General features: G+C 63.2%; 112 protein-coding genes, 1 tRNA gene and 1 pseudogene (2 of these 114 cut by a window edge). 72 read left to right on the top strand and 42 right to left on the bottom strand.

The window, feature by feature from the left end; all coding sequences use genetic code 11:
- The 3 genes from EN845_RS04490 to EN845_RS04480 all read right to left on the bottom strand — a co-directional run.
- Window positions 1–955, bottom strand: partial view of a penicillin-binding protein 1A gene (locus EN845_RS04490; RefSeq protein WP_127871334.1) — the beginning only. It extends 1199 nt beyond the left edge of the window; the window shows 955 of its 2154 coding nt (coding positions 1–955); it begins with the start codon at window positions 953–955; the stop codon falls past the left edge of the window.
- A gap of 224 nt (window positions 956–1179) precedes the next feature.
- Entirely contained in the window at window positions 1180–2112 is a 933-nt protein-coding gene (locus tag EN845_RS04485; protein WP_010915034.1) for a dimethylarginine dimethylaminohydrolase family protein, read from the bottom strand.
- Between the two features lie 23 nt (window positions 2113–2135).
- Window positions 2136–3737 (bottom strand): amidohydrolase, encoded by a 1602-nt coding sequence (locus tag EN845_RS04480; RefSeq protein ID WP_167531190.1) that lies wholly within the window; start codon window positions 3735–3737, stop codon window positions 2136–2138.
- A gap of 76 nt (window positions 3738–3813) precedes the next feature.
- On the opposite strand from EN845_RS04480, the gene EN845_RS04475 reads away from it, so the two are divergent.
- From EN845_RS04475 to EN845_RS04455, 5 genes are all read left to right on the top strand, one after another.
- The gene (locus EN845_RS04475) at window positions 3814–4701 is read left to right on the top strand and encodes a LysR substrate-binding domain-containing protein (protein ID WP_127871336.1); all 888 of its coding nucleotides are present in this window, start codon (window positions 3814–3816) and stop codon (window positions 4699–4701) included.
- Between the two features lie 166 nt (window positions 4702–4867).
- Window positions 4868–5962, top strand: coding sequence for an ABC transporter ATP-binding protein (locus EN845_RS04470; protein ID WP_127871337.1), 1095 nt, complete (start codon window positions 4868–4870; stop codon window positions 5960–5962).
- Window positions 5963–6031: 69 nt separating this feature from the next.
- Window positions 6032–7144, top strand: coding sequence for an ABC transporter substrate-binding protein (locus EN845_RS04465; RefSeq protein WP_127871338.1), 1113 nt, complete (start codon window positions 6032–6034; stop codon window positions 7142–7144).
- Window positions 7145–7166: 22 nt separating this feature from the next.
- Window positions 7167–8000 carry an ABC transporter permease gene (locus tag EN845_RS04460; protein ID WP_127871339.1) on the top strand — a complete coding sequence of 278 codons (834 nt, stop codon included), beginning with the start codon at window positions 7167–7169 and terminating at the stop codon, window positions 7998–8000.
- A 4-nt stretch (window positions 8001–8004) separates the two neighbouring features.
- Window positions 8005–8820, top strand: a complete 816-nt coding sequence (locus tag EN845_RS04455; RefSeq protein WP_127871340.1) for an ABC transporter permease — start codon at window positions 8005–8007, stop codon at window positions 8818–8820.
- Here the strand turns inward: EN845_RS04455 and EN845_RS04450 are convergent.
- On the bottom strand, window positions 8817–9605 hold the full coding sequence (locus EN845_RS04450; RefSeq protein ID WP_127871506.1) for a fumarylacetoacetate hydrolase family protein: 789 nt from the start codon (window positions 9603–9605) through the stop codon (window positions 8817–8819). The genes EN845_RS04455 and EN845_RS04450 overlap by 4 nt on opposite strands.
- A 259-nt stretch (window positions 9606–9864) precedes the next feature.
- Between EN845_RS04450 and EN845_RS04445 the strand changes: the two genes are divergently transcribed.
- From EN845_RS04445 to EN845_RS04380, 14 genes are all read left to right on the top strand, one after another.
- Window positions 9865–10272 carry a DUF3168 domain-containing protein gene (locus EN845_RS04445; protein WP_127871341.1) on the top strand — a complete coding sequence of 136 codons (408 nt, stop codon included), beginning with the start codon at window positions 9865–9867 and terminating at the stop codon, window positions 10270–10272.
- Window positions 10273–10442: 170 nt separating this feature from the next.
- Window positions 10443–10742: a hypothetical protein gene (locus EN845_RS04440; RefSeq protein WP_127871342.1), complete on the top strand. Its 300-nt coding sequence runs from the start codon at window positions 10443–10445 to the stop codon at window positions 10740–10742.
- A 90-nt stretch (window positions 10743–10832) separates the two neighbouring features.
- Window positions 10833–11498: a response regulator transcription factor gene (locus EN845_RS04435; protein ID WP_015318627.1), complete on the top strand. Its 666-nt coding sequence runs from the start codon at window positions 10833–10835 to the stop codon at window positions 11496–11498.
- A 28-nt stretch (window positions 11499–11526) separates the two neighbouring features.
- Entirely contained in the window at window positions 11527–12915 is a 1389-nt protein-coding gene (locus EN845_RS04430; protein ID WP_245511631.1) for an ATP-binding protein, read from the top strand.
- 182 nt (window positions 12916–13097) lie between these two features.
- On the top strand, window positions 13098–13538 hold the full coding sequence (locus EN845_RS04425; RefSeq protein WP_127871344.1) for a hypothetical protein: 441 nt from the start codon (window positions 13098–13100) through the stop codon (window positions 13536–13538).
- Window positions 13539–13662: 124 nt separating this feature from the next.
- A complete protein-coding gene (gene ccmI / locus EN845_RS04420) occupies window positions 13663–14799 on the top strand; it encodes a c-type cytochrome biogenesis protein CcmI (protein ID WP_127871345.1) in 1137 nt (378 codons plus the stop codon).
- A gap of 8 nt (window positions 14800–14807) precedes the next feature.
- Window positions 14808–15251: a cytochrome c maturation protein CcmE gene (gene ccmE, locus EN845_RS04415; protein ID WP_127871346.1), complete on the top strand. Its 444-nt coding sequence runs from the start codon at window positions 14808–14810 to the stop codon at window positions 15249–15251.
- 23 nt (window positions 15252–15274) lie between these two features.
- Window positions 15275–17266 carry a heme lyase CcmF/NrfE family subunit gene (locus tag EN845_RS04410; protein ID WP_127871347.1) on the top strand — a complete coding sequence of 664 codons (1992 nt, stop codon included), beginning with the start codon at window positions 15275–15277 and terminating at the stop codon, window positions 17264–17266.
- On the top strand, window positions 17263–17730 hold the full coding sequence (locus EN845_RS04405; protein ID WP_127871348.1) for a cytochrome c-type biogenesis protein: 468 nt from the start codon (window positions 17263–17265) through the stop codon (window positions 17728–17730). Before EN845_RS04410 ends, EN845_RS04405 begins: the two co-directional genes overlap by 4 nt.
- A 129-nt stretch (window positions 17731–17859) precedes the next feature.
- Window positions 17860–19410, top strand: coding sequence for a Do family serine endopeptidase (locus EN845_RS04400; RefSeq protein ID WP_127871349.1), 1551 nt, complete (start codon window positions 17860–17862; stop codon window positions 19408–19410).
- 359 nt (window positions 19411–19769) lie between these two features.
- Entirely contained in the window at window positions 19770–20444 is a 675-nt protein-coding gene (locus EN845_RS04395; protein WP_023771592.1) for a response regulator transcription factor, read from the top strand.
- 8 nt (window positions 20445–20452) lie between these two features.
- Entirely contained in the window at window positions 20453–21931 is a 1479-nt protein-coding gene (locus EN845_RS04390) for a HAMP domain-containing sensor histidine kinase (protein WP_127871350.1), read from the top strand.
- Window positions 21931–24891: a bifunctional [glutamine synthetase] adenylyltransferase/[glutamine synthetase]-adenylyl-L-tyrosine phosphorylase gene (locus EN845_RS04385; protein WP_127871351.1), complete on the top strand. Its 2961-nt coding sequence runs from the start codon at window positions 21931–21933 to the stop codon at window positions 24889–24891. The genes EN845_RS04390 and EN845_RS04385 overlap by 1 nt, the downstream gene beginning before the upstream one ends.
- 50 nt (window positions 24892–24941) lie before the next feature.
- Window positions 24942–25421: a hypothetical protein gene (locus EN845_RS04380; protein WP_127871352.1), complete on the top strand. Its 480-nt coding sequence runs from the start codon at window positions 24942–24944 to the stop codon at window positions 25419–25421.
- A 45-nt stretch (window positions 25422–25466) separates the two neighbouring features.
- Here the strand turns inward: EN845_RS04380 and EN845_RS04375 are convergent, their stop codons facing one another.
- A complete protein-coding gene (locus EN845_RS04375) occupies window positions 25467–27788 on the bottom strand; it encodes a PAS domain-containing sensor histidine kinase (RefSeq protein WP_127871353.1) in 2322 nt (773 codons plus the stop codon).
- A gap of 323 nt (window positions 27789–28111) precedes the next feature.
- Here EN845_RS04375 and EN845_RS04370 point away from each other — a divergent pair.
- Together EN845_RS04370 and EN845_RS04365 are read left to right on the top strand one after the other, a co-directional pair.
- Window positions 28112–28367 (top strand): annotated as a pseudogene (locus EN845_RS04370) (type II toxin-antitoxin system RelE/ParE family toxin).
- A 1-nt stretch (window position 28368) separates the two neighbouring features.
- The gene (locus tag EN845_RS04365; protein WP_127871354.1) at window positions 28369–28668 is read left to right on the top strand and encodes an addiction module antidote protein; all 300 of its coding nucleotides are present in this window, start codon (window positions 28369–28371) and stop codon (window positions 28666–28668) included.
- 48 nt (window positions 28669–28716) lie between these two features.
- On the opposite strand, the gene pepN is transcribed toward EN845_RS04365, so the two are convergent.
- A complete protein-coding gene (gene pepN / locus EN845_RS04360) occupies window positions 28717–31362 on the bottom strand; it encodes an aminopeptidase N (RefSeq protein WP_127871355.1) in 2646 nt (881 codons plus the stop codon).
- A gap of 272 nt (window positions 31363–31634) precedes the next feature.
- On the opposite strand from pepN, the gene EN845_RS04355 reads away from it, so the two are divergent.
- Window positions 31635–32600 carry a DMT family transporter gene (locus EN845_RS04355; protein WP_127871356.1) on the top strand — a complete coding sequence of 322 codons (966 nt, stop codon included), beginning with the start codon at window positions 31635–31637 and terminating at the stop codon, window positions 32598–32600.
- Here the strand turns inward: EN845_RS04355 and EN845_RS04350 are convergent, their stop codons facing one another.
- Genes EN845_RS04350 through EN845_RS04340 form a run of 3 tightly spaced genes read right to left on the bottom strand, consistent with a single transcriptional unit; the run spans window position 32601 to window position 35032 of the window.
- Window positions 32601–33413: a helix-turn-helix transcriptional regulator gene (locus EN845_RS04350; protein ID WP_127871357.1), complete on the bottom strand. Its 813-nt coding sequence runs from the start codon at window positions 33411–33413 to the stop codon at window positions 32601–32603.
- A 54-nt stretch (window positions 33414–33467) separates the two neighbouring features.
- Window positions 33468–34337, bottom strand: coding sequence for a uracil-DNA glycosylase (locus tag EN845_RS04345; RefSeq protein ID WP_127871358.1), 870 nt, complete (start codon window positions 34335–34337; stop codon window positions 33468–33470).
- A 50-nt stretch (window positions 34338–34387) separates the two neighbouring features.
- Window positions 34388–35032, bottom strand: coding sequence for a hypothetical protein (locus EN845_RS04340; protein ID WP_127871359.1), 645 nt, complete (start codon window positions 35030–35032; stop codon window positions 34388–34390).
- A gap of 219 nt (window positions 35033–35251) precedes the next feature.
- Between EN845_RS04340 and EN845_RS04335 the strand changes: the two genes are divergently transcribed.
- Together EN845_RS04335 and EN845_RS04330 are read left to right on the top strand one after the other, a co-directional pair.
- Window positions 35252–36931, top strand: a complete 1680-nt coding sequence (locus EN845_RS04335; RefSeq protein ID WP_127871360.1) for an electron transfer flavoprotein-ubiquinone oxidoreductase — start codon at window positions 35252–35254, stop codon at window positions 36929–36931.
- Window positions 36932–37073: 142 nt separating this feature from the next.
- Window positions 37074–37670 (top strand): DUF922 domain-containing protein, encoded by a 597-nt coding sequence (locus tag EN845_RS04330; RefSeq protein WP_127278150.1) that lies wholly within the window; start codon window positions 37074–37076, stop codon window positions 37668–37670.
- 53 nt (window positions 37671–37723) lie between these two features.
- Here EN845_RS04330 and EN845_RS04325 read toward each other — a convergent pair whose 3' ends face one another.
- The 5 genes from EN845_RS04325 to EN845_RS04310 form a co-directional block, all read right to left on the bottom strand.
- Window positions 37724–38734, bottom strand: a complete 1011-nt coding sequence (locus tag EN845_RS04325) for an endonuclease/exonuclease/phosphatase family protein (protein WP_245511634.1) — start codon at window positions 38732–38734, stop codon at window positions 37724–37726.
- A 135-nt stretch (window positions 38735–38869) separates the two neighbouring features.
- A complete protein-coding gene (locus tag EN845_RS04320; RefSeq protein ID WP_245511630.1) occupies window positions 38870–40330 on the bottom strand; it encodes an AMP nucleosidase in 1461 nt (486 codons plus the stop codon).
- Window positions 40331–40446: 116 nt separating this feature from the next.
- Complete coding sequence (locus EN845_RS04315; RefSeq protein WP_127871363.1) at window positions 40447–40641, bottom strand: hypothetical protein; 195 nt, start codon at window positions 40639–40641, stop codon at window positions 40447–40449.
- Between the two features lie 39 nt (window positions 40642–40680).
- Window positions 40681–40836, bottom strand: coding sequence for a hypothetical protein (locus tag EN845_RS35310; RefSeq protein WP_167531191.1), 156 nt, complete (start codon window positions 40834–40836; stop codon window positions 40681–40683).
- A gap of 212 nt (window positions 40837–41048) precedes the next feature.
- A complete protein-coding gene (locus EN845_RS04310; protein ID WP_127871364.1) occupies window positions 41049–41390 on the bottom strand; it encodes a DUF2147 domain-containing protein in 342 nt (113 codons plus the stop codon).
- A gap of 440 nt (window positions 41391–41830) precedes the next feature.
- Between EN845_RS04310 and EN845_RS04305 the strand changes: the two genes are divergently transcribed.
- Both EN845_RS04305 and EN845_RS04300 read left to right on the top strand, forming a co-directional pair.
- A complete protein-coding gene (locus EN845_RS04305) occupies window positions 41831–42097 on the top strand; it encodes a sel1 repeat family protein (protein WP_127871365.1) in 267 nt (88 codons plus the stop codon).
- 431 nt (window positions 42098–42528) lie between these two features.
- Window positions 42529–43650 carry a branched-chain amino acid ABC transporter substrate-binding protein gene (locus tag EN845_RS04300; protein WP_127281159.1) on the top strand — a complete coding sequence of 374 codons (1122 nt, stop codon included), beginning with the start codon at window positions 42529–42531 and terminating at the stop codon, window positions 43648–43650.
- Between the two features lie 81 nt (window positions 43651–43731).
- On the opposite strand, the gene EN845_RS04295 is transcribed toward EN845_RS04300, so the two are convergent.
- From EN845_RS04295 to EN845_RS04265, 7 genes are all read right to left on the bottom strand, one after another.
- Window positions 43732–45714 carry an acetyl/propionyl/methylcrotonyl-CoA carboxylase subunit alpha gene (locus tag EN845_RS04295; RefSeq protein WP_127871366.1) on the bottom strand — a complete coding sequence of 661 codons (1983 nt, stop codon included), beginning with the start codon at window positions 45712–45714 and terminating at the stop codon, window positions 43732–43734.
- 168 nt (window positions 45715–45882) lie between these two features.
- Entirely contained in the window at window positions 45883–46347 is a 465-nt protein-coding gene (locus EN845_RS04290; RefSeq protein ID WP_127871367.1) for a hypothetical protein, read from the bottom strand.
- A gap of 120 nt (window positions 46348–46467) precedes the next feature.
- Complete coding sequence (locus EN845_RS04285; protein WP_127871368.1) at window positions 46468–46998, bottom strand: O-acetyl-ADP-ribose deacetylase; 531 nt, start codon at window positions 46996–46998, stop codon at window positions 46468–46470.
- Between the two features lie 2 nt (window positions 46999–47000).
- Complete coding sequence (locus EN845_RS04280) at window positions 47001–48608, bottom strand: carboxyl transferase domain-containing protein (RefSeq protein WP_127871369.1); 1608 nt, start codon at window positions 48606–48608, stop codon at window positions 47001–47003.
- Window position 48609: 1 nt separating this feature from the next.
- Entirely contained in the window at window positions 48610–49773 is a 1164-nt protein-coding gene (locus EN845_RS04275) for an isovaleryl-CoA dehydrogenase (RefSeq protein WP_127871370.1), read from the bottom strand.
- Window positions 49742–50395, bottom strand: coding sequence for a TetR/AcrR family transcriptional regulator (locus EN845_RS04270; RefSeq protein ID WP_127871371.1), 654 nt, complete (start codon window positions 50393–50395; stop codon window positions 49742–49744). Before EN845_RS04270 ends, EN845_RS04275 begins: the two co-directional genes overlap by 32 nt.
- 66 nt (window positions 50396–50461) lie before the next feature.
- Window positions 50462–50746 carry an acylphosphatase gene (locus EN845_RS04265; RefSeq protein WP_127278538.1) on the bottom strand — a complete coding sequence of 95 codons (285 nt, stop codon included), beginning with the start codon at window positions 50744–50746 and terminating at the stop codon, window positions 50462–50464.
- Window positions 50747–50927: 181 nt separating this feature from the next.
- Between EN845_RS04265 and EN845_RS04260 the strand changes: the two genes are divergently transcribed.
- Window positions 50928–51455, top strand: a complete 528-nt coding sequence (locus tag EN845_RS04260) for a MarR family winged helix-turn-helix transcriptional regulator (RefSeq protein WP_127871372.1) — start codon at window positions 50928–50930, stop codon at window positions 51453–51455.
- On the opposite strand, the gene EN845_RS04255 is transcribed toward EN845_RS04260, so the two are convergent.
- Window positions 51452–52564 carry a pyridoxal phosphate-dependent aminotransferase gene (locus EN845_RS04255; protein WP_127871373.1) on the bottom strand — a complete coding sequence of 371 codons (1113 nt, stop codon included), beginning with the start codon at window positions 52562–52564 and terminating at the stop codon, window positions 51452–51454. The genes EN845_RS04260 and EN845_RS04255 overlap by 4 nt on opposite strands.
- A 331-nt stretch (window positions 52565–52895) precedes the next feature.
- Here EN845_RS04255 and EN845_RS04250 point away from each other — a divergent pair.
- Window positions 52896–52986: transfer RNA gene (locus EN845_RS04250), tRNA-Ser, on the top strand.
- A gap of 30 nt (window positions 52987–53016) precedes the next feature.
- Here EN845_RS04250 and EN845_RS04245 read toward each other — a convergent pair.
- Both EN845_RS04245 and EN845_RS04240 read right to left on the bottom strand, forming a co-directional pair.
- Window positions 53017–53919 carry an alpha/beta hydrolase gene (locus tag EN845_RS04245; protein WP_127871374.1) on the bottom strand — a complete coding sequence of 301 codons (903 nt, stop codon included), beginning with the start codon at window positions 53917–53919 and terminating at the stop codon, window positions 53017–53019.
- A 108-nt stretch (window positions 53920–54027) separates the two neighbouring features.
- Entirely contained in the window at window positions 54028–56058 is a 2031-nt protein-coding gene (locus EN845_RS04240) for a lytic transglycosylase domain-containing protein (RefSeq protein WP_127871375.1), read from the bottom strand.
- 293 nt (window positions 56059–56351) lie between these two features.
- Between EN845_RS04240 and dapA the strand changes: the two genes are divergently transcribed.
- The 3 genes from dapA (at window position 56352) to EN845_RS04225 (ending at window position 58525) form a co-directional block, all read left to right on the top strand.
- The gene (dapA, locus tag EN845_RS04235; protein WP_127871507.1) at window positions 56352–57233 is read left to right on the top strand and encodes a 4-hydroxy-tetrahydrodipicolinate synthase; all 882 of its coding nucleotides are present in this window, start codon (window positions 56352–56354) and stop codon (window positions 57231–57233) included.
- Window positions 57234–57258: 25 nt separating this feature from the next.
- Window positions 57259–57738: an SsrA-binding protein SmpB gene (smpB, locus tag EN845_RS04230; RefSeq protein ID WP_027144197.1), complete on the top strand. Its 480-nt coding sequence runs from the start codon at window positions 57259–57261 to the stop codon at window positions 57736–57738.
- A gap of 76 nt (window positions 57739–57814) precedes the next feature.
- A complete protein-coding gene (locus tag EN845_RS04225) occupies window positions 57815–58525 on the top strand; it encodes a GH25 family lysozyme (RefSeq protein WP_127871376.1) in 711 nt (236 codons plus the stop codon).
- A gap of 15 nt (window positions 58526–58540) precedes the next feature.
- On the opposite strand, the gene EN845_RS04220 is transcribed toward EN845_RS04225, so the two are convergent.
- Window positions 58541–59464, bottom strand: a complete 924-nt coding sequence (locus tag EN845_RS04220) for a DMT family transporter (RefSeq protein ID WP_127871377.1) — start codon at window positions 59462–59464, stop codon at window positions 58541–58543.
- Between the two features lie 142 nt (window positions 59465–59606).
- Here EN845_RS04220 and EN845_RS04215 point away from each other — a divergent pair, with 142 nt between their 5' ends.
- Window positions 59607–60080: an Lrp/AsnC ligand binding domain-containing protein gene (locus EN845_RS04215; protein WP_127871508.1), complete on the top strand. Its 474-nt coding sequence runs from the start codon at window positions 59607–59609 to the stop codon at window positions 60078–60080.
- A gap of 33 nt (window positions 60081–60113) precedes the next feature.
- On the opposite strand, the gene EN845_RS04210 is transcribed toward EN845_RS04215, so the two are convergent.
- Window positions 60114–60770, bottom strand: coding sequence for a uracil-DNA glycosylase (locus EN845_RS04210; RefSeq protein ID WP_127871378.1), 657 nt, complete (start codon window positions 60768–60770; stop codon window positions 60114–60116).
- Window positions 60771–60781: 11 nt separating this feature from the next.
- Entirely contained in the window at window positions 60782–61363 is a 582-nt protein-coding gene (locus EN845_RS04205) for an NYN domain-containing protein (protein WP_127276201.1), read from the bottom strand.
- A gap of 319 nt (window positions 61364–61682) precedes the next feature.
- On the opposite strand from EN845_RS04205, the gene rpoZ reads away from it, so the two are divergent.
- The 19 genes from rpoZ (at window position 61683) to EN845_RS04110 (ending at window position 80664) form a co-directional block, all read left to right on the top strand.
- On the top strand, window positions 61683–62084 hold the full coding sequence (gene rpoZ / locus EN845_RS04200; protein WP_127871379.1) for a DNA-directed RNA polymerase subunit omega: 402 nt from the start codon (window positions 61683–61685) through the stop codon (window positions 62082–62084).
- 211 nt (window positions 62085–62295) lie between these two features.
- Window positions 62296–64524, top strand: a complete 2229-nt coding sequence (locus EN845_RS04195; protein ID WP_127276205.1) for a bifunctional (p)ppGpp synthetase/guanosine-3',5'-bis(diphosphate) 3'-pyrophosphohydrolase — start codon at window positions 62296–62298, stop codon at window positions 64522–64524.
- Between the two features lie 25 nt (window positions 64525–64549).
- Window positions 64550–65128, top strand: a complete 579-nt coding sequence (gene pyrE, locus EN845_RS04190; RefSeq protein ID WP_127276208.1) for an orotate phosphoribosyltransferase — start codon at window positions 64550–64552, stop codon at window positions 65126–65128.
- 13 nt (window positions 65129–65141) lie between these two features.
- The gene (locus EN845_RS04185) at window positions 65142–65522 is read left to right on the top strand and encodes a VOC family protein (protein ID WP_167531192.1); all 381 of its coding nucleotides are present in this window, start codon (window positions 65142–65144) and stop codon (window positions 65520–65522) included.
- A 263-nt stretch (window positions 65523–65785) separates the two neighbouring features.
- The gene (locus EN845_RS04180) at window positions 65786–66385 is read left to right on the top strand and encodes a DUF2062 domain-containing protein (protein ID WP_127276212.1); all 600 of its coding nucleotides are present in this window, start codon (window positions 65786–65788) and stop codon (window positions 66383–66385) included.
- Window positions 66382–66795, top strand: coding sequence for a holo-ACP synthase (acpS, locus tag EN845_RS04175; RefSeq protein ID WP_127276214.1), 414 nt, complete (start codon window positions 66382–66384; stop codon window positions 66793–66795). Before EN845_RS04180 ends, acpS begins: the two co-directional genes overlap by 4 nt.
- Before the next feature lie 78 nt (window positions 66796–66873).
- Entirely contained in the window at window positions 66874–67623 is a 750-nt protein-coding gene (gene lepB, locus EN845_RS04170; protein ID WP_027144187.1) for a signal peptidase I, read from the top strand.
- A gap of 4 nt (window positions 67624–67627) precedes the next feature.
- The gene (rnc, locus tag EN845_RS04165; protein ID WP_127871381.1) at window positions 67628–68353 is read left to right on the top strand and encodes a ribonuclease III; all 726 of its coding nucleotides are present in this window, start codon (window positions 67628–67630) and stop codon (window positions 68351–68353) included.
- Window positions 68350–69270: a GTPase Era gene (gene era / locus EN845_RS04160; protein ID WP_127276219.1), complete on the top strand. Its 921-nt coding sequence runs from the start codon at window positions 68350–68352 to the stop codon at window positions 69268–69270. The genes rnc and era overlap by 4 nt, the downstream gene beginning before the upstream one ends.
- Window positions 69271–69311: 41 nt before the next feature.
- Entirely contained in the window at window positions 69312–70202 is an 891-nt protein-coding gene (locus tag EN845_RS04155) for an aminoglycoside phosphotransferase family protein (RefSeq protein WP_167531193.1), read from the top strand.
- Between the two features lie 518 nt (window positions 70203–70720).
- Window positions 70721–71884: a porin gene (locus tag EN845_RS04150; RefSeq protein WP_127276222.1), complete on the top strand. Its 1164-nt coding sequence runs from the start codon at window positions 70721–70723 to the stop codon at window positions 71882–71884.
- Window positions 71885–72019: 135 nt separating this feature from the next.
- Window positions 72020–72796, top strand: coding sequence for a DNA repair protein RecO (gene recO / locus EN845_RS04145; protein WP_135906785.1), 777 nt, complete (start codon window positions 72020–72022; stop codon window positions 72794–72796).
- Window positions 72793–73311, top strand: a complete 519-nt coding sequence (locus tag EN845_RS04140) for a PaaI family thioesterase (RefSeq protein ID WP_127871384.1) — start codon at window positions 72793–72795, stop codon at window positions 73309–73311. Before recO ends, EN845_RS04140 begins: the two co-directional genes overlap by 4 nt.
- A gap of 82 nt (window positions 73312–73393) precedes the next feature.
- On the top strand, window positions 73394–76141 hold the full coding sequence (locus EN845_RS04135; protein ID WP_127871385.1) for a DUF2339 domain-containing protein: 2748 nt from the start codon (window positions 73394–73396) through the stop codon (window positions 76139–76141).
- Window positions 76142–76314: 173 nt separating this feature from the next.
- Window positions 76315–76833 carry an RNA polymerase sigma factor gene (locus EN845_RS04130; RefSeq protein ID WP_127276227.1) on the top strand — a complete coding sequence of 173 codons (519 nt, stop codon included), beginning with the start codon at window positions 76315–76317 and terminating at the stop codon, window positions 76831–76833.
- Window positions 76830–77621, top strand: coding sequence for an anti-sigma factor (locus EN845_RS04125; RefSeq protein ID WP_127871386.1), 792 nt, complete (start codon window positions 76830–76832; stop codon window positions 77619–77621). The genes EN845_RS04130 and EN845_RS04125 overlap by 4 nt, the downstream gene beginning before the upstream one ends.
- A gap of 193 nt (window positions 77622–77814) precedes the next feature.
- Window positions 77815–78912: a peptidase C39 family protein gene (locus EN845_RS04120; protein ID WP_127871387.1), complete on the top strand. Its 1098-nt coding sequence runs from the start codon at window positions 77815–77817 to the stop codon at window positions 78910–78912.
- Window positions 78912–80375, top strand: coding sequence for a RimK family protein (locus EN845_RS04115; protein WP_127280355.1), 1464 nt, complete (start codon window positions 78912–78914; stop codon window positions 80373–80375). The genes EN845_RS04120 and EN845_RS04115 overlap by 1 nt, the downstream gene beginning before the upstream one ends.
- Before the next feature lie 16 nt (window positions 80376–80391).
- Entirely contained in the window at window positions 80392–80664 is a 273-nt protein-coding gene (locus EN845_RS04110; RefSeq protein ID WP_127871388.1) for a DUF3303 family protein, read from the top strand.
- A gap of 16 nt (window positions 80665–80680) precedes the next feature.
- On the opposite strand, the gene EN845_RS04105 is transcribed toward EN845_RS04110, so the two are convergent.
- A complete protein-coding gene (locus EN845_RS04105; RefSeq protein ID WP_127871389.1) occupies window positions 80681–81598 on the bottom strand; it encodes a LysR substrate-binding domain-containing protein in 918 nt (305 codons plus the stop codon).
- A 112-nt stretch (window positions 81599–81710) separates the two neighbouring features.
- On the opposite strand from EN845_RS04105, the gene EN845_RS04100 reads away from it, so the two are divergent.
- Window positions 81711–82601 (top strand): fatty acid desaturase family protein, encoded by an 891-nt coding sequence (locus tag EN845_RS04100; RefSeq protein WP_127871390.1) that lies wholly within the window; start codon window positions 81711–81713, stop codon window positions 82599–82601.
- A 15-nt stretch (window positions 82602–82616) separates the two neighbouring features.
- Here the strand turns inward: EN845_RS04100 and EN845_RS04095 are convergent, their stop codons facing one another.
- The 3 genes from EN845_RS04095 to EN845_RS04085 all read right to left on the bottom strand — a co-directional run bounded on the left by EN845_RS04095 (window position 82617) and on the right by EN845_RS04085 (window position 86320).
- Window positions 82617–84758, bottom strand: coding sequence for an EAL domain-containing protein (locus EN845_RS04095; protein ID WP_127871391.1), 2142 nt, complete (start codon window positions 84756–84758; stop codon window positions 82617–82619).
- 66 nt (window positions 84759–84824) lie between these two features.
- Window positions 84825–85460 carry an HD family hydrolase gene (locus EN845_RS04090; RefSeq protein ID WP_127871392.1) on the bottom strand — a complete coding sequence of 212 codons (636 nt, stop codon included), beginning with the start codon at window positions 85458–85460 and terminating at the stop codon, window positions 84825–84827.
- Window positions 85460–86320 carry a folate-binding protein YgfZ gene (locus EN845_RS04085; RefSeq protein ID WP_127871393.1) on the bottom strand — a complete coding sequence of 287 codons (861 nt, stop codon included), beginning with the start codon at window positions 86318–86320 and terminating at the stop codon, window positions 85460–85462. Before EN845_RS04085 ends, EN845_RS04090 begins: the two co-directional genes overlap by 1 nt.
- A gap of 75 nt (window positions 86321–86395) precedes the next feature.
- On the opposite strand from EN845_RS04085, the gene EN845_RS04080 reads away from it, so the two are divergent.
- From EN845_RS04080 to EN845_RS04070, 3 genes are all read left to right on the top strand, one after another.
- Window positions 86396–87727, top strand: coding sequence for a dihydroorotase (locus EN845_RS04080; protein WP_167531231.1), 1332 nt, complete (start codon window positions 86396–86398; stop codon window positions 87725–87727).
- Window positions 87728–87811: 84 nt separating this feature from the next.
- Complete coding sequence (locus EN845_RS04075; RefSeq protein ID WP_245511629.1) at window positions 87812–88018, top strand: hypothetical protein; 207 nt, start codon at window positions 87812–87814, stop codon at window positions 88016–88018.
- 70 nt (window positions 88019–88088) lie between these two features.
- Window positions 88089–88826 (top strand): nucleotidyl transferase AbiEii/AbiGii toxin family protein, encoded by a 738-nt coding sequence (locus EN845_RS04070; RefSeq protein ID WP_127871396.1) that lies wholly within the window; start codon window positions 88089–88091, stop codon window positions 88824–88826.
- A 51-nt stretch (window positions 88827–88877) separates the two neighbouring features.
- Here EN845_RS04070 and EN845_RS04065 read toward each other — a convergent pair whose 3' ends face one another.
- From EN845_RS04065 to EN845_RS04050, 4 genes are all read right to left on the bottom strand, one after another.
- On the bottom strand, window positions 88878–89666 hold the full coding sequence (locus EN845_RS04065) for a hypothetical protein (RefSeq protein ID WP_167531194.1): 789 nt from the start codon (window positions 89664–89666) through the stop codon (window positions 88878–88880).
- 69 nt (window positions 89667–89735) lie between these two features.
- The gene (locus tag EN845_RS04060; protein WP_015318556.1) at window positions 89736–89993 is read right to left on the bottom strand and encodes a hypothetical protein; all 258 of its coding nucleotides are present in this window, start codon (window positions 89991–89993) and stop codon (window positions 89736–89738) included.
- A gap of 352 nt (window positions 89994–90345) precedes the next feature.
- Window positions 90346–90723 (bottom strand): TIGR02301 family protein, encoded by a 378-nt coding sequence (locus EN845_RS04055; RefSeq protein ID WP_127278315.1) that lies wholly within the window; start codon window positions 90721–90723, stop codon window positions 90346–90348.
- A gap of 129 nt (window positions 90724–90852) precedes the next feature.
- Window positions 90853–91275, bottom strand: a complete 423-nt coding sequence (locus EN845_RS04050) for an NUDIX hydrolase (protein WP_127871397.1) — start codon at window positions 91273–91275, stop codon at window positions 90853–90855.
- Between the two features lie 119 nt (window positions 91276–91394).
- Between EN845_RS04050 and EN845_RS04045 the strand changes: the two genes are divergently transcribed.
- Window positions 91395–92156: an SOS response-associated peptidase gene (locus EN845_RS04045; protein WP_127871398.1), complete on the top strand. Its 762-nt coding sequence runs from the start codon at window positions 91395–91397 to the stop codon at window positions 92154–92156.
- A gap of 68 nt (window positions 92157–92224) precedes the next feature.
- Here EN845_RS04045 and EN845_RS04040 read toward each other — a convergent pair whose 3' ends face one another.
- Window positions 92225–92380: a hypothetical protein gene (locus tag EN845_RS04040; protein ID WP_127278312.1), complete on the bottom strand. Its 156-nt coding sequence runs from the start codon at window positions 92378–92380 to the stop codon at window positions 92225–92227.
- A 418-nt stretch (window positions 92381–92798) separates the two neighbouring features.
- Between EN845_RS04040 and cysS the strand changes: the two genes are divergently transcribed.
- From cysS to rarD, 8 genes are all read left to right on the top strand, one after another.
- Window positions 92799–94250: a cysteine--tRNA ligase gene (cysS, locus tag EN845_RS04035; protein WP_127871399.1), complete on the top strand. Its 1452-nt coding sequence runs from the start codon at window positions 92799–92801 to the stop codon at window positions 94248–94250.
- Between the two features lie 32 nt (window positions 94251–94282).
- A complete protein-coding gene (locus tag EN845_RS04030) occupies window positions 94283–94471 on the top strand; it encodes a hypothetical protein (protein ID WP_127871400.1) in 189 nt (62 codons plus the stop codon).
- A complete protein-coding gene (locus EN845_RS04025; RefSeq protein WP_127871401.1) occupies window positions 94468–94854 on the top strand; it encodes a VOC family protein in 387 nt (128 codons plus the stop codon). Before EN845_RS04030 ends, EN845_RS04025 begins: the two co-directional genes overlap by 4 nt.
- A 24-nt stretch (window positions 94855–94878) precedes the next feature.
- Window positions 94879–95370: a GFA family protein gene (locus tag EN845_RS04020; protein WP_127871402.1), complete on the top strand. Its 492-nt coding sequence runs from the start codon at window positions 94879–94881 to the stop codon at window positions 95368–95370.
- Window positions 95367–95843 carry a GFA family protein gene (locus tag EN845_RS04015; RefSeq protein ID WP_127280640.1) on the top strand — a complete coding sequence of 159 codons (477 nt, stop codon included), beginning with the start codon at window positions 95367–95369 and terminating at the stop codon, window positions 95841–95843. The genes EN845_RS04020 and EN845_RS04015 overlap by 4 nt, the downstream gene beginning before the upstream one ends.
- Complete coding sequence (gene pip, locus EN845_RS04010; protein ID WP_127871403.1) at window positions 95840–96790, top strand: prolyl aminopeptidase; 951 nt, start codon at window positions 95840–95842, stop codon at window positions 96788–96790. Before EN845_RS04015 ends, pip begins: the two co-directional genes overlap by 4 nt.
- A 37-nt stretch (window positions 96791–96827) precedes the next feature.
- Complete coding sequence (gene cimA / locus EN845_RS04005) at window positions 96828–98450, top strand: citramalate synthase (protein WP_189522863.1); 1623 nt, start codon at window positions 96828–96830, stop codon at window positions 98448–98450.
- Between the two features lie 82 nt (window positions 98451–98532).
- Complete coding sequence (rarD, locus tag EN845_RS04000; protein WP_127871405.1) at window positions 98533–99459, top strand: EamA family transporter RarD; 927 nt, start codon at window positions 98533–98535, stop codon at window positions 99457–99459.
- Here rarD and EN845_RS03995 read toward each other — a convergent pair.
- From EN845_RS03995 to EN845_RS03985, 3 genes are all read right to left on the bottom strand, one after another.
- Window positions 99437–100435 carry a transporter gene (locus EN845_RS03995; RefSeq protein WP_127281220.1) on the bottom strand — a complete coding sequence of 333 codons (999 nt, stop codon included), beginning with the start codon at window positions 100433–100435 and terminating at the stop codon, window positions 99437–99439. The genes rarD and EN845_RS03995 overlap by 23 nt on opposite strands.
- A 109-nt stretch (window positions 100436–100544) precedes the next feature.
- Window positions 100545–101327: a glucose 1-dehydrogenase gene (locus tag EN845_RS03990; RefSeq protein ID WP_127871406.1), complete on the bottom strand. Its 783-nt coding sequence runs from the start codon at window positions 101325–101327 to the stop codon at window positions 100545–100547.
- A 159-nt stretch (window positions 101328–101486) separates the two neighbouring features.
- Window positions 101487–101777: a muconolactone Delta-isomerase family protein gene (locus EN845_RS03985; RefSeq protein WP_127281229.1), complete on the bottom strand. Its 291-nt coding sequence runs from the start codon at window positions 101775–101777 to the stop codon at window positions 101487–101489.
- Window positions 101778–101895: 118 nt separating this feature from the next.
- Between EN845_RS03985 and EN845_RS03980 the strand changes: the two genes are divergently transcribed.
- The gene (locus EN845_RS03980; RefSeq protein ID WP_127871407.1) at window positions 101896–102795 is read left to right on the top strand and encodes a LysR substrate-binding domain-containing protein; all 900 of its coding nucleotides are present in this window, start codon (window positions 101896–101898) and stop codon (window positions 102793–102795) included.
- A gap of 46 nt (window positions 102796–102841) precedes the next feature.
- Here the strand turns inward: EN845_RS03980 and EN845_RS03975 are convergent, their stop codons facing one another.
- Window positions 102842–103453 (bottom strand): TIGR00730 family Rossman fold protein, encoded by a 612-nt coding sequence (locus EN845_RS03975; protein WP_127281002.1) that lies wholly within the window; start codon window positions 103451–103453, stop codon window positions 102842–102844.
- 125 nt (window positions 103454–103578) lie between these two features.
- Between EN845_RS03975 and EN845_RS03970 the strand changes: the two genes are divergently transcribed.
- The 4 genes from EN845_RS03970 to EN845_RS03955 all read left to right on the top strand — a co-directional run bounded on the left by EN845_RS03970 (window position 103579) and on the right by EN845_RS03955 (window position 107989).
- Window positions 103579–105087, top strand: coding sequence for a LysM peptidoglycan-binding domain-containing protein (locus EN845_RS03970; RefSeq protein WP_127871408.1), 1509 nt, complete (start codon window positions 103579–103581; stop codon window positions 105085–105087).
- Window positions 105088–105220: 133 nt separating this feature from the next.
- The gene (locus tag EN845_RS03965; RefSeq protein ID WP_127280730.1) at window positions 105221–105514 is read left to right on the top strand and encodes a metalloregulator ArsR/SmtB family transcription factor; all 294 of its coding nucleotides are present in this window, start codon (window positions 105221–105223) and stop codon (window positions 105512–105514) included.
- 25 nt (window positions 105515–105539) lie between these two features.
- Window positions 105540–107423, top strand: a complete 1884-nt coding sequence (locus tag EN845_RS03960; RefSeq protein ID WP_127871409.1) for an ABC transporter ATP-binding protein/permease — start codon at window positions 105540–105542, stop codon at window positions 107421–107423.
- Between the two features lie 218 nt (window positions 107424–107641).
- On the top strand, window positions 107642–107989 hold the full coding sequence (locus EN845_RS03955; RefSeq protein WP_127280728.1) for an antibiotic biosynthesis monooxygenase: 348 nt from the start codon (window positions 107642–107644) through the stop codon (window positions 107987–107989).
- Here the strand turns inward: EN845_RS03955 and EN845_RS03950 are convergent.
- Window positions 107986–108858, bottom strand: coding sequence for an SMP-30/gluconolactonase/LRE family protein (locus tag EN845_RS03950; RefSeq protein ID WP_127871410.1), 873 nt, complete (start codon window positions 108856–108858; stop codon window positions 107986–107988). The two genes, EN845_RS03955 and EN845_RS03950, sit on opposite strands and share 4 nt — an antisense overlap.
- Before the next feature lie 337 nt (window positions 108859–109195).
- On the opposite strand from EN845_RS03950, the gene EN845_RS03945 reads away from it, so the two are divergent.
- The 3 genes from EN845_RS03945 to pssA all read left to right on the top strand — a co-directional run bounded on the left by EN845_RS03945 (window position 109196) and on the right by pssA (window position 112122).
- Window positions 109196–110362 (top strand): DUF4375 domain-containing protein, encoded by a 1167-nt coding sequence (locus tag EN845_RS03945; RefSeq protein WP_245511633.1) that lies wholly within the window; start codon window positions 109196–109198, stop codon window positions 110360–110362.
- A 239-nt stretch (window positions 110363–110601) separates the two neighbouring features.
- A complete protein-coding gene (locus EN845_RS03940; RefSeq protein ID WP_127278715.1) occupies window positions 110602–111300 on the top strand; it encodes a phosphatidylserine decarboxylase in 699 nt (232 codons plus the stop codon).
- A gap of 75 nt (window positions 111301–111375) precedes the next feature.
- Window positions 111376–112122: a CDP-diacylglycerol--serine O-phosphatidyltransferase gene (gene pssA, locus EN845_RS03935; protein WP_245464392.1), complete on the top strand. Its 747-nt coding sequence runs from the start codon at window positions 111376–111378 to the stop codon at window positions 112120–112122.
- Here pssA and EN845_RS35840 read toward each other — a convergent pair.
- Window positions 112119–112523, bottom strand: partial view of a TetR/AcrR family transcriptional regulator gene (locus tag EN845_RS35840; RefSeq protein ID WP_210235520.1) — the 3' portion only. Its footprint extends 189 nt past the window's final position; 405 of the gene's 594 nt are visible here — the last part of the coding sequence; its start codon lies beyond the right edge, outside the window; its stop codon occupies window positions 112119–112121. The genes pssA and EN845_RS35840 overlap by 4 nt on opposite strands.

Below are 112523 nucleotides of genomic sequence, written 5' to 3'. Positions count from 1 at the left end.
CGAAGGCCCAGTCGAGATAGTAGTCGGGACTCTTCTGTTCGCCGCGGTCGACGACGTCGGCCGGATGCAGCCTGGCCTGCAGCACCTGGCCTTCGGTCATGAAGCCGGAATCGACGAGGTTGGACAGCACCACATTGGCGCGCGCGCGCGCCGCCGGCAGGTTGATGTGCGGTGCGTATTTGGTCGGCGCCTTGAACAGGCCGGCGAGCATCGCTGCTTCGGCAAGGTTCAGGTCCTTGACGCTCTTGCCGAAATAGAAATCCGCCGCCGCCTCGATGCCGAACGTGCCGCCGCCCATATAGGCGCGGTCGAGATAGAGCTGCAGGATTTCCTTCTTCGACAGATTGGCCTCCAGCCACAGCGACAGGAAGGCTTCCTTGATCTTGCGCTCGAACGTGCGCTCATTGGTCAGGAACAGGTTCTTGGCCAGCTGCTGGGTGATGCTGGAGCCGCCCTGGACGACCGAGTTTGCCCGCACATTCTCGAAGATCGCCCTGGAAAGGCCGAGCACGTCGATGCCGTAATGGTCGAAAAAGCGTCGATCCTCGGTGGCGAGCACCGCCTTGATGACGTGGTCGGGCATCTCGTCGACCGGCACTGAATCGCGCTGGATGATGCCGCGCTGGCCGATCTCGTTGCCGTAACGGTCCAGGAAGGTGACCGCGAAGTCGCCCTGGGCACGCCAGTCGCCGGTGGTGTCCTGGAAAGCGGGTATCGCCAGCGCCAGCATCACCACCATGCCGCCGGCGCCGAGTGTAAAACCTTCGCTCAACAGTTCGATGAAGCCACGGCGCCAGCCCTTGAGACGGAAGCGCCGCGAGAAGATCGTCGCGGTCTCCCAGAACTCGCGCGCCTTGAACCCGATCTCATAGAGCGAGGAATCGAGCCACGCGTCCAGCGCCAGAAGGCGGGAGGCGATCGGACCTCTTCTCTTGCGCGGTTCAGGGTTGACCATTCTAAAACCCGGCTCGGCTCTGGCGCGACCTGAAAACCGCAAGCGGGCAATTTCAGGGCGGTGCCCTGTTCCGACTATTCATCCATTTTGCCGACACTCACAAGGGCGTCGGGGACACAGCTGCAAGGTTTGTCGATGGAAGAGCCGGGTAGCCGGCGGCCCGGCTCCTCGCGCGCCAGAATCTTGATCCGGCGAGCGAGGGGGATTTGCCTTTTCCCGGGCTATCAGGCCGCCTCGCGCTTCAGTGCCTGCGCCATGCAATGAATGCCGCCGCCGGTCTTGGAGATTTCGCTCATGTCGACCGCCGCGACCTCGAAGCCGCGCGCCTTGAGCTGGCCGATCAGCGTCTGGCTGGAGGTCGGCGCGATCACCCGGTCCTTGCCGAGCGACATGAAGTTGCAGCCGAGCGCCATCGTGTCCTGGAAGGGCACGTCGATGATCTCGTGACCCTTGCCCTTCAGCCAGTCGACGATGCCGGGTTCGGTGCAGGCGAGGCAGACGGCGGTGAGCTTTTCGGCGATCGGCACAACCATCAGGTCGATGTGGACGTAATATTCGTCGATGAAGGCGATGCGCGTCTCCCAACCTTCCTTCTCGAACCAGGCCTGCACCTGGCGGGCGCCTTCCTCCTGCGTGCGGGCGCCGCCGCAGCCGATCAGCACCACGCCGTCCTCGATGACGTTGAAGTCGCCGCCTTCGAAGGTGCCGGCCGTCACCATGTCGTAGATCGGGATGCCGAGCTTTTCATAGGTGCGGATGGCGGCATAGTTCTCGCCGCGCCGCCACCAGTTGGCCATGGCGGTGATGATGGCGCCATAAGGCGTCATGACGCTGGAATCACGGGAATAGACCTGCATCGGCAGCTCCGGTGTCGGCTCGTGCCAATGGATATTGACGCCGAAATGCTCGTAGGCCGCGACCAGATCCTTGTGCTGCGCCTGCGCGATCTGGACATTGCAGGGCGCCTCGCGCAGATGTTTTCGCGAGAGCGAGCTGGTCGACAGATGACGCAGGAAGTTCGGCGATCCGAGCAGCACGTCGGTCAAGACATCGGTTTCGTTGGCGAAGCCCCATGATGTCAGCGGTTTGGTGCCGCCGGCCGGGTTGCGGCGTTGCAGCGAAAACGGTTCGGCGACGATGCGGTCATGAACGGTCATGCGGTTCTCCTCGTGGCTTGTTCTCAAGAATTGGTCGGTCGCGCATTGTTTGGTATCCACCAGTCGCGCCCGCGCGGCGTGGTGACATATTCCGGCCAGCGGAAGTTGATCGGCGGCTCGTAGTCGCAGAGCGGCGCGATCCAGTTGGAGCCGCCGATGCCGCCGCCGGTGCGGGTGGTGAACTCATTCATCGCCTCGTCGCGGGCGGTCTTGTCCTCGAGCAGGTGCAGCGCCGCCAGCGCGACCGTTTTGGCCGCGCAGATGACCATCGGATCGATCGTCGCGGGAATGCCGCCCAGAGCATTCATCACCCATGCCGGAAAAGCGTGGCCGTTTGCCGAGCGCAGCGCTGGGCGGGCGACATAGAAGCGCGCGGTCGGCGCGTGCCAGCTCATGTCGGTGTAGTCGTCGGAGGTCGAATTCACCTGGGAAGGCGGCAGGTCGCGGCGCAGAATCGCCTCGGCCTCCTGTGGCGAAATCAGCCGCTCCAGCTCATCGATGAAGGGGTTTTCGGTCGCGGTGCCGCCGGCATTGACCTGGATTTCCCGCGCGATCGTCCTGGCGGCCTCGTCCCAGCGTGGCGGCCCGACCGTCGACAGGGCTTCGTAGGTAATCCCTGCCATGGCGTGGTTGGCCAGCCCCGGCCGCGACTTCGACACCCAGTGCCGCTCGTAGCGGCAGCCGCTGATCGCGGCCGCGGCCGCGGCGTTGCGGTCGAGCACCGCCGTCACCTGCTCGGCCATGCCGATGGTCGGCACGCGGATCATGTACTGGATCTCGGCCAGGCCCGCCGGCAGATTGTCGGCGGTGGCCTGGCCAGCCGTCAGGATCGCCTCGCTGATCGACCAGCCGCCCTGGTGCGGCAGCATGGAATCGCGCAACGCCTTGGAGGCCATGTACATGGTCATCAGCGCATCGTTCGCGCCCGGTGCCCTGACCGCCGAATGCGCCTGCGGGATCGGCGCGCCGTCGCCTGCGCGAATCCAGTTTTCGGGTTCGTCGCAGACGAAACGATAGATCATCGCATAGGCCGCGCCGCAATGCGTATCCCAGCGAGCGGTGTTGCAGAGCGGCAGCATGTAAAATGGATGGAAGGAAATCATGCCGGCAAGGCCGTCATAATAGCCTTTTGCCGCATGGATCGGCTTCGAACCGCGCACCTTTTCGGCCGGCTCGCCGGTAAAGCGCAGCGTGCCCTGAATGTCGTGGCGCTGCATGGCGGCCTTGGTCGCTAGCAGCCCGCCGAGGCTTGCTATGCCGAGCCCCGAATGCGGGTCGGTATGGCCGCCGGCCTCGACACCAAGGCCGGACCGTGGCTGCCTCACCGTCACGGCGTCCTGGCAATTGCCGGGCACGGCATCATATTCGGCATACATGCCGATTGTCGGTCCGGCGCCGTTCGTCCAGTGGGCGCAGAAGGCGGTCGGCATGCCGCCCGAGCCTTCCTCGACGGAAAATCCCTCGCGTTTGAGCCGATCGACATACCAGGCGGCCGATTGGTACTCGCGCCATGCGGTCTCGCCGAAATCGAAGATGCTGCGTGTCCAGGCCGACAGCAGCGGCTGGATGCCGTCGAGGCAGGCAAGCGCGGTCTCTTGCGCCGATGTCGTCACCGGTTTGTCCATGCTCTAGAAGAAAGCAGTGAAGCGGCTCGCCAAAAAGTGATATGTTTTCCCGGTTCGTGCAAATTCGGTTCACCTCTTGAGAATTCCTTCGACACAGGCGCTACGCGCCCTCGACAGTTTCGCCAGGCATGGCAGCGTCTGGCGTGCCGCCGACGAACTGCACCTGACCCGCAGCGCCGTCTCGCATCAGCTGCGGTTGCTCGAGCGTGACCTTGGCTTCGATCTCCTGCAACGCATCGGCAAGGGCGTGGCGCTGACGCCGCGCGGCCAGCGCTATGCGGCCGATGTCAGGAAGGCGCTGACCGTGCTCGGCGACGCGGGAGCGCAAAACAGCGGTGCGGGCGTCGGTGGTTCGTTTGCCATTTCCTGCCCTCCGGGCTTCGCCTCGATGTTCCTTTGCTCCCATATCGGCGAGTTCCAGCAAATGTATCGGGACGTGGCACTCTCGATCTTGACGCCTCGTCGCCTTGATGACGTCAGCAATGCGGAGGCCGACGCTTTCATCGCCTTTGGCGTCGGCAACTGGCCGAACCGCGCGGTGGAACTGCTCTGCGAGGTCTCGTTCACGCCGCTCTGCAGCCCGACGCTGCTCAACAAGGTCGGCGGGTTTTCCAAGCCCGCCGACGTGCTGCGCGCCAATTTGCTCCATCTCGGCGACACCGAGGACTGGGCCCGCTGGCTGGCATTGTCGAAGGTGGAAAATCCCGACACCGAGGGCGGCATCTTCTTTTCCGACATGAACCTCGTCTTTTCGGCGGCGGTCGCCGGGCAGGGGATTGCCATGGGCGACGAACTGACAGGCCGCCGGGCGCTGAGCGAAGGCCGCCTGGTCAAGCCGTTCGAGGCATCGGTCCCCTCGCCACGCTCATATTTCCTGGTCTTCGAGCACGCCAAGGCGAGGCATCCGGTACTCAATGCCTTCAGCGATTGGTTGAGGGCGAAGCTATCGGAGAACAGGCTCTAGGCGTCTTAAGATTAGCTGGTCTCCCAGGAGGGGGCGATTGGCGGTTCCAGCCACCCCATCTTCCATCCACCCGTGAATCAAATTTGCCGATCAGGCGAAAACTATTCGGTTGCGGTGAGCTTCGGCCCTGCCTACGATTTGGCTCAAGGGTAAGGATAGAGGCAGGATGCAGCAACCCGGCCGGGCCGCAGAGATCAAGGCAATCGGGATCGGCAAGAGCTTCGGCTCGTTCCGTGCGCTGGACAATCTGACGCTCGACATAGGGCGCGGCGAGTTCCTGACACTGCTTGGCCCCTCCGGATCCGGCAAGACCACCTTCCTGATGATCCTGGCCGGCTTCGTGCAGCCGAGCGAGGGCAGGCTTTTCAGCGACGGCGCCGACATCACCGACCGCCCGGCCGAGCAACGTGCCGCCGGCATGGTGTTCCAGGGTTATGCGCTGTTTCCGCATATGAGCGTCGAAGCCAACATCGCTTTCCCGCTCAAGGTCCGCAAGAAATCGGCCACCGAGATCAGGAAGCGCGTCGGCGAGATGATCGAGCGCGTCGGTCTGGTCGGCCACGAGAAGAAACTGCCGTCGCAGCTTTCCGGCGGCCAGCAGCAGCGCGTCGCACTTGCCCGCGCGCTGGTGTTCGAGCCGGGCGTGCTCCTGCTCGACGAGCCGTTTTCAGCGTTGGACAAGAGCCTGCGCGGCCAGATGCAGGCCGAGATGAAGCGCCTGCATCAGGAGACCGGCACCACCTTCGTCTTCGTCACGCACGACCAGAGCGAGGCGCTGGCGCTGTCGTCGCGCGTCGCCATCTTCAACCACGGCAAACTGCTGCAGGTCGGGGCGCCTGACGAGGTCTACGACCGGCCCGACAATCGCTTCGTCGCCGAGTTCCTCGGCGAGATCAACATGCTGCCGCTGAAGGGAGTCAAGCCCGCCGACCACGGCTCGACCGGCCTTTGCGAAGACCGCGCGGTCAGCATGCACTGCAAGGCCGAGAAAGTCCGCGGTGACGCCATCCTGGCGATCCGGCCCGAACACATGTCGATCGCGCGCGAGGCAGCCGCTGGAGAGAACGGCATCGCTGCGACCGCGATCGCCTCGACCTATCTGGGGGCGGCGACCAAGCTCGACCTCACCACGCGCCATGGTGCCAAGGTAACCGTCTCGGTGCCCAACGAGGTCGCGGCGGCTGCTCTCAGCAAGGGCAATTCCGTCTGGCTGACATGGCCGGCGGAAAAAGGTTTCCTCCTTCCGGATGGAGGACAATGAGCGCCGGTGCGGCCTGATCCGCCGCACCGGTTTCCGGATTGAAATCAACGAAAACAAAGGGGAACTGACATGAACGACACCAAGAAACAGGCCATCGAAACGCTGTCCGAGAGGACGAGACGCGGCGAGATCTCGCGCCGGCAATTCGCGCAGCTCGCGGGCCTCGTGCTTGCCGGCACGCCGCTGCTGCTGCGCTCGACCGGCGCCTTCGCCCAGGCCAAGGAACTGGTGCTGGTGAACTGGGGCGGCGACGCCATCACGGCTTATGACGCCGCCTATGGCCAGGCTTTCACCAAGGACACCGGCATTACCGTCAAAATGGACGGTTCGGGTCCGACCGAAGGCGCGATCGCCGCACAGTTCAAGAGCGGCGCCCCGACCTGGGATCTCGTCGACGTCGATCCGTTCTCGGCCATCACGCTCGGTGCGCAAGGCATGCTCGAGCCGATCGACTACAATGTCGTCGACAAGAAGAAGATGCGTCCGGGCTTCGGCTGGGACTATGCCGCCTCGACCTATTTCTTCTCCTATGTCATCGCCTACGATTCCGAGAAATACGGCAAGGATGCACCGACCGGCATGGCCGATTTCTTCGATGTGAAGAAATTCCCCGGCAAGCGTTCCCTCTACAAATGGGGCGTGTCGAGCTGGGAAGCGGCCCTTTTGGCCGACGGCATCGCGCCGGCTTCGCTCTACCCGCTCGACTTGAAGCGTGCGCATGACAAGATTGCTGCCTTCAAGGAAAACGTCGTCGCCTATTGGGGCGGCGGCGCCGAGAGCCAGAGCGTGCTGCTCAACGGCGAAGCCTCGATGGCGATCGTCTGGTCGACACGGGCCTCGCTGATCGAGCAGGATTCCGGCGGCAAGATCAAGTTCATCTGGGACCAGGGCCTGATCTCGCCCGGTGCACTGGCCGTGCTCAAGAACAACCCAGGCGGCAGGGATGCGGCGATGAAGTTCATCGCCAGCGCGCAGGATCCGCAAAAGCAGTTGGTGATGTTCGACAAGCTCGGCCAGGGGCCGGCCAATCCGGCGGCCGACGCGCTGATTCCCGCCGACAAGAAGCGCATCAACCCCGTCGATCCGGAGAACATGAAGAAGCAGATCCCGCTCGACATGGACTGGTACGCCAAGAACTACGGCGCGGCCCTCGACGAATACACCAAGATCATCTCCGCCTGATCACTGGCGTTGCTGAGCTGACATGAGAGGTGTTCTCTCCGACAGGATGGGCGCGGCGCTGTTGATGGCGCCGCTGCTCCTGTTCCTGGTCCTGGCCTATGCCTGGCCGTTTCTCGGCGTGGTGAAGTGGAGCTTCACCTTGCCGACGCCCGGGCTTGGCCAGTACCAGGCGTTGCTCACCGACGATCTGGTGCAGTCGGTGTTCATCCGCACGCTGCGCATCGCGGCCATCGTCACCATCGTGTCGGTCGCCGCCGCCTACGCCATCACGGTCGTCTGGGTGCGCGGCAGCCCAGCGCAGCGCCTCATCGCCGAATTCTGCATCCTGGTGCCGTTCTGGATCTCGGTGCTGACGCGCGCCTTCGGCTGGGTGGCGCTTTTGTCCAACCGCGGCCTCATCAACACCTGGCTGCAGTCCATCGGTTTCATCTCCGAACCGCTGACTTTGGTGCGCAACGAATTCGGCGTCATCGTCGGCATGACGCATTTCCTCATTCCTTTCGCCGTCTTTCCGTTGGCGTCAGCAATGCGCAGCCTGGACGAGCGCGTGCTGCTCGCCGCGCGCGGCCTGGGCTCCAGCCGCATGCGCACCTTCTGGACGGTGTTCGTGCCGATGACGCGCTCCGGCATCATCGGCTCGGCGATGATCGTCTTTGTCTTCTCGCTTGGCTTCTTCGTCACGCCGGCGATTCTCGGCGGCGGCCGCAGCGTGATGATCGCCGAATTGATCTATCTCCGGATATTCCAGAGCCCGGACTGGGGGCTCGGGGCCGCGATCAGCGTCGTGCTGGTGATCTTCGTCGGCGCCCTGATGGCGCTGCTCTTCCGATACGTCAAACCGAAGCAACTGGTGTAGCGCGATGCCGACCTATCGCCCCGGACCCGTCTCGCTGATCCTCGCCGTGCTGGTGGCGCTGTTCCTGCTGTTGCCGCTGCTGGCCGTCATTCCGGTCTCGCTGACGCCGAGCCGCATGCTGGCAATGCCGACGGGTGAATTGTCGCTGCGCCACTATCGCTCGTTGATCGAGGACCCGCGCTGGCTCCAGTCGATCCTGCTTTCGATCCGGATCGGCATCGTCAGCAGCGCTGTTTCAACCGTACTGGCGCTCAGTTTCAGCCTCGGCGTCTGGATGTTCCAGCCGCGCTTCACCGCCACCCTTGTCGGTTTCGTGCTGCTGCCGATGGTTGTGCCGCCGGTGGTCTCGGCGGTGACGCTCTACTTCCTGCTCACCTCGATCTCAGGCGTCAGTTCCTTCTTCGGCTACGACACCTGGCTCGGCGTTGCCATGGCGCATTCGGTGATGACGGTGCCATTCGCGACGGTGTTGATCCTGGTCTCGCTCAGCCAGCTCGATCGGCGCATCGACCTCGCCGCGCGCGGCCTTGGTGCAAGCGTGTGGGAACGCGCCACGCGCGTCATTATGCCCAACATCAAGTTTGGCATCGTCACCGCGGCACTGCTCTCATTCGTACTCTCCTGGGAAGAGATCGGCGTCACCCTGTTCATCACCTCGGTCAACGCCATCACGCTGCCGCGCCTGATGTGGATGGGCCTGCGCGACAACATCGACCCGGCGATCGCGGCGCTTTCCGTGATATTGATCATCATCACCGTGCTGGTTCTGGCGGTGAGGAGCTTCGTGGTCAGGCTGAACCGGGAGAGCAAGCCGGTCTAGACAAACCGTACCGAGACGCGGCCAAATTTGCCCAAATCGCCGATCACTTCATCACCAGCCTCGACGCGTATCGGCGTCACGCAAGTGCCCGTGATCACCGCCTGTCCCGGCTGGAGCGCTATGCCCAGGCCCGACAGTTCGTTGACGATCCATGTGAGCGCAATACGCGGGTCGCCTAACACCGCCGCGCCGGTTCCGTCGTGCCTCGACTTGCCCGAAACAAGACCGGTCACCGGGTGTTCCGCGAGGTTCACGTCACGCCATTCGTCTTGCGTGGGCTGGCCGATGACGAACAGATTGGCACAGGCATTGTCCGCTATCAGCTGTGGCGCACCGACGGCGCGGAAATCGTCGTAGCGCGAGTCCGGTATTTCTATCGCCGGATGCAAGGTCGCCACGGCATCTATCACCTCGGCGATTTCATAAGGCGCCGGGCGCGTCGGGATCTGGCGGCCAAAACGGAAAGCGAATTCGATCTCGGCGACCCGCATCTTGCTCGTCGCGAGCGAGACGGTCCCGCCAACCGCGACCGCTTTCTCTGCCAGCAGGCGCCCGGCCATCGGGCCGTCGACATTGATATGCCTTTGACCGGCAAGACTGGTTGCCGCGATCTTCCAGCCGAAAAGCGGGACCGCCGAACGATCCATGACATGGGCCTGGATGGCATAGCCTTCGGTTCGTGTCTTCGGGCGAAGCTCCTCAGGTATGGCGTCGAGATGGGTGCCATGATCCCAATGGCTTACCAGCAGACGCGACGCGGCTTTGGCCTTTTGTGGATCGAGCATGGTCAGCTCCCGAATCTGGGAAAATGGCCCGCTGCCGGGCGTTGATGGTGCTTGCGGTGCGCAACCGGTATCGCTATGCCGCGTCCGCTGAGGAGATTGTCGGCAAGTCGTATTTTCGAGATCATCGGCATTCATCATCGAGACGACGAATCGGCAAACCTGTCCGTGCGGCAAATGGTTATATATGGCAAAGCGTCTAGAACGCGGAAGAGCTTCTGGCAGGCAAGGGTCGGTGGCGCAACAGGCGAGGGGAAGAACGATGACCGCGCCCGGTGATTTGCAGCAGGCCCTGTTCCTCAGGTTGAAAAGCGATGCGTCGCTGTCGGCGCTGCTCGGCGGCGCCGGGCTGCTCGAGCGGGCAACCGACACCGCCGCCTTTCCCTATGTGACTTCAGGCCAGACCTCGGCTTTTGACTGGGATACCGGCGCCGAGAATAACGACGACCAGCTGATCACGCTGCATGTCTGGTCGAAGGCCCATGGTGAAGCCGAAACGCTTGCCATCATGGCCGCCATCAAGGCGCGCCTTGCCGACGCGGTGCTGGTGATCGGCCCGCGTGGACAGACGCGGCTGTCGCTGGAATTCACCGAGGCGCGTTATGATGAGGAATTGCTTGTCCATCATGGTCTGCTGCGATTCCGAGCGCTGACGCAGGAAAACGCCTGACGCGCTTTCAATATCATCGAAACGGAGTCTAGACTGGGCTTTCGCGGGGTTCACTGGTGGGGCGGTGAATCCAGATTGTCTATCTCGCGTTGCAGGGGTGTGGCGAGCATGGGTTCAGGGCCGTTCACTGTTCATTTCACGTTCAGCACCGATGCGTTACAACGCCGGTCATGAAAACGCTTCGCTCCCATTTCCGAACCGCGACCCTGGCGCTTAGTGCCGCCGGGATGTTTGCGTCGCAGGCAATGGCGATACCGGCGATCGCGCCCGATCAGCCCACCCCGATCGTCCTGGCCGCATCCGACTGCTATGCGATCGGTCAGCAGGTGGCCCAGCAGAATGGTGGAACACTCGCCAAGGCCTCGGCGTCGACGCGTGGCGGCCAGCCGGTCTGCGTTATCGTCGTCCTCGTGCCGGGCAAGGACGGGCAGCGTCCGCGCCGCTCCGAAATCGTCGTTCCGCAGAACTGACGCAGTCTTCTCGTCCTACAGGGCTCCGTTTCCCAGGCCGCCGGAATCGGCCTATATCTGAAACCTCAGTCAACAGGCATTGGTCCCCGCATGCGCGTACTCGTCGTCGAGGATGACAAGGATCTCAACCGGCAGATTTCCGATGCGCTGGTCGATGCCGGCTATGTCGTCGACCGTGCCTTCGATGGCGAGGAGGGTCATTTCCTCGGCGACACGGAGCCTTACGATGCCGTCGTGCTCGACATCGGCCTGCCGCAGATGGACGGCATCAGCGTGGTCGAGCGTTGGCGTCGCGGCGGCCGCAAGATGCCGGTGCTGATCCTGACCGCGCGTGACCGCTGGAGCGACAAGGTCTCGGGCATCGACGCCGGCGCCGACGACTACGTCACCAAGCCGTTCCACATCGAGGAGGTACTGGCACGGGTCAGGGCCCTGATCCGCCGCGCCGCCGGCCACGCCTCGTCGGAACTGACCTGTGGGCCGCTGCGTCTCGACACCAAGGCTTCGAAGGCCGATGTCAATGGCGTGCCGCTGAAATTGACCTCGCACGAATTCCGGCTGCTTGCCTATCTGATGCACCACATGGGCGAGGTCGTTTCGCGCACCGAACTGGTCGAGCATCTCTACGACCAGGATTTCGACCGCGATTCCAACACGATCGAGGTCTTTGTCGGGCGGCTGCGCAAGAAGATGGGCATCGACATGATCGAAACCGTGCGCGGCATGGGCTACCGCATGCGTGAGCCGGAGGCGTAAGGCGGAACCGCTTCCTACCAACCCAACCGTGGGCAGACGGCTTTCGCTACGCGCTTGGCCGCGCTCGCTGACGTTCCGCGTTATCGCCTTCTCCACGGTATGGGCGATCCTGACCCTGGTCGTCATCTTCACCCTGATCACCACGCTCTACCGCCAAGCCAGCGAGCGGGGCTTCGACAGTTTGCTGTCGGCGCATTTGTTCAACTTGATCGGCTCCATTGGCATTTCCGACAGCGGCGCGCTGACCGGCTCGCCCGATCTTGGCGACCTCCGTTTCTCGGAGCCGAATTCGGGCTGGTACTGGTCCGTCGAGCCCGCCTCGGAAGGCGTGCACGGCGATCTCCATTCGTCGTCCATGACCCGGACCATCCCGTCGCCCGATGTGGCGGATGTTCCTTTCAACGCCAATTTCCAGCGTAGCTATGCCGCGCAAGGCATCAACGGCGAGGAACTGGTCGTGTTCGAGAGCGAATTCGTTCTCGATGCCAAGAACCGCGCCGCGCGCTTCCGCGTCATGGGAAACAAGACCGAGCTGGAGCAGGAAATAGGGACCTTCCAGCGTCGCCTGCTGACCTATCTCAGCCTGTTCGGCATCGGAATGATCGCCATCAACGCCATCGCCATCCTGCTCGGGCTGCAGCCGCTGCGCAGGGTCAGGAACGCACTCGCCATGGTGCGCGAGGGCACCGCGCAGAAGCTCGACGGCCGCTTCCCGGCCGAGATCGAACCGTTGGCCAACGAAACCAACGCTTTGATCGAAAACAACAAACGCATTGTCGAGCGTTCGCGGACCCAGGTCGGCAACCTCGCCCATTCGCTGAAGACGCCGCTCGCCGTGCTGCTCAACGAGGGCCGGGCGCTTGGCGGCGCCAAGGGGCAGTTGATCGCCGAGCAGGCCGCCTCCATGCAAAAGCAGATCGATCACTATTTGCAGCGCGCCCGCGTCGCGGCGCAGCGCGACAGCGTCGTCTACCGCACGCCCGTGGCGCCGCTGGTACAGCGCATGGTGCGTGTTTTGCAGAAGCTCAACCCGCGGACCAGCCTGTCGCTGTCGCTGCCGGCCACCGAGATCGTCTTTGCCGGCGAACGCGAGGACCTCGAGGAACTGCTCGGCAATCTTCTCGAGAATGCGATGAAATGGGCAAGGAGTGCTGTCGCGGTCTCGGTCGTGCCCTTGGTCAGCAAGGATGAGAGCCTGTTCGAGATCAGCATCGAGGATGACGGCCCTGGCATTCCCGAGGACAAGGCGCGCGAAGCCATGAAGCGCGGACGGCGCCTGGACGAGACAAAGCCGGGAACGGGCCTGGGCCTCGCCATCGTCGCCGACCTCGTCAACGAGTATGGAGGCGGCCTGGATCTGGGGCGTTCCGGCATGGGTGGTCTGAAGGCAGCGGTGCGATTGCGGAGCCTTCAGTGACGTTTGCCCAGACCAATCGACACCAACGGGTGGCACATGCTATGGCGGCATATCGATTGACCTCATACTGGCCGGCGGCGGCCAAATTTCCGACAAATATCAATAGTATGGCCATGCCCACTTCTCAGATGATGCCACGCGCATCCATGGCAAGCTCCAACTCAGGAATACCGGTTGTTGGCATGAAGATTCGCGTCGCGCTTGTTTCCGCATTGCTGGCCGTGTCGGGCTGCACCACCTCGAGCGGCAAGGGCCCGACCGTGGCCGCGACCCCGGCCTCGACGCCCCCGGCCGGCGGCAAGGTCGTCACCAAGTCGATCATTTCCGCCATGGGCGGCGGCCTCATTGGCGGGTCTGTCGGCAATGGCCTGAGCGACACGGAAAAGCGCAGCGCGCTCGAGGCTGAATACAAGGCGCTTGAATACACGACGAGCGGGCAGAAGGTGGCGTGGAAGGGCGATCAGGCCTCGCGCCATGGCGAGGTCGTGCCAGCCCAACCTTACCGCGTTGGTTCGCAGGATTGCCGCCAGTATACGCAGACGGTGTTCACCGGCAGCGCCAGTGTCACGGCGCACGGAACAGCCTGCCGCAATGGCGACGGCGGCTGGACACCATTGACCTAGCACGCCGGGTCCGGTTGCGACCCGGCCAGTTGATGTCGATCAAGGACATTCGGTGCGCCTGCCGTCAAAGCGTCGCAGGATGCCTGTGTTGGCAGGGCAGGGCTCTGCCTTTATTGGAAGAACCATGCTGTTCTGGGTCATAGCCGCAATTCTCACGCTGGGCGCCAGTCTGGCGGTGCTTTTGCCGCTGGCTGGGGCTTCCAAGGGCGCGTCATCGAGCGGCGACCACGACCTGGAAGTCTATCGCGATCAATTAGCCGAACTCGACCGCGATGCCGCGCGCGGCTTGATCCGGCCCGCTGAGGCAGCCGAGGCGCGCGCCGAGATCGCCCGCCGCATCCTTCGCCTGGGTAACGCTGACATAACCGGCAAGACGTCCGGCAGGGCGGCGTCGGTCACGGCACGGCTTGTCGCGACCGTGGCCGTGCTGGCGGTCCCGTTGGTCAGTTGGGGGTTCTACAGCCAGATCGGCTCGCCTGACCTGCCGTCGCAGCCGCTCAGCGAGCGGCTGGCCAAGAACCCGGCCGACAGTTCGGTCGATGAGCTGGTGGCGCGCGCCGAAGCCCACCTCGCGGCCAACCCTTCCGATGGGCGGGGCTGGGATGTGCTGGCGCCGGTTTATCTGCGCATGCAGCGCTTTGCCGACGCCGCGGCGGCCTACCGCAACGCCATACGCCTCGACGGCGACAGCGCCGTACGCCAGGCCGGACTCGGTGAGGCGATCGCCGGTGCCGCGGGCGGTATTGTTTCGGCCGATGCCCAGGATGCCTTCGAGGCGGCCTTGAGGCTTGACCCGGCCAATGCGAAAGCCAGCTTCTATCTGGCGATGGCATTGGCGCAGGAGGGCCGCGGCAAGGAAGCGGCCGCGGCCTGGCAGGTGATGCTCGGTAAACTGCCGCCGGATTCGCCATGGCGCGGCGCCGTCGAACAGGCACTGGCCAAATCCGGCTCCGAAGTCGCTTCCGGCGCGGCCCCGAAAGGCCCCGATGCCGGCGATGTCGACGCGGCATCCTCCATGTCGCCGCAGGACAGGGAAGCCATGATCAACACCATGGTCGCCGGCCTCGACGACAAACTTCGTCAAAATCCGCGCGACCCGGAAGGATGGATGCGGCTTGTTCGTTCCTATGTCGTGCTGGGCAAGACCGACCAGGCGCGCGATGCGCTGGGCCGCGCCATTGCGGTCTTTGGGGCCGACAGTGACGAAGCCAAGAAATTCACCGCCTTTGGCGCCTCGCTCGGCCTGACGGCGACGGAGTAGAATTGGATATGACGCGCAAGCAGAAACGATTGTCGGTGATTGTGGGCGGCTTGGCTTTCCTCGCAGCCGCCACCGGCCTGACGTTCTATGCGCTTGGCCAGAAAGCGTCCTATTTCTACATGCCGGCCGATCTGACCACTGCCAGTGTGCAGCCCGGCCAGCGCATCAGGCTCGGCGGTTTGGTCGAAAAAGGCACCATCCAGCGCGGCCAGGGCGCGACGGTTGCCTTTTCGGTCACCGACACCCACAAATCGGTCAAGGTTACCTATACCGGCATCCTGCCCGACCTTTTCCGCGAAGAGCAGGGCGTCATCACCGAGGGCACCTTTGGCCCCGACGGCGTCTTTGTCGCCGACAGCGTGCTGGCCAAGCACGACGAGCGTTACATGCCCAAGGAAGTTGCCGACGGCCTGAAGGCCAAGGGTGTCTGGCAGGAGAGCAAGAGTGAGTAATCCCGGCGGGAGAGCAAGCGGGAATGGTTGAGACCGGACATTTCGCCCTGGTTCTGGCGTTCGCGCTTTCGCTGGTGCAGACCATCGTGCCGCTGTTTGGCGCGCGGCTGAACAACCAGCGCCTGATGGCGGTCGGCGGTCCGGTCGCGGTGACTGGTTTTGCCTTGACGGCCCTGTCCTTCGCGGCACTTGCGAGCGCCTATGCAAGTTCCGATTTTTCGCTGGCGAACGTCTGGGAGAACTCGCATTCGCTGCAGCCGCTGATCTACAAGATCACCGGAACCTGGGGCAATCACGAAGGCTCGATGCTGCTCTGGGTGCTGATCCTGACCTTCTTCGGCGCGCTTGTCGCCGCTTTCGGCTCCAACCTGCCGGCGACGCTGCGCGCCAACGTGCTTGCCGTGCAGGGCGCCATTGGCGCAACCTTCTTCCTGTTCATCCTGGTGACGTCCAATCCCTTCGTCAGACTCAATCCGGCGCCGATCGAAGGCCGCGATCTCAACCCGATCCTGCAGGACCTTGGCCTCGCCATTCATCCGCCGCTGCTCTATCTCGGCTATGTCGGCTTCTCGATCTGCTTTTCCTTCTCGGTCGCGGCCCTTATCGAGGGCCGCATCGATGCTTCCTGGGCGCGCTGGGTGCGGCCATGGACGCTGGTCGCCTGGATGTTTCTGACCGGCGGCATCGCCATGGGATCGTATTGGGCCTATTACGAGCTCGGCTGGGGCGGTTTCTGGTTCTGGGATCCGGTCGAGAACGCTTCCTTCATGCCTTGGCTGGCGGGCACCGCGCTGCTGCATTCTGCCATCGTGATGGAAAAGCGCTCGGCGTTGAAGATCTGGACGCTGCTGCTCGCCATTTTGACCTTCTCGCTGTCGCTGCTCGGCACCTTCCTGGTGCGTTCGGGCGTCCTGACTTCCGTCCACGCCTTTGCCACCGATCCGACGCGCGGCGTCTTCATCCTGTGCATCCTGACGCTGTTCATCGGCGGCTCGCTGGCGCTGTTTGCGTTGCGCGCCTCGAGGCTGACGGCAGGCGGCCTGTTCCATCCGATTTCGCGCGAAGGCGCGCTCGTCCTCAACAATCTGTTCCTGACCACGGCGACCGCCACCGTGCTGGTCGGCACGCTCTATCCGCTGGCGGTCGAGGCTTTTTCGGCCGGCAAGATTTCGGTCGGCGCGCCGTTCTTCAACCTCACTTTCGCCCCGCTCATGGTGCCGCTGCTGGTGATGGTTCCCTTTGGGCCGCTGCTGGCCTGGAAGCGCGGCGATGTCCTTGGCGTCGCGCAGCGTCTGATGATGGCTTTCGCGGCCGCCCTTCTGGCGACGCTGGTCACTGCCCTGTTCGTCGACGGCGCTTCGGTGCTTGCCGCGCTTGGCGTTGGCCTCGCCGTCTGGCTGATCCTTGGCGCGCTGACCGACCTCGCCGTCAAGGCAGGATTAGGCAATGTCGCCGCGCCGGTCATGGTCAGGCGCCTGGTTGGTTTGCCACGCTCGGTCTTCGGGACCGCTTTGGCGCATCTCGGCCTTGGCCTGACGGTGCTCGGCATTGTCGGCACGCTCTGCTTCGGCACGGAGAAGATCCTGTCCATGCATGCTGGTGAAACCGTCGAAATCTCCGGACGCGTGGTGCGTTTCGTCGGGCTCTATCCGGCCCGGGGACCGAACTACAGCGAGGATCGCGGCCGTTTCGAGCTGATCGGCGTCAGCGGCAGCCCTGTCGGCGAAATCAGCTCCGCCAAGCGTTTCTATCCGGTGCGGCAGATGACGACGACGGAGTCCGGCATCAAGACCATCGGCCTCTCCCAGCTCTACATTTCGCTCGGCGACGAGGGCAAGGACGGCTCGGTCGTGGTGCGTCTGTGGTGGAAGCCGCTGGTGACGCTGATCTGGGGCGGCGGCCTGGTGATGATGGCGGGTGCCGCCATGTCGCTGATGGACAGGCGCCTGCGGGTCGGCGCCCCTTCGCGCCGCCGCAAGCAGGCGAGCGCGGTGGCGCCGGTGGTCCTGCCATGAGTGCAAGGTTTTCGCTGACCTCGATTGTCCTGTTACTTGCATTGCTCTTCGCCGGCACGGCAATGGCGGTGAAGCCTGACGAGATGCTGGCCGACCCCGCTCTGGAGGCACGGGCGCGGGCGCTGTCGGAAGGCTTGCGCTGCATGGTCTGCCAGAACCAGTCGATCGACGAATCCGACGCCGACCTTGCTCGCGACCTGCGTATCCTGGTGCGACAACGCCTTGTCGCCGGTGATACCGACCAGCAGGTGATGGACTATGTGGTCTCCCGGTACGGCGAGTTCGTTCTGCTGAAGCCGCGTTTCGACCTGCGCAACGCGTTGCTGTGGGGCACGCCCGTGCTGTTGCTGCTGGTGGGAGGCGGATTCATTGTGTTGACCGCGCGGTCGCGCCGGACGCTGGCGACGAAATCCCTGTCAGCCGATGAACAGGCGGCATTGGACACGATCCTGGACCGCGACTGACGTCTGCGCTGCGCGCCAACATTACCAAAGTTTCATGTGCCGGAAATGGCGTCGTAATGTGCGCCGCTCTAATTCTCGTTCTTGAGGATGCCGATCAAGGCGCGTCCGTTGAAAGAGGATAAGAGAACCATGAATATTGCCCCCAATTCATATTCCCGCACCCGCAAGCGTCTTCTGGCTGCCGCCGCGTCCATCGCTGTCGCCGGCGCGATCGGCGTTGGCGCGCTGACCAGTGGAACCAGCCCCGTTCTGGCTGACGCCGTGCGTGTGGAGGCTCCCCAGGTTCCGAGCTTCGCCGATGTCGTCGAGCGCGTTTCGCCAGCCGTGGTCAGCGTCAAGGTCAAGGCCAAGCTGCAACCGACCGCCGATGACGGTTCCGACGATCAGGGCGGTTTCGACAATCTTCCCAACAATCCGCAGTTGCGCCGCTTCTTCAAGGAATTCCGCGGCTTTGGTGACCAGAATGGCCAGAACGATGAAGGTCAGCGCCGCTTCGGTCATCGCGATCGCAACAACGACCAGCCGCGTCCGGTGGCGCAGGGCTCAGGCTTCTTCATCTCCGAAGACGGTTATCTCGTCACCAATAACCATGTCGTCGAAGAAGGCACCGCCTTCACCGTGGTGACCAATGACGGCAAGGAACTCGACGCCAAGCTGGTCGGCACCGATCCGCGCACCGATCTCGCCGTGCTCAAGGTCGATGGTGGCGGCAAGTTCACCTATGTCGACTTCGCCGACGATTCCAAGGTTCGCGTCGGCGACTGGGTCGTGGCTGTCGGCAACCCGTTTGGCCTCGGCGGCACCGTCACCGCCGGCATCGTCTCGGCGCGCGGCCGCGATATCGGCGCCGGCCCCTATGACGATTTCCTCCAGATCGACGCCTCGGTCAACCGCGGCAATTCGGGTGGCCCGACCTTCAACCTCAACGGCCAGGTGGTCGGCATCAACACCGCCATCTTCTCGCCTTCGGGCGGCAGCGTCGGCATTGCCTTCGACATTCCGGCCTCGACCGCCAAGCAGGTCGTCGGAGATCTGATGAAGAACGGCGCGGTCCAGCGCGGCTGGCTCGGCGTCGAAATCCAGCCGGTCACCTCCGACATCGCCGAATCGCTCGGTCTGAAGTCCAACAACGGCGCCCTGGTTTCGAGCGCCCAGGACGACGGTCCCGGCAAGAAGGCCGGCATCACCGCGGGTGATGTCATCACCCAGGTTGATGGCAAGGACGTTGCCTCGCCGAAGGAACTCGCCCGCCTGATCGGCGCCTATTCGCCGGGCAAATCGGTTGACGTCACCGTGTGGCGTGACGGCAAGAGCCAGACGGTCAAGGTCGATCTCGGCAAACTGCCCATCAGCGACAAGCAGGCATCGGGCGACCAGCAGCAGCAACCCTCCGCTCCGGCAAAGCCGGACACGCTCGCCGATCTCGGCCTCACCGTCACCAAGTCTGAAAACGGCAAGGGTCTGGTGGTGACCGACGTCGACCCCGACAGCGCCGCCGCCGATCGCGGCATCCAGCCGGGCGACGTCATCACCGCGGTTAACTCGGCGGAGGTCAACGGCACCGACGACGTCACCAAGGCCATGGCCGATGCGGTCAAATCCGGACGCAAGGCGGTGCTGATGCAGATCACCCGCGACGACAACAACCGCTTCGTCGCGCTGCCGGTGGCCAAGGGCTGAGACGACTTTTCCAATGCGGCGGTTTCAACACCCCCGAGTCGCCGCATGGGAAAGCAAGAAGGAGAGCCCGTTAGTCAGTCATCGCGCTCTTCTTCAGTGGCAGCGGGCTTCCCATCGCCCGCTGCCGCGCGCCGCATATGGGTGCCCACATCACGCTCTCGTGCCCGAAGCCGGTCGGTTCGGTGGTCGCGGGGGGAAACGACATGACCGGGAACTGGCATGTCCGGCGCAACGACGCCACGGAACAAGGATTTCATCGCGCACGCTCTCGATCATCTTGATCGCGATGCGCTTTGGCAAAGGCTAGAATGCAGATGCCGGCTACTCAATCTTCCAGCGAAATCGCGTATAACGGCCCTATGAAGATTCTCGTCATAGAAGACGATCGCGAGGCTGCGGATTATCTGCAGAAAGCCTTCACGGAAGCCGGTCATACGGCACATGTCGCCGGTGACGGCGAGACCGGCTTCGCGCTTGCCGATGCGGGTGATTACGACGTGATGGTCATCGACCGGATGATGCCGCGCCGCGATGGCCTGTCGGTCATTGCCGCTCTCCGCTCCAGGGGCAACACGACACCAGTGCTCATCCTGTCGGCGCTGGGCGAGGTCGATGACCGGGTCACCGGCCTGCGTGCCGGCGGCGACGACTATCTGACCAAGCCCTATGCCTTTTCCGAACTTCTGGCGCGTGTCGAGGTGCTGAACCGACGCGCCAGCGCCAAGGAGGCCGAGACCGTCTACCGGGTTGGCGACCTTGAACTCGACAGGCTGTCGCATTCTGTCCGCCGGGCCGCGCGTGAGATCACGCTGCAGCCGCGCGAATTCCGCCTGCTCGAATATCTCATGCGCCATGCCGGCCAGGTGGTGACGCGCACCATGCTGCTCGAAAATGTCTGGGATTATCATTTCGATCCGCAGACCAATGTCATCGATGTCCACGTCTCGCGGCTGCGCGGCAAGATCGAAAAGGGCTTCGACAAGCCGATCCTGCACACGGTTCGAGGCGCCGGCTACATGCTGAAGGGCGGCTAGGCGACAGCATGGCTCTTTCCGTGCCCGCCATCATGAAGACGACGGCAGCGCGGCTTTCGGCGCTTTATTTCCTGCTTTTCGCGCTGTGCGCCGTGCTGCTGGTCTTCTACATGACGTCGCTGTCAGCGAGCATGCTGACCGGGCAGACGCAGGACACAATCAATGATGAGATAATAGGCTTGGCCAGCGCCTACAAAAAGGGCGGCTTGCCATTGCTGGTGCGTGTGGTCGAAAACCGCTCCCGCCAGCCTGGTGCCAACCTCTATCTGATCGCCGACACCAATGGCCAGATCCTGACCGGCAATGTGCAGGCCCTGGAGCCGGGTGTAATCGATACCGAGGGCTGGACGACCGAGCCGTTCTCCTACAAGCGCTTCGGCGAAGGTGAGCTTGATCGTTTGCGCAGCGGAGCGTCCGACCAGACGACGTCTCCTTCAACTGGCGACAACGCGGTGCAGGCTGAAGGCGAGAAGGGCCACAATGCCATCGCGCTGGTGCTGCGGCTGCCCAATCAGATGATCCTGCTGGTTGGCCGCGATCTCGGCGAACCGGAGCGTTTTCGCGCCGTTATCCGCCGCTCGCTGATGCTGGCGCTCGGCATGATGGGGCTCGGCGGACTGCTAATCTGGTTCTTTGTCGGCCGCGCCGCGCTGAAGCGCATCGACAGCGTGTCGGAGGCCAGCCGTCGCATCATGGGCGGCGATCTCAGTGGCCGATTGCCGGTTACGGGCACCGGCGACGAATTCGATCGGTTGTCCGAAAACCTCAATTCCATGCTGGCCAGGATCGCCACGCTCAATGAAGGCTTGAAACAGGTTTCCGACAACATCGCGCATGATTTGAAGACGCCGCTGACGCGGCTGCGCAACCGGGCCGAGGCGACGCTTTCCGGCAAGCAGAAGACGTCGGACTATCGGCAGGCGCTGGAGGGTACCATCGCCGAGTCCGACCAGCTGATAAAGACCTTCAACGCCATCCTGATGATCTCCCGGCTGGAGGCTGGATATTCTTCCGAGCACACCAACCGCGTCGATCTGGCGGCTGCCGTGCGCGATGTGGTCGAGCTCTACGAGCCGGTGGCCGAGGAGGCTGGCGTTTCGCTGGACGCCGAGGTGAACGGTGCTTTTGCCGTTGACGGCAACCGCGAACTGATCGGCCAGGCGCTCTCCAACATCGTCGACAATGCGATCAAGTACTCGACCGATGCCACGTCCAAGCCGGCGGTCCGCGTGGCGCTCGAACGCACGCATGGCGAGATCAGGCTTTCCGTCGCCGACAACGGCCAGGGCATTCCAGACGATGCCGATCGCGCCCGGGCGACGGAGCGCTTCGTGCGGCTGGAGAAAAGCCGTTCGCAGCCTGGTTCCGGCCTTGGCCTCAGTCTCGCCAAGGCGGTCATGACATTCCACTACGGCCGGCTTGACCTGTTGCCCGGCAATCCGGGACTATCCGTGGTCATGAGTTTCCCCACACGCGAGGACCACTGATGGCGGCCGTTGCCAAGCGGAGCAAGACAGACTGGTTGCTGAGCCTGGAAACCCCGCTTGTCCCGCTCGACGAGGGGCGGGCGCGGCAGGAACTGGCCGAAATCGCGGACGCAGCGCGCGAAGAAGGGCTGACACGGGCGGCCAAATTCCTGGCCGGCAAGGGGACGGCGCAGGATTTCCTGGCCGCCGTCTTCGACCTTTCGCCGTTCCTGCGCGATACGGCGCGCCGCCGGCCGCAAATCCTCGACGGCCTCTTCGACCTGCCGATCGAGGCCCGCCTGAAAGCGATCACCGCCGCGATCGACCAGGCGCCGCTGGCCGAAACGGTCTCGGAATCCGGCCTGATGATGGAGCTGCGTCAGCATAAGGCCGAGGCGCATTTCCTGATCGCGCTAGCCGATCTCTCGGGCGAGGCCGAGACGTCGCTGACAGTAAGGCGCTTGAGCGATCTCGCCGACGCCTGCACCCGCGCGGCCGTCGATTTCCTGCTGCGTGACGCGCATGGCCAGGGCAAACTCAGACTGCCAGACCTCGACAGCCCGTCGCATCAATCGGGCTGGATCCTGCTTGGAATGGGCAAGCTCGGCGCGCATGAGCTGAATTTCTCGTCCGATATCGACCTCGTCGTGTTCTTCGATCCGGAAGCGCCCGCCGTGGTCGATCCCCTCGACGCCACCGATTTGTTCTCGCGCCTGACGCGCCGGCTGGTGCGCATCCTGCAGGATCGCACCGAGCACGGCTATGTCTTCCGCACCGATCTGAGATTGCGTCCCGATCCCGGCTCGACCCCGCTGGCGATTCCGGTTGAAGCCGCGCTGCGCTACTACGAGGCGCGCGGCCAGAACTGGGAGCGTGCCGCGATGATCAAGGCGCGCCCGGTGGCAGGCGATCTGGCGGCCGGCGATGCCTTTCTCAAGGAACTCCAGCCCTATATCTGGCGCAAATACATGGACTACGCCGCGATTGCCGACGTCCATTCGATCAAACGCCAGATTCATGCCCATAAGGGTCACGGCGAGATCGCCGTGAAGGGGCACAACGTCAAGCTTGGGCGCGGCGGCATCCGCGAGATCGAGTTCTTCGTCCAGACCCAGCAGCTCATCGCCGGCGGCCGCTTCCCGGAGCTGCGCGGCCGCGAAACCGTGCCCATGCTCGGTCAGCTCGCGGCTCGGGGCTGGATCACATCGGATGCGCGTGACGCGCTCGCCCGCCAGTACTGGTTCCTGCGCCGGGTCGAACACGCCATCCAGATGGTGGCCGACGAGCAGACGCACACGCTGCCGGAAGACGATGAAGGGCTGGAGCGCATCGCCCGCATGCTGGGCTTTGCCGACGCGGCCGCTTTTGCCGGGGCGTTCCGTGCCTCGCTGCAGCAGGTCGAGCGCCATTATGCGGCGCTGTTCGAAACGGCGCCCGAGCTTTCGGCCGGCATCGGCAATCTTGTCTTCACCGGTGACGTCGACGACCCGAACACACTGCAGACCCTGCACGGTCTCGGCTTTCAGCGGCCAAGCGACATTTGCCGGGTCATCCGCGGCTGGCATTTCGGGCGCTATCGCGTCACCCAGTCGGCGGAGGCGCGCGAGCGGCTGACGGAACTGACGCCGGCACTGCTCAAGGCCTTTGGTCAGACGCGCCGGGCTGACGAGGCGCTGGTCCGTTTCGACGAGTTCCTCGCTGGTCTGCCGGCCGGCATCCAACTGTTCTCGCTGCTGCAGTCGAACCCCGCACTGCTCAAGCTGATGGCGACGATCATGGGCGCGGCGCCCCGGCTGGCGGCGATCATCACCCGTCGGCCGCATGTCTTCGACGGCTTGCTCGACCCGGCATTGCTGACCGAGCTCCCCGACCGCGCCTATCTCTCGGCGCGGCTTTCCGCCTTCCTCGAAGGCGACAGGGCTTATGAGGACGTGCTCGACCGGCTGCGCATATTTGCTTCCGAGCAGAAATTCCTGATCGGTGTGCGGCTGCTCGCGGGCTCCATCGACCCGGTCCGCGCCGGCCGCGCTTTCTCCGATCTGGCGGACCTGACAATCGCGGCGGCGTTGCAAGCGGTGACGTCCGAATTCGCGGTGCGCCACGGCACGATTGCCGGCGGGGTGGTCTCGCTGCTCGGCATGGGCAAGCTTGGCAGCCGCGAGTTGACCGCCGGGTCGGATGTCGATCTCATCCTGCTCTACGATCACGATGCGGACGCCGAGGATTCCGATGGCGACAAACCGCTGGCGCCGTCGCATTACTACTCCCGCATGACGCAGCGGCTGATATCGGCGGTATCGGCGCCGACGGCGGAGGGGGTGCTTTACGAACTCGACCTGCGTTTGCGGCCGTCCGGCAACAAGGGACCGGTCGCCACCCATGTCGATGCCTTCAAGAAATACCAGCGCCAGGAGGCCTGGACGTGGGAACACATGGCGCTGTCGCGGGCGCGTGCCATCGCCGGTGATGATGGCTTGTGCGGTGAGGTCGAGGCGGAAGTTGCCGCGGTGCTTGGCCAGTCGCGCGATGCGGCAAAGGCGAGGGCCGAGGCCTCGGAAATGCGTGCCATGATCGAGCAGGAAAAGCCGCCCCGCGACCTGTGGGACATCAAGCTGATCCCGGGCGGTCTGATCGATCTCGAATTCATCGCCCAGGTGGCTGTCATCACCGGGCAGGTCGAGGCCGGACCGCGCGCCACCGGTACGGCCGAGATCCTGTCTCGCCTGACGCCCCGTTTCGCCAATGCCGCGATCAGGCAGGACCTTGGCGATGCTTACGCCCTTTATCTGGCGCTGACCCAGATGACGCGGCTGTGCCTTACCGGACCCTTCGAACGTGACGACGTTCCGCCGGGGCTTTCGGATCTGCTTCTGGCGGTCACCGACCTGCCGGATTTCGGTGTGCTGGAGGCACATCTCAAGGAGACGTCGCAAAAGGTCAGGAAGGATTTCGACCTTTTGCTTCGTGCCGGGGGTTCGTGACCAACGACCGTCCGGCCGCATCGGGGGTGACGATGCAACAGGAGAAAATCATGAGAAAGACGACCAAGCTCGCACTTGCCTTCATCGCCCTGGCCGGAGCCGTCGGCGGCGCCGCCTATGCCGAGAATGTCGGCAGCGCAAATATGCGTCAGCGCACCATGATGCGGCTCGACAAGGCGATGAAGGACAATGACGGCACCATCACCTTCGATCAGTTCTCCAATGTCATGGACGCGCGGCTGAAGAAGCTTGTCGCCGACAATGGCGGCAAACTGACTGTCGCTCAACTCGCCGACGCGCTGGAGAAGGCACGCTTCGAACGCATGGCCAGGCGCATCATCGCCCGTTACGACAGCAAGGGCGACGGCACGCTGACCGCTGATGACATCAGCGGCCGCGAGAGGAAGCTTTTCGCCGTGCTCGACAAGAACAATGACGGCAAGATCGAGAAGGGCGAACTGCCGAAGCGCGGCCGCTTTGGCCATGACCGCCAATGGGATCACGAAGGCAACGACGGCGGCCTGCAGTAGGATTGGTTGATGCGGGCTCCGACATCGTCGGCCGCAGCCTGTCGCTCAGGCCGCGGCCTTGACCGCCGTTGGCGCCTTCTTCACGGGAATGCGCACCGACACGATCGTGCCGACACTCTCGGTGGAACGGATCTTCAGTGCACCGCCCTGCAACTCGGCCAGTGAGCGTGAAATCGCGAGGCCAAGACCGGAGCCGGCATGGTTCTTGGAAAACTGGTTCTGGACCTGCTCGAACGGGCGCCCGAGCTTGCCGAGCGCTTCCTTCGGGATACCGCAGCCATTGTCCTCGATCGTCAGCACCAGCGCGCCTGACGTGTTGCGGGCCCTGACCGATATGTGGCCGCCCTGGCCGGTGAACTTCACCGCATTGGACAGGAGGTTGATGACGATCTGCTTGATCGCCCGGCGATCGGCGAACAACGTCAGCGCGTCGGCGATACGCGTTTCCACGGTGATCGCCTTCTGCGCCGCCTGTAGCGACACGACACGCACCGTCTCGCTGATCAGCGGACCGAGATCGATCTGCTCCTGGTCCAGCGAGAACTGGCCCGCCTCGATCTTGGACATGTCGAGAATGTCGTTGATGACGCCAAGCAGGTATTTGCCGCTGCTGTTGATATCGGTGGCGTACTCTTCGTAACGCTCCGAGCCCAGCGGGCCGAACAGCCCCTGTTCCATCAGTTCGGAGAAGCCGATGATGGCATTGAGCGGTGTGCGCAGTTCATGCGACATGTTGGCCAGGAATTCGGATTTGGCCCGGTTCGCCGCTTCGGCGCGCTCGGTTTCCTTCATGTATTTGCGGTTGAGGTCGACCAACTCGCGCGCCCGTTCCTCTTCTGCCCGGCGGGCGAGGCTGAGATCATGGATGGTCGCCATCAGCCGGCGCTCGCTGTCGACCAGCTTTTCCTGGTGCAGCTTGATCTGGGTGATGTCGGACCCGACCGAGACGATGCCGCCGTCCCTGGTCCGGAGTTCGTTGACCTGAAGCCAGCGGCCGTCGGACAGCTGCCGCTCGAACGTGGCGCCGCCCTGCGGACCATTGGTATTGGCAAGCCGGCGTTCCGAAGCAAAGGCCAGCATCCGCTCTTCCAGGGACGCGCGCGTCACACCTGGCATTACGTCGCGATCCGAGAGCCCGTTGTCCTGCTGGTATTTGGAATTGCACATGATCAGGTGCTGAGCCGAATCCCAAAGCACGAAGGATTCATTGATGTTCTCGATCGCGGTCCTGAGGCGAAGATCGGCCGCTTCGGAGCGCAGCGCCAGATGCCGTTGCTCGGTGACGTCGACCGCGATGCCGATCAGCTGGATCTCCGGCGCTTCCGGATCCATGACCTGTGCCCGGGCGCGCATCCACACCCATTGGCCATCGGCATGCCGCATCCGGAACACCTGGTCGATATGATCGATCTCGCGCGCGACGATCTTGTTGGCGAGTTCGAACAGGTCGCCGTCCTCGGGATGGATGATCTCGTCGACCTCGCCGAAGGACAGCATCGTCTCGCAGGGCTCGTAGCCGAGCATGTCGTACATCGAGCGTGACCAGTACATCTTGCCACGCACCATGTCCCAGTCCCAAAGGCCGCAGCGGCCGCGCACCAGCGCCATGTCGATACGCTGATGTGCCTCGAGATAGATGCGGTCGGCTGCCTGCGCGCGCGCCGCCTGTCCGAAATAGGCATAGAGGATGATGATCAGCACGCCGGCCGTCAGCACGAACAGGGTGACGTTGAGCGAGACTGTCTTGCGCCAAGTGTCGAAGACCGCCTCTTGCGGCACAAGCGCCGCGGCGGCTCCCTTCCTGTCCTTGGACAGGCTGACCGCCGCGTACCAGTCCTGACCGCCGATGTTGACCTCTATGACACCGGCGCGATCGCCGAACATGAACAAAGGCTGGCCGCCCTGGACGAGGCCGTCGAGCGAATGGCCTTGCCAGGGCACCGAACGCGGCGTCACCGCGGTGATCCTGAAGGCACTGTCGGTGACGACCAACACGTGGCTGCGGCCCATCGCGCCCTGGCGGCTGGTGGTCTCCAGCAGGTCCTGGGTGGCGCCCGGCAGCGTGTCCGACGTGGTGGCGAGCGAACTGGCGAGCTGCGCGGCGGCCAGCGTCAGGATCGCCTTGGCATCGCGCTCGACATCGTCGCGCTCGTTCATCAGCGAGAGCACACGCAGCGCCGCGATGACGAGCAGGAAGATGACGATGAGGGCCGGTATCGACCGGCGCAGCAGCGGTTCAGCCGCAAGAAGCCGCTTGTAGGCCGGTTCGGCGATGAGCCGCGTATTCCCGGCAAGGCCGTCGCTGCGCGTCTCGCGACGCGCAAAAGCCATCCCACCGGGCGCGCCCCACGCGTCCGCCTTCGCCATAAATGGCACTCCCCGATTTCCAGTATGCCGCATTTCTATGTGCTGGTGACCCGGCAACACCGCACTTCCGAATCGCCATTAAAGAATCAAAGGTGATTCGCCTTGTCCAGTGGTCCGGCGAAAAAAGATTAAAAATCGACTTAAATAATGCTGAATCGACCCAATGCCCTTTTGAGCGCGACCCTATGGCGAGGGCTATGTGACAGAAGGCGAGTCGGATAAGAGCGGACCGATCCTTGAGCTTTCCTTGACGGGATGTAGTTTATAAACTACAAATCCCTATGATCGATCTAAAGCAGACCGAAACGTTCCGAAAATAGTGGATGCGGCTAAAGGATGAGCGCGCTCGTGGCGCGATCTTTGCCCGGCTTGACCGTCTTGCTTATGGGCATCCGGGAGACGTTGAGCCTGTGGGAGAGGGGATAAGCGAGTTGCGTATCCACCATGGCCCCGGCTTACCGCGTCTATTTTCAGAAGCGGGGCAACACGATCATCGTCCTCCTGTGCGGCGGTGACAAAGGCACCCAGAAGAAGGACATCAAGACGGCGAAACGTCTGGCACAAGAATGGAGCGAATGAGATGGCTGAGAAACTGACGACCTTTGATCCGGCTGAAGGCCTGACCTCCGATGAGGCGATTGCGGCATTCATGGCGGAAGCGTTTGCTTCCGAAGATCCTGGCTATATCGCGCATGCGCTGGGTGTCGTTGCGCGCGCTAAGGGCATGGCCCAAATAGCGAGCCAGACGGGACTTTCGCGTGAACAGCTTTATCGCTCGTTCAGTGAGAACGGCAATCCGACACTAAAAACCACGATTGCAGTGATGAAGGCCCTTGGAATCGAGTTGACCGCAAAGGCACAGCCCCATCAGTCGGTTTGATAGGCGCCGGGCACAGGAGAACTCTCCCATAGGCAGCGGAGTCTGCATTCACGCCAACGTGCGCTCGACGATATCGCGCAGATCCGCCGAGAGGTTTCCGGCATTGGCGATCGAAACCAGCGCTTCCCTGGCCTTGGCCTGCCGGCCCGGTTCGAGCGAACGCCAGGACCTGAGCGCCGTCGCCAGCCTTGCCGCCACTTGCGGGTTGCGTTTTTCGACCTCGAGCACCGTCTGCGTGAAGAAACGGTAGCCTTCCCCGTCGGCGCGGTGAAAGCCGGTCTGGTTGGCGCTGGAGAATGTGCCGATCAGCGAGCGCACCCGGTTCGGATTGCCCATCGAGAAGCCCGGATGAGCGGTCAGGGAGCGGACCGTGTCGACAGCCTGCGGCCCCGGCACGCCGGCCTGGATCTGGAACCATTTGTCCATGACCAGCGGGTCGGACGCATATGTCTTTTCGAAAGCCGCCAGCGCTATTTTCGCCTCCGGCGATCCGTGGTGACGATGCGCGAGCACTGCCAATCCGGCCGCGCGGTCGGTCATGTTGGTCGCGGACTGGAAATGCCCGGCCGCCAATGCCGATCCACCGGGCAGCAGCGAGAGATAATCCAGCAGAATGTTGCGCAAGGCGCGTCGTCCCGCGCTCGCCGCGTCGGGGCTGAAAGCGGTCTTGTCGGCAAGGCTGTCATAGAGGCCGGAAAATATCTCGCCGTTAGCCGTGGCGATCGCCAGCGCTAGCGCCTGGCGAGCTGAATGGATGGCGTCCGGATCGATGTTCTTGCCGATGTCACGCGCGATGTCGGCGTCGCCGGGCAGCGCCAGGGCAAGGGCCCGATAGGCTGGCTCCAGCGTCTCGTCGCTGGCGATGTTGCCGGCAAGCTCGGTCAGCTGTGAGGCGAAGTCCGGCTGTTTGCCGCCGAGGGTCTGGCGGAAGGCCGCGATCAGTGCATCGGTGAGCAGGGTGTTGAAGGCCTGCCAGCGCGAGAAGGCGTCGTTGTCATGGCGAGCGAGGAAGAACTGGTCAGCCGCCTTCTGCTCGACCGACAGCGTCACCGGTGCCGAAAAGCCGCGGTTGAGTGACACCGCCGGTCGTTCGGCAACGCCGGAAAAGCGCACCATGTGACGGCGCTTGCGGACATGGATGACACCGTCCTCGACGCTCGCGCCCTCGACGCCGCTATAACAGACAGGTTTGCCGCCGGCGCCGATCAGCCCAAAGGCGAGTGGTATATGCATCAGCCGCTTGCGGCTTTCCGACGGTGTCGGCGGCACCGACTGCTCGATCTCGAGCGTGAATTCCCGCGCGGCAGGATTGTGCGTCGAACTCACGGTCAGGTTGGGCGTGCCCGCCTGGTGATACCAGAGCGCAAATTGTGAAAGATCGCGGCCGGACGCCTCCTCGAACACCTTGATGAAGTCCTCGATGGTCGCGGCTTCACCGTCGTGGCGTTCGAAATAGAGGTCCATTCCCGCGCGAAAGGCCTCGGCCCCGAGAATGGTGCGGATCATGCGCACCACTTCGGACCCCTTTTCGTAGACCGTCGCCGTATAGAAATTGTTGATCTCGCGGTAGCGGCGCGGCCGCACCGGATGCGCCAGCGGTCCCTGGTCCTCGGGAAACTGGTGGGCGCGCAGCGTGCGCACTTCGGCGATGCGCTTGACCGCGCGCGAGCGCTGGTCGGCGGAGAACTCATGATCGCGGAAGACCGTCAGCCCTTCCTTCAGGCAAAGCTGGAACCAGTCGCGGCAAGTGATTCTGTTGCCTGTCCAATTGTGGAAGTACTCATGCGCGATGATCGCCTCGATATTGGCGAAATCGGCGTCCGTCGCCGTCTCCTGGTCGGCCAGGACGTATTTGTCGTTGAAGATGTTGAGGCCCTTGTTCTCCATCGCGCCCATGTTGAAGTCCGACACGGCGACGATGTTGAAGACGTCGAGGTCGTACTCGCGGCCAAACGCCTCCTCGTCCCATTGCATCGACCGCTTCAGCGCGTCCATCGCGTAGCCGGCGAGCGCCTCCTTGCCGGGCTCGACATAGATGCCGAGCTCGACCTTGCGGCCGGACAAGGTCACGAAACTGTCGGCGACCTGGCCGAGATTGCCGGCCACCAGCGCGAACAGGTAGGACGGCTTGGGGAAGGGGTCGTGCCAGCTGGCATAGTGCCGGCCATCGGCGAGATCGCCGCTCTCGACCGGATTGCCGTTGGACAGGAGCAGCGGCGCCTCGTCGCGCCGCGCCTCGATCCGCACCGTGTAGACGGACAGGATATCGGGGCGGTCGAGGAAGTAGGTGATGCGGCGAAAACCCTCCGCCTCGCACTGCGTGCAGTAAACGTTGTTCGAACGGTAAAGGCCCATAAGAGCTTCATTGCCGGCAGGCGCCAGTTCGGTTTCGATCAGCAGCTGGAAACGACGTGCGGCCGGCGGCTTGAGCAGCGTCAGCTGGTCGGGGCTCGCCAGCAGATCCGCCGCTTTCACCGTCTTGCCGTCGATCTCGACGCGCTTCAGCGTCAATCCATCGCCGTCGAGCACCAGCGGAGCCGATTCCGATATGCCCTCGCGGCGCTCGACGGTCAGTATCGCGGTGACGACCGTGGCCTGCGGCGAAAGACGGAAGTCAAGGTTGGTTTCCGGAATGAGGTAGTCGCTGGGGCGATAGTCCTCGAGTTTGAAGACCTGGCCTGTGTCAGTGCGCATTCCCTGGCTTTTCCTGTCTTTTCCGGGGACCGGACATGGTTTGACTGGTCCAAAAAAATTCAAAGTCCGCGCTCTTTACACGAAACATACCCTCGACAAAACTGCGCCAGAGCCTAATTCAGGCCTTCCTTTCGTCGTCGCGAGGCAGTCATGACCGCCGTCACACCGAAATTCGGGATGGGCGCTTTCGTTCGGTGCGCCGACAATGTCCCGTTCTGCCATTTCGAGACCCGCAACGTGCCCTCGACGGCGGGCAGAGACGCATTGCCAAAGTGACATCAGAAGCGAGGCCGCAACCAGAGACGACGGGTGGCCACGGCACGCTGAGAGGCATCGTGCTGAAGATCGTCTCCGTGACGGTCTTTGTCGGCATGCAAACCTGTATCAAGGCGGCAGGCGACGTGCCAGCGGGGCAGATCGTCTTCTTCCGTTCCTTCTTCGCCATCTTCCCGATCATCGCCTTCCTGGCATTGAAAGGACATCTGGCCACCGCTTTCGCCACGAAGCGTCCCTTCAACCACATCACGCGTGGCGTCGTCGGCGTCGGTGCCATGGGGCTCGGCTTTTTCGCGCTTACCAGGCTGCCGTTGCCTGAGGCGATCACCCTGAACTATGCACAACCGCTGCTGGTCGTGGTGTTCTCCTCGGTCTTCCTTGGCGAGACGATCCGCGTCTATCGCTGGAGCGCCGTCGCCATCGGCCTCATTGGCGTGCTCATCATTTCCTGGCCGGAGCTGACGTTGCTCAATTCGGATGAAGGGCTCGACGACCAGGAGGTCCTGGGCGTCATGGCCGCGCTGATGGCCGCGGCAATCTCGGCTGTCGCCATGCTGCTCGTGCGCAATCTCGTGCAGACGGAGAAGACGGCCACCATCGTGCTGTGGTTCTCGTCGACGGCGAGCGTGCTCTCGCTGCTGACGCTGCCCTTCGGCTGGCAATCGCTGACGCCAACGCAAGCCGCGCTGCTCATCATGGCCGGCTGTTGTGGCGGCCTCGGCCAGATCTTGATGACCGCGGCCTATCGCCATGCCGAAGCCTCGGTCGTGGCGCCTTTCGAATACACCTCGATGATCCTTGGGATCGTGGTTGGCTATCTCGTTTTCGGTGACGTGACCTCGTCCGGCACGCTGGTCGGTGGTGCGATCGTGGTGGCCGCCGGCATCTTCATCATCTGGCGCGAACGGCAACTGGGTCTGGAACGCACCCGCACCCGCAAGGCGGCCCTGCCGCAGGGGTGATCAGGACCGTTCCGACCGCTCCTTTGCCAGGCGTACCAGCGCCGCCCGTGTCTGCTCATCGGCCGGGAAAAAGGATTCGATCGCCAGTTCCGACAAGGTCACATCCAGCGGTGTGCCGAAGACCGTGATGGTGCTGATGAACGACAGCACCTGATCGCCATGGGCAAGCCTCAGCGGATGGACGATCGCATTCGGCTCGACCGGCGCCGGCCGGCTGCCCTTGACGCCTGAAGGATAGCCGCGCAGTTCGCGCTCCAGTTCGACCAGCACCGGATCGCCGGTGGCATCGTTCTGGCGCTTGAGACGCTCGATCAGGTGCGTGCGCCATTCCTGCAGGTTGACGATGCGTGGCGCGATGCCGCCGGGGTGCAGGCTGAGGCGAAGCACGTTGACCGGTGGTGTCAGCAGCGAAGCCTCGCCGACATCGGCAAGGAAAGGGGCGATCGCGGCATTCGCCGAAACCAGGTTCCAGTGCCGGTCCACCGCCAGCGCCGGAAATGGCTCATGCCCCTTGAGTACGGTCTCGACCGCCGCCATCGCCGGCGCCAGCGTCGTATCGGTGAGCGGCCGTTCGCCGAAGCTGGGCGCAAAGCCCGCGGCCAGCAGCAACTGATTGCGCTGCCGCAGCGGGATCGCCAGCTGCTCGGCCAGATGCAGCACCATGTCGCGCGAGGGTGCGGCGCGTCCGCTTTCGACGAAGGAGAGATGCCGCTGCGAAATTTCGGCCTCCACGGCGAGGTCGAGCTGGCTCATGCGGCGGCGCGTGCGCCATTCGCGGATGAGACTGCCGGCGGAGGTCTGCGAGCTTGTCATGGCCGCATGACTAGGCCGACGCTGAAGGCATTTCAATTACCTGCGAGGTCATCGCTAGCCGAGCGCCCGCAGCTTCGCCTTCACCTCGAGAAAGTCCCGCCATGCCAGCTTCTTGTGCGCGGGCGTCCGCAAGAGATAGGCCGGATGCAATGTCGGCATGGCCGGAATGGCAATGCCGGACGCCGTGGTGTGGACGCGCCAGTTGCCGCGCAGCCGCAGGATTCCTTCCGAAGTGTTGAGCAAGGTCTTGGCCGACGGACCGCCGAGATTGATCAGCACCTTGGGATTGACCAGCTCGATCTGACGCTCGATGAACGGCCGGCAGATTTCCGTCTCGTGCGGCGTCGGCGTGCGGTTGCCGGGTGGCCGCCAGGGAATGACATTGGCGATGTAGGCCGAGTTGCGGTCAAGACCGATCGCGGCCAGCATGCGGTCGAGCAGGCGGCCCGAGCGGCCGACGAAGGGCAGGCCTTCAATGTCCTCGTCACGGCCGGGGGCCTCACCGACCAGCATGACAGCGGCTTGCGGGTTGCCGTCGGCGAATACGAGGTTCTTGGCGGTGGCCTTGAGATTGCAGCCCTCGAAAGCGGCCATGTGCTGGCGCAGCTCGTCCAGGGACACTGCCGCGGTCGCCAATTGGCGCGCCAACGCAGCCTGCGCCTCGTCGGGCACGGCCGAGGTCGGCGGGCGCGGGGCCGGAGCATCCGGCACGGCGCGCGCATCGAATCGCGGCGGAGCAGCGGGCGGCTCCGGTGCGCCGCTTTCGCGTGGCGTCGTCGTCGGCATCCGCTCCGCCGGCTTCGGCGCGGCCTCCGCGAACCGGTTTACCGGCGCATCCTCCAGAGCCTCGTCCACACCCACGCTGGCATAGAAGGCGAGCAGATCGGCAAGATCGACCGGATTGTTGGGAGAGGCGGCAGTCATGGCCGCACCATCGTCCGGGCGGCGTCAATTTGCAACCTCGGCGAGGCGTCCTAGCCAGTGGGTATGCGCGGATCCTGCACGAGATAGAAAGTCCACCGCGGCGTGTAGTCCGTCATCAGGAATTCGAAGCTGGCGGTTTTCAGCGGATCGACCTTGCCGTTTTTGAACAGCAGCCGGTCATAGGGTTCGAAGTCGCGGTCGAAATCGGCGAAATTGCTCGACCAGATATTGTCCGGCGTCTTGTTGCGCTGGTCGAACGAAAGCCCATCGCCGAACACGCTCGGCTGGTCCAGTATTTCCTGCAGCTCGAACTGGAACTCGATCCATGCCTGGCCGCTGTTGTTGAGCACGTCGATGCGCATATACATGATGCCGTTGGCGAACTCGCCCGCCTTGCCGAAGGTCTGGATCGGCTTTGTGGTGCGGATGGTCAGCGTCACCGGGGTCGCCGAATTCAGCTCTTCGGTGATGACCAGCGGATCGTCCTTGGTTCCGATTCCGGACGCTCCGGTGATGCGGAAGCCGCCAAGCTCGTCCGAGAACGAGTACGCGCCTGTCGCCCACACTTTCACTTCATCCGCGACGGCATGACCCGGCGCCAACGCCAGAAGGGCAAAAATAACCGCCCGGCAGGCCCGGCCGGGCGTTGATGGAAAGCGCGTCGAAGATAAGCCGCCTGGCCCGGGAATGCGCATGGCGGGAAGTATGGCCGATAAGCAAGCCGTCGAACAATCAAAAACGCGAGCGAGGCGTGTTTCCAGGCGCAAACGGCTTATCCTGCGGCAAGGTGCGCGACTTTTTGGCCAAATCCGCATTGTCACGTATGCGCCGGTTTCCTGTCGCCAATTGATGCGCTATGCAGCGCAGGAGCCAGCAAGATGCGCCAATGGCGGCAAGCCAGTGCGGAGGGGTTGATGAGCGATATCGAACGCGAGAGCATGGAATTCGACGTGGTCATCGTCGGCGCCGGCCCTGCCGGCCTTGCCGCGGCCATCCGCCTCAAGCAGGTCAATCCCGAGCTTTCCGTCGTCGTGCTGGAAAAGGGCGGCGAAGTCGGCGCCCATATCCTGTCGGGCGCCGTCGTCGATCCGATCGGCGTCGACCGGCTGCTGCCCGGCTGGCGCGAGGAGGATGGTCATCCCTTCAAGACGCCGGTCACGGCGGACCATTTCCTGGTGCTCGGCCCCGCCGGCTCGTTCCGCCTGCCCAACATCCTGATGCCGCCGCTGATGAACAACCACGGCAACTACATCGTCTCGCTGGGCAACGTCTGCCGCTGGCTGGCTGGCAAGGCCGAGGCGCTTGGCGTCGAGATCTATCCAGGCTTTGCCGCCGCCGGCCTGCTCTACAATGAAGAAGGCGCCGTCACCGGCGTCGTTACCGGCGACATGGGCGTCGAGAAGGACGGCACGCACGGTCCGGGCTTCGCGCCGGGCATGGCGCTGATGGGCAAGTATGTGCTGATCGGCGAGGGCGCGCGCGGTTCGCTCGCCAAGCAGCTGATCGCCAAATACAACCTCTCCGATGGCCACGAGCCGGGCAAATACGGCATTGGCCTCAAGGAACTCTGGCAGGTCAAGCCGGAGAACCATCGGCCGGGTCTGGTGCAGCATTCCTTCGGCTGGCCGCTCGACATGAAGACCGGCGGCGGTTCGTTCCTCTATCATCTGGAGGACAACCAGGTGGCTGTCGGCTTCGTCCTCCACCTCAATTACAAGAACCCCTATCTGTCGCCCTTCGAGGAATTCCAGCGCTTCAAGACCCATCCGGCGATCGCAGGCACGTTCGAGGGCGCCAAGCGCCTGGGCTACGGCGCGCGCGCCATAACCGAGGGCGGCTGGCAGTCGGTGCCGAAATTGTCGTTCCCGGGCGGCGCGCTGATGGGGTGCGCGGCGGGCTTCGTCAACGTGCCGCGCATCAAGGGCTCCCACAATGCGGTGCTGTCTGGGATGCTGGCGGCCGATCATGTCGCCGAGGCGATCGGCGCCGGCCGTGCCAATGACGAGCTTTCCGCCTACGAGGAAGCCTGGCGGGCGACCGACATCGGCAAGGACCTGAAGAAGGTGCGCAACGTCAAGCCGCTCTGGTCGCGTTTCGGCACCATCATCGGCGTCGGCCTCGGCGGCCTCGACATGTGGCTGAACACGCTGTTCGGCGTCTCGCCCTTCGGCACACTAAAGCATGGCAAGGCCGACTATGCGACGCTCGAGCCTGCCGCCCAGCACAAGAAGATCGCCTATCCGAAGCCGGATGGCGTGCTCACCTTCGACCGTCTCTCCTCGGTGTTTCTGTCCAACACCAATCACGAGGAAAACGAGCCGGTGCATCTCGTCGTCGGGGACATGGCGCTGCAGCAGCGGTCGGAGCACGATGTGTTCGCCGGACCTTCCACGCGCTATTGCCCGGCGGGCGTCTATGAGTGGGTGGACAAGGACGGCAACGCCGCCGCCGATCCGCAGGCCAAGGACGTGCGCTTCGTCATCAACGCGCAGAACTGCGTCCACTGCAAGACCTGCGACATCAAGGACCCGAACCAGAACATCAACTGGGTGCCGCCGCAAGGCGGTGAAGGACCGGTCTACCAGGGCATGTGACCCCTGAGCCGCCGGGCTGTCCAGGGCGCGGCGGCAGAAAAAACGCCGCGGAGTGCTGGCTGCGCGGGGCATGCAGCACAGCAGAACCGTTGAAACGATCACCGGCTTGTGGTTCCCTTCTCCAGGGACAAGGAGAAGGCCGATGCGCCGGACAGTTCTGACATGCCTCATCGTCATCGGAACACTGTGTGCGCCGGAGGCCTGGGCTGGCACCAGGGCAATCGTCCAGACTCGGACCTACGACATCAAGGGAAGCTCGGGTACGGCCTTCATCGAGGCGATGGACAGCAAGGGTCCCAAGCATGGCTTCATGACGCATGCCATCGCCACAACTGCCTATACCGTCGACTGGGATCTCGGCGGGGGGCAGGACAACGGCTTCTGCCGGCTGCGGCGGGTCAACGGCACGCTCAATCTGTTCTACACCTTCCCTCGCGTTGGTTCGCCCATGACGCCGGCGCTGAAAAGGCGGTGGAACAGATTTTTCGCCGGTGTTCGCGCCCATGAGGAAACGCATGGGCGCATCGCCAGGAAGATGATGCGCGCTACGGAACGGTCGATAGCCGGCCTGCGGGTTGCCAACGACCCATCATGCGACAAGACGCGCCGCGAGGCTCGGCTTCGCATCAAGACCGTCTATGCGGAATATGAGGCCAGGCAAAACGCTTTCGACCGGCGCGAGCATAGCGATGGCGGCCATGTCGAACATCTGATCGCTGCCTTGATCGGGAAACCTTGAACGCGCAATCCATTCGCCATCTCGACGCTTCTGCGCTGCGCGGCGCGTGTAAGTCAGCCCTGCGACTTGGCTGACAAGCCGCTCGCCGCGAGCGCCGTGGCGTGCCCATCCTCGGGCTGCTTCTGATCCGATCGAACCGTAAATTCGACCAGCACCGGCAGATGGTCGGAGCCGGTATCCTCCAGCCGCGTCGATGACAGGATCTTCAGCCCGCCCTTGCTGAACACCTGGTCGATCGGCAGGCCCGCATAGCGGCGCAGGAAGTCGGGCAGTGTCCGGTGGATCCAGGTCGGGCCGGCTGAAGGCATCAGTGTCAGCCCGCCGAGCGCCGCGACCCGCCGCACCGCCGCACTCCAGGGCACGGCGTTGCAGTCGCCGGCCAGGATCGCGGTCTCGCCGAGCGCGGCCAGTGGCTGCGCCAGTTCGCCGATCTGCCAGTATTGCTCCTTCGGCCAGGGCCAGCTCAAATGGATCGCGGCGACATCGACATCGCTCCCGCCAAAGTCGATGGTGGCGGTCGCCATCGCGCCGCGCGGCTCGCAACGCGGCGCGGTGTCGGCGGCAAACGGCCGGCGCGACAGCAGCGCCACGCCGAACATGCCGTTCGGGTAGGGGCAGAGGATACGGTAGGGGTAGGCGCTGGCGATGTAGCCAAGCTCGGTCGTCCACATCGCCGACACTTCGTCGAGGGTGATCACATCAGGATTGGTGCGGCCGATCAGTGAGAGCACTTTCTTCGGCGTCGGGTTGTTGAAGCGCAGGTTCATCTGCAGCAGGCTGTAGACGATCTGGTCGGCGGGCTTGGCAACTGCTGGCTGCGGCCACAACCTGGGCAGTGCGTTTGCCGTCGTGGCCAGGCAGGCGATGGCGAAGAGCAGTGCCGCGGCCGCCTGCAGCCGGTAGGAACTCGCAAGCAGCGGCAGCGCCAGAAGCGCCAGCAGCACACTGAAGTGAATGCGGAAATGCGAGAAGGAATCGAAAGCGGGGTGCAGCGCGCCGAAAAACCCGGCCAACAAAGCGGCCGACAATACCGTTATCGCCAGGAATACCAGCCCAGCCGTCATGTTCAAGCGCGCGCCTGTTGTCATTGAGGTCGTGTCTGCCGAATGCCGCCTGCCGATCCGTTCGATTTTGCTTGTCCGCCAAATTACGGCCTGAGCAAGACGACCAATTGCCTCGCCGAGGCTTCGCACGACCGCCTACTGGAACGCTGTCTCCGAAAAGCTCCTGAGCTTGCGCGAATGCAGCCGCTCCATCGGCATCTCGGCCAGCTTCTCCATCGCCCTGATGCCAATGGTCAGGTGCTGCGCCACCTGGCGTTTGTAGAACTCGGTCGCCATCCCAGGCAATTTCAACTCGCCATGCAGCGGCTTGTCGGAAACGCACAGCAGCGTGCCATAGGGCACCCGGAAGCGGAAACCATTGGCGGCGATCGTGGCCGATTCCATATCGAGCGCGATCGCGCGCGACTGTGACAGGCGCTGCACCGGTCCGCGCTGGTCGCGCAGTTCCCAGTTGCGGTTGTCGATGGTGGCGACGGTGCCCGTGCGCATGATGCGCTTCAGGTCATAGCCAGACAGGCCAGTGACCTCGGCGACTGCTTCCTGCAGCGCAACCTGGATCTCGGCCAATGGCGGGATCGGCACCCAGACCGGCAGATCGTCGTCCAGAACGTGATCCTCGCGCACATAGGCATGCGCCAGCACATAATCACCCAGTGCCTGAGTGTTGCGCAGCCCGGCGCAGTGACCAAGCATCACCCAGGCATGTGGCCGAAGCACCGCGATATGGTCGGTGATGGTCTTGGCGTTGGAAGGACCCACGCCGATATTGACCATGGTGATGCCGCCATGGTTCGGCTTCTTCAGATGGTAGGCCGGCATCTGCGGCAGGCGCTGTGGCGCTACGCCTTCGCTGGGCGCACTCTGCCCGGCCCGGGTGATGACGTTACCGGGTTCGACAAATTCTGTGTAGCCGTGGCCCCCCTTTTCCATCAGGTCGCGGGCGCGGGCGACGAACTCGTCGATGTAGAACTGATAGTTGGTGAACAGCACGAAGTTCTGGAAATGCTGCGGGCTGGTTGCGGTGTAGTGCGTCATGCGGTGCAGTGAATAGTCGATGCGCTGCGCCGTGAACGGCGCCAGCGGCCGGGGCTCGCCGAAGGCGACCTCGAACGTGCCGTTGGCGATCTGATCGTCGGTACCGTCGAGATCCGGCACGTCGAACAGGTCGCGGATCGGCCGCTTGATGCGCTCGGCAGCGGCGCCGTCCACATAGGTGCCTTCCAGGAAAGCGAAATGCAGGGGAATCGGCGTGGTCGATTCCGAGACGGTCACCGACACGCCGTGATTGCGCATGATCAGCCGAAGCTGCTCGATGAGGTAGGTCTCGAACAGGTCCGGCTGGGTCACCGTGGTGGCGAAATGGCCGGGCGTCGGCATGTGGCCATAGGCCTGGCGCGAGTCGACCTGGGTGAACGAACTCGTGGTGACGCCGATCTCGGGGTAGAAGGCCCGGTAGCGCTTGCTGCTGTCGCCGCCGGCGGCAAGGGCTGCGAAGGAATCGCGAAGGAACTTGGTGTTGCGGTTGTAAAGCACCTTCAGCGCGGTAACGGCCTTTTCGGCATTGTCGAAGCTTTGCCGGCCAAAAGGCTCGGGCATGACGACTGATTCGATGGCTTGGGGGTAGATTCGCTTTTCCATGACTCAATATAGAGACTTGGGGAGGCGGTTGGGAGGGGGCTCGCCGCCGAAGGCGCTCAAAGCGCCATTTTTCTTCAACCCCGCTGCAGGCTGACCAGCAGCACGAACCCGACGCCGGACTTTCTGAGCGCCGGCGCCTCGATCGTCGAGCCGGCATCGGCGCGCATCATCGGCACCGCCAGGACCGGAGCGGCCAGGAGCACCAGGATAAGCGCCGCCCTCGGCAGGAGCCGGAGGGTCTTGGCGAGGTTGGCGGCGATGCGGTTCATGATGTCTGTGCTTTTCTTTTCGAGGTCTGGTTCTCTGTTTCAGTGGCGAAGGTTGGTCGGGCAGGCGAGGTGGCACATTCTGGCGGCTTCCTCCCAGGAGCGGGGGGACCGGGCCGCTTCGGCGACGAGGATGGCGAAGAACATCCCAAACAGGCTCATCAGCAGGCAGACGATGGTGAAGCGGCGAGCAAGCATTGGGTCCGTGTCTGCTTCAACACGCAGGAGAATGCCCTGACGCCTCTGAACCGGCTCTGAGGCCGGCGTTCATCTGCGGTTCAAATTGATTGACGGGACATTGGCTGGGTCGCCGCCGGCCCGAACGGCCATCGAGGGTCACGGTCAGCGCGTCGATAAAACGAAAACGGGGCCCGCCGGGCCCCGTTTTGAGATCGCAAGGAGATGGACGATCAGAGCTTGTGCCAGGTCTGGCTCTTGCAGATCAGTCCGCCTAGCACGCAACCGCTCATCTTGAGCGAGGTGCCAGCCAATGTCGCCTTGCCGGAATAGGTCTTGTCGTTTGCCGGATCGGTGATGTTGCCGGTATATTTGTTGTCGCCGGCCGCCTTGAGCGATCCGATGGTCTTGCCGGCATATTTACCGGACTTGAGCGTAATGGAAAATGAATCGCCGCCTGAAATGGCCGCGGTGTCGCCTGCCTGCGTTTTCCAGTTGCCCTCGATCGGATCGGCCCATGCCGCGCCGCTCAGCATCAAAGTGGCCGCCAGGGCCAGGCTCACTTTTCGAAACATGTCTTCCTCCGTTTGGATAGCCGGCCGGATGCTCCGCCTCGCCGGTCTGCCGCTTACGCAAACGTAAGCTAGTCCAGCTTCCGTCAAAACAAAAGCGGTGCCGCAACGGAAGACTTTGGCGTTTTGAAAGCGGCTGAATTCGCTCTGTCGGGACGGAAACGGAAACGATCGCCGCGTCGTGTTTGTTTCCCGTGGTTAGCGGAGTGTTGATCGGGGTCCCGAAAATTTTCGTCAAATTTGGCGAAAACCAGCCGAATTGCTGGTTTCGTATCCTTAACGAATTTCCGTGTTTACCTCTTGTTTTAGCTTTGTTTTCCTCAAATTAAGCACGCCATTTAACGACGGATTCAAGCCTGCGCGGCATTCTCGAAAGCATCGAAAGAGCGCGCCCCGGACAAGACAAACGGAGGCAGCTCTCGGGAGCCAGACAGGGGACTAAAATGGCACGTTTTGAAATGCTTGAAGCAGGCTTCGGCGCCATGGGGGCAACTGCCCAGGCCGACATTCTTTTCGAACTGGGCATGATGTATGCGACCGGTCGCGATTGCGAGACCGATGTCGTTGCCGCCCACAAATGGTTCAACATCGCCGCCATCAAGGGTTCGGCCCGCGCCGCGGAACTGCGCTCGGAACTCTCGTCGGCCATGTCGAAGGTCGAGATCGCCAAGGCGCTGCGCGAAGCCCGCGAATGGATGACCATGCACTGAGTTCCGCCAGACGGGGACGCTCCGGCCAAGACCGCTAAAAGACGGTCGGGCCAACAGGGACAAGGCTGCGCAGACAGCCAGGCCACGGGCCAACAACAAAAAGAATGCGGCAGGCCGACAGGCCCAAGCCGCGCGACGGACCATGATCCCGAAAGTGGAATCGGGGCTTCGGCAAGATCATGGCCAACAGGAAGACAGGGAAGGTGGGTTGGGTTCACAGCGCGGGGGCGCCGGGGAAACAGCCTGACAGGCAAAAAGCCACGACCAGCCGGAACAAGGCTGGCGTGGCTTTTTGCGTGGATGAGACCGCGCAGGCCCAATCGAGCGGCGCCAATGCGCCTAGACAGGCCCGGTGAAGGATGAAATTGTCCCGCCTCTCTGGAAGAAGCGCGGCCGGGGCGGCCGCGCGTGAGTGGAGGAGTTCTATTGTCATGAAAAAAATGAGTATTTTGAGCGCGGCCATTTTCGGCCTGATGATGAGCGCGCCTGTCGCATTCGCCGACGACATCACCGTATCGGTGGTTGGCCCGATGACCGGACAGCTCGCGACCATCGGCGATCAGTTCAAGCAGGGCGCACAGGCCGCGGCCGATGCCATCAACGCCGCGGGCGGCGTCAACGGCTCGATGATCAAGCTCGACATCGAGGACGACCAGTGCGACCCCAAGCAGGCCGTTTCGGTCGCCAACCGCATCATCGCCAACGGCGTCAAGTTCATCGACGGTCATGCCTGCTCGGGTTCGAGCATTCCGGCCTCGGCCGTCTATGCCGAAGCCGGTGCGCTGATGATGAGTCCGGCCTCTTCGAACCCGGTGCTGACCGACGCCGCGGCCAAGTCCGGCTGGCCGACGATCATGCGTCTTTATACGCGTGACGACGCACAGGGCGCCTTCATCGGCCCGTGGATCGCCAAGAAGTATGCCGGCAAGAATGTGGTCATCCTGCACGACAAGAGCGCCTACGGTCAGGGCGTGGCTGACGCCGTCAGGGCAACCATGAATACCGGTGGCCTCAAGGAAGTCTACTATGACGCCATCAACCCCGGCGAGAAGGACTATTCGGCGCTTGTCACCAAGCTGAAGGATCTCAAGGCCGATGTCGTCTATTTCGGCGGCTACCATCCTGAGGCTGGCCTGATCCTGCGTCAGTCGGCCGAACAGAACCTGAAGTTCCAGCTGATCATGCCGGACTCGATCGCCTCGCCGGAGTTCTGGCAGGTTGCCGGCCCGGCCGGCGAGGGCACCATGTTCGTGTTCCCGTCGGATCCGCAGGCAAAGCCGGAAGCCAAGGCGGCCGTCGAGAAGATCAAGGCCGGCGGCTTCGTGCCGGAAGGCTTCACGCTGTTCTCCTACGCCGTGGTCCAGGCTTTCGCCGAAGGCATCAAGCGTGCCGGCAGCGACGATCCGGCCAAGGTTGCCGAAGCGTTGAAGAACGGCACGCCGATCAGCACCGTTGTCGGCGACGTCACCTTCGACGAGAAGGGCGACCTCAAAAATGCCAGCTATGACATCAACCAGTGGCATGACGGCAAGTACGCGCCGATCGCGCAGTAATCGCTCCGACGATCGGCTAGTCCAAGGAAATGGCCGGGTTCGTCCCGGCCATTTCTGTCTGCGGTCCGCGATGCGCTCCGGCTATCGGCCGGTGGCGGCGGTCGACGCGTTCTGGTCCTCGATGAACCCCACCAGCACCGCCCCGTCGGTGACCTGTGACCCTTCCCCGGCGATCTCGGCGATCACCCCGTCATGCGGGGCGGCGATGGTGTGCTCCATCTTCATCGCTTCGAGGATCAGCAGAATTTGTCCCTTGATCACGGCGTCGCCTTTCGCCACGCGCACAAGCTTGACGAGACCCGGCATCGGCGCGCGCAGGCTGCCGGAGGCGGCAGCGGCTTCATCGCTCCTGGCCAGGGGATCCGGCACGGTGAAAGTATAGGCGACAGCGCCTTCGAACACGGTGATGTGGCCAGGCCAGCGGGCGAGGCGGGGAACGGCCCGAAGGTCATGCGAATTGGTGCTGTCATACGGCGCATCGAGCGCCACCTGAAAGCGCCCGTCCGGCCGCATTGAAACCTTGGCCAGGATGGCCTCGTCGCCGAACTTCAGCCGCGTGCGCCGCGCAACGCCGTGGAAATGCGCATAGCCGGCAAGCGACGACCAGGGGTCGTCCGACGGCAATGCTCCGGCACCCGAGGCCGCCAGCGCGGCAGCCGAGATGATTTCGCCGGTCGGCGGCGCGACCGCCGTCAGCATCTCCTGGTGTCTGCCGATCAGGCCGGTATCGACGTCGCCCGCCGCAAAATCCGCATCGGCGGCAAGAGCGGCAAGAAAAGCGGCGTTGACGGTGGAGCCGGCAATCTCGATTTGCGCGAGCGCGGTGCGGAGCGCCTCCAGCGCCGCCTGCCTGTCCCCGGAATGGACGACCAGCTTCGCGATCATGGGGTCGTAATAGGGCGAGATGGCATCGCCAGCCCGCACGCCGGTCTCGATGCGCATCGCGGCACCCTCGGGGGCAACGCCCGGAAATTTCAGGTGGTGCAGCGTGCCCGTCGCCGGCAGAAACCCCTTGGCCGCGTCCTCTGCATAGATGCGCGCCTCGAAGGCATGGCCGCAAAGCGCGATCTCACTTTGTGTCTTCGGTAGTTTTTCGCCGCTGGCGACGCGTAACTGCCACTCGACGAGATCGGTGCCGGTGACCATCTCGGTGACCGGATGCTCGACCTGCAGACGGGTGTTCATTTCCATGAACCAGAAGCGGTCGGCCTTGAGGCCTTGCGAGGCGTCGACGATGAACTCGATGGTGCCGGCGCCGGAATAGTTGATCGCCTTGGCGGCCTTCACCGCCGCCTCCGTCATCGCCTTGCGCAAGGCCGGCGTCATGCCGGGGGCGGGGGTCTCCTCGATCACCTTCTGGTGGCGGCGTTGCGCCGAGCAGTCGCGTTCGTAGAGATGCACGGCATTGCCGAAATTGTCGCCGAACACTTGCACTTCGATATGCCGTGGCTTGTCGACGTATTTTTCGACCAGCACGCGGTCGTCGCCGAAGGCGGCCTTGGCTTCGCGCCGGGCGCTGGACAGCGCCTCGGAAAAATCATCGGGATGCTCGACGCGCCGCATGCCCTTGCCGCCGCCGCCGGCACGCGCCTTGATCAGCACGGGATAGCCGATCTCGCGGGCTTTCGAGGCAAGCAGCACGATCTCCTGCGCCTCGCCATGATAGCCCGGCACGACCGGAACGCCGGCTTTCTCCATCAGCCGCTTGGCGGCGTCCTTGAGCCCCATGGCGCGGATCGAAGCGGCCGATGGGCCAATGAAGGTGAGCCCTGCGGCTGTGACCTGATCGACGAAGTCAGGGTTTTCCGAGAGGAAGCCATAGCCCGGATGGATCGCTTCGGCACCCGTTGCAAGCGCTGCCGCGACGATCCTGTCGCCGCGCAGATAGCTCTCGCCGACAGGCGAGGGGCCGATATGGACCGCCTCGTCGGCCATTTCGACATGCAGGGATCTCGCGTCGGCATCCGAATAGACGGCGACGGTGTGCACGCCGAGCTTGCGGGCGGTGCGGATGACGCGGCAAGCGATCTCGCCCCGATTGGCGATCAGGATCTTGCTAAACATGGAGCCTCCAGCGGCGAATTTGCTTCGAGCGACGCAGGCCTTGCTTCGCGCTCGCCTCAGTGGACATATCCCCCACGAGAGGCACGCTGTCCTGCCGACCTATGCTGGCAGACGTTCCCTCGACCTCTCCCTTACCAAGGGAGTGCTCCAGCTGGCGTTCGGCCCTGCCTACTTCGACGCCGAGATGGCGCAGCCGCCGCTCGCGGTCTTGAGCTTCCACCGTGTCAAGCCGGCCTGGCAGTTGCGCAGCGCCATTTCTTCCGCGGCCTTCTGGGACGGCGCGTTGAGCTTCGTCCCGCAGATGATGTAGAGGTCGACAACGCGCGAATAAAAGGTCGTGGCGTAGGCCGAATGACCGCCCGCCGCGATATAGGCTTTGTACGCCACGTTGCATTCGCTCTTCGGATCCGAGCCCATGGTCGGTGGAAAATGCACGTCTCCCTTGCTTCCCGCCAGTGAACCCGCCGTCGCGGCGGCGACTGTCGTTACGACAAGCAGTCCGGTCAGCACCGGGAAACGAACGTGGTCTTTCCTGCCTGCAAGCGATTTGGCCCTGCTCATGCCAGTCGCCGAGAACATTAGTAATCCTGCAAGTATCGACGCTGCCGACTTGCGACAATATTTCCGAACCATTTTCACCCCAGCCCAATTGCCCAACCCAGTGTGAGCAATAGCGAACATTCGGTGCCGCCGCCAGTTCGCCGGTAGAAATTTTCATTTGGCTATGATGATGAATCGATTGGTCCATACAGTTCAACGTTCCCCCAGAGCAGCAATGGCTCTTCGGTATAGTTCTGAAGTCGGCTCATCGAAGCAGCAGAAAGTAACGGTTTCCGGCGATGTGTTCCGTGCAAGGAAGCTGCCGACCGTTCGGACCGCGATCGCAGTCGCTTCAGCCTTTGGATACCGGTAGACACCAGTCGAGATTGCTGGAAAGGCAATTGTCCGGCAGTCATTGGCAAAAGCGATTTCGAGCGAGCGCTGGTAGCAGGAGGCGAGCAGTTCTGCCTCACCCTTGCCGCCACCCTGCCAAACCGGCCCGACCGTATGGATGATATGGCGGGCCGGCAGCCGATAACCCTTGGTCAGCTTTGCATCGCCCGTCTTGCAGCCATTGAGCATGCGACATTCGAATTCGAGTTCCGGCCCGGCGGCGCGGTGAATGGCTCCGTCGACCCCGCCGCCACCGAGCAGCGAGGAGTTGGCGGCGTTGACGATGGCATCGACCGCCAGCTTGGTGATGTCGCCGGTGTGAACGCTGATCCGGTCGCCCGTGGCGCTCATCATCACATCCTGAACACACCGAAGCGTGTCTCCTCGATCTCGGCGTTGAGCGCGGCCGACAGGCTGAGCGCCAGCACCTCGCGTGTCCGGGCCGGATCGATGATACCGTCATCCCAGAGCCTTGCCGAGGAATAGAGCGGGTGGCCTTCATGCTCGTACTTCATCAGGATCGGCTTCTTGAATTTCGCCTCCTCCTCGGCGGTCCATTCCCCGCCCTTGCGCTCGATGCCTTCGCGCTTGACCATGGCTAGCACCGTCGCCGCCTGCTCGCCGCCCATCACCGAGATGCGGGCGTTGGGCCACATCCACAGGAAGCGAGGTGAGTAGGCGCGGCCGCACATGCCGTAATTGCCGGCCCCGAACGAACCGCCGACGATGACGGTCACCTTGGGCACCCTGGCGGTCGCAACCGCCATCACCAGCTTGGCGCCGTCCTTGGCGATGCCGCCCGCCTCGTATTTCCTGCCGACCATGAAGCCGGTGATGTTCTGCAGGAAAACCAGCGGGATCTTGCGCTGGCAGCACAATTCGATGAAGTGCGCGCCCTTCAGCGCGCTCTCGGAAAACAGCACGCCATTGTTGGCGATGATGCCGACCGGCATGCCGTGGAGATGGGCAAAGCCGGTGATCAGCGTCGTGCCGTAGTTCTGCTTGAACTCATCGAATTCTGAACCGTCGACGACGCGCGCGATCACCTCGCGCACGTCATAGGGCTGGCGCAGATCGGTCGGGACGATGCCGTAGAGCTCATCCGCCGGATGAAGCGGCGGAATCGCTTTCTGTAACTTCAGGCTTACAGCCTTGTTCCGATTCAGGTTCTTGATTATGCGCCGGCAAATGGCGAGCGCGTGTTCGTCGTCCAGTGCATAGTGATCGGCGACACCGGAAAGCCGGGTGTGCACATCAGCGCCGCCCAGATCCTCGGCGCTGACATCCTCGCCGGTGGCCGCCTTCACCAGCGGCGGTCCGCCGAGGAAGATGGTCGCCTGGTTGCGCACCATGATCGTCTCGTCCGACATCGCCGGCACATAGGCGCCGCCGGCGGTGCAGGAACCCATGACGCAGGCGATCTGCGGGATGCCGGCCGCCGACATGTTGGCCTGGTTGTAGAAGATGCGGCCGAAATGCTCGCGGTCGGGAAAGACCTCGTCCTGGTTGGGCAGATTGGCGCCGCCGCTGTCGACCAGATAGACGCAAGGCAGGTTGTTTTGCAGCGCGATCTCCTGCGCCCGCAGATGCTTCTTCACCGTCAGCGGATAATAGGTGCCGCCCTTCACGGTGGCGTCGTTGACGACGACCATCACCTCGGTGCCCTCGACACGGCCGATGCCGGCGATCAGGCCGGCCGACGAAATCTCCTCGCCATACATCGACCAGGCGGCGAACTGGCCGATCTCGAGGAAAGGCGAACCGGTGTCCAGCAATTGCGCCAGGCGTTCGCGCGGCAACAGCTTGCCACGGCCGACATGGCGCTCGCGTGCCTCGTCCGAGCCGCCCCGCTCGACGGCCGTGGCCTTTTCGGCGATGTCGGCAACCAGAGCCCGCATGCGCTCGGCATTGGCACGGAAGGTTTCGGAGGAAGGAGAAATCTGGGTTTGCAGCGTGGCCATGCTACGCTCCCTCCGCCATGATTTCGCGGCCGATCAGCCAGCGGCGGATTTCGCTGGTGCCGGCCCCGATCTCGTAGAGCTTGGCGTCGCGCAGCAGCCGGCCGGTCGGATAGTCGTTGATATAGCCGTTGCCGCCAAGCAGCTGGATGGCGTCGAGCGCCATCTGCGTCGCTTTCTCGGCGGCAAACAGCACGCAGCCGGCGGCATCCTTACGGCTGGTCTGGCCGCGGTCGCAGGCGGCGGCGACGGCGTAGACGTAGGCGCGCGCTGCGTTCATCGCCGTATACATGTCGGCAAGCTTGCCTTGCACGAGCTGGAATTCCCCGATCGGCTGGCCGAACTGCTTGCGCTCGTGAACATAGGGGATCGCCACGTCGAGGCACGCCGCCATCAGGCCGATCGGCCCGCCGGCAAGCACGGTGCGCTCATAGTCGAGGCCAGACATCAGCACCTCGACGCCGCGTCCTTCCTCGTGCAGCACATTGTCGAACGGTACCTCGACATCCGAAAAGACCAGTTCGCCGGTGTTGGAGCCTCGCATGCCGAGCTTGTCGAGCTTCTGCGCCACCGAAAACCCCGGCATCGCCTTTTCGACGATGAAGGCGCTGATGCCGCGCGATTGCCGTTCCGGGTCGGTCTTGGCGTAGACGACCAGCGTTTCGGCGTCCGGACCGTTGGTGATCCACATCTTGGTGCCGTTGAGCACATAACGGTCATTGCGCTTGTCTGCGCGCAGCTTGAGCGACACCACGTCGGAGCCGGCGCCGGGCTCCGACATGGCGAGCGCCCCGACATGCTCGCCCGAACACAGCGGCGGCAGGTATTTTTCCTTCTGTGCCGGTGTTGCCCAACGGTTGATCTGGTTGACGCAGAGATTGGAGTGGGCGCCATAGGAGAGGCCGACCGATGCCGAGGCGCGCGAAATCTCCTCGACCGCGATCACGTGGGCGAGATAGCCCATGCCGCTGCCGCCGAAATCGGGATCGGCGGTAATGCCGAGCAGGCCGAGCGCGCCGAGTTCGCGCCACAGATGCGCGGGGAATTCGTTCTCCCGGTCGATGTCGGCTGCGAGCGGAGCGATCCTGTCCTGCGCGAAGCGCCGGACCAGGTCGCGCAACGCCTCGACGTCCTCGTCATGCCCGAAGCTGAGCGTGTTCGTGTACATGCCGTTCCTCCTGCCGCATGACCCCATCGATCTTCGCGCCGACCAGGCGCATTGTCATCGAAAGATATGTTGCCGTGACTTCAGCGATCGACAATCGCTCGCCCGGCCGGAACCAGACAATGACGCCGGTCATCATCTGGATCAGCGCCATGGCCGTCAGGCCGGTGTCCTCGACGCTGAAAATACCCGCCTCGGCGCCATCGCGCAGGATCGAACGCAGTTCCTTTTCGTAGGCCGTGCGCATGCGCAGGATCTGCGTCAGCCTGCCGGGCGACAGGCTGCGCAATTCCATGTTCGACACATGCGTGGCGTGGCGGCGTTCGATATGAAAGGCGATGTGGTTGCGCACATAGGCGGCAAGCTGCCGCGCCGGATCCGCGCCGGCCGGCCTGGAGTGCTCCCAGGCTTCGCGAAGTCCTTGCATATGCTCGCGCATCAGTGTGAACAGCAGCTCTTCCTTGGTCGGGAAATAGCGATAGAGCGCGGCTGCCTGGACGCCGACCTCGGCGGCCAACTGGCGCATCGACATCGCTTGATAGCCGTAGCGCGCTATCAGGCTGACCGCCGCTTCGCGGATTGCCGCCTCGGTTCGCCCGCCGTCTGATCCTGTGGTGCGTGCCATCATCGCCTCGCTGACGGCGGTAGTAATAAAACGAACGTTCAATTAATTCAAGAGAGCGAAATGCTCCTACGCAATGATCCTGAAATCTCCAGGCGTGGTCCAACTCTCCAGCTCTTCCACATCGATCCGCGAGACCGCCGCTCCCAGCGGGCCTTGCCGTAGCCGCTCGATCATGTCCGCAACCGCCGCGTCGGCGCCGGTAAGCCATGCCGTCACCGAGCCGTCTCTCTCGTTGCGCACCCAGCCCAGCAGCCCGAACCTTGTCGCTTCGCCTCGCGCCCAGATCCTGTAGCCGACACCTTGAACCTTGCCGTATATGCGCGCCTGAACCGCCCTCTTCCGGTCTTTCATGGCTCACTCCCTTGCGTAGAGTCTGGCGCGGCACCGAACGAAGGCAACTGGCTTGAGGTACTATCCAATCGAAGACCGGGAGTTTTTGCGGAAATAAGTGACTTGATCCAGTAAATGGTTGACTGGGTCAATTTTCTGGCCATCATCCCTGCGGTCTGGAAATTTCCCGGAGGCTTCTGGCATGAGCGATCGCAATGCCTTGGTCGGCGATATCCGCCGCTTCAACCGGTTCTATACCGGGCTGATAGGGTTGCTCGACGAGACGTTGATGCACAGTGCCTATACGCTGACCGAGGCGCGGGTGCTGTTCGAGCTCGGTCATCACCCCCGCGATTGCCCCACCAATCCTGGCGGCAAGACAGGCTTTCTGGCCCGAGCGCTTCGGCTCGATCTCGAACCGGTGGCCTCCGCAATCGCTCGGGGCCTTCAGGTGGATCCTGCCTATGTCACTAGAATCCTTCGCAAATTCTCTGCCGCCGGCCTGACTGAAATGTGCACCGGTCCCGCGCCGCTACGATCGCGCGTTCTTTCGCTTTCCGCGCGCGGCCAGGCCGCGCTTGCCGCACTTCATGCGGCTACGGATCGTGATCTCGCCCGCCTGACCGCGAGCCTGAATGACAAGGAAGCCGCGGAACTGTCGGATGTGCTGACGCGTGCCAGGCATCTGCTCGGCGTAGCGATGGCTCCTGAGCGCCCGGAAGTGCCCTAGTTTCCCCGCGCCGCCGCCAATGCACCCGGCAATTCCTCGGCGAAGATATCCAATTCGTGGTCGAGACCGACACTGACGCGGATGCAGCGGTCTAGTCCTGGCGCCACCGGCTTGCGGATGAAGACGTCGCGCGACAACAGTCCCTGCAGCACTTTCAGGGCGAAAGCACCGTCATGGCCGCAGTCGATGGTGACGAAATTGGTCGCCGAGGCGAGCGGCTTCAACCCGTTCTGTTCGGCGATATCAGCGATGCGCCGCCGTCCGGCGGCCACCCGGGCCACCACCGTCTCGAGATAGGCCTGGTCGGCGAGCGCCTCGACGCCGGCGATCTGCGCCATGCGGCTGACGCCATAGTGGTTGCGGATCTTCTCGAAGTCGCTGATCACCAGCCTCTCGGCCAACGCATAGCCGCACCGTATGCCGGCAAGTCCGTAGGCCTTCGAAAAGGTTCGCATGCGGATGACGTTTGGCCGCGAAATATCGATCGGCGGCAGGGCCGAGGCCGGTCCCAGCTCGCCATAGGCCTCGTCGAGCACCAGCATGGTGGTTTCCGGCAGGGCTTGTATGAAGCCGATGATCTCGTCGGCCTCCCACCAACTGCCCATCGGATTGTCCGGGTTGGACAGATAGACCAGCGGCGCCTTTTCCCTGACGACCGCCGCGAGCAGACCGTCCAGGCTTTCGCGATCGTTCTCGTATGGGACGCTCACCAGCCGGCCGCCGACACCGGCAATGTGGAAGTTGAAGGTAGGATAGGCGCCGAGCGAGGTGACCACCGCATCGCCAGGCGCCACATACATGCGCGCCACCAGGCTGAGCAGGCCGTCGATGCCTTCGCCGACAACGACGTTCTCGACAGCCACATTGTGATGCGCGGCCGCCGCAACTTTAAGGTCGTAATTGTCCGGGTCGCAATACATCCACTGGTCGCGCGCGACACTCTCCATGCGGGCGATCACGCGCGGCGAGGGGCCAAAGCTGCTCTCATTGGCGCCGATGCGGGCACGGAAAGCGCGCCCGCGTTCACGCTCCTGCGCTTCGGGGCCGACAAACGGCACGGTCGACGGAAGCGCGGCGATGAGTGGTGAGAGGGCAGGGCGCTGAGGCATGTCGAAAGCTCGCTTGGAAGGGGGCCTTCTTGCTAACGTGCCGCTTGGGACGGTGCAAGGTCAGGATCGACCGATCCGGTGGCCTTACTGGATTCTGCCGGCGGTATTTGCCAGCGAGGCAGGATGAACACGCGATTGCCCCCCATCTAGTCCAGGCAATTCAACGCTCGATCTGCACCAAAGCGCAACCCGCGGCCAGTTCTACCAGCCAGGAATTGCCGCAGAATCCCCGCATCGCGCAAAGCCGCGGTCCGGTACGCTCTTATTTTTCCATATTAATGACGCGGGCTTGTTGATTGTGCCGCCGCTTTTCTTTATCCACCGGCACAACGGAGAGGTGGCCGAGTGGTCGAAGGCGCTCCCCTGCTAAGGGAGTAGAGGTCAAAAGCTTCTCGTGGGTTCGAATCCCATCCTCTCCGCCATGACCCCAAGACCTTGGTTGCTCTCGGGGCTTACCCCGGATTTTTCTGCGCCTCTGCTTGATCCAGAAAGAGCGCGATCTCATTGGGCAGGTTACCGGTCTCCAGGAAGGGTGCGTGGCCCTGATCCGGTACGGTGATTGTCCTGGTGCCGGGAGGATGACGCTTTCGCATCTCCTCCAGCGTTTCCTGGGACAATAGCCTTGAATTGGCGCCGCGTATGACGAGCAGCGGAATGGCCGCCAACGCATCGAATTGCTGCCAAAGAGGCGGCAATGGCTGTGACAGGTCGAGATTGGCAACAGTGTCGACCAGCTTCGAATCGAAATCGGGCAGCAGCCCTTGATTCGTCTCGCGATAGAGCGCGCGCACCATTCGCTCCCAGTCGCCCTCAGCAAGCGCTGGAAAGTCCTGGCTATGAACATTGCGCTGGGCATCCACCGCCTCGGTGAAGGTTTTCGGCTTTGGCGTGCGTTCGAGATAGGACTGGATGTGAGCGAGGCCGGCGGCTTCGATCACTGGCCCTATGTCGTTGAGCACGATGGCTTTCAGTACCGCCGGCTGCATCGCGCCAAGGACATGGATCACCAGCCCGCCGCGCGAGGTGCCGATGAAGGCCGCCTGTTCGATACCGAGTGCGGCCAGCCCGGCAAGAACGTCGCCGGCTTCGATGCCGACATTGTAGTGACTGACATCGGGATCGTAGGCCGACTGCCCGCGTCCGCGGTAGTCGAAAGCGACAACCTTGCGCGCAAGGGCGGATCGCGTTGAGAGATAGAGCGCAAGCTCGTGAAAATCCCGCGCGTTGCGCGTCAGGCCAGGCAGACAGACGACCGGCCAATGGGCGGAACTCGCTTCGCCATAGACACGCGCGTGAAGCCTCAGCCCATCTGGCGCGGCATAGAAGAAGTCGGAGAAATCTGGATTGCTCGACATGGAACGGACGCCTTGGCCGCGAGATCGTCCACGACTGCTATAGACGGAGCGCTGGAGGGTCAAACGGGAAAGGCTCCTCCTTCTCCTCGCACGGGGAGAGCAAGAGCCTCAGCTGCGCCCATTCACGAGATCGCCTACAATGTCGTACTTGCCGGAAATACGCATCTTGTAGACCTCGTAATTCTCCATCACGCGCTGCACGTAACTTCTTGTTTCCGTGTAGGGAATCCGCTCGACCCAGTCCACCACCGCATCGATGTCCTTGCCGCGCGGGTCGCCGTATTTCGCCACCCACTGGCTGGCCCGGGCGGGGCCCGCATTGTAGCCCGCGAAGGTCAATACGTACGAGCCGTTGAAGCGATCGAGCTGTTCGCCAAGGAACGCCGAACCAAGCGTTGCATTGTAGCCGGCGTCGCTTGTCAGCCTGGTCTGCGAAAACTGCAATCCGGCCTTCTTCGCCAATTGCTTGGCGGTTCCCGGCATCAGCTGCAGCAGGCCGCGCGCGCCGGCACTGGATACGGCACCGACGTTGAATTCGCTTTCCTGGCGGGCGATCGCATAGGCCAGCGCCTTGCCCGAACCGGAAATATTGGCCGAATCGGGGATGACGCCGAGCGGATGCGACAACGCACCGACATCGATGCCGCGCGCCCCGGCGATCTTGCCAACTTTCAGCGCCATGAAATGGTTGTTCTGCTTTTCCGCAAGGACAGCGAGCAGCGCCAGTTCACCCGGGCTGGTCAACTGCCCGGCAAGGTCGCGATAGAGCGTTTCGGCATAACGGTCGTAGCCTGCCTCCTGCAGGCGCTTGATGGCGGAGACGGCCTCGCGGCCGGCAAAGTTCTGCCGGTCGGCGGCACTTGGCTGGGGATAGACGATGTTGAGCGCCTGCCGGCCGACGCGTTCGGCGGCTAGCTGGCCGTAGAACGTCGTGCCGTAGGTCGCCGCACGTCCAAAATAATCCTTGGCATTGCCGGGGCCGCCGACTTCCGCCGCGCGGCCGAGCCAGTAATAGGCGCGCGACAGGGTCATCGGCCCCTGGGCTAGGTCGGCGATGCGCGCGAAGTGCATCGCCGCGAGCTTGGGATCGTTCAGTCCGCGCAGCGCATACCAGCCGGCATGGAACTCAGCTTCCGCCGCATTGGCCGCGCTTTCGGCGGCATGCGTGGCGACTATCTTGTACGCGGTCTTCATGTCGCCCTGGTCGACCAGTTCGCGCGACAGCACCCGGCGTTCGACCCACCAGGCGTCCGGATCGACCAAGGATTCACGGTCCGCCGGCGCTTTCATGACAACCGCCGCGGCGCCCGCAAAATCCTCCTGCTTGCGCAGATATTCGGCCTGCGCGAAGAAATAGCCGGCCGAACGCTGCGCCACCGGCACCGCCTTGAGCAGTTTGGCTGCATTCTTGTCGCCTCTGTCGGCCGCCACCCAGGCGTCGGCAAGCTGCTGGGCGCCGGCGAGGCCGGCGACACGCAAGGCGGAATTCACCCGGTCGGCATAGAACATGCGCTCCATGCGAAAACGGTGATCGGCGGCGGGAACAAGGGCGCCGAACTCCTTGATCAGAGCCGCCTCGTCCTTGGCGTCCAGGATCGCGGTGCGCCAGAACGGCGACAACGCCGATCGCGCCGCCTTGGCGTTGCCGGACGACACATAGGCGCGCGCGAGAACCATCACGCCTTCGAATGTCTGCGGCTGGCTGCCGTCGAAAGCCTTGATGACGATGTCCGCCGCCGGGTTCTCGCGATAGAGCGCGCGCTCGCTGTTCTTGCGCAATGCAACGGTGCCTGGCCAATTGGGCAGCATCTTCGCGGCCGCCGCGATATCGCCACTCGGAACCTTGTCGCCCCCGTAGAGCGCGATCGCCCAGGCCAATATGTGCTGGTCGAGCGATTGTGCGGGGAGGGCATCGCGCACACCGCGCGCGCCGGGAATATCGCCAGCTGCCAGCGCATCCAGGCCGCTTTTCAAGAGCGCGACGCCGGGGGTGGGGGCCTGTTGCGCCTTGTCCTGTACGCCAGGCATCGGAATGGCCGAAGTGACCCGCACATCGGCGCTGCCACAGATCGCCACGCCGGGCATCAGCGCGGCGATGGCGCCAAGAAGCGCGAACAGGCGGGGCCGACCGGTCGGCATGATCCTTCGTGTCTTTCCTTAGTCCAGCATTTTACCAGCAGGCGAAGAAGCCTCGAAGCCTAGACTTAGGTCGTGAAGGGCTCGTAAACAAAGGGTTATCGAGGCCGTTCGAATAACGCTTGCTGGCACCATGGCAATGCTTGCCGCGCAACAATGTCGAGACTATGGTGCGCGGCTTCGCTTTCGGTTAGAAGGCGCGCACGACAAAACACCGATGCATGTCGCCCAAAACCGGCAACCGCTTTTGGGACGACGACATGCATGAACCTGGAAGTCCCAAGGAGTTGGACGACATGCTGAGAGGCTCGCTTACTGCGCTCGTGACACCGTTCGAAAAGAGCGGGCGTTTCGACGAGAAAGCCTTTCGCGCGTTCGTCGAATGGCAGCTTGGGGAAGGCACCACGGGCCTCGTTCCGGTAGGCACCACCGGCGAGTCGCCGACGCTGTCGCATGACGAGCACCGCCACGTCGTCAAGGTCTGCATCGAGGTGGCCAGGGGCAGGGCGCCTGTCGTCGCCGGCGCCGGTTCCAACAACACCGAGGAAGCTGTTGGGCTTGTACAGTATGCCGAAAAGGCGGGTGCCGATGCGGCCCTGGTCGTCACGCCCTACTACAACAAGCCGACACAGCGCGGTCTCTACGAGCATTTCGCCGCCGTCGCCCGGGCGACCAAGCTGCCGATCATCATCTACAATATCCCGCCGCGCTCGGTGATCGACATGACGCCGGAGACGATGGGCCGGCTGGTGCATGACTTCAAGAACATCGTCGGCGTCAAGGACGCGACCGGCAAGGTCGAGCGGGTGTCCGAGCAGCGCATGACCTGCGGCAAGGATTTCATCCAGCTTTCCGGCGAGGATGCCTCGGCACTCGGCTTCAACGCGCATGGCGGCGTCGGCTGTATTTCGGTGACCTCGAATGTCGCGCCGAGGCTGTGCGCCGAATTCCAGGAAGCAACGTTGTCCGGCGACAGCGCCAAGGCGCTCGAACTGCAGGACCGCCTCTTGCCGCTGCACAAGGCGATCTTCATAGAGCCCGGCGTCTCCGGCGCCAAATACGCGCTGTCGAAGCTGGGCAAGGTCGAGAACGTGCTGCGTTCGCCGCTGGTCACCATCGAGCAGTCGACGGCCGAAAAGATCGATGCGGCCATGAAGCACGCCGGCTTGATTAATTGAGGATGAGGCGCCACCTCTCCACATCATGAATCAAGTCAGAAAAGCCGATCCCAACAACAAGACCGTTGCGGAAAACCGCAAGGCGCGGTTTTCCTATGAGGTGCTCGACACGATCGAGACCGGCTTGGTGCTGACTGGCACCGAGGTCAAATCGTTGCGCCAGGGCCAGGCCAACATCCAGGACAGTTATGCCTCGGTAGAAGGCGGCGAGATCTGGCTGATCAATTCCTATCTGCCTGAATACCTGCAGGCCAACCGCTTCAACCACGAACCGCGCCGGCGCCGCAAGCTGCTGCTCAACAAGCGCGAGATGGCAAAACTGTCGCAGAGCGTCGACCGTGAAGGGATGACGCTGGTGCCGCTAAAAATCTATTTCAACGATCAGGGGCGCGCCAAGCTGCTGCTTGCCGTTGGCCGCGGCAAGAAGCTGCATGACAAGCGCGAGACCGAGAAGCAACGCGACTGGTCGCGCGAAAAGGGCCGGCTGCTCAAGGAACGCGGGTGATCAGGTGACAGCCTGAAAAAAGCCAACAGCCGGGGCTTCAAGGTCTAACAATCGGCAAGCCCAACAGGGGATGGTCTTGAAGAAGCGGATTGTTCTCTGGGGCCTCGCCAGTCTTGCCCTGGCATGTATCGTTGCGGCGGGGGCCTTGGTCTATTTCCACACCTATTCTCCCGACCGCGGCAGATATCCGGTCAGGGGCATCGACGTCTCCCATCATCAGGGCAAGATCGACTGGCGGCGCGTTGCCGCCGATGATGTGGCTTTCGCCGTCATCAAGGCGACTGAGGGCGGCGACCATGTCGACGAAGCCTTCGCCGGCAACCTGCGCGAGGCCCGCGCCGCCGGGCTCGCCGTCGGCGCCTATCATTTCTTCACCTTCTGCCGTCCGGGCGCCGACCAGGCCAGGAATTTTATCTCGGTGGTGCCGCGCGATCAGCCGTTGCTGCCGCCGGTCGTCGACATCGAGTTCGGCGGCAACTGTCCGCAGCGCCCGTCGCCCGAGCAACTGAACGCCGAACTGCAGGCTTTCCTTGGGCCCGTCGAGGCGGCCTTCGGCAAGCCAGCGATCGTCTATCTGACGGATGAAGCCGAAGCTGCCTATGCCTGGCAAATCAGCGCTCGCCCACTCTGGCTGCGCTCTCTGCTCATGGAGCCGGACCGCCGTGACTGGATCTACTGGCAGTACCACAACCGGGGACGCGTGGACGGCATTGAGGGGGACGTCGACCTGAACGTTTTGCAGGGCGGGCCGCAGAAGTTGGCGGCGCTGCTTGCCCCCATACCTTGATGCCACTGAAACCATTTACGATCCAGCTGGTGCCGGAACAGCCAGATTTTCCCTGGTGCTGCGTCGACCCATCGCCGAATAACCCATCCCGGCGGCCATGATGGCGATGGCCACGCATTGGATCGCCAGCGGGGTCTCGCCAAGCACGACCATGCCGACCATCACGGTGGCGATCGGCACACCCGGCAGGAACAGCGATGCAGCCTGCGAGCCCAATTGGTCGACAATGTAAGTGTAAAGGAACATTGCGACAGCGCCGGCGAGAAGACCTTGAATGACGATCTGGCTGGCGATTTCGGCGCCTGCGGCGGCATGGAGGCCGCTTGGCGCAAAGACATAGAGAAGTGGCAGCGGCAGGCAGGACAAAAGCACGACGCTCGCGGTCGCCGTCACCGGCTCGACACGCCACCGCTGCACAAGAACGGCATATGTGGAAAACATCGCGCCCGATCCGACAAACAGCAGATCCCCGAACAAGACATCACCGGCGCCGTTGCGCGCCGGCGCTATGAACAGCAACAAGCCGGCGATGATCGTGGCGACGCCAACGATCCGCCGGCGCGACGCGCTTTCCCTGAACAGCGACAATAGGAACGAGAAGAAGACGATCGAGGCGGGGCAGAGCGCCGCGGCATGGGCGGCGGGCGCATGAGTGAGGCCCCAGTTGATGATCAGCGGATAGGGCAATCCGGCCAGCGCCGCCAACGTCAATCCACGCCGCCAGCCCAGCGCCGTCATGGTCGCCAGGCCACGCCTCCAGACGATCGGCAGGAACACCGCGCCGGCACCGGCAAAGCGCAAGCCGGCCATGTCGGTGGCCGTCAGATGCTCCCTGAGGCTGAAGCGGGCGGCCACGAACTGCGCGGCATAGATGGCGATCATGGCGAGGCCGGCGATCACCGCAAGCCTTGTGTTTCCCGTGTCTCGGACGTCCGCCATGTTCTGCCACCATATTCATGCCGCCAGAAGGAGACAGCCCCGACCTTGCGATGAAGCGCAGCCTATTGTCGAAATGGCCGCGACAAAATACGCTGTTTTTCGAAAATTGACGTGTAGTTCACGCAAATGAGGTGGCTTGAACGTGAATCCTGAATCGGGCGACCTCGACGCCGTCGATCGCAGTCTTTTGCGGCTGCTGCAGGAAGATGGACGCCGCACCACGCTTGATCTGGCAGCGCGCGTCGGCCTGTCGCCGACCGGCACCAGCCAGCGCGTGAAGCGCCTGTTTCGCGACGGGTTCATCACCGCCGTCAGGGCGGTGCTCAATCCGGTAAAGATTGGCCGAGGCATGCTTGTCTTCATCGAGGTGCGGCTCGATCACACGGCCCCGCATATCTTTGATCGTTTCGCCGAGGCGGTCGCAAAGGCGCCCGAGGTTCTGGAATGCCATATGGTCGTCGGTGGCTTCGACTATCTTGTGAAGGCGCGCATTGCCGAGATGGCCGACTATCAGGACTTTCTCAAACGCGTCATCCTGCCGCTGCCGGGCGTGAAGGAAACACATACCTATGCGTCGATCGGCGACGTGAAACCGGATGCCCTGTTGCCGGTGTAGGCAGGCACCGGAGACCGTACGAAGACCGATATTTCAGGTCTCCAGGAATGCCGCGATGTCGCCAAACACCCTGACGAACATGCCTTCGGTCAACACGCCTGTATTGGTGTTGTAGCGCGAGCAATGATAGCTCGAAAACAGCGTAATGCCGCCGGCGGGCAATTGCCCGCCATGTTTGAACGGATAGGCGGCGACGCGCCCGCCCAGTGCCCGCACGGTCGACTGGTGCGCGATCGATCCCAGGGCCAGCACGGCGCGCAAGTTTGGAAAGCGAGCGATCGTCGACACCAAAAATGTCCGACAGGTGGTGATCTCGGCGCCCACCGGCTTGTTCTCCGGCGGCACGCAGCGCACCGCGTTGGTGATGGCCGTGCCGACGAGTTCCAGCCCGTCATCGAGCCGCGCCCTGAACTCGCCGCGTGCAAAACCGTGGGCAATCAGTGTCGAATAGAGCAGGTCACCGGCATAGTCACCGGTGAACGGGCGCCCGGTGCGGTTGGCGCCGCGCAAGCCAGGCGCCAGACCGACGATCAGAAGCCGGACGGTGTCTTCGCCGCCCGGTGGCAGGAAGGTCGGCACTGGCGCATTGAACCAGGACGGCTCGCGCTGCCGCCATTCGGCGATGAAGTCATGCAACCGCGGGCAAAGTGGGCAGTCGCGGCTGGGTTCGGAAGCGGAGAGGACGGTCAAGTCGACCGGCCTCAGTAGTCGTCCTCCTCGACTTCGGCCGGTTCGGGCCGCCTTACGGGCCGCTCGGAGGGATCGCGGCCGACTTCGTTCTTCAGCGTCGCCAGGTCGATGAAATGGTCGGCCTGGCGGCGCAGGTCATCCGAGATCATCGGCGGCTGCGAGGCCATGGTCGAGACGATCGACACCTTGCGGCCACGCCGTTGCAGCGCCTCGACCAGCGTGCGGAAATCGCCATCTCCGGAGAATATGACATAGTGGTCGACGACGTCGGCGAGTTCCAGCGCATCGACAGTGAGCTCGATGTCCATGTTGCCCTTGATCTTGCGGCGGCCGGTCGAGTCGGTGAATTCCTTGGCCGGCTTGGTCACCACCTTGAAGCCGTTATAGTCGAGCCAGTCGATCAGCGGCCGGATCGAGGAATACTCCTGGTCCTCCACCAGCGCGGTATAATAATAGGCGCGCAACAGGTAACCACGCTTGTGGAAGCTCGCCAAAAGCTTGCGATAGTCGATGTCGAACCCGAGTGCGCGCGAGGTGGCGTAGAGATTGGCGCCGTCGATGAACAGGGCGATTTTTTCACGAGGGTCGAACATGGAAATAATCCTTTTCGAAATAAGCGCCGTCTAAACGAAATGCGGTATCGACTATTGGTCAGGCTCATAAAAACCGGCCGACCTTGGACCAACCGAGATAACGCCAGTTTGGTGGCAATCCAAGGGCGTCTGGCGCACTGCAAGCAATTGTGATCGTAGAGCCGAACCGTGGACGCGGCCGGTTTTGCCAAATCCGGAGTTTGATGGAGGGATTGAGTGCCCTGTGGGCCTGCATCGCCATGATGCTTGTATTTTGGCGCCGTTCGGGTTATGGACCGCGCCTGTTTTCCGTCACATCCAGGCATGAAAGGGGCAATCCATGGCCCGCGTAACCGTTGAAGATTGCATCGACAAGGTCGACAACCGCTTCGAGCTGGTGCTTCTGGCCGGCCACCGCGCCCGTCAGATCAGCCAGGGCGCGCAGATCACCGTCCCGCGCGACAACGACAAGAACCCGGTCATTGCGCTGCGCGAGATTGCCGACGAGACGCTGTCGCCCGACGATCTCAAGGAAGATCTGATCCATTCGCTGCAGAAGCATGTCGAGGTCGACGAGCCCGAAGCCGATGGCGAAGTGATCGCCGACCAGACTGGCGGTGCCGTTGCCGCCGCCGACACCGACGACGCCGAGGACAACATCACCTTCGATCGCATGACCGAGGAAGACCTGCTGGCCGGCATCGAAGGTCTGGTCCCGCCGGAAAAGAGCGACGACTACTAAGACAGCTCTCCGGAAGCGCCTGGAACAATCTTCCGGCCCTTCCGTCCCGGCAGTTTCGTGGCTATCGAGTACCAACTGTCGCAAATACCAGATGCAGTTTTGGCCGCACTTGGCATAATGCATGAATCTGGTATTTGCGACAGTTGGTACCGGACATGCGCCGTACGACAGTGCGGCGCATGATTCATTTCATCGCCGAGAGATTTAGCCCATGATGCGTCAGTATGAGCTTGTCGAGCGCGTCCAGCGCTACAAGCCTGACGTCAACGAGGCGTTGCTCAACAAGGCCTACGTCTACGCCATGCAGAAGCATGGCCACCAGAAGCGCGCTTCCGGCGATCCCTATTTCTCGCATCCGCTCGAGGTCGCGGCCATCCTCACCGAGATGCACATGGACGAGGCGACCATCGCCGTCGCCTTGCTGCACGACACCATCGAGGACACAACGGCGACGCGAGCCGAGATCGACGATCTGTTCGGCCCCGAAATGGGCAAGCTGGTCGAGGGCCTGACCAAGCTTAAGAAGCTCGATCTCGTCTCCAAGAAGGCCGAGCAGGCGGAGAACCTGCGCAAGCTTCTGCTGGCGATCTCGGAAGATGTGCGCGTGCTGCTGGTCAAGCTCGCCGACCGTTTGCACAACATGCGCACCCTTGATCATATGCCCGAGGCCAAGCGCCTGCGCATTGCCGAGGAGACGATGGACATCTACGCGCCGCTGGCCGGGCGCATGGGCATGCAAGGCATGCGCGAGGAGTTGGAAGAGATCGCCTTCCGCTTCATCAATCCGGAAGCCTACCGCGCCGTCACCGCCCGCCTCGCCGAGATATTCGAGCGCAACAAGGGCGTATTGACCGACATTGAAAAGGCGCTGTCGGCATTGTTTGAGAAGCATGCCATCAACGCCGGCGTGAAGAGCCGGCAGAAGAAGCCATGGTCGGTGTTCCGCAAGATGGAGGCCAAGGCGCTGTCCTTCGAGCAACTGTCCGACATTTTCGGCTTCCGCGTCGTCGTCGACACCGTCGAGGATTGCTATCGCGCGCTGGGTGCCATCCACACCACCTGGTCGATGGTGCCCGGCCGTTTCAAGGACTACATCTCGACGCCGAAGCAGAACGACTACCGTTCGATCCACACCACCATCGTCGGCCCTTCGCGCCAGCGCGTCGAACTGCAAATCCGCACCCGCGAGATGAACAAGATCGCCGAATACGGCGTCGCCGCCCATTCCATCTACAAGGACACCGGTGGCAAGACGAACGGCGCCGGCCATGCGATCTCGAAGGAGACCAACGCCTATGCCTGGCTGCGGCGCACCATCGAGCAACTGGCCGAAGGCGACAATCCGGAAGATTTTCTCGAAAACACCAAGCTGGAGCTGTTCCAGGACCAGGTGTTCTGCTTCACGCCGAAGGGCATGCTGATTGCCTTGCCGCGCGGCGCCACGCCGATCGATTTCGCCTATGCCGTCCACACCGATGTCGGGGACACCTGCGTCGGCGCCAAGGTCAATGGCCGCATCATGCCGCTGATGACGGAATTGAAGAATGGCGACGAGGTCGAGATCATCCGCTCCAAGGCGCAGGTGCCGCCAGCCGCGTGGGAATCGGTCGTCGTCACCGGCAAGGCGCGCGCCGCCATCCGCCGCGCCACCAAGAATGCCATCCGCAAGCAGTATTCGGGTCTCGGCGCGCGTATCCTTGAGCGTGCCTTCGAACGAGCCGGCAAGACCTTCACCAAGGAAAGCCTGAAGCCCGTCCTGCACCGGTTGGCGCGCAAGGACATCGAGGACGTGTTGGCGTCCGTCGGTCGCGGAGAACTGGCTTCCACCGATGTCATGAAGGCGGTCTTCCCTGACTACAAGGACGAGCGCGTCACCCCTGCGGCTCCCAAGCAGCGCGAGGAGGGCTGGTCGAAGATCCGCAACGCCGCCGGCATGCTGTTCCAGATACCTGGCCGGGCCGCGCGCAAGGACAAGGACCAGCCAGGCGCCGGCGCCGTGCCGATCCGCGGCGTGCGCGGCGACCTGCCGGTGCGCTTCGCGCCGGAGGGCGCGGTCCCTGGCGACCGTATCGTCGGCATCGTCCAGCCGGGCACCGGCATCACCATCTACCCGATCCAGTCGCCGGCGCTGCAGGCTTTCGACGACCAGCCGGAGCGCTGGATCGACGTGCGTTGGGACATCGACGAACGCACCAAGGAACGGTTTCCCGCGCGCGTCTCGGTCACCGCCATCAACGCGCCGGGCTCGCTCGCCGACATCGCCCAGGTCGTTGCCTCAAACGACGCCAACATCCATACGCTGTCGATGGTGCGCACCGCGCCCGATTTCACCGAAATGCTGATCGATCTCGAAGTCTGGGACCTCAAGCATCTCAACCGGCTGCTCTCGCAGCTCAAGGACAATTCGAGCGTCAGCGATGCGCGGCGCGTCAATGGCTAGCGATAGCCGATCCATGGGGGACGAGATGAATACCGACGAAGTGCTGGGCATATTCCGCGAGGCTGGCGCTGTTCTGGAGGGTCATTTCATCCTGACGTCGGGCCTGCGCAGTCCGGTCTTCCTGCAGAAGGCACGGGTGTTCATGCATGCCGACAAGACCGAGCGGCTGTGCAAGGCGCTGGCCGAGAAGATCCGCGCCGCGGTGCCGGGCAAGATCGACTATGTCGTCGGGCCGGCGATCGGCGGGCTGATCCCGGCTTACGAAACCTCGCGCCACCTTGGCGTGCCGGCGATCTGGGTGGAGCGGGAAGGGGGCGAGTTTCGCCTGCGGCGCTTCGAGATCGACCAAGGCGCCCGCGTCGTCATCGTCGAGGACATCGTCACCACCGGACTGTCGATCCGCGAAACCATCGATTGCTTGCGCCAACTCGGCGCAGAGGTGGTCGCGGCTGCCTGCATCATCGATCGTTCGGCCGGCAAGACCCATGTCGGCGTGCCGCTGATTGCGCTTGCCGAATACGAGGTTCCAGCCTATCCGCCGGACAGGTTGCCGCCGGAGCTTGCCGCCATCCCGGCCATCAAGCCCGGCAGCCGCAACATCTGAGGAGGAGGTCGCATTGATCGTTGGCATCGATCATTTCGTGCTGACGGTGGCGTCGCTCGACGCAACCTGCGCCTTTTATCAACGCGTGCTGGGCTTCGAACGCGTCGATACGCCGGGCCGGCCGACAGCACTTGCCTTCGGCAACCAGAAGATCAATGTCCACGAGGTCAGCCGCACCTTCGAGCCGAAAGCCCAGTCGCCGACGCCAGGATCCGGGGACTTCTGCCTGATCACCGAGCGGCCGCTCGATGAATTCCTTGCCGGTCTCGAAGCCAATCTCGTGACGGTGGAGCTCGGGCCGGTGGAACGCCTCGGCGCGCGGGGCCCGATGATGTCGGTCTATTTCCGCGACCCGGATGGCAACCTGGTCGAAGTCAGCCAGTATCTGCGGTAGCGTATCGATCATTTGGCTGCGACAATTAGCCGAAAACCGCTTCTCAAATTCGCCGCGATTGTCCGATGTTGGAGGAGACGGACCTTACCAAAATCTGGCGGTGCGGCCACCGCGCGGACGGCCTCCGGTTGTTGTCGGGGTTGCGGATGGCTATATCAAAGTCGCGATTGCCTTCTGGCGACCGTAAAGCGCAAGATATGGTGGTCGAAGCCCGGCTGGAACAGCCGGCGTGTAGGCTGTGAATTGTCGGGAATAGGAAGACAGTGCTTTTTCGTCGCCGCAAGCCTGATGGCCTTTTCGAGCGGGTGCGCACCTATTTGTGGCCGCGCCGTTCGTTTTCGCGCTCGCTTCAATATTTCTCCAAGCGCATTCTGCGGCTGAAGGCCACCCCGCACGCGGTGGCGGCGGGCGTCGCCGCAGGTGTCTTTGCTTCGTTCTTCCCCGTCGGTTTCCACTTCATCATTGCCGCCGTTCTGTGTTGGGTGATCGCCGGCAATCTGGTGGCAGCTGCTCTCGGAGCTGTTTTCTTCGGCAATCCGCTGACCTTTCCGCTCTTGTGGGGCGCATCCTGGGAAACCGGCAAGCTCATCCTGCACGATCGCCTGCCGGCGCATGGCCCGCCGGCGCATCTGGGCGAGATGATGCACACGCTTTCGTTCGCCAAACTATGGCATCCCGTCCTGGAGCCGATGCTGATCGGGGCGGTGCCGCTCGGGCTGGTGTTCGGCCTGGTGTTCTACGGCATCACGCGCTGGGGCATGAATGTCTTCCGCGAACAGAGGCGCAAGCGGCTGGCCGAGCGCGCGAGACGCCGTGAGCATTCGCATCATCCCGGCGGAAGCGTCGGTTCCGCTGCCCAATGATCATCGGCATCGGCAGCGACCTGATCGACATCAGACGCATCGAGAAGTCGCTTGAGCGCCACGGCCAGCGCTTCATCCAGAGGATCTACACCGAGGTGGAGCAGGCGCGTTCGGAGAACCGGCGCGCTCGCGCGGCTTCCTATGCCAAGCGCTTTGCCGCCAAGGAGGCTTGCGCCAAGGCACTGGGCACCGGTCTGGCACAAGGGGTCTTCTGGCGTGACATGGGGGTCGTCAACCTGCCCAGCGGTGCGCCGACCATGGCGCTCACCGGCGGGGCGCTGGCGCGGCTGGAAAAGATCCTGCCCCAAGGCCATCAGGCTGCCATCCACCTCACCATCACGGATGATTTTCCGCTCGCTCAAGCCTTTGTGATCATCGAGGCGGTGCCCGTCGAAGAAGCGCCACATTGATTGCATCTGACGACCGGCATTGACGTTGCCCAGCGCGCGCCGAGACTCTATACCATCCAACGCACAATCGAGGACGACATGAGCGTGGCTGAAAAATCCCAGAAGAAATCCGGCGGGCTTGGCGAAACCGTCAGCGTCATCGTCCAGGCGCTTTTGCTCGCCCTGGTCATTCGCACGCTGCTGTTCCAGCCGTTCTCGATCCCGTCGGGCTCGATGCGGCCGACGCTTCTGGAAGGCGACTATCTGTTCGTCACCAAGTGGTCCTACGGCTACTCCCGCTATTCGCTGCCTTTCGGCCCTGATATCTTCTCGGGCCGCATCTGGGGCTCAGAGCCCAAGCGTGGCGACGTGGTGGTATTCAAGTTCCCGCCGGATCCGTCCGTCGACTACATCAAGCGCGTCATTGGCCTGCCCGGCGACAAGATCCAGATGAAGGATGGCCAAGTGTTCATCAACGGCGTCGGCGTGCCGCGCGTCAAGACCGGCCAGATCGACAATCCCGACATCACGGAAAAGGATTATCCCATCGACGTCTATCGCGAGACGCTGCCCGATGGCGTCAGCTACGACACGCTGGACCTGTCGCCGAACTCGATCGGCGACAACACCCGCGAATTCGACGTGCCGCCGGGCCACTATTTCATGATGGGCGACAACAGGGACAATTCCGCCGACAGCCGCTTCACCGTAGGTTATGTTCCGGCCGAGAACCTGGTCGGCCGCGCCAACCTTGTCTTCTTCTCGATCGCCGGCAAGGCAAGCCCGCTCGAAATCTGGAAATGGCCGTCGCTGATGCGCGCTTCGCGCCTGTTCCATTTCGTCAACTAGGGCCATGGCGGCGCCAAAACGGTTGACCGCCGATGCGCTCGCCGAAGCGCTTGCGGAACGCACGGGCCATGCCTTCGCCGACCGCCAGCGCCTGCAGCGTGCGCTTACCCATGCCAGTGCGCGCGGTGCCAATGCGGGCGCCGATTATGAACGGTTCGAATTTCTCGGCGACCGGGTTCTTGGCCTTGTAGTCGCCGATATGCTGTTGGCTGCCTTTCCCGATGCCGCGGAAGGGGAGTTGTCGCTGCGCCTCAATGCGTTGGTCAATGCCGAGGCGCTGTCTGATATCGCAGAGCATATCGGGCTGCCGGACCTGATCCGTGCCGGGTCGGACGTGCGCGGGCTCGAGGGACGCAAGCGCGTCAACCTGCGCGCCGACGCGTTGGAATCACTGATCGCCGTGCTCTATCTCGACGGTGGTCTGGAAGCGGCCCGCGTGTTCATTCACAAATACTGGCAGCCGCGTTCGCAAGCCTCGGGCGCGGCACGCCGCGACGCCAAGACCGAATTGCAGGAATGGGCGCATCAGGCGGCGGGTGCTGTTCCCGCCTATCAGGTCGACGGCCGGGAAGGCCCCGATCACGATCCGCTGTTTACCGTCAGCGTCAAGGTCGGCGCGTTTCAGCCGGCAACCGGCAGCGGCCGCTCCAAGCGCGAGGCCGAACAGGCCGCCGCCACCGCCCTTCTGGTTCGCGAAGGCGTCTGGGTTCATGAAGGGAGTGCGGCATGACCGCCGAAGACACTGCAGCCGCTCCTGTTACGCATTCCGGCTTCGTCGCGCTGATCGGCGCGCCCAATGCCGGCAAGTCGACGCTGGTCAACCAACTTGTCGGCGCCAAGGTCTCGATCGTCACCCATAAGGTGCAGACGACACGCGCCATCGTGCGCGGTATCGCCACGCACGACAACGCGCAGATCGTCTTTGTCGACACACCGGGCATCTTCAAGCCCAAGCGGCGGCTGGATACGGCAATGGTGACCACCGCCTGGGGCGGCGCCAAGGACGCCGATATCGTGTTGCTGCTGATCGATGCGGAACGCGGCATCAGGGGCGACGCCGATGCCATCCTCGAACGGCTGAAGGACGTGCGCCAGCCGATGGCGCTGATCCTCAACAAGGTCGACCGCGTCAAGCCGGAGGCGCTTCTGGCCCTCTCAGCGGCAGCGAACGAGAAAGTGCCGTTCCAGCGCACCTTCATGGTCTCGGCGTTGACCGGCTCCGGCTGCAAGGACCTGCTCGACTATCTGGCCCAGGCGCTGCCGGCCGGCCCATGGTACTATCCGGAAGACCAGATTTCCGACCTGCCGATGCGGCAACTCGCGGCCGAGATCACCCGCGAAAAGCTCTATCTCAGGCTGCATCAGGAACTGCCCTATTCCTCGCACATCGAGACCGAGAAATGGGAAGAGAAGAAAGACGGCTCGGTGCGCATCGACCAGACCATCTTTGTCGAGCGCGACAGCCAGAAGAAGATCGTGCTCGGCCACAAGGGCGAGACCATCCGCGCCATCGGGCAGGCCGCGCGGATGGAAATATCAGGCATATTGGAGCAGAAGGTGCACCTGTTCCTGTTCGTAAAGGTGCGCGAGAACTGGGGCGATGATCCCGAGCGCTATCGCGAGATGGGGTTGGAGTTTCCTCATTAGGGCATGATCCCGAACAAGAGGGTCTGTTTTCGGGAAAGATCATGGTTGAGGTCACGATCGATGCCGCCTTGGTGCGCCGGCTGATTGCCGCGCAATTCCCGCATTGGAAGAATCTTGCGGTCAGGCCGGTTGATTTTGGCGGCTGGGACAACAGGACCTTTCATCTCGGCGACGAGATGACCGTGCGGTTGCCGAGCGCCGCCGCTTATTCCCTGCAAGTGGAAAAGGAACATCGCTGGCTGCCGAGGTTGGCGCCGCTGTTGCCACTGTCCATCCCCGTACCGCTGGCGATGGGCGTTCCGGCCGAGGGCTATCCCTGGCACTGGTCCGTTTATGGCTGGATCGAGGGCGAGACCGCGAAACGGGAACGTATCGCGGATCTGTCGGAATTCGCGGCGGACCTGGCTCGGTTCCTGGTTGCGTTGAGATACGTGGACGCGACCGATGGGCCAGCGCCTGGGCAGCACAATTTCTTTCGCGGCGGACCGCTGACCGTCTATGACGGCGAGACAAGGCAAGCGATCTCGGCGCTCGGCAACCGCATCGATACCGGCGCCGCCACCGCTGTCTGGGAGATAGCCCTTGCCGCGGCCTGGGAAGGTCCTTCCGTGTGGTTCCATGGCGACGTCAGCCGGGGCAACCTCCTGGTCGAAAAGGGCAGGCTAGGCGCGGTGATCGATTTTGGCACCTGCGGTGTCGGTGATCCCTCCTGCGATCTGGCAATTGCCTGGACGCTTTTCGAAGGCGGGAGCCGGGACACTTTTCGCGCCTGCCTCGCGGCAGATGAGGCGACCTGGGCGCGCGGGCGTGGCTGGGCGCTGTGGAAGGCGCTGATCATCGCCGCCGGCCACATAGACGTCGCCCGGGCCGAGATCGAAGAATCTTGGCAGGTGATCGATGCGGTGCTGATCAATCGCGAGTGTCAGGCGTGAGGGGAAGCGCGTGATGCGCCGACATCGGACGGCGTTGAGTTTCCGATGGATCAAAAAAAGTCACTGCGGCGGGCAACTTCACACGGCCCTTCTGGCGTCGGCGGAGTCCGAGGGATTGGTCAGATTTGATTCAGGGATCTGACGTCGAAAAATAAGTTATCCAATGTTTTTGTTAGAAATCGTATTTAATTACATGAAAATAATAGAATAAATTACAGCATCAGATGAATAAATCAAAAAAATACCCAATTATTACATAAAAATGACAATGTACCATTTGTGCCGATTTGAAAATTGGTCCTGGTGGGTTAGTGTTATTTGTGCAACACAGATTTAATCTGTGGTCTGAATCCGGCATATTTGTGGAATTGTCATTGAAGGCGGAAGATTGGTGGGTATGTTCGCCGCGAAAAGGGGACGCGGTGCGAGCCCTTTTTCATTGTCGGGTGAAGCGGGACAACATATCCGCCAGCCACAATTCAGAAGCCATCTTATTAACTTGACTGGAGAGGTCAGAAATGAACATCAAGAGCCTCCTTCTCGGCTCAGCCGCGGCACTGATCGCGGTGTCCGGCGCGCGCGCCGCGGACGCGGTCGTCGTCGCCGAACCGGAACCGGCCGAATACGTCAAGATCTGTGACGTCTACGGCGCCGGTTACTTCTATATCCCGGGCACCGAGACCTGCCTGCGCATCGGCGGCTATGTCCGCTATGATATCGGCGTCGGCGATTCCGGCTCGTTCGATGGCGTCAACCATGTCCAGGACCATCAGAACGCCAACGACGATCACTCGACCTACTACAAGAACACCCGCTTCACGCTGAAGACCTGGACCGGTCAGGAAACCGAGCTCGGTACCCTGAAGACCTACACCGAGACCCGCTTCAACTACGGCAACTCCTCGGGCGACTATGAAGATTCGGCCAGCACCGATTGGACGGGCCGTAACAAGTCGCTCTCGCTGCGTTTCGCCTGGATCCAACTCGGTGGTCTGCGCGTCGGTAAGGACGATACGGCTTTCGACACGTTCATCGGCTATGCCGGCAACGTCATCCAGGATACGCTGGTGCCCTACGGCGGGCAGGAGAGCAACGTCGTCCAATACTACTTCGACGCAGGCAACGGTTTCTCGGGCATGGTCTCCCTCGAAGAAGGCGCCGGCGTCGTGGGCACCATCGACAGCTATGTTCCGCATGTTGTCGGCGGCTTGAAGTACAAGGGCGACTGGGGTGCGATCACCGGCGTCGTGGCCTATGACAGCAACTACGAAGAAGTCGCTGGCAAGGTTCGCCTTGACGTCAAGGCAACCAACGAATTGTCGCTGTTCATCATGGCTGGCTACGGCACCGACGACAATCTCACCGACGATGCGAACAACGCCATCGATGCACACGGTCGCGGCTTCTACAAACAGTGGGGCGGCAACTGGGCAATCTGGGGTGGCGGCACCTACAAGTTCAACGACAAGACCTCGTTCAACGCCCAGATCTCCTATGACGACTGGAAGAATCTCGGCATCGCCGCGAACGTTGCCTATACCGTTGTGCCCGGCTTTACGGTCACGGCTGAAGTCGATTACCTCAATGCAGGAAAATTCGACGACGTCGACTTCAACAACTGGACCAAGGCCAACAAGAAGAGCAGCGTCGGCGGCATTCTCCGCTTCCAGCGCTCGTTCTAACGGATCGACTGACCTTACCAGACCGCCCGCAGCGTATCGCTGTGGGCGGTTTTTTGCGCGCTGTCCCGGAGCCAGCCCGTCTGAGCACCAGCGCCTCATCTTGATTTCGCCATCCAACGGGTGAAAAGCTCGGGCATGGAATGGCGCGACGAGGGAATCATTCTCGGCAACCGCAAGCATGGCGAAACCAGCGCCATTCTCGAGGTGATGACGCGTGCGCATGGCCGCCATCTCGGCCTCGTGCGCGGCGGCCGCTCACGCAAGCAGCAGCCCGTTCTCCAGCCCGGCAATCGCGTCGATCTCTTGTGGCGCGCGCGCCTCGACGAGCATCTGGGCACCTTCCAGGCCGAAGCGATCGAAATGAATGCCGCCCGGCTGATGGACAGTGCCATCGCCGTCTACGGCCTTCAGACCATGGCGGCGCATCTGCGCCTGCTGCCCGAGCGTGACGCCCATGGCGGCCTCTACGAGGCGCTTTCGGTGATGATCGTCCACCTGGATGATGCCGATGCCGCCGGCGAGCTGGTGGCGCGTTTCGAACTTCTGATCCTTGATGAACTCGGCTTCGGCCTCGATCTCAGCCAATGCGCCGCCACCGGTACAAGGCAGGATCTTGCCTATGTCTCGCCGAAGTCGGGACGCGCGGTGTCGCGTGAAGCCGGCGCGCCGTGGCACGACAAGATGCTGGTGCTGCCCGCATTTCTGCAGCGCGGCTCCGGCATGCGCGCGAACCATGCGGCGATCGCGGACGCCTTCCGCTTGACCGGTTTCTTCTTCACCCGCCATGTTTACGAGCCGCGCGGCATCGATCAGCCTGACGCGCGCGCCGGCTTTCTTGCAGCGCTGCGCAAGCACCACGCGACGCACAAGCCCATCGCCGGAGAGAACGCGGCCGGGGAAATCATCAGATGAGCGAAGTCGAACTCTATCCGGGCCGGGTCTCGCCACTCGGCCTCGGCACCATTCCTCATGCCGACATCCTGAAATACACCGGCCTGGAATTGCTTCAGCGAATCATCGACGGCAAATATCCGGCACCGCCGATCTCCTTCCAGCTCAGCTTCGCCTTGACCGAAGTGTCGGAAGGCCGCGCCGTATTTCGCGGCGTGCCGAGCGAACGCCATCTCAACCCGCTGGGCAGCGTGCATGGCGGTTGGGCGGCGACGCTGCTCGATTCGGCGTTGGGCTGCGCCGTTCAGACGCTGCTCGAAAAGGGTGAGGCCTACACGACGGCCGAGTTCAAGGTGAACCTGACGCGGCCGATCACGCCCAGGACCGGCGAGGTGGTTTGTGAAGGCAAGGTGGTTCACAAGGGCCGCACCCTTGCCGTTTCCGAGGCGACGCTGAAGGACGCCGGCGGCAAGCTGCTGGCTTTCGGTACCGAGACATGTTCGATATTTCCGGCCGCCAATCTGGCGGCACGTTGAGTTTTCAGCCGTTTGGCCGCCGCATTTGAATGTCAGTGAGACGAAATGTCAGTGAAAACTGGCCTGGTTTGGGGGAACCGCCATGTTTGAAAGCCTGATCGGCCTTGTCGCCATCATCGCCTTGTTCGTCATCATTTCGCGCCAGCAGAGCCGGATCGGTCTGATCGAGCGCGAGCTTGGCGCGCTGCGCAGTCTCGTGCTTTCGGGCGTCGTGCCGCCCGTGGTCAGGCTGTCGGACCAGGAGGCGGCCGAGGGCAAGGCGCACACGTCATCGGTGGCCGCGCCCGCGGCCGACATCGCCCCGGCAGCAATCAGCGATCCGGCACCCGCGATGGTACAGGCCATGGAGGTGGAAATCCCGGCCGGCGAGAGTGTGCCCGGTCCCTGGAGCGCGCCCGAGGCAGCACCGGAAACGCCGGAGGTCGTGCCGGCCGCGGCCGCCCAGGCCGCCCGGCAGTCCGATGTCGAAACCGCGCTCGGCACGCGTTGGGCGGTCTGGGTCGGCGGCATCGCGCTTGCTCTCGGCGGCTTGTTCCTGATCCGCTACACCATCGAGGCCGGCATTTTCGGACCCGGCGTGCGGCTCACCATGGCGGCCGTGCTCGGGTTGGTGCTGGTCGCCGGCGGCGAGTTCATTCGCCGCACCGGCTTCAAGGTGCCGGTGCAAGGTGTTGCCGGCGCCTATATTCCGGCGATTCTGACGGCGGCCGGTGCCTTCATCCTGTTCGGCACCGTCTATGCCGCCCATGGCGTTTACGGCTTCATCGGCCCGGCTCTTGCCTTCACGCTGCTCGGTGCGATCGGTATTGCGACCATCGCCGCCGCGCTCGTCCATGGCCAGGCGCTGGCTGGCATCGGTCTTGTCGGCGCTATGGTGACCCCGGTGCTGATCGCTTCGCAGGCGCCCAATCCCTGGGCATTGTTCGGCTATCTCGCCATCGTGCTCGCGGCCACCGGCGTCATCGCCCGCATGCGCGACTGGCAAGCGCTGATGGCGGCCGCCTTTTTCGGCACCGGCATCTGGACCATCCTCTACATGACCGACGCACCGGGCGCGGACCTTTCCGCCATCCTGTTCATCGACGCCGTCACGCTGGCCGTGCTGGCTCTTGTCTGGCTGAGCGGTCGCGGCGGCGAAGCGGAAGCTCCGGAAAGCGGCTTCGACTGGCCATCGATCGTGCCGGGGGCTTTCATCGCGTTTTCGGCGCTCGGCCTGTCGGTCGACGCGACATTTGTCGCGGCAGGCTATGCCTTGCCGGGCGCCTTGGTTCTGGTCGCCCTTGTCGCCACCGCATTTTTCCGGCCGCGCGCGGCGCCGCTGCTGCACGCCGCTGGGCTGGTGACGGTGATGATCCATCTCGGCATCATTCCGCCCACCACCATTGGCTCCGATTTCTCCCAGGGCAATCTGGGCTTTGACGGCTTGCCGGTGGCGGCCGGAAATGCCTTGACGCTGCCTATCGGTATTGGCCTCGGCTTTGTCTTCCTTGCCGCCGGCTTGTGGGCCGCGCGCCGCTTTGCCGCCTCGGTGTGGATCCGGGCAGCCTCGTGGGCAGCATGGGGCGTCATCGCGCCTCTGGTCATCCTGCTGGCGCTCTGGCTCACCTTCGGCAATCTCGACCGTGATTTTGCATACGCCGCGGTCGCGGCCCTGCTGGTCGTGATCCTCGCCGCCGGCGGCGAATGGATCGCGCGGGCCGAGGAACCACCGTTCAAGGGCGGTGCCGCAGTGTCCTTTGCCTTGGGCGGCGCAGCAGTCGCCGGCCTCCTGATGCTGCATATGGCTTTTGATTCCGGCTGGACCACCACCTTGCTCGGCGCCGCGGCGATCGTGCCGGCGCTCGCCACGCGCTGGCGCTCTTATCCTGTGCTCGGCTGGATTTCAGTCGCCGCCGTCATCACGGTGCTTGGCCGCGTCGCCTTCGACCCGACGATTGTCGGCGCCGGGTTCCTGTCAACGACACCGGTCTTCAACTGGTTGCTGCCAGGCTATGGCGTGCCGGCGCTCGCCTTCGGCTTCGCGGCCTGGCAACTCGCCCACACCACCAATGGCCGACCGCGCCTCGCCATGGAGGCCGCGGCGGCACTGTTTGCGCTGCTCACGCTCGCCATGCTGGTGCGCCACGCCATGCATGGCGGCGTCATCAACGGCGATGCGCCGACGCTTGCCGAACAGGCGATCTACACGCTGATCGCCATCGGCGCTGGTGCCATCCTGATCGCCATCGACCGGCGCTCGCCAAGCTCGGTGCTGCGCTATGGTTCGATGGCGGTGGGCGTGGTCTCAGTCGCCTTCGTCGTCATCCAGCATTTCCTGGTGCTCAATCCGTTGTTCACCGACGAATCGACCGGTCGGATCCCGGTTTTCAATCTTTTGTTCCTGGCCTATCTCCTGCCGGCCGTCGCCGCTGGCGGCCTGGCGCTCTATAGCAGGGGCAAGCGGCCGAAATGGTATTCGGCCATGCTGGCGCTGGTGGCGGCGCTGCTTGCCTTCGCCTATGCCACGCTCTCGGTGAGACGCCTGTTCAAGGGCGAGTTCATTGGCTTGTGGAGCGGCCTTGGCCAGTTGGAGACCTATACCTATTCGGCACTCTGGCTGGTGATCGGCGTGGCGCTGCTCACGGCTGGCGTCTGGCTGAAATCGCAGGTGCTGCGTATCGCTTCGGCCGGGCTGATCGCGGTCGCCGTGCTCAAGGTCTTTCTCTTCGACATGTCCGAACTGGAAGGTGTGCTCAGGGCGCTATCCTTCATCGGCCTTGGCGCGGTGCTGATCGGCATCGGCCTGTTCTATCAGCGGCTTTTGACGCGGGCGGCGAAGGAAAAAGGCTAATCGCCCGCGAATCATTGGGTTTTCTTGCCGGTCGGGAATAAACCGGCAGCAGCCAGCGTTATCTCGTTGCTTGGGTGACCGGAGCGGCGGTCCGCTTCGCGCTGGCCGCTTGCGCCGTGCCGGGAAGGCGCGTTCAATCGGAATCAACAAGGGCGACCTCAGAACCAGCGGTCATGGACGAAAAGAAGGCAGCAATCCTTGGCGAAATACCGCGCCTGCGCCGCTACGCACGCTCGCTTCTGCGCGACCGTGATTCTGCCGACGACCTCGTTCAGGACTGCCTCGAGCGCGCACTGTTGCGGCTCGACAACTGGCAGACAGGAGAAAGCCCCAGGAGGTGGCTGTTTACGATCATGCATCATTTGTTCATCGACCAGATGCGCAAGGTGAACCGCCGCGGCGAAGCGGCGATGCTGCCGCTCGAGGCGGGCGAGGCGGTTGCCCAGCCGCCCGAACAGTTGGAGGGCATTGCTTCGCGCGAGATCATCAACGCATTGCAGGCGATCAGCCCCGATCGCCGCGCGGCCCTGGTCATGGTCGCCATCGAGGGCTTTTCCTATGCCGAAGCCGCCAACATTCTGGGTGTGCCCGCGGGCACGCTGATGTCGCGCATCGCGCGTGGGCGTGAGGAACTGCGGGGGTTGCTGGACGACACAGCGCGCCGCCGCGCCATAAGGATCGTCGAGAAATGATCCGCCGCGATTTTTCCGAACGGGACATCCACATGGCGCTCGACGGCGAACTGCCGGCCGATGAGCGTGCCGCCTATGATGCCTGGCTCGATGCCAATCCGGAGATGAAGGCGAGGAGCGTCCGCTTCACCGCCGACCGCGAGGCATTGCGTGCCGCCTTTGCCGGCGTGCTGGATGAGCCTGTTCCCGCGCGCTTGCGCAAGGTGGTGCTCGGCGAAGCGCCTGTTAAGGCAGCGGTGCCACGCTCGCGCTGGTGGCTTGCCGCCGCCGCGGCGGTGCTTCTGACCACGGGCGGATTTGGCGGCTACTTTGCAGGCATCGGTGGCCTCGGGCAGGAGGATCCGGCGGAGGATCGGCTCGCCGAACAGGCGATCGCCGCCCATGTCATCTATGCCGCCGAGAAGCTGCATGCGGTGGAAGTGCCGGCCAGCGACAAGGATCATTTGCAGACCTGGCTGTCCAACCGGGTCGGCCTGAAGCTGGTGGCGCCGGATCTGAGCGCGAACGGGTTCCAACTGGTTGGTGGCCGGTTGCTGCCGGCCGGTGAAAGCAAGGCGGCAATGCTGCTCTACGAAGACGACAAGGGCGAGCGCATATCCCTCTTCGTGACGGCGGAATCGACGGAGAATGCCAAGGGTACCTACGCTTCGGCTCAGGACGGTCCGCAGGCCGTCTATTGGCTGGACAAGGGCTATGGCTGTGCCGTCGTCGGTTCGCTGCCGCGCGAGCAATTGGCGGCCGTGGCCAAGAGTGCGTATGGGCAGCTTCTGGCCGGTCTCGCCAGTTGAGCCGGCGGCGATCTCGGCTTGAAACAGCGATTCCGTTCAAAGCTTGTCAGCTTCCCTGCCGCCGCGGAAACTGTCACAATTCGGCCCTAATCAAGGAGCGATAGCGCTTGATGAATACCGGCGCTTCGGCCGGTGTTTGCGACGCTTTGACTGGGGCCGTTTCCGCAACGCAATCGAGGTTTTCTCAAGCCGCATGCCTGCCGAGATCCGCACGGCCCGCGCGTCTGACGTCGATGACCTCGCCGCCATCGAGAAAGCTGTGTTCTCGAGCGACCGCATTTCCCGCCGCTCCTTCCGCCAGTTCATCGAGCGCGAGACCGCCGAGACGCTGGTCGCCGAAATCGATGGCCGCGTCGGAGGTTACGCGATCGTGCTTTTTCGCAAGGGCAGCGGCGTGGCACGGCTCTATTCCATAGCCGTCGGACCGTTTTTCGGCGGGCTCGGTATAGGCCGCCAATTGCTGTCCGCGGCCGAAGAGGCAGCCTTCGAACACGGCCGCATGATGCTGCGTCTCGAAGTGCGCGAAGACAATGGCCGTGCCATCCGCATCTACGAGCAGGGCGGATACCGCAAGATTGGCCGGGAGCCGGGTTACTACGAGGACGGCGCGACGGCGCTGCGCTATGAAAAGACCCTGCGCGGCGACCTTCCGGTCGCCACCAGGGTGCCATTCTATCAGCAGACCTGCGAGTTCACCTGCGGTCCATGCTGCCTGATGATGGCCATGGCCAATTTCGATCGTGGCTTCGTACCCGACCCGGTGATGGAAATCCGACTCTGGCGCGAGGCGACGACCGTCTTCATGATGTCCGGGCCGGGCGGCTGCGAACCATTCGGTCTGGCTGTCTCGGGGTATGAAAGCGGGCTCGCGGCGGAAATCTTTGTTTCCTTCTACGGCGCGTTGTTCCTGCAATCGGTGCGTAGCGAGGACAAGCGCCGGATCATGGAATTGGCCCAGGTCGACTTTCGCCGCCGAGCGGAACTTTACGGTATCCCGGTGAATTACCGTCCGTTCACCATCGACGATATCAGGGCGGCTCTCGCCGGGGGCAAACTCGTGCTGGTGCTGATCAGCGGCTTCCTGATGTTCGGCAAGAAGGTGCCGCATTGGGTGCTGGCCATCGGCGATGATGGCGACCATATTCTGATCCACGATCCGTGGGTCGAGGATGAAAGGCAGGAAACCATCCTTGATGCCGCCAACATTCCCGTGCCTTACGGCATCTTCATGAACATGGCGCAGTTCGGCCGCGACGGACTGCGTGCCGCCATCACTTTGGGAAAGAGATAATGACCTGGGTCATTCTTACCGGCAGGCAAAGCGATCTCGACCAGGTGGCGACACCGCACAAGATCATCACCAATCGCGACTATCTCGCGCATCCCTCTCTGTTCCGCGGCCAGCGGCCGAAGGTCATCAACCTGTCGAACAATTACGGCTACCAGAGCCGCGGCTATTATGCGTCGCTGCTGGCGAGCTCGCGCGGCCACAAGGTCATCCCGACCGTCGAGACGATGATCGACCTGTCGGAGCGCAAGCTCTACGAGCACGCCTTGCCGGAACTGGAACTGGCGCTCAACAAATGCCGCAAGGACCTCGGCGGCGTATTTCCGGCGAAGGTCTGCATCTTCTTCGGCATCGGCCCGTCCAAGGTCTGGGACCGTTTTGCCAAGCTGTTGTTCGACTGGTTCCGGGCGCCGGCGCTCGAAGTCCACATCAAGGACAGCGCCGAATGGGCCTCGATCCGCAAGATCGGCTTCCACCCGCTGGCGCGGATGACCGAGGACGAGGAAAAAAGCTTCATCCAGTGCCTGGAGACCTACACCAACCGAGAGTGGCGCGACACCAAGGGCCGGACGCCGGCGCGCTACACCTTCGCCACGCTGGTCGATCCGCATGAGGAATTGCCGCCGTCGGAAATCTCCTCGCTGCGCTACTGGGCCAAGATCGCCGAAAAGATGGGGGTCGAAATCGAGCCCATCACCAGGAAGGATCTCGCCAAGCTCGCGAATTACGACGCGCTGTTCATCCGCGAGACCACCTCGATTTCCAATCACACCTATCGTTTCGCCCGCCGCGCCCAGCAGGAAGGCATGCCTGTCATCGACGACCCGCTGTCGATGATCCGCTGCACCAACAAGGTCTATCTCAACGAACTGATGGCCTACAACAAAGTGCCGGTGCCGCCCACGGTGATGATCGCCGGCGCCTCTGATCTCGAACTCGCCGCGCAGACGCTGGGTTTTCCCCTGGTGTTGAAGATCCCGGATTCGTCGTTCTCGCGCGGTGTCAAGAAATGCGCCAATTTCGAGGAGCTGAAGACGCTTGCCACCGAATGGCTCGAGGATTCCGATCTTCTGATCGCGCAGAAATTCATCCCGACCGAATATGACTGGCGCGTCGGCGTGCTCGGCGGCCAGCCGCTGTTTGCCGTGCACTATCTGATGGCCAAGAAGCATTGGCAGATCGTCAACCACAAGGCCAATGGCAAGCCCGACCAGGGCGGCATCAAGACCTTCACGCTGAAGGAGACGCCGTCTCATGTCGTCGAGACGGCGGTGAAGGCGGCGCGCTGCATCGGCGACGGCCTCTACGGTGTCGACCTCAAGGAGACCAAGGACGGCGTCTTCGTCATCGAGGTCAACGACAACCCCAACCTCGACCATGGCTGGGAGGATTCCGGCGAGAAGGACGAAGTCTGGGTGCGGTTGACGCAGTGGTTCCTGGAGCGGCTGGACAGGCCGGGGCGGTAATCAACCGAGGGAAGAGATGCTGTTCATCGTCATCGAGGATTTCACCGGCTGCGACCGCAAGGAAATCTATCGCCGGTTCCGCGACCGGGGCCGCCTGAAGCCGGAGGAGCTTGTCGTGCATCATAGCTGGATCGCGGCCGATATGAGCCGCTGTTTCCTGCTGGTGGAGGCCGATGATGTCACGCTCCTGCAGCGATGGGTCATCGAATGGGCTGATCTGGTCGAGTTCGAGATCGTGCCCGTGGCGACCAACAAGGACATGGTGGTGGCCTTGAGCGGGCACCTCTAGCCATCGCCCTCCTGGGTCAGCGCAGCGCCGGGGAGTCCACGGCGCGCCGGCATTCATCGATCAGCCAAGCGCGGAACGCGGCCACGACATCGCGCCTTGCGCTTCGCTCCGGGACAGTCAGGCAGTAGGGCTGTCGCAGGGCGATTGCGCTCGCGGCGGGCCGCACCAGCCTGCCGTCCTCCACCGCCTCGGCACAGTAAATCCCTTGCGCCAGCGCCACGCCCAACCCCGAAATCGCGAGGTCGAGGGCCGCGCGCGACGAATTGGCCGACAGGCCGCGCCGCAATGCCCGCCCAGATTGGGCATTCGTCGCCTCGAACCAGTTGCGCCAGGACGGAAACGAAGCACCGGTCGGCCCCCAATCCGTGTGGATCAGCGGCAGCCCGGCGAGCGGCTCGCCGCCTGCCTTGATCATGCCGGCAAGCTTTGGCGCGCAGACCGGATAGACGGCGTCCCTGGCAATGTCCTCGGTCGGATGTTCGCGATAGTGCGGGCCGTAGGAGAGCCTGATGTCGATCAGTTCGCGGTCGAACGGCACCGGGTCGTCATCGCCCCGGAGCGATATGTCGGCGGCGTCATGGCTTGCGACGAAGCCGGCCAGACGCTGCGAAAGCCAGCCCATGGCCATGGATGGCGGCACCGATACGACCAGACGCGGGCGGAATGCATCGCCGCCCAGTTCGCGCGAGACGCTGCCGATCTCCTGGAAAGCCACGGTCAGCCGCGGCAACATTTCCACGCCGGCCTCGGTGAGGACAACGCGCCGGTTGACCCGCTGAAACAGCTTGCGGCCCATCTGCTCCTCCAAGGTGCGGATAAGCTGGCTGACGGCGGCAGCCGAGACCGAAAGCTCTTCCGCCGCCGCGGCAAAGCTGCCCGTACGTGCGGCGGCTTCGAAAGCCTGGAGCCCTTTCAGGGATGGGGATGTGACCATGATCGCCAGATAGATAAGCTTAGCTTATCCAAATCGCAGGAATCGTTGTTTTTGGAAAGCTTTTTCGCCGACTAGAGTGGTCTTCATCAATCTCCAGCCTGGATCGAGGCCGATGGACCATCGCGACATCATCGCGTCACTGACGACAGAAGAGCGCAATCGCCTGACGGCCAAATCCGATGTCGCGGGCCTGTTCCAGTTCGGCGCTCACTTGGGTGCGATTGTCATCATTGGATCGCTGATCGCGGCCAAGGTGCCGTTCTGGCCATTGCTGATGCTGCCGCAAGGCATCCTTATCGTGTTCCTGTTCACGCTGCTGCATGAGTCGGTTCACCGCACGGCTTTCAATACGCAGCGGCTGAACGACGGCGTGGCGCGGCTGTGCAGCCTGGCCATCGGGCTGCCCGCCGACTGGTTCCGCTACTTCCACTTCGCTCACCACCGGTACACGCAGGATCCGGAAAACGATCCCGAGCTTGCCTTCCCGAAGCCTGAGACCTTGCGGCAATACATTGTCCACGTCTCGGGCCTGCCGGTGTGGTGGGGGCATTTAAAGACGCTGTACACCAATGCGCGTGGGGACTGCCACGATAGCTATGTGCCGCCAAAGGGCCTGTCCAAAGTGCGCGCCGAGGCACGTGCGATGATCGGGTTCTATGTCGTGGTCCTGGCGCTTGCCATCTGGTTCGAGGCAACGGTGCTGTTCTATGTCTGGATCTTGCCGGCTCTGCTCGGACAGCCATTCCTGCGGCTTTATCTGTTGGCCGAGCACGGCCGCTGCCCGTTCGTCGCCAACATGCTGGAAAACACCAGGACGACGCTGACCAATTGGGCGGTGCGCAAGCTGGCCTGGAACATGCCGTTCCATGCCGAGCATCATGCCTATCCCGGCGTGCCGTTTCACCAATTGCCGCGGTTTCACGCGCTGATCGAGCGGCACCTGAAGGTGGTCGAGCCCGGCTATGTCAGCTTCCACGAGAAATACCTGGAGACGCTGCGCTGACCTTGCGCCGATGCGTTAGCCGGTCTGGCTGCGCGGCGCACGCGCTTTCAACAGACGCTGGATGTCAGCCGCCTTCGACGGCACGCCGATCAGATAGCCTTGCGCCTCGACACAACCGTTGTCGCGCAGCATGTCGAGTTGCCTCTCGGTTTCGACGCCCTCGGCGGTGACGACGATGCCAAGTTCGGTGCCGAGACCGATGATAGAGCGGACGATCGCCGCCGTGTCGCGATTGCCCATGTCGCGAATGAATGATCGGTCGATCTTGATCTTGTCGACCGGAAAACGCCTGAGGTAGCCGAGCGAGGAATAGCCGGTGCCGAAATCGTCCAGCGCGATGCGGATACCGAGCTCACGCAACTGGCGCAGCGTTTTCAGCACGGCCTTGCTCTCGTCCATCAGTACGGTTTCGGTGATTTCCAGTTCCAGCTGTCCGGCCGGGACGCCGGAAAAAGCCAGCGCCGAGATGACGGCGCGGGCAAACCCGCTGCTTTTGAGCTGCACCGCCGAGACATTGACCGCAATGCGCAAACCCGGCGGCCAGCTTGCAGCCGTCGCGCAGGCTTTCCTCAGCGCCCATTCGCCAAGCGGCACGATCAGCCCTGTCTCTTCGGCGACGGGAATGAAGTCGTCCGGCGCCACCTTGCCGCGCGCCGGCGAATGCCAGCGCATCAAGGCCTCCGCGCCGATGATCTCGCCCGAGGCGATGTTCATGATGGGCTGGAAATCGAGATCGAACTCCTGGCGCGGCAGCGCGGTCTCCAGGTCGACTTCAAGCGCCCGCCGGGCCTGCACGGCGGCGTCCATTCCAGGTTCGAAGAAGCGATAGAGGTTTCGCCCTTCGCTCTTCGCCCGATAGAGCGCCGTGTCGGCGTTCTTCAGCAGCGTGTCGGCGTCACGGCCATCGGCGGGGAAAACGGCGATGCCCAGGCTGACGCCGACATGCATCTCGCGGCTCTTGTCGCGAAATGGTTTTGCGATTGCCTCGACGATGTGCTTCGCCAGTTTCTCGGCATCGGCAATGCCCACGGAGTTGGATTGGATGACGACGAACTCATCGCCGCCGAAACGGGCGATCATGTCCGCATCGTCGCGCAGGCAACGCTGCAGTCTTTCGGCCACTCTCTTCAACAGCCAGTCACCGGCAGGGTGTCCCCAGGTGTCGTTCACAGCCTTGAAACGGTCGAGGTCGAGCGAGAAGATCGCGAGCGGCGTAGCGGCCACATCCTCCAGCGCATGGTCGAGCCGTTCGCGAAACATCGATCGGTTGGGCAGCCCAGTCAGCGTGTCGTGATGCGCAAGATGGATCATGCGCTCTTCGGCCAAACGGCGTTCCGTGACGTCGTCGAACGTCGCCACCCAACCGCCGCCACTCATCGGCTGGCGCACGACCAGAATCGTCCTGCCGTCGGCGAGATGGCGATACGTCGAATGCATTTTTCCCGCCCGCCGGCAGGCTTCGGTCTTGGCGACTTCGCTGTCGACGTCGATCTTCGTGTAGATGCCGAGTTCCAGCAATCGTTCGAGGGCGTCGCGGTGCGTCGTTCCAAGCGGGAAGTCGGCCGCCGTGACATTGTACAGTTCCAGAAAACGCCCGTTGCGCACGATCATCTTGCCGTCGGCGTCGTACATCAGCAGGCCTTGCGACATGTTGGCGAGCGCGGCGTCGAAGCGGCGATGCTGCTCCTTGAGATCCTGCTCGGCGCGCCGCTGTTCGGTGATGTCCTCGTAGATCGAGACCCAGCCGCCCGAAGCCAGCGGCCGGTGCGAGATAAGGATGATGCGGCCGTCCGACAGGATTTCCTCGTAGGCCGAAGGTTTCGCCTGGTCGATATAGGGCTTGCGGATGGCGTAGAGCTCGTCGGCGCTTTGCGAGGCGACGCCGAGGTCGACGCTATGCCGCAGGATGTCGATGAAGCGGATGCCTGGCCGCATCACCTTGGCATCGAGGTGGAAGATGTCGATGTAGTTGCGGTTGCAGATGATCATGCGTTCATCGGCGTCGAACATGCACAGGCCATGCGACATGTTTTCGACAGCGGCTGAAAAGCGTTCGTTCTGCTCGCGCAGCTCATCTTGCATGCGGCGAGGGCGTTCCACGCCTCCGGCCGCCCGTTCCGGGCCGACCGAACCATCCTTGACATCCACGACGGGCATGAGGCGCCCCTGCGGTGCTTTGATCGAACACCACACTGTTGACGCTTCCGGTTAATTTAGCGTTTTCTACCCTAGCGCGGATGTCGCAACGTGATGTCTTGACGTCTCGATCGCCGAAAACCGCTTCAGGAACGCATTCTGCGCCGAGGTCACCGAGCGTGGCGCGAAGTCGAAGCGCTCCGCGGAAAAACCGCGCGGACGGCCGAAGAACTCGGTTGCCTCGGCGCTCGAAAAGCCGGCGAGCAGCGTTGCCTCGAAATAGGCGGCGATCTGGTCGGCGCGCTTGATCTCCTTGCGGAGTACCGCGGCCGGTTCGGGAGGCAGCGAGAAACGCAGATGGATGGCGCGCTGCAGGCGCAATTCGCAATCCTTGTAGCTGCCGCCCATCACCGACTTGAATGGCGAGATCATGTCGCCGATGACATATTCGGGGGCGTCGTGCAGCAGCGCCGCCAACTGGTCGTCGGCCGAAGCCTGGGGCACCAGTTCGTTGAACAGCGCCTCGACCAGCAGTGAATGCTGGGCGACGGAAAAGGCATGCTCGCCGCGGGTCTGGCCGTTCCAGCGGGCAACGCGGGCAAGCCCATGCGCAATGTCCGAGATCTCGATGTCGAGCGGCGAGGGGTCGAGCAGGTCGAGCCTGCGGCCTGACAGCATGCGCTGCCAGGCGCGTGGTGGCGCGCCGGCGCGGTCCGCCGCCATCAGGTTTCCTCCGTGCCGGCGGCTTCCTGCGGGAAACTGAATTTGGCCCAGGCAGGAATGGTGAGCGTCACCGGCGCATCGGCCGCCAGAATCGGCTGGCCAACGTCCAACGCCGCCTTGACCCTGTCTATGCGGGCAATGGCGAGCCCTGATGTGCCGGCACTTGAGCCGAGCGTGCCAACCGACCGCCCCTCGACGGTCAGTTCGGTGCCGACGGGGGGCAGGGGAAGCCCGGCCTCGACAATCAGCACGCGCCGCCTGGCCGTGCCCCGATGCTGCATGCGCGAGACCACCTCCTGGCCGACATAGCAGCCCTTCTTGAAGCCGACACCGCCCATCTCGTCGAGCAGCACGTCATGCGGGAACGCATCGCCGAGTGCATAGTCGGGTCCGCTCTCGGCAATGCCGTGGGCGATGCGAAAGGCCTGCCACGCGGCGATGTCGCCGGTATCCGCGGTGCCGGCATAGAAGCGCGTGACGCCTTCGTCGCCAAAGCGCCTGTCGGCGACCGCGGTTGAATCACTTTCTGAGGCGATTGATTCCTTTCCCCACGCGACGGTGACAAGCGTTTGTTCCGACTTGGCAATCTCGACCTTGGCGCGAAGCTTGTAGAGCATCAGCCGGCGAATGAAATCGTCTGAAACGTCGGCACGGCATTCGATGCGGAAGGCGTTTTCGCCGGCCCGCGAGATCAGGAAGTCGAACAGGATCTTGCCTTGCGGCGTCAACAGCGCGCCCGGCTTGGCCTCACCATTGCCAAGCGCATCGAGATCGGTGGTCAGGATGTTTTGCAGAAAGTGTTCGGCATCCGGGCCGGAGACGATGATGAGCGCGCGGTCTTTCAGCAGGGCAAAGGGCATGGGGCGGATAAAAGCCTGATCTTGCAAAACGGTTGGCCATTACGTAAGCCGCTGACACTCCCCCCGCAAGAGAGCATCACCATGACCTACGACCTCATCCTGACAGGCGGCACAGTGGTCAATCATGACGGCGAGGGACTGCGCGACGTCGGCGTGAAGGCGGGGCGCATCGCCGCGATCGGCGATCTGCGTCAGGCCTCGGCTGGCGAGACGATCGACTGCCGGGGCCTGCATATCCTGCCGGGCGTCGTCGACAGCCAGGTGCATTTCCGCGAGCCGGGACTGGAGCACAAGGAAGACCTGGAAACGGGTTCGCGCGCGGCGGTGCTGGGCGGTGTCACCGCCGTGTTCGAAATGCCCAACACCAACCCGCTGACCACCAGCGAGGCAACGCTTGCCGACAAGGTCCGGCGCGGCAGCGGCCGCATGCATTGCGATTTTGCTTTCTGGGTTGGCGGTACCCGCGACAACGCCAGGGACGTCGGCGACCTCGAACGTTTGCCGGGGGCCGCTGGAATAAAGGTCTTCATGGGCTCGTCCACCGGCGACCTGCTGGTCGAGGACGATGAAGGTGTCGCCTCGATCCTGCGAAACACCCGCCGCCGCGCCGCTTTTCATTCGGAGGACGAGTTCCGGCTGCGCGAGCGCCTGGACGAGCGCATCGAGGGCGACCCGTCATCGCATCCGGTCTGGCGTGACGAGATCGCCGCCTTGCGCTGCACCGAAAGGCTGGTCCGCATCGCGCGCGACGTCCGCGCCCGCATCCACGTCCTGCACATCTCGACCGCCGAGGAAATACTGTTCCTCGAACAGCACAAGGATGTCGCGACCTGCGAGGCGACACCGCACCATCTGACGCTGAGCGCCGACGACTATGCGCGCCTCGGCACGCTGATCCAGATGAACCCGCCGGTGCGCGACAAGCGCCACCGCGACGGCGTCTGGCATGGCATTGCGCAGGGCATTGTCGACGTGCTCGGCTCCGACCACGCGCCGCACACATTGGCCGAGAAGGCAAAATCCTATCCGGCTTCACCCTCGGGCATGACCGGCGTGCAGACGCTGGTGCCGATCATGCTCGACCACATCAATGCCGGCCGGCTGACCCTGCAGCGCTTTGTCGATCTCTCCAGTCATGGCCCGCAGCGCATCTTCGGCATGGCCCGGAAAGGCCGCATCGCTGCCGGCTACGACGCCGACTTCACCATCGTCGACATGAAGCGGCGCGAGACCATCACCAACGCGCAGGCCGGCTCGAAAGCCGGTTGGACACCCTATGACGGCAAGCAGGTGACCGGCTGGCCGGTCGGCACCGTCATCCGCGGTCGGCGCGTCATGTGGGAAGGCGAAATCGCCACGCCAGGCCAGGGCAGGGCGATGGAGTTCTCCGAGGCGCTGCCTGGTTAGGCAACCAGTGGCTGTGCGTCACGTCTTTGATTTTTAAGCGTTCCACACTATGTTCAAGGCATTATGCAGGCACATAGCGCGCCTATGATTGACCCCGCCGAGTTTCCAGAGCTGCAAGCGCTCTTGTGGAATCGCGATGCCGCGCGACTGATCCCGGCCAACGAAGCATTTGCGTTGTACGAGCGCAATTGGCGCTTTGTCGATCAGACACGGCTTACGACGCGCGAGAAATTGCTTATCCAGAATCTCGCCAGCGAATTCGGTCACGGTATCCTTCTGACTGCCGGCTGAATTGTCCTCCTGTGCTGGTTTTCGCCTCGCATTTGCAACCTCAAAACCGGACATTTCGCGAGCGGAAGCCATGAAGGAATTCAGAAAGCCGGAACACAGGATTATCGCTGAAGCCCTCGCGCTTATGGACCGCGATTTCCTGACCGCAGCCCAATGCTGGTTCGGTGGCGGGACGGCGATTGTGTTGAAATTGGGCGAGTATAGGCGGTCGTTGGACGTCGATTTTCTGTGCGCGGACGTCGACGGCTATCGCCAATTGCGAATGTCAGCAGTCGAACGCGGGGTAAGGGCATTCTTTCCTGAACCAGTCGAAGCTGTACGGGATTTTCGGATTGATCAGTATGGCCTGAGGACCGTGGTAAAGTTGAGGGGGCAATTGATCAAGTTTGAAATCGTTCGTGAAGCCCGCATCCCATTGCAAGGTCGTTTCGACGACGATCTAAATGTACCTTCTTTGACCCCCTCGGACATGTTCGCCGAGAAGTTATTGGCGAATGCCGATCGATGCCAAGAGCGTGCTGTCGGCTATCGCGATGCTATTGATCTGGGGATGTTGATCAGCGCCTACCGGGAGATCCCGAGCGACGCTGTAGCCAAGGCCCAGGCTGCATATGGACAGGATATCCAGCGCAAGGTTGTTTGGGTGGTTAACAAGCTTCGGGATGCGGAAGAGTTGAATTACGCAGCCGAGATCCTACAGATGGAGGCTGACATGGCTTGCGGCGCCATTTCGGCTCTTCGAAATGAGAGCATTCGCATTTGGCCTGATGCTGACATCAGCGAAGAACCTGCCAGCCCGCTCAAATAGCAACATCGTCTACGATGCTTGCATCCTGGCGCAACCAGGCAGGCGATGGCTTCAATCGCCGGCCACGAAGAAGGTCCATTGTCCGGCGGGTGTGATGCCGACGCGATAGAAGATGTAGGCGCCGAACTGTTTCATGTCGTCGAAATCGCCGGCCGTGACGATCTTGAACAGCTCGACCCGCTGCTTGGCGTCGAGTTTGTCGAGCGGCAGCGCGAAGAAATACGGCCAGACATAGAGTTCCTGTGGCGTGCCCGCATCGACACGGACGTAGCCGGCGGAGAGCACCTCCTCCAGAATAGCCAGGATCTCCTGGCCGTCAGGGTCGCCCGACAGCCCTTTGAGGAAGGCGATGGCGTCGCCATCGATATCGGCAAGCGACAGTTGGGTCATGCTGTCGCCCTTGCCGATCAAGGGCCTGAGCTTCTCGATGTCGCCGCTCTTGCAGGCTTCGATGATCAGGTCATGCATGCGCCGCACCGGCTCGGGCAGTTTGCCGAGGTCGTAGACGACTTCCGGCAGGGGCGCCTCGGGATCGACACGCGGCCTGTTGCTGCCGCCATCCGATGGAGTGTCAGGCTCCGCGGCGTCGGGAGCGGCCGGTTGGCTGCTCGAAGGCGATGTCCCCACCGGGTCAGGCATGGGAACTGTGCTTCCGGGCGTTGAACTATCGCCATCCGTCAACGGTGTGACCGGCGAGGGGAGTTCTTCGTTTTTGATCTCGCTCAGTGCATAGGCAGGGCTGCTGGCCAGGCACGTCGCCAAGGCAATCGCGCCACAGCAAGCAGCGAGGCGGATGTAGAGGACAAGGCCCTTCGGCCTGCCTGACATCGGAAAATTCACTGCCCGTATCTCCCTGCTCCGGGCATGGTGCCCGATCGGCATCCAATCGTCAAAGAACCTGATATCGGTTCAGTGCCGCAGCCGCTCGGGTTCGAAGGCGCCAGCAATCACTTTTTCACGCATACGGTCCAGCAGGGCAAGGGCCGAGGTCTCGCCATTGGCGCGCAGCATTTCGCCGAATGCCGTTTCGAGTGCCGCCTCGGCAATGATCTCGGGCTCGATGCCGGCCGAAAGACCTTCCGCCCAGGCTTCGCTGTGGCTCTCAACCGCCGTCAGGCGCTTCTCTTCCCTGACCAGCGCGTCGATGTCGTTGGCAGCATGTTCCATAAGCGATGTCCACCCTTTCAAGCGGCAACCCATCAGTGTGGATCAGGCTTGATCTGTTCCATTCATAGGCAGCTCCAAGTAAGTATCTGTAAATACGACATTTTTTAGATCGTCTGTTACAGGGGCCGACTGTGTTTGGCGAAGCTGCGTTTCAACCCGGATCAAACTTAGCCGATTAGGCCGGCCTGCGGGGCGAAAACCTTCAGTTTGAGTTAATTCCGCATTCGCGTGGTAACGTTTGATTAACGCTGTTGCAGAAGTGCAACATCAGGATTGCACCAAGACTTGGACAGGCACAAGCCGGATATGGCGATCATCGGTCGCGACGGGCCTGATATCTGTTGATGGATGCTCAGTTGCCATAACGCGAGGCGATGTCGCGCGACAGCGTCTCACCTTCCTTCATATAACGGCTGATGGCTTCAGTGGCCGAAGCGGTGCACTGGGTGTAGGTGCCGCCGAAGGAACGATAGCCGCGGTTGAAGCTGGCGATGAAGCGGGCGCGGCGTTCCGGGTCAGGGTTTTCCGAATCGAGCAGTTTTTCCATCTCGTCCCGCCACTGGTCGCCTTTCTCCCCGCACAGATTGCGCAGGAAATGCAGTGACCCCAGAACTTCCGCCAGCCGCATCAGCCCCGGCTCGAACGGCGACTCGGCACTGAAGGCAGGCCGCGCCGGGACAGCCGCGCTGACAGCAAGGCAAATGGCGAGGAGTATTGACGGACGGTTCATAGATCTTCTCTGACCGACGGCTTAGGCCGTTATCGTCTGTCGAACGGCTTAGGCCGTCATGGCTGGCGAGACAACATAAGCCTTGTGACGAAACAATTTGTCGCCTGCAAGGCGATTTTCAGTGCCGGCTCAGTGGGTCTGAAGGGGACCGAGGAGTTCCTCTGCGACCGCGAATACCGAGCCGACAAGCGGCAGCAGGGTCATCTCCTTGAGTGTATAGAAGGCGGCTGTCTCGGCGTCGTCACTGGCCACGGCCTCGCCACCGGCATAGGCGGCGCCGAAGACCGTGAGCAGATAGTCGACTGGGTGGCTGTCGTCCCTGCCGTCGATGTGGATTTCCCGAAGCGGCCGCAAGCCGGTGGCGCGCAAGCCGGTCTCTTCCATCAGTTCACGCCGTGCCGCATCCTCCAGCGTCTCGTCGCCTTCGACCTTGCCGCCGGGAAAGGCGTAGAGCCCTTGCGAAGGCGGCCTTGCCCGTTTCACGAGGAGTATGCTGTCCCCCCGCACGACGGCGACCGAGACGGCGGGTAGTGTCTTGCGTGCTTCGTTCATGATCGGGCTCATTCGCGGGCCGGTCTGTTGTGGACCGCCCGGTAAGAGGAAGCATTACCGGTTGCGCAACACCGGTTCCATAGCCACTTTCGGAGCCGAACCATTCGAAAGGCTCCATCATGTGCGGACGTTTTGCCTTGACCGCCACGCCGGACCGGACCGCCACCTTCCTGGGCCTTGCCGAGCTCGAGGATTTCCCGGCCCGCTACAACATCGCGCCGACGCAGCCGGTCCTGATGGCGACTGCTGGCGTGCCGCGGGCTGCAGGCTCCAACCTGCCGGATCGGCAGCCGATGCTGGTGCGCTGGGGGCTCCTTCCCGCCTGGGTCAAGGACACCAGGGAGTTTCCGCTGCTGTTCAACGCGCGCTCGGAAGGCGCAATCGAAAAGGCCTCGTTCAAGGCCGCCATGCGTCATCGCCGTGCGCTGGTGCCGGCATCCGGCTTTTACGAGTGGCGGCAGACCGGAGGCAAGAAGGGGCAACCCTATTGGATCCGGCCGCGGCATGGCGGATTGGTTGCCTTTGCCGGCCTGATCGAAACCTATGCCGAGCCGGGCGGCTCGGAGATGGACACCGGTGCCATCCTGACCGTCGACGCCAACGCCGACATCGCCCATATCCATGACCGCATGCCGGTGGTGATCGATGTCTCCGACTTTGCCCGCTGGCTGGATTGCCGGACGCGCGAACCGCGCGATGTCGCCCATCTGCTGCGGCCGGCACAGCCCGATTTCTTCGAGGCGATCCCTGTCTCCGGCCTTGTCAACAAGGTCGCCAACACCGGACCGGAGATTCAAGAGAGGGGCGAGGTTGGGCCCGAACCCGAGAAAGTCAGGCGCCAGAAACCCGGCGCGGACGACAGTCAGATGACGCTGTTCTAGCGAAGCCAGTCGGGGTCTTTATGTTCAGGGCGCTTGTTCGCGCCCTCGGTGTCGGCCGGGGCGCCGCTTCAGGCGGCGCGGGGCGATACGATCTTCTGCGCCGGCTTCTTCTTCTTGGCGGTGTGAAGAAGGGCGGCGACGATGGCTGCCGGACCGATCGCACGATAGTGGTTGGCCAGCGCCGGTTGCTTGGCGCGATTGGCTTCCTGCTTGCTTCGAGACATGTTTCTCTTCCCAGATAACGTTTTCGTGTATGCGACTTGGTCGCCGAATCCGACCAAATCGTGACGCTTGCTGATCTAGCCGGCGAATGTTTCATGACTGTGCCGACATGTTTAATAAAATGTTTCATTGGCTGATTCCGTGTAATCGGGCGATGCGTTTGCCAGCCCTCGCGATGTTTTTCCCGGGATCAGCGACTTGACGGCAACACTGCTCAGGGCGATAAAGCCGCCCATGAAAACGTCTTTCGCCATTTGTGGCATATGCATTATTGGCTAGCCTTGCGCTGGTCCGGACGTTTTCGCCTCATCTTCCCCAGATTGGACAAACGCCCCGGCCAGCAGGCTGGAGTCTGATTTGCGCCTCGGCGCGGGGCTGGCTCCATCCAGACAAGAAGTTCTGAAACCGGGAAGGCTTGGAATGTCTGACGCATCGCAGGGCCTGCGCCTCTACAACACGCTGACGCGCGCGAAAGAGGACTTCGTGCCGATCGATCCGCGAAATGTGCGCATGTATGTCTGCGGCCCGACCGTCTACGACTTCGCCCATATCGGCAACGCCAGGCCGGTCATCGTCTTCGACGTGCTGTTCCGTCTGCTGCGCCATCTCTATGGCGAGACGCACGTCACCTATGTGCGCAACATCACCGACGTCGACGACAAGATCAACGCGCGCGCGTTGCGCGATTTCGGCGGCGAGATATCAGCCGGCACACTGTCGCTCAACGAAGCGATCCGGCGGGTTACCGAAAAAACCGCCGACCAGTTCCACAGGGACGTCGCCACGCTTGGCTGCCTGGAGCCGACGGTCGAGCCGCGCGCCACCGAATTCGTCGAGCCCCGCGCCGACGGCAAGGCGGACATGATCACCTTGATTCAAAGCCTGATCGGACGCGGCCATGCCTATGTCGCGGCGGGCGAAGTTCTGTTCGATACGGCGTCGATGCCAGACTATGGGCAATTGTCGAAACGCAATCTCGACGAGCAGCAGGCCGGCGCCCGCATCGCCGTCGACGCCCACAAGAAAAACCCCGGCGATTTCGTGCTGTGGAAACTGTCTTCGGCCGAAGAGCCGGGCTGGCAAAGTCCGTGGGGCAGGGGCCGGCCCGGCTGGCATATCGAATGCTCGGCCATGTCGGCTGCCTATCTCGGCGAGGTCTTCGACATCCATGGCGGCGGCCTCGATCTGATCTTCCCGCACCATGAGAACGAGATCGCCCAGTCGCGCTGCGCCCACGGCACGTCGGTCATGGCCAATGTGTGGATGCACAACGGCTTCCTGCAGGTCGAGGGCCAGAAGATGTCGAAGAGCCTCGGTAATTTCTACTCGATCCACGAATTGCTGGAGACCGACACTTTTGGTGGTCGCAAATGGCCGGGCGACGTGCTGCGGCTGGCGATGCTGATGACGCATTATCGCGAACCGATCGACTTTTCCGTGCGCAAGCTGGAGGAGGCGGAAAACACGCTGCGCAAATGGAAACGAGCGGCGGATCTGGCGCCGGCCGCGGGAAGTCGGTTGCCGGTGGAGGTGGTGGAGGCGCTGTCGGATGACCTCGCGACCTACGCGGCCTTCCAGCAACTGACCCAGCTTGCAGGCGAGGCGACCGAATTCAGCGGCGTTGGCGAAAATGGCGCTGCGGCTTCCTTGAAAACCTCGCTCGCATTCCTCGGTTTCGACGTCGGCGCGGCTAAGGTCGACGAGGTCGCGATCGCTCAGGCCATCGCCAGGCGCCTGCAGTTCATCGCCGCGAAGAACTGGGCCGAGGCCGACCGCATCCGCGATGAACTGCTGGCCAAGGGAGTGCAGCTGAAGGACGGCAAGGACCCGGTCACCGGCGAGCGCATGACGACGTGGGAGATCAAGCGGTGAGAGTGGTTGCTGTTATGGCCGGAGTGGAGAGGTTGGCGGGCCGTAGAGAGCTGATCTCGACAGTCCAATGTGCCGGCAGCCCGCCAAGGCTGCTGCGCTTCTGGAACGACGACGTGATCCGCGATATCGACAATGTCTGCCAGCACATCGTCATTGAGGCCGGCCTGGCCAATGCCGAAATGCCGGCGAGCGAACCGGCAATGGAGGAGCTCGTTCCATGATCGACCATCTCGGCATCACCGTGTCTGATTTCGACAATTCAAAAGCCTTCTACGACAAGGCGATGGCGCCGCTCGGTGCCTCGCTGCTTTACATGGTGCCGCAGGAATACACCGGTGGCGCCAAGGTCGGCGGTTATGGCCGCGACCGGCCAGTGTTCTGGCTGAGCGCGGCCAGCGAAAAGCCCCGAGATCACCAGCACGTCGCCTTCACCGCGCGCAGCCGCGCCGAGGTCGACGCCTTCCATGCCGCCGCCCTTGCAGCCGGCGGCAAGGACAATGGCGGACCGGGCCTGCGCCCGCACTATCACCCCAACTACTACGGCGCCTTCGTCTTCGATCCCGACGGCAACAATGTCGAGGCGGTCTGCCATGATCCGGAGTGAGCCCATGGATCGGAGTGAAAGTCGATGAGCCTCGACAACCGGCCGGTCTATACGGGCGGCTGCCAGTGCGGCGCGGTGCGCTTTCGCGTCGAAGGCGCGCTTGGTGACGCCTCGGTCTGCCACTGCCGCATGTGCCAGAAGGCGAGCGGCAATTTCTACCTGCCGCTGGTCTCGGTGCGCGGCGCCAAGGTCGATTGGACGCGCGGCGAGCCCAAGCGGTTCCGGTCCTCCAATGCGGCCTGGCGTGGCTTCTGCGCCGAATGCGGCACGCCGCTGACCTTCGAGGCGCCCGACGGCATGGCGCTGGCGATCGCCGCCTTCGACGATCCGGCTGGTATCGCGCCGACCATCCAATGGGGCACGGAGGCGAAACTGCCCTACGTGGATTCCATTCCGCGATTGCCGGGCGAGGACACGATGGCGGATATGGGCTCGGCCCCCTATCTCGCCGAGCTCATCTCCTATCAGCATCCCGACCACGACACCGACCAATGGCCGCCGGAGGAAAGACCATGACCGAGACAGTCCGAACCGGCGGCTGCCAATGCGGCGCCGTGCGCTTCCGCATCAAGGGCGCGCTGGGACGCCCATCCATCTGCCATTGCCGGATGTGCCAGAAACAGTTCGGTTCCTTCTTCGGCGCGCTGGTGACGGTGCCCAAGGATGGTGTCGAATGGACCCGTGAGGAGCCCAGCTATTTCCAGTCGTCGGTCAACATCGATCGCGGCTTCTGCGCCCGTTGCGGCACGCCGCTGACCTACCGGCAGCCCGGCGGGCTCGAGATCGCCATCGGCGCCTTCGACGACCGCTCCGATCTGGCGCCGCGGATCCAGGTCAACTATGCGGCACGGCTGCCTTGGGTGGAGACGATCTTCGAGCAACCCGTCCACCAGGATCCAGACTATTACGCGCGACAGGAGCAGATCATCTCCTTCCAACATCCCGATCACGAAACGGCCAATTGGCCGCAACAGGGCCTGAAACTATGAGCTTGCGCACCCTCTATCCGGAAATCGAACCGTTCGACTCGGGCATGCTCGACGTCGGTAATGGCCATCAGGTCTATTGGGAGCGGTCGGGCACCAAGGGCGCCAAGCCGGCGGTGTTCCTGCATGGCGGGCCGGGCGGCACCATTTCGCCAAAACACCGGCGGCTGTTCGACCCCAAGCTTTACGATGTCATCCTGTTCGATCAGCGCGGCTGCGGCAAGTCGACGCCGAATGCCTCGCTGGAGGCCAACACGACCTGGCATCTCGTTGCCGACATCGAACGCCTGCGCGAAATGGCCGGCTTCGATAGATGGCTCGTGTTCGGCGGTTCCTGGGGCTCGACACTGGCGCTCGCCTACGCCGAGACACACCCTGATCGCGTCAGCGAACTGGTGGTGCGCGGCATCTATACGCTGACCCGCGCTGAGCTTGAATGGTATTATCAGTTCGGCGTCTCAGAGATGTTCCCCGACAAGTGGGAACGTTTCCTGGCGCCGATTCCCGAGGTCGAGCGCGGCGACATGATGGGCGCCTACCGCAAGCGGCTGGTCGGCTCCGACCGCAAGATGCGGATCGAGGCCGCCCGTGCCTGGAGCCTATGGGAAGGCGAGACGATCACCCTGCTGCCGGAGCCCGAAACCAGCGGTCCCTTTGGCGAGGACGACTACGCCGTCGCCTTTGCCCGCATCGAGAACCACTATTTCGTCCACGCCGGGTGGCTGGAGGAGGGGCAGTTGCTGCGCGATGCCGGAAAGCTCAAGGACATTCCGGGCACGATCGTCCATGGCCGCTACGACATGCCGTGCCCGGCGCGCTACGCCTGGGCGCTGCACAAGGCCTGGCCCAAGGCGGACTTTCATCTGATCGAGGGCGCTGGCCATGCCTATTCGGAGCCGGGCATCCTCGATCAGCTGATCCGCGCGACGGACAAATATGCAGGTAAATGACAGTGCCTGACTGCGCTCTGCGACGATTTTTCGAGCTATGGCCATGACAAAACAACGCCTCTATCTCTTCGACACCACACTGCGCGATGGCCAGCAGACGCCGGGCATCGACTTTTCGGTCGAGGACAAGATCGCGATTGCCAAACTGCTCGACGAGTTCGGCTTCGACTATGTCGAAGGTGGTTATCCCGGCGCCAACCCGACCGATACCGCCTTCTTTCAGCAAAAGCGCACGGCACGCGCCAAATTCGTCGCTTTCGGCATGACCAAGCGGGCTGGGGTCTCGGCCTCGAACGATCCGGGGCTGGCGGCACTCGTCCAGTCGAAATCGGATGCCATCTGCTTCGTCGCCAAGAGCTGGGACTACCATGTTCGGGTGGCGCTCGGTTGCACCAACGAGGAGAACCTCGAGAGCATAAAGGTGTCCGTCGAGGCATCAGTCGCTTCGGACAAGGAAGCAATGGTCGATTGCGAGCATTTCTTCGACGGCTTCAAGGCCAACCCGGACTATGCGCTTGCCTGCGCGAAGACAGCTTATGATGCCGGCGCGCGTTGGGTGGTGCTTTGCGACACCAATGGCGGCACGCAGCCCTCCGAAGTGCGGGCAATCGTTGAAAAGGTCATCGCCGCGGGCATCCCGGGCCAGCATCTCGGCATCCACGCCCATGACGACACCGGCCAGGCGGTGGCCAATTCCCTTGCCGCCGTCGAAGCCGGCGTGCGTCAGATCCAGGGCACGCTGAACGGCATCGGCGAACGTTGCGGCAACGCCAATTTGATTTCGATCGTGCCGACGCTGGCGCTGAAGCCGGCTTTCGCCGACCGCTTCGAGACTGGAATTTCAGCCGAATCGCTGACCGGCATCTCAAGGCTGTCCCGCGCCTTCGACGAATTGTTGAACCGGGCCCCGGAAGCGCAGGCCCCCTATGTCGGCTCGTCCGCCTTTGCCACCAAGGCCGGCATTCATGCTTCCGCGCTTGCCAAGGAGCCAGCGACTTATGAGCACGTGCCGCCGGAATCCGTGGGCAACCGTCGCCGCGTCATGGTCTCTGACCAGGGCGGCAAGGCCAATTTCCTCGCCGAGTTGAAGCGGCGCGGCATCGATGTGCCGAAGGACGATCACCGGCTCGACGCCCTGATATCCGTGGTAAAGGAGCGTGAGGCGTCGGGCTATGCCTATGAGGGTGCCGACGCCTCCTTCGAACTCCTGGCGCGCAAGATGCTGCATGGCCTGCCCGAGTTCTTCCACGTCACCTCGTTCCGCTGCATGATCGAGCGCCGCTTCGATGCCAACGGACAGTTGAAGACGGTATCGGAAGCGGTGGTCAAGGTGCTGGTCGAGGGCGAGGAGAAGATGTCGGTGGCCGAGGGCCATGGCCCGGTCAACGCGCTCGACATCGCGCTCCGCAAGGATCTCGGCAGATACCAGAACGAGATCGCCGATCTCGAACTCGCCGACTTCAAGGTGCGTATCCTCAATGGCGGCACCGAGGCCATCACCCGCGTGCTCATCGAATCGCATGACGGCACCGGCGCCCGCTGGTGGACGGTCGGTGTCTCCGAAAACATTATTGACGCATCGTTCCAGGCGCTGATGGATTCAATCATCTACAAGCTGATGAAGAACCGCGAGATGGCGGGGCTGGTGGCTGCGGAGTAAGTTGAACCATCAGCGAAAGTCCATTGATCCATCAGAACTTTGCGATGGTCTTGCCAAGGTTACTGGGCCATAGCGTTGGGCCATGGCCGCTGAAGCAATTGCCTCCGATACAGATTCAAAAGCCCGCCGCGGCTTCTTGCTGGCGCTGGGCGCTTATCTCTTGTGGGGGTTGCTGCCCTTCTACATGAAGGCGGTGGCGCATCTGCCGCTTGCCGAGGTCATTGCACATCGCATCGTCTGGTCGCTGCCGATTGCCGCGGCGGTCCTGGTCTGGGCCGGCCGCACGGCCGATTTCAAGGCGGCGATCCGCTCGCCCCGTACCATCGCCATGGCGGCGCTGACGGCGGCGTTGATTTCGGTAAACTGGGGCATTTACGTCTGGGCGATCGCCGTCGACCGCACCGTCGAGACAGCCCTCGGCTATTACATCAACCCGCTGGTCAACGTCGTGGTCGGCGCGCTGCTGCTTGGCGAACGGCTCGACCGGCTGCAGATCGCGGCGGTGGCGCTTGCCGCGGTTGCCGTCGCCGTACTGACGATCGATGGCGGCAAGCTGCCCTGGGTGTCGCTGGCGTTGGCGTTTTCCTTCGCCGCCTACGGCTTCTTCCGCAAGACGCTGCCGATCGGCCCCAGCCAGGGTTTCCTGCTCGAAGTGCTTTTGCTGTCGGTGCCGGCGCTGGGCTACATCGTCTTCCTGATCGCCACCGGACAGGACCATTTCGTCTCCAGCAATGGCACCGACACCGCGCTGCTCATCGGCTGCGGGCCGGTGACCGCCGTGCCGCTGCTGCTGTTCGCCTTCGGCGCCAAGCTGCTGCGCCTCTCGACCATCGGCATCATGCAGTACATAGCGCCGACCATGGTGTTTCTGATTGCCGTGCTGATCTTCGACGAGCCGTTCGGCACAACGCAGGCTATCGCCTTTGCCCTGATCTGGGCGGCGCTTGCGATCTATTCCTGGTCCATGCTGGCGACGGCGCGCCGGGCTACATCTGTCCGAGCCGTCTGACGAAAAGATAGGTCGCGCCCGCGATCAGCAGCGATACGGCGGTGACCACCCAGAAGCCCAATGGGGTGTTGACCAGCGGCAGGCCGCCGACATTCATGCCAAACAGGCCCGAGATGATGGTCATCGGCAACAGCACCGCCGTCATCACCGAGAGCACATAGAGCAGCCGGTTCGACTGCGTCGTCAGCTTGGCCATCAGCTCGTCCTGCAGCAACCGCGTGCGCGCCTGCAATTGCTCGCCGTCATAGTGCAGCGTCTGGGCGCGGTGCGAAAGCCGCGCTGCCATGTCGTTGATCGAATCCGGCAGGTCGTTGCGGTGCGAATGGTCGAGGTGGCGAAACAGATTTGTCAGCGTCGCCATCTGCCGGTGGATGACCACCAGGTGCCGGCGCGCATCGACCAGCGCCTGCCGCTCATTGTGCCATGCGTCGCAGACGATACGGTCCTCGATGCCGTCGAGACTGTCGCTGAGTGACGCCAGTTCCGTCGCCATGCCGTCGAACGACTGCCCGACGACAGCCTCGATCAGCTCGGCCGGCGAGCGGAACTTGCGCGATCCGTTCTCGATCGCCTTGCGGATGTTGTCGACCGATTGCAGCGGTTGCTTGCGGGCGCCGACCAGCATCGTGTCGTTGAGGGCGAAGCGGAAATGACCAAGCCCGCCGGCTTCCGCCGAATAATCATGGCGCAGGTCCGGCAGATCGCCGTAGAGCCAGTCATCCTCGAGGTCGATATGGCAGCCATGGCTGGCGCCCAGGAAGGCTTCGCGCACCGGCGCCGGCAAGGCCTTATCGGCGCCGATCTCGTGGCGGGCGCGCATGTCGGAAAGCTGGTAGCTGCGCCATGTCCAGTGCGCGGCGGCGGCATCCCTGGTGCGCGCGCCCTCGGCGGTAAAGTGGTAGATGAAGAACAGCCCGTGCTCATCTGGCAGGTAAGGCGACAGGTCGGTGCCTTCGGCGGGGAGGGCGATATTCATGGCGGCTTCGCCGGTCTCTGATGCGGTCGGGGTCGCGGGGGGCGGCCAGGTCCGATTTCTAGCATGGCATCCCCGATTTAGTGTGACTGTTTCGTGACGGCGCGCGTTCCTACAGGACGCTGGTGATCCCGCCATCCACCAGCAGTGTCTGTCCGCTCACGAAACTGGCGGCGTCGGAAGCCAGGAACACGGCGGCTCCAGCAAGCTCCTGCACCTCGCCCCAGCGCCGCATCGGCGTGCGGCCCGTCAGCCAGGCGGAGAATTTCTCGTCGGCGACCAGCGCGGCGTTGAGCTCGGTCCTGAAATAGCCCGGCGCGATTGCGTTGACGCGCACGCCGTGCTGGCCCCATTCGCCGGCCATCGACCTGGTCAGCATGGTGATGGCGCCCTTGCTCGCCGCGTAAGGCGCGATCGAAGGGCGCGCGAGCACGCTCTGCACCGAGGAGACGTTGATGATCGCTCCCCTTTGGCGAGCGATCATGCCCTTTACGACGGCCCGGCTCACCTTGAACACGCCGTCCAGGTTGGTGGCCATCAGCGCGTCCCAGTCGGCGTCGCTAAAGCTTTCCAGCGGCGCCCGGCGCTGGATGCCCGCATTGTTGACCAGGATGTCGATCGGTCCGGTGCCCGTTTCCGCTGCCGCGACCGCCTTGTCGACCGACTGTGTGTCGGTCACGTCGATGACCGCTTCCGCGATCGAATGGCCCGCGGCGCGCAGCCTGTCTGCGGCCACTTTCAGATCGTCGGCCTTGCGGCCGCCGATCGTGACGCGAGCGCCGGCGCTCGCAAGCGCTTCCGCGAAGGCCAGGCCCAGGCCGCGGCTGGCGCCGGTTATGAAGGCATGCTTGCCTTCGAGGCCGAACAGGCGGCCGAGATAGTCAGTCGAATGCAATTTGCACCTTTATCGGTCGCGATCTGTCGCCCGCCAGCGCGAAGGCCCGTCTGGCCTCGGCAAGCGGCAGCACCAGCGTGCCGCGTGACTTGATGACATGCAAGGCGCTTTGTCGCCTTGGCGCCCGGCTGGCGGCCTCGGTTGTCGCGGCCGTCAGCCTCAGCGCTTCGGCCCGAACCCCGGATAGGGGTTGAGCGGCACGATCGCGGCAATATCCATCATGCCGGCCTTGACCAGCGGCAGAGTGGCGAGATGGCCGCGCACATCGGCGTCGCTGCCGGCTTCGAACATCATGCCGCTGCCGGGAATGTCGCCGCGATTCCAGATCTGGCGCACGGAGCCTTCCGCATAGAGGGTGCGGCGCTGTTCGGCCTCGTCAGGCAGAACGGGTGCGAAATCCGCGTCGGTGAACTTTTCCGTGTTGCGGGTGAGAAGGGCAAGGAATTGCATTTCGATCTCCTGTTGTCAGTGGTTGATGGCAGGAGATATCGCGCCGCATGGTCAGACTGTCCAAGACTGATTAGGCTAAAGTTGAGACCTGAGAGGACTTGGGTTTCGAGGAGCAAAAATGTTCGACCTGCGCCAGATCAGATATTTCGTCACCGTCGCCGAAACCGGCAATGTCGGTCGAGCCGCCGAATTGCTGCATATCTCGCAATCGCCGCTCAGCCGGCAGATCATGCAGCTGGAGCAACAGCTTGGCGTCGCCCTGTTCGAGCGGGCAAGGCAGCGCGTTCATCTCAATGCCGAGGGCCGCGCCTTCCTGACCGAGGCCCGTGCCTTGTTGTCGAATGCGAGCCGGTTGGAGGAGCTTGGCCGCAACCTGGCCAGCGGTTCCACCGGGCGCCTTGCCATCGGCTATGTCGAGGGTGCGGTTCATGCCGGGCTTGTCGCCGGCATGCTGCGCCAGTTCCGCCGCGACCGGCCGGATTTTCACCTGCAGCTGAGAAGCCTGCGCTCGGCGGCGCAGATGGAGGGGCTTCGGCAGCGCTCGCTCGATCTTGGTCTGGTGTATTCTCCCGCGGCTGCCGACGATCCCGATATCGCCAGCACGCCGCTGCGCCACGAGCCGCTGGTGCTGGCCATTCCCGAAGACGATCCGCTGGCCGATGTGGCTGATATCCAGCCGCACCATCTCGACGGCCGCGTCTGGATCACCGTGGTGCGCCAGCCCGACGACACCAATCGTGGCCAGTTCCTCGCCGCTTGCGCCGAGGCTGGCTTCGTACCCGATATCGCTTATGAAACGGCCGACCCGCTGACCTCGCTCGGCCTTGTCAGCGCTGGCCTTGGTCTCGCCACCGTGCAGGCAAGCCTGCGCACTGCCGCGCCGCCCTCGATCCTGTTCCGCGACATGCCGTGGTTCGGGCGCATGGTTTCCATTCATCTCGCCTGGCGACGGCAGGACCGGCGCGCGGTTATCGCCGATCTGCGGGAGGCTGCTCGGAGGGAGGGGAGTAGGGAGTAGGGGAAAAGCGTGCGCTCGGGCAATGCAAACGTACTGCCCCCTAGCTCTACATCTTGTCGATCACCGACTGGACGCCTTCCGTCGGCGCGTCGACCGACGACCCGGCCACCATGATGGCGGCGACGATGGCCTCGGGGTCGTTGACGACCAGCGGCTTCACACGCTGAGCGGTGTGAATGAAGCCTTCCCCAGCCATGTGATCAAGCAACGCCGTCATCGGGTCCCAGAATCCGTTGACATTGCCGAAGACGATCGGCTTGCGGTGATGGCCGAGCTGCGCCCAGGTCATGATCTCGACGATTTCCTCGACTGTGCCTATGCCGCCGGGCAGCGCCACAAAGGCGTCGGATTTCTCGAACATCTTATGTTTGCGCTCGTGCATGTTGTCGGTGATCAACAACTCGTCGAGCCGGTCAAGCGCGGTTTCGGTGGCTTCCCTGTTGATGAGGAAGCGCGGAATGATGCCGGTCACCTTGCCGCCGGCCTTGAGCGCGCCTTCGGCGACAGCGCCCATGATGCCTTTGGTGCCGCCGCCATAGACCAGCCGCAGCCCTGCCTTGGCAATTGAGCGTCCAAGCAGATGGCCGGCCTTGACATAGATTTCATCGCGGCCCGGAGACGAGCCGCAATAGACGCAGACGGATCGAATCGTGTTCATACGGATGATTGGTGATTGGGTCTGGAAGCCTGGTCAAGCCCAAAGGCTGACAAGGGCGGGCTTTTTCTTGTCGGCTTTGGCAAAACACGCTAGACCGGCGTTAGGTGGCTAAGGGGTAGGGAAATATGGCAATTAATCCATTGAAGGCGTTCCTGTTCGCGGCGGGTGGGACCGTCGCGGCGGCGGGAACCGCCTATGTATCGGGCGCGCTCGACCCGTATCTTCATCCCGCGCCGCCGGCGCAAGTGGCGGCCTTGACGCCGCCCGCGGCGCCGAAACCCGCCGACCCCGGCACGGAAGGGCGGCTGCCGGCTCCGGCGGTGCCGGCCGCTCCGGCCGCGGCACCCCAGGCGACAGCCCCGGCAGCACCCGCAACCGATGCGACGGCGCCTGCGGCGCCCGCGACGGCGGGTCCGATCGCGCCGACTTTCGACGTCGTGCGCGTCGAGAGCAACGGCTCGATCGTCGTTGCCGGCAAGGCGGTGCCCAACTCGAAGGTCGAAATCCTCAACGGCTCAACGGTGATCGGCTCGACGGTGGCTGGTCCCGATGGCGCCTTTGTCATCGTGCTCGACGATCCGCTGAAGCCCGGCGACTATACGATCGCGCTGCGTTCGACCGTCGGCACGGTCGTGACCGCCTCGGCGCAGACTGCCGTGGTCTCGGTGCCCGCGAATGCGGCTGGCCAGGTGCTGGCCATGGTCGAGGAGCCGGGCAAGCCGGCCGAACTGTTGACGGTTCCGACACCCGAGACAAAGCCGGCGCCGGCAACCGGCGACCAAGCTGCTGAAGCGCCCGCGACGGTCGCTCCAGCGCCCGCCGCGCCGGCGCCGACCGCGCCAGCCGTGGTTGAGGCACAACCCGCTCCGGCGGCACCGGCCGCGCCGGCTGTGGCTGAACCCAAGATCGTCGTCGAGGCGGTCGAAATCGACGGCAACAAGATTTTTGTCGCCGGCCTCGCCGATCCGGGCCGCAAGGTGCGCGCCTATGCCAACGACATTCTGCTCGGCGACGCACAGACGTCGCCGGACGGCCATTTTCTGGTCGAGGCGACGCGCGACATTCCGGTCGGCAGCTATACCATCCATGTCGACGGCCTCGATGCCGACGGCGTGAAGGTGGTGGCTCGCGCCGCCGTACCCTTCGAGCGCGAGCCGGGCGAGGCGGTCGCCGCCGTTGCCCCAGCCGGGACCAAGCCGGCCGAGACCAAGCCGGCAGAGACCAAGCCCGCTGCGCCTGCTGCCGCGGAGGCACCAGCCGCTGCGGCGCCTGCTGTTGCCGCTGCTGCTCCGGCGGAGTCCGCACCAGCCGCAGAGGCCCCGGCACCGGCCGTTGTCGCGGCAGCCACGCCGCCAAGCGACGTGCCCGAAGTCGTGTCGCCCAAGCTCGAACATGCCGACGGCGCGGTCGTCATTCGGCGTAACGATACGCTGTGGCGGATTTCAAGGCGCGTCTATGGTCACGGCGTGCGCTACTCCACCATATACCTCGCCAACCAGGACCAGATCAGGAATCCGAACCGCATCTGGCCGGGGCAGGTATTCAAAGTCCCGGAAAAGTCGAAGGAAGGTGAAGCCGCCGACCTCAAGGCGATGGGCGAGCAGGCGACCACTGCACCGGCGAAGACGCAATAGCGAGAGATCGGCAATTCCGGCGATCTACCCATCGGCCTAGCTTGCCCTGTCATCGCTCATCGTCTATCGCCGATGAACGATGACAGAATACATCCCCGTATCAGACCACGCCGCCTCGGCGGCGCCTGGCTGCATGCCGGACAGCCGCCTTGTCGCGGCGCGGTTCGCAGCGCTTGCGCATCCGGCGCGGATCGAGATACTGAGGCATCTGTCCGCCAGCAATTCCTGCTGCTGCCGTGAGGTTGTCGACCATTTCGATCTGGCGCAGTCGACCATCTCCCAGCATCTGAAAATATTGGTCGAGGCCGGCCTTGTCCGCTTCGAGCCCGATCGTCAACGATCGCGCTATGCCGTCGATCGCGCGGCACTTGCCGACGTATCGGCGTCGCTCGGCGCGCTCATCAATTCCTGCTGCTCCGGCCGCTGATCCTCTCACCCAAAAGGCAAGAAAAGTGGCCGAAAAAACCGTCTCCGCCGACACCTCGACACTCACGACATTGCGTAACCTCTGGCCCTATATGTGGCCGGCCGACCGCGCCGACCTTAGGGCGCGGGTGACCTGGGCGACGCTGTTGCTGGTCGTGGCCAAGGTGACGCTGGTCGCCGGTCCCTATTTCTTCAAATGGGCAACCGATGCGCTGGCGGGAGGCTTCAAATCGCCCCCGCCGCTGCCGTCGTTCATGCTCGCCCCGGTGATGCTGGTCATTGCCTATAATGTGCTGAGGCTTGTCCAGCTCGGCTTCAACCAGCTGCGCGACGCTCTCTTTGCCCGGGTCGGCCAGCATGCGGTGCGTCAGCTCGCCTTCCGCACCTTCGTGCACATGCATCAGCTGTCGCTGCGTTTTCACCTGGAGCGCCGCACCGGCGGCCTGTCGCGCATCATCGAGCGGGGCACCAAGGGCATCGAGACGATCGTGCGCTTCATCATGCTGAACACGGCGCCGACGATCCTCGAATTCGCGCTGACCGCCGGCATATTCGGTTTCACCTATGGCTGGAAATACGTGGCCGTGGTGGCGATCACCGTCTGCCTCTACGTCTGGTTCACGGTCAAGGCGAGCGACTGGCGCATCTCGATCCGCCGCGACATGAACGACAGCGACACCGACGCCAACACCAAGGCGATCGACTCGCTGCTCAATTTCGAGACGGTCAAGTATTTCACCAATGAGCGCATGGAGGCCGAGCGCTTCGACCGCTCGATGGCGCGTTACGAGATCGCCGCCACCAAGACCTGGACCTCGCTCGGCTGGCTGAACTTCGGCCAGGGCTTCATCTTCGGCGTCGGCACGGTCGTCGTCATGTGCATGTCGGCGCTGGAGGTGCAGGCCGGCACCCAGAGCGTCGGCGATTTCGTTTTCATCAATGCCATGCTGGTGCAGCTTTCCGTGCCGCTCAACTTCATCGGCTTCATCTATCGCGAGATCCGGCAAGGGTTGACCGACATCGAGCACATGTTCGATCTGCTCGACGTGCCGCAGGAGATCGTCGACAAGCCCAACGCCAAGCCGCTGGCCGTGAGCGCCGGCAAGGTCGAGTTCCGCGACGTCCACTTCTCCTACGATCCGAACCGCAAGATCCTGAAGGGCGTCTCCTTCGAGGTGCCGGCCGGCAAGACCGTTGCCATTGTCGGGCCGTCGGGGGCGGGCAAGTCGACCATCTCGCGGCTGCTGTTCCGCTTCTACGACGTGCAGGGTGGCCAGGTGCTGATCGATGGCCAGGATGTGAGGGATGTGACGCAGGACAGCCTGCGCGCGGTGCTCGGCATGGTGCCGCAGGACACGGTGCTGTTCAACGACACCATCGCCTACAACATCCGCTACGGCCGTGTCAGCGCCGGCGAGGAGGAGGTGCGCAAGGCCGCCGAACTCGCCCAGATCGGACCGTTCATCGAGAAGCTGCCGGACGGCTACAAGTCGATGGTCGGCGAGCGCGGGCTGAAACTTTCCGGTGGCGAGAAGCAACGCGTGGCGATCGCGCGCACCATCCTGAAGGCGCCGCCCATCGTGATGCTCGACGAAGCCACTTCGGCGCTCGACAGCCACACCGAACAGGAGATCCAGGCCGCGCTCGACCTGGTCAGCAAAGGCCGCACCACCATCGTCATCGCCCACCGCCTGTCGACGGTGATTTCGGCCGACGAGATCATCGTGCTCAAGGATGGCCAGATCGCCGAGCGCGGCACCCATGTCGAGCTGATGCGAAAGCACGGCCTCTACGCCTCGATGTGGGACCGCCAGCGCGAGGCGACCGAGGCCGAGGAGCGGCTGCGCATTGCCCGCGAAAGCGACGAACTGGGTGTCGTCGTGCGCAGGCGCACGTCGGAAGTGTCGTAGTCGGTGGAGTGCCAATCTCCCCCCTTGTGGGGGAGATGCCCGGCAAGGCAGAGGGGGGCTGTCCCGCGGTCATCTCCGGTTTCTTTCGGAGCAGGCGCCGCTGTCTGGGCCTTTCCACAAATCAATCGAGAATCCTGCTTGACCTCAACTTAAGTTGAGATTGTAGACCGTCGCTCGAGAGCCGCGAAACAGCATCCTCGAGGACGAGACAAATGGATATGAGCGTTACGAATCAGAACGTTAACGGCAGCAGCGTGTTCAGGGTCGACAAGTTCGTCGTACCCGCCGCCGCGCGCGAGGAGATCCTTAGCAAGGTCAGGACGACACACGAATTGCTGCGCCAGCAGCAGGGTTTCGTGCAGGATTTCCTGCTAGAGCAATTTTCGGGGCCAGGTGAATTCAATCTGGTGACGATCGTCGAATGGGAAAGCCAGGCGGCCGTCGACAAGGTCGTGCCGATCGTCAAGGCGGCGCAAGAACGCGTTGCCTTCAACCCGCAGGAGACGCTCGCCCGGCTCGGCGTCAGGGCCGACATCGCCAACTATCAGCGGGTTCCTGGGCTCTAGCCCGGCCAGCCGACACCGGGTGCCGGCGCTTTAATGCCGAGCACTTGGCCGGTGCGGGCATCGCTGACCATGTGCTCGAAGCCGCGCCATTCGGCGGCGGTGATGAACAGCGTTTTCCTGTCCGCACCGCCCAGCATGCAGGCAAAGCAGCCGCGATCGGCGGTGACGGTCTGCAAGACGTCGCCGCCTTCGCGCACCCGCACGCAGTGTTTGTTGGGCACGTCGGCGTACCAGGCCGCCCCTTCGGCATCGAGGCAGATGCCATCGGGATATCCGTCTAGCGCGGCCCAGACGCGCCGATTGGACATAGTGCCGTCGGCGGCGATGTCGAAACCGGTGAGCCGGCTGGCATGGGATTCGGCGATGATCAGCGTCTTGTTGTCGGGCGTCACCGCCATGCCATTGGCGAAGGCGATGCTGTCAGCCACTTGGCCGATCGTGCCCTCCGGCGTGATCAGCACGATGGTGCCGGGGCCGAAATGCTCGCCGGCAGCCGGCGCCGGCCCGCCGCCATTGACATAGATGTTGCCGCGTCCATCGACGACGATCTCGTTCCATGGGCTTTTGGAGAGGGCTCGCAGATCGGCATGGGTGACGAGCGAGCCATCGGCTTCCTGCCGCAACAGCAGGCCTTCGCGGCCCGCGATCACCAGCAGCCGGCCATCCGGCAGCCAGTCGATGGAGTAGGGCAGCACGGCCGGGATGGTGAGCATGACCTCGCTCTTGCCGCCTTCGTCCACAGCGATGATCTCGCCGGTGCCCCAGTTGCAGACCCACAGGCGTCCGTCATGCCAGCGCGGCGATTCGCCGAAGGCGAGACCGGTGGCAATGAGACGCTGGGGAAGCGGGTGAAGAGCGTGGTTCTGCATAGCGAGGAACTCCTTGTTGGACGACGGCTTGCAAGACGGCGTCGTCTCATCAAGGACGGGCGGGGGATGGGTGTCCCGACTTCAGCGTCAGCATTTTCGTTGGCCGGAACGCTGCCCCTCACTTTGAGGTCCCGATAGCTCAGGTTTGAATTCCTATATCCCATTGTGCTGCCGATATTGTTTCGTCACAATAACCCGTGGGAAGTTTTTCCTAGCACTTAGGGATTTTTGAATGTTTGGCTTTTTCTCCAGAATATCCAAGAGAATCGCCCAGGCTTCGTCTGGTGTCCAGTCTCCAGCAGCGAGGCATGCATCGAGACCCCGGTTCTTGTTGCCGGTGATCGTGCCCCGGTCGATCGTAGATGAGGCGAACGAAGAACCTTTCGAAGTCGTCTTCGCTGTTGAGAAGTTCATCCAAAGCATGGTTTCCGAGGGGCTTTACCGTAAATGGGAGATTAACCCGAAGGCGATGCAGGTCTCCCATGCTGATTTGTATTCGGCGGAGGTAAAGAACGGTGGCCATAGTCAATTCATCCATAATGCCGGCGAGGAGTTCGACGCTATGGTTGCAAACGCCCGCGCGGCTCTGACGGCCATTGGCGCAAAAGGGCAATTGGCGGCTCTCGAAAAGATGTCCACCTGGGTCGCCGATCACCCTGACGAGGCCGAAGAACAGACTGGCTTCGAGGGCGGCCGCGACGATTTTCTCGATACACTTGACCATGCGTTCTACGACGCCGACGAAGCTTCACCAATGATCGAGCTGTTGGCGCGCTGGATCGTGTCCTGGCCTGACCTGCGAGTTGTCGAAGACGAGACCTTCGATGAGGCCATACTTCAGTTGGCAATGGCCAATCCTCGTCGTGAACCTCGGCTCCTCCATCAATCGATCGCCGAGCTGGTCGGTCAGATGATCAGCGCTCGGAACGTGGGAGTCAGTCTCGCTTGCGCCAATGCAACGCCGCCGGAGGTCAGATTGTTGCTGGGCATGGCCAGGATGCTGGATGTCGATGGCGAGAAGCAATTGGTTTTTCAACTCCGGACCAATTCGAATGAGCCTCGCCTGTGCGTTGCAACGGGCAGCCACGCAGCATTTTATGAGTGCATACCTCCAGAGGCACCAGCGATTATTCGCCCCGGTGAAAACCTATTCACAGCCGGCGCGCCGCGCGTTGGCCGCAGGCTCGGGTACGCGGACGGGCAAATGGTAGCAAAAGTGATTGAGCTAGCGGAGGAGTATCATGCGCCGGTTGCCGTCGATCTTCTGTTGCGAAAGATTGGGGTCGATCCGACCAAGGCTATCGTTTCGGCGAATTCGGTCGTTCAGCGTGCGGAGGGGCCGGTTGTGAATTGGGTGGTGATGGCTGGTGGTCACGCTTTTCTCTTCCAGTCGTACCCGGATCGTGGCGTGCTGCTCCGCGGCGACCACGAAGAAAGTCTTGCGGAGGTTCATCGAAATGAGCTTCAGGAGTATTTTGACCTCACCGCGGCAGCTGGCGAATAAATTGTTCGTGGTGGATCCGAGCAGGCCCTTCAGCTGCCATTGCTTACTCGAGAAGAACACTTCATCGGCGTGGCGGCGCTGAGCGATGCCACTTGCCGGTGCCGCTCTGCTCGACGACCAGCACGGGTCGCCATCGCGGCGAAAGCTGGCGACAAACTCGCGCCGCCGATTGTCGCGTTGCGGGCAGGGGGTGTTTCCGCTATTGAGGCCGGACCTGAAACAGGGACCGCCCCCAGCCCATGAGCCTTGTCGACACGGTCAAGAACGCGTTCGTACCGATCCATCGCGAAGGCTATCCCTTCATCGCGGCCTTTGGCGCGGCGACGCTGTTCCTCGGCTATTTCTCCTCGATCCTGTTCTGGGTCGGCCTGATCCTGACCGCCTGGTGCGTCTATTTCTTCCGCGATCCCGAGCGCGTCACGCCTGTCGACGATCGCCTGGTGGTAAGCCCCGCCGACGGCATCATTTCGGCGGTGGGGCCTGCCGTGCCACCGCGCGAGCTTGGCCTCGGCAATGTCGAGATGACCCGCATCTCCGTGTTCATGAACGTCTTTTCCTGCCACGTGAACCGCTCTCCGGTGCGCGGCCGCATCGCCAAGATCGAGCATCGCCCTGGAAAGTTCCTCAATGCCGAACTGGATAAAGCGAGCACCGAAAACGAGCGCAATGGGCTGGTCATCGAGAGCCCCAACGGTACGGTGGCGGCAGTCCAGATCGCCGGCCTGGTGGCGCGCCGCATTGTCTGCTGGACCGAGGCCGGCGCTTCGATCGGCACCGGCGAGCGTTTCGGCCTGATCCGTTTCGGCTCGCGTGTCGACGTGTTCCTGCCTTTGACCGCCACGCCGCGCGTTGCCGTCGGCCAGACGGCCGTCGGCGGCGAAACGGTGCTGGCCGAATTCGGCGGCATCGCCGGCACGCCCCTCGTACGGATTTCCTGACCGGTGGGCACGCAGTATAAAAAATTCGAGGCCCATGCCAGCGGCGGTCCCCGCATCCGCGAGATCCCGATGCGCATGGTGCTGCCCAACCTCGTCACCGTGCTTGCCATCTGCGCCGGCCTGTCCGGCATCCGCTTTGCCTTCGAAAACCGCTTTGAAACCGCCGTTGTCATGGTGCTGCTTGCCGCCTTCCTCGACGGCATCGACGGTCGCCTGGCACGAATGCTGAAAGCCACCTCCAAATTCGGCGCGCAGATGGATTCGTTGGCCGACATCGTCAATTTCGGTGTCGCGCCAGCGCTGGTGCTTTATGCCTTCCTGCTCGACCGTGCCGGCTCGCCGGGCTGGATCGCGGCACTTTTGTTCGCGATCGCCTGTGGTTTGCGGCTGGCGCGCTTCAACGTGCTCGACGACGAGAAGGCCGAGCGCCCGATATGGCAGAGTGAATATTTCGTCGGTGTGCCGGCGCCTGCTGGCGCCGTGCTGGTGATGCTGCCGCTCTATCTCTATTTCCTGCGCCTTGGGGCGGAGCCCAGCCGGCCGGCCGCCTTCGTCGCCACCGGCTTCACCATCCTGGTCGCCTTCCTGCTGGTCAGCCGGTTGCCGGTCTATTCCGGCAAGAGCGTCAAGATCCCTGGCGACAGGGTGCTGCCGGTCATCCTCGCCGTCGTGCTCTATATCCTCCTGCTGATGACCTATCCCTGGTACACGCTGACGGCATCGGTCGCGGGCTACCTGATCTTCCTGCCGTTTTCGGTGCGTGCCTACTCCAAGCGCGCCAGGCTGGAAGGCGAGAAGGTGCCGCCTTCGGATATAGGTTAGGGTCGCAGACCACGGACCAACAAATCGGTCCAGGCGGACGCGAAGCGTTCGTCGCTGATCTCGATCGAGCGCTCGGCCCAGATCGCTTCGAAGACGCGGAACATGGCGACGCTGCCGACGATGACGGCGGAGACCGCGTCGCTGTCATGGGGACGCAGTTCGCCCTGGCGCTGGCGCTCCCGCAACCATTCGGCGACTGCGTGGTACGTGCTCTGCATGATCTCGCCACGCGCCGAGGCTTTCAATTCCGCAAAGGGCTCAAGATCGCGCCACAGGATTCTGAGCACGTCGCGATTCCCGCCGAGTTTTTCCAGCATGCTCTCCACGATCCGCCGCGCCCCCTGATCGACAGGAAGCACCTGTTCGCCAAGCTCGGCGCGTCCTTCCCGCGCCGTTCCAAC

It is taken from the genome of Mesorhizobium sp. M8A.F.Ca.ET.202.01.1.1 (assembly GCF_004791595.1).
Lineage (GTDB): Bacteria > Pseudomonadota > Alphaproteobacteria > Rhizobiales > Rhizobiaceae > Mesorhizobium.
Note: the sequence above shows the minus strand (reverse complement) of the source record. Positions and strands in the feature narration are given on the sequence as shown.

Excerpts from the sequence above, each read along its gene's own strand:
- EN845_RS04485 (WP_010915034.1), bottom strand. The coding sequence starts at position 2,112 with ATGACCGTTCATGACCGCATCGTCGCCGAACCGTTTTCGCTGCAACGC.
- EN845_RS04480 (WP_167531190.1), bottom strand. The coding sequence starts at position 3,737 with ATGGACAAACCGGTGACGACATCGGCGCAAGAGACCGCGCTTGCCTGC.
- EN845_RS04470 (WP_127871337.1), top strand. The coding sequence starts at position 4,868 with ATGCAGCAACCCGGCCGGGCCGCAGAGATCAAGGCAATCGGGATCGGC.
- EN845_RS04465 (WP_127871338.1), top strand. The coding sequence starts at position 6,032 with ATGAACGACACCAAGAAACAGGCCATCGAAACGCTGTCCGAGAGGACG.
- EN845_RS04460 (WP_127871339.1), top strand. The coding sequence starts at position 7,167 with ATGAGAGGTGTTCTCTCCGACAGGATGGGCGCGGCGCTGTTGATGGCG.
- EN845_RS04455 (WP_127871340.1), top strand. The coding sequence starts at position 8,005 with ATGCCGACCTATCGCCCCGGACCCGTCTCGCTGATCCTCGCCGTGCTG.
- EN845_RS04450 (WP_127871506.1), bottom strand. The coding sequence starts at position 9,605 with ATGCTCGATCCACAAAAGGCCAAAGCCGCGTCGCGTCTGCTGGTAAGC.
- EN845_RS04445 (WP_127871341.1), top strand. The coding sequence starts at position 9,865 with ATGACCGCGCCCGGTGATTTGCAGCAGGCCCTGTTCCTCAGGTTGAAA.
- EN845_RS04440 (WP_127871342.1), top strand. The coding sequence starts at position 10,443 with ATGAAAACGCTTCGCTCCCATTTCCGAACCGCGACCCTGGCGCTTAGT.
- EN845_RS04435 (WP_015318627.1), top strand. The coding sequence starts at position 10,833 with ATGCGCGTACTCGTCGTCGAGGATGACAAGGATCTCAACCGGCAGATT.
- EN845_RS04425 (WP_127871344.1), top strand. The coding sequence starts at position 13,098 with ATGAAGATTCGCGTCGCGCTTGTTTCCGCATTGCTGGCCGTGTCGGGC.
- ccmI (WP_127871345.1), top strand. The coding sequence starts at position 13,663 with ATGCTGTTCTGGGTCATAGCCGCAATTCTCACGCTGGGCGCCAGTCTG.
- ccmE (WP_127871346.1), top strand. The coding sequence starts at position 14,808 with ATGACGCGCAAGCAGAAACGATTGTCGGTGATTGTGGGCGGCTTGGCT.
- EN845_RS04410 (WP_127871347.1), top strand. The coding sequence starts at position 15,275 with ATGGTTGAGACCGGACATTTCGCCCTGGTTCTGGCGTTCGCGCTTTCG.
- EN845_RS04405 (WP_127871348.1), top strand. The coding sequence starts at position 17,263 with ATGAGTGCAAGGTTTTCGCTGACCTCGATTGTCCTGTTACTTGCATTG.
- EN845_RS04400 (WP_127871349.1), top strand. The coding sequence starts at position 17,860 with ATGAATATTGCCCCCAATTCATATTCCCGCACCCGCAAGCGTCTTCTG.
- EN845_RS04395 (WP_023771592.1), top strand. The coding sequence starts at position 19,770 with ATGAAGATTCTCGTCATAGAAGACGATCGCGAGGCTGCGGATTATCTG.
- EN845_RS04390 (WP_127871350.1), top strand. The coding sequence starts at position 20,453 with ATGGCTCTTTCCGTGCCCGCCATCATGAAGACGACGGCAGCGCGGCTT.
- EN845_RS04385 (WP_127871351.1), top strand. The coding sequence starts at position 21,931 with ATGGCGGCCGTTGCCAAGCGGAGCAAGACAGACTGGTTGCTGAGCCTG.
- EN845_RS04380 (WP_127871352.1), top strand. The coding sequence starts at position 24,942 with ATGAGAAAGACGACCAAGCTCGCACTTGCCTTCATCGCCCTGGCCGGA.
- EN845_RS04375 (WP_127871353.1), bottom strand. The coding sequence starts at position 27,788 with ATGGCGAAGGCGGACGCGTGGGGCGCGCCCGGTGGGATGGCTTTTGCG.
- EN845_RS04365 (WP_127871354.1), top strand. The coding sequence starts at position 28,369 with ATGGCTGAGAAACTGACGACCTTTGATCCGGCTGAAGGCCTGACCTCC.
- pepN (WP_127871355.1), bottom strand. The coding sequence starts at position 31,362 with ATGCGCACTGACACAGGCCAGGTCTTCAAACTCGAGGACTATCGCCCC.
- EN845_RS04350 (WP_127871357.1), bottom strand. The coding sequence starts at position 33,413 with ATGACAAGCTCGCAGACCTCCGCCGGCAGTCTCATCCGCGAATGGCGC.
- EN845_RS04345 (WP_127871358.1), bottom strand. The coding sequence starts at position 34,337 with ATGACTGCCGCCTCTCCCAACAATCCGGTCGATCTTGCCGATCTGCTC.
- EN845_RS04340 (WP_127871359.1), bottom strand. The coding sequence starts at position 35,032 with ATGCGCATTCCCGGGCCAGGCGGCTTATCTTCGACGCGCTTTCCATCA.
- EN845_RS04335 (WP_127871360.1), top strand. The coding sequence starts at position 35,252 with ATGAGCGATATCGAACGCGAGAGCATGGAATTCGACGTGGTCATCGTC.
- EN845_RS04330 (WP_127278150.1), top strand. The coding sequence starts at position 37,074 with ATGCGCCGGACAGTTCTGACATGCCTCATCGTCATCGGAACACTGTGT.
- EN845_RS04325 (WP_245511634.1), bottom strand. The coding sequence starts at position 38,734 with ATGACGGCTGGGCTGGTATTCCTGGCGATAACGGTATTGTCGGCCGCT.
- EN845_RS04320 (WP_245511630.1), bottom strand. The coding sequence starts at position 40,330 with ATGCCCGAGCCTTTTGGCCGGCAAAGCTTCGACAATGCCGAAAAGGCC.
- EN845_RS04315 (WP_127871363.1), bottom strand. The coding sequence starts at position 40,641 with ATGAACCGCATCGCCGCCAACCTCGCCAAGACCCTCCGGCTCCTGCCG.
- EN845_RS35310 (WP_167531191.1), bottom strand. The coding sequence starts at position 40,836 with ATGCTTGCTCGCCGCTTCACCATCGTCTGCCTGCTGATGAGCCTGTTT.
- EN845_RS04310 (WP_127871364.1), bottom strand. The coding sequence starts at position 41,390 with ATGTTTCGAAAAGTGAGCCTGGCCCTGGCGGCCACTTTGATGCTGAGC.
- EN845_RS04305 (WP_127871365.1), top strand. The coding sequence starts at position 41,831 with ATGGCACGTTTTGAAATGCTTGAAGCAGGCTTCGGCGCCATGGGGGCA.
- EN845_RS04300 (WP_127281159.1), top strand. The coding sequence starts at position 42,529 with ATGAAAAAAATGAGTATTTTGAGCGCGGCCATTTTCGGCCTGATGATG.
- EN845_RS04295 (WP_127871366.1), bottom strand. The coding sequence starts at position 45,714 with ATGTTTAGCAAGATCCTGATCGCCAATCGGGGCGAGATCGCTTGCCGC.
- EN845_RS04290 (WP_127871367.1), bottom strand. The coding sequence starts at position 46,347 with ATGGTTCGGAAATATTGTCGCAAGTCGGCAGCGTCGATACTTGCAGGA.
- EN845_RS04285 (WP_127871368.1), bottom strand. The coding sequence starts at position 46,998 with ATGAGCGCCACGGGCGACCGGATCAGCGTTCACACCGGCGACATCACC.
- EN845_RS04280 (WP_127871369.1), bottom strand. The coding sequence starts at position 48,608 with ATGGCCACGCTGCAAACCCAGATTTCTCCTTCCTCCGAAACCTTCCGT.
- EN845_RS04275 (WP_127871370.1), bottom strand. The coding sequence starts at position 49,773 with ATGTACACGAACACGCTCAGCTTCGGGCATGACGAGGACGTCGAGGCG.
- EN845_RS04270 (WP_127871371.1), bottom strand. The coding sequence starts at position 50,395 with ATGGCACGCACCACAGGATCAGACGGCGGGCGAACCGAGGCGGCAATC.
- EN845_RS04265 (WP_127278538.1), bottom strand. The coding sequence starts at position 50,746 with ATGAAAGACCGGAAGAGGGCGGTTCAGGCGCGCATATACGGCAAGGTT.
- EN845_RS04260 (WP_127871372.1), top strand. The coding sequence starts at position 50,928 with ATGAGCGATCGCAATGCCTTGGTCGGCGATATCCGCCGCTTCAACCGG.
- EN845_RS04255 (WP_127871373.1), bottom strand. The coding sequence starts at position 52,564 with ATGCCTCAGCGCCCTGCCCTCTCACCACTCATCGCCGCGCTTCCGTCG.
- EN845_RS04245 (WP_127871374.1), bottom strand. The coding sequence starts at position 53,919 with ATGTCGAGCAATCCAGATTTCTCCGACTTCTTCTATGCCGCGCCAGAT.
- EN845_RS04240 (WP_127871375.1), bottom strand. The coding sequence starts at position 56,058 with ATGCCGACCGGTCGGCCCCGCCTGTTCGCGCTTCTTGGCGCCATCGCC.
- dapA (WP_127871507.1), top strand. The coding sequence starts at position 56,352 with ATGCTGAGAGGCTCGCTTACTGCGCTCGTGACACCGTTCGAAAAGAGC.
- smpB (WP_027144197.1), top strand. The coding sequence starts at position 57,259 with ATGAATCAAGTCAGAAAAGCCGATCCCAACAACAAGACCGTTGCGGAA.
- EN845_RS04220 (WP_127871377.1), bottom strand. The coding sequence starts at position 59,464 with ATGGCGGACGTCCGAGACACGGGAAACACAAGGCTTGCGGTGATCGCC.
- EN845_RS04205 (WP_127276201.1), bottom strand. The coding sequence starts at position 61,363 with ATGTTCGACCCTCGTGAAAAAATCGCCCTGTTCATCGACGGCGCCAAT.
- rpoZ (WP_127871379.1), top strand. The coding sequence starts at position 61,683 with ATGGCCCGCGTAACCGTTGAAGATTGCATCGACAAGGTCGACAACCGC.
- EN845_RS04195 (WP_127276205.1), top strand. The coding sequence starts at position 62,296 with ATGATGCGTCAGTATGAGCTTGTCGAGCGCGTCCAGCGCTACAAGCCT.
- pyrE (WP_127276208.1), top strand. The coding sequence starts at position 64,550 with ATGAATACCGACGAAGTGCTGGGCATATTCCGCGAGGCTGGCGCTGTT.
- acpS (WP_127276214.1), top strand. The coding sequence starts at position 66,382 with ATGATCATCGGCATCGGCAGCGACCTGATCGACATCAGACGCATCGAG.
- lepB (WP_027144187.1), top strand. The coding sequence starts at position 66,874 with ATGAGCGTGGCTGAAAAATCCCAGAAGAAATCCGGCGGGCTTGGCGAA.
- rnc (WP_127871381.1), top strand. The coding sequence starts at position 67,628 with ATGGCGGCGCCAAAACGGTTGACCGCCGATGCGCTCGCCGAAGCGCTT.
- era (WP_127276219.1), top strand. The coding sequence starts at position 68,350 with ATGACCGCCGAAGACACTGCAGCCGCTCCTGTTACGCATTCCGGCTTC.
- EN845_RS04155 (WP_167531193.1), top strand. The coding sequence starts at position 69,312 with ATGGTTGAGGTCACGATCGATGCCGCCTTGGTGCGCCGGCTGATTGCC.
- EN845_RS04150 (WP_127276222.1), top strand. The coding sequence starts at position 70,721 with ATGAACATCAAGAGCCTCCTTCTCGGCTCAGCCGCGGCACTGATCGCG.
- recO (WP_135906785.1), top strand. The coding sequence starts at position 72,020 with ATGGAATGGCGCGACGAGGGAATCATTCTCGGCAACCGCAAGCATGGC.
- EN845_RS04140 (WP_127871384.1), top strand. The coding sequence starts at position 72,793 with ATGAGCGAAGTCGAACTCTATCCGGGCCGGGTCTCGCCACTCGGCCTC.
- EN845_RS04135 (WP_127871385.1), top strand. The coding sequence starts at position 73,394 with ATGTTTGAAAGCCTGATCGGCCTTGTCGCCATCATCGCCTTGTTCGTC.
- EN845_RS04130 (WP_127276227.1), top strand. The coding sequence starts at position 76,315 with ATGGACGAAAAGAAGGCAGCAATCCTTGGCGAAATACCGCGCCTGCGC.
- EN845_RS04125 (WP_127871386.1), top strand. The coding sequence starts at position 76,830 with ATGATCCGCCGCGATTTTTCCGAACGGGACATCCACATGGCGCTCGAC.
- EN845_RS04120 (WP_127871387.1), top strand. The coding sequence starts at position 77,815 with ATGCCTGCCGAGATCCGCACGGCCCGCGCGTCTGACGTCGATGACCTC.
- EN845_RS04115 (WP_127280355.1), top strand. The coding sequence starts at position 78,912 with ATGACCTGGGTCATTCTTACCGGCAGGCAAAGCGATCTCGACCAGGTG.
- EN845_RS04110 (WP_127871388.1), top strand. The coding sequence starts at position 80,392 with ATGCTGTTCATCGTCATCGAGGATTTCACCGGCTGCGACCGCAAGGAA.
- EN845_RS04105 (WP_127871389.1), bottom strand. The coding sequence starts at position 81,598 with ATGGTCACATCCCCATCCCTGAAAGGGCTCCAGGCTTTCGAAGCCGCC.
- EN845_RS04100 (WP_127871390.1), top strand. The coding sequence starts at position 81,711 with ATGGACCATCGCGACATCATCGCGTCACTGACGACAGAAGAGCGCAAT.
- EN845_RS04095 (WP_127871391.1), bottom strand. The coding sequence starts at position 84,758 with ATGCCCGTCGTGGATGTCAAGGATGGTTCGGTCGGCCCGGAACGGGCG.
- EN845_RS04090 (WP_127871392.1), bottom strand. The coding sequence starts at position 85,460 with ATGGCGGCGGACCGCGCCGGCGCGCCACCACGCGCCTGGCAGCGCATG.
- EN845_RS04085 (WP_127871393.1), bottom strand. The coding sequence starts at position 86,320 with ATGCCCTTTGCCCTGCTGAAAGACCGCGCGCTCATCATCGTCTCCGGC.
- EN845_RS04075 (WP_245511629.1), top strand. The coding sequence starts at position 87,812 with ATGATTGACCCCGCCGAGTTTCCAGAGCTGCAAGCGCTCTTGTGGAAT.
- EN845_RS04070 (WP_127871396.1), top strand. The coding sequence starts at position 88,089 with ATGAAGGAATTCAGAAAGCCGGAACACAGGATTATCGCTGAAGCCCTC.
- EN845_RS04060 (WP_015318556.1), bottom strand. The coding sequence starts at position 89,993 with ATGGAACATGCTGCCAACGACATCGACGCGCTGGTCAGGGAAGAGAAG.
- EN845_RS04055 (WP_127278315.1), bottom strand. The coding sequence starts at position 90,723 with ATGAACCGTCCGTCAATACTCCTCGCCATTTGCCTTGCTGTCAGCGCG.
- EN845_RS04050 (WP_127871397.1), bottom strand. The coding sequence starts at position 91,275 with ATGAACGAAGCACGCAAGACACTACCCGCCGTCTCGGTCGCCGTCGTG.
- EN845_RS04045 (WP_127871398.1), top strand. The coding sequence starts at position 91,395 with ATGTGCGGACGTTTTGCCTTGACCGCCACGCCGGACCGGACCGCCACC.
- EN845_RS04040 (WP_127278312.1), bottom strand. The coding sequence starts at position 92,380 with ATGTCTCGAAGCAAGCAGGAAGCCAATCGCGCCAAGCAACCGGCGCTG.
- cysS (WP_127871399.1), top strand. The coding sequence starts at position 92,799 with ATGTCTGACGCATCGCAGGGCCTGCGCCTCTACAACACGCTGACGCGC.
- EN845_RS04025 (WP_127871401.1), top strand. The coding sequence starts at position 94,468 with ATGATCGACCATCTCGGCATCACCGTGTCTGATTTCGACAATTCAAAA.
- EN845_RS04020 (WP_127871402.1), top strand. The coding sequence starts at position 94,879 with ATGAGCCTCGACAACCGGCCGGTCTATACGGGCGGCTGCCAGTGCGGC.
- EN845_RS04015 (WP_127280640.1), top strand. The coding sequence starts at position 95,367 with ATGACCGAGACAGTCCGAACCGGCGGCTGCCAATGCGGCGCCGTGCGC.
- pip (WP_127871403.1), top strand. The coding sequence starts at position 95,840 with ATGAGCTTGCGCACCCTCTATCCGGAAATCGAACCGTTCGACTCGGGC.
- cimA (WP_189522863.1), top strand. The coding sequence starts at position 96,828 with ATGGCCATGACAAAACAACGCCTCTATCTCTTCGACACCACACTGCGC.
- rarD (WP_127871405.1), top strand. The coding sequence starts at position 98,533 with ATGGCCGCTGAAGCAATTGCCTCCGATACAGATTCAAAAGCCCGCCGC.
- EN845_RS03995 (WP_127281220.1), bottom strand. The coding sequence starts at position 100,435 with ATGAATATCGCCCTCCCCGCCGAAGGCACCGACCTGTCGCCTTACCTG.
- EN845_RS03985 (WP_127281229.1), bottom strand. The coding sequence starts at position 101,777 with ATGCAATTCCTTGCCCTTCTCACCCGCAACACGGAAAAGTTCACCGAC.
- EN845_RS03980 (WP_127871407.1), top strand. The coding sequence starts at position 101,896 with ATGTTCGACCTGCGCCAGATCAGATATTTCGTCACCGTCGCCGAAACC.
- EN845_RS03975 (WP_127281002.1), bottom strand. The coding sequence starts at position 103,453 with ATGAACACGATTCGATCCGTCTGCGTCTATTGCGGCTCGTCTCCGGGC.
- EN845_RS03970 (WP_127871408.1), top strand. The coding sequence starts at position 103,579 with ATGGCAATTAATCCATTGAAGGCGTTCCTGTTCGCGGCGGGTGGGACC.
- EN845_RS03965 (WP_127280730.1), top strand. The coding sequence starts at position 105,221 with ATGCCGGACAGCCGCCTTGTCGCGGCGCGGTTCGCAGCGCTTGCGCAT.
- EN845_RS03955 (WP_127280728.1), top strand. The coding sequence starts at position 107,642 with ATGAGCGTTACGAATCAGAACGTTAACGGCAGCAGCGTGTTCAGGGTC.
- EN845_RS03950 (WP_127871410.1), bottom strand. The coding sequence starts at position 108,858 with ATGCAGAACCACGCTCTTCACCCGCTTCCCCAGCGTCTCATTGCCACC.
- EN845_RS03940 (WP_127278715.1), top strand. The coding sequence starts at position 110,602 with ATGAGCCTTGTCGACACGGTCAAGAACGCGTTCGTACCGATCCATCGC.
- pssA (WP_245464392.1), top strand. The coding sequence starts at position 111,376 with ATGGTGCTGCCCAACCTCGTCACCGTGCTTGCCATCTGCGCCGGCCTG.